The organism is Aeromonas sp. ASNIH5, from assembly GCF_002902865.1.
Lineage (GTDB): Bacteria > Pseudomonadota > Gammaproteobacteria > Enterobacterales > Aeromonadaceae > Aeromonas > Aeromonas caviae.
In genome coordinates this window covers 2,197,501-2,309,014 of sequence record NZ_CP026122.1, presented here as the reverse complement: position 1 = coordinate 2,309,014, position 111,514 = coordinate 2,197,501, and the positions used below count along the sequence as shown (strand labels likewise).

The window sequence follows — 111,514 nt, the reverse complement described above, 5'->3', positions numbered from 1 at the left end:
GCCGAGCACCTGGCGAGCCTGGGTTACCGGCCCGCACTGAAAATGGTGGCACGGGAGGAGATGCACACCGTGGTCGGGTCGGATCGCTATATCGGCGGGATGATCGACATGGGCTCCGGTCACCTGCATCCTCTCAACCTGGCCCTCGGCGAAGCGCGTGCGGCAGCCAGTCTCGGGGTCTCCCTGTTCGAACACTCAAGGGTGACCCACATCGACTACGGCGAGCGGGTCGAGGTGACCACGGCCCACGGCCGGGTCAGCGCGGACTACCTGGTGATCGGCTGCAACGCTTACCTGGGCGACCTCCAGCCCGATCTCGGGGGCAAGGTGCTGCCAGCAGGCTCCTACATTCTCGCCACCCAGGTGCTGGAGAAGCGCCTGCGCCAGCGCTTGCTGCCACAGAACATGGCGGTGTGCGATCAGAATGTGGCGCTCGACTACTATCGGCTGTCGGCGGACGGTCGCCTGCTGTTTGGCGGTGCCTGCAACTACTCGGGCCGTGACCCCCGTGATATCAAGGCCTTCATGCTGCCCAAGCTGCTGCGGGTCTTCCCCGAGCTCGCGGGTACCGCCATCGAGTTCCAGTGGGGGGGCATGATAGGCATAGGCGCCAACCGGCTGCCCCAGATAGGCCGCCTCGAGCAGCATCCCAACGTCTTCTATGCCCAGGCCTATTCGGGCCATGGCCTCAATGCCACCCACATGGCGGGCAAGCTGGTGGCGGAGGCGATCAAGGGGGAGAGCCGGGGCTTCGATCTCTTCAGCCGCGTCCCCCACATGACCTTCCCGGGTGGCCCGGCGCTGCGCTCTCCGCTGCTGGCGCTCGGGATGCTCTGGTATCGGCTGAAGGATCTGCTCTAGGGGGAGGGGGGCTCGGGATTATCCCTGCTGGGTCGCGTCTGGCTCGGCCAGGCGCCAGCCCTGCTCCGTCTTCATCATCCAGACCTGGGTCTCCTGCGCCAGGGCCTGGCCTGCCTCGAAGTCGCCATATTTGCGCTCGAGCTCCATCAGCCCCATCTCCTGCTGGAAGGGGCCGACCCTGTCATAGACGAGATCCTCGTCGTGCAGCACCTGCAACTGATCCAGTCCCTGCTTGAAGTGGAGCTGGTAGCTCACCTTGACCAGATAGACCCCCTCCATCCGCTCCTCCTTGCCGAGCACGGCGAAGTCGCGGATGTCGAACAGGTCAGCATCCGTGCCCGCCTGCAACCTGGCGGTGACCTGGCTCTGGATGGTCTCTTCACCGGGACCTGCGTTGCAGCCATAAAGCCAGAGGGCCAGCAGGGGGATGAACCACTTTTTCATCAAAACTCCGGACGAACGAGACGGGAAAGCGCAAATATTGCCACGGCGTCGGTCATATACAAGGGATTGCCGGAAAAATGGCGGTCAAACCGGGGGCCCACACGGTTGCATGGGCCACCCGGTATCAGCGCAGCTTGTCCAGCTGGCCGAGAAATTCGGCAGGCCCCATGAAGCCGGTCACCCGCTGGCCGTTCACCTCGTTGCCATCGCGATCGAAGAAGATGAGGGTCGGCAATCCCAGCACGTTGAGGCCGTTGAGCAGATCCACGTCGGCGTCGTCGTTGGCGGTGACGTCCGCCTGCAGCAGCACCATCTCGCTGAAGCGCGCCTGCACATCGGGGTCGCTGAAGGTCTTGTGCTCGAACTCCTTGCAGGCCACGCACCAGTCGGCGTAGAGATCCAGCAGCACCGGCTTGCCGCGGGCGGCGGCGAGCTGCACCTTGAGATCGTCCAGGGTCTTGATGCGGATGAATCGGGGGGCCTGGGTCTGGGCGGCGGCATTGGCCCCCTCGGGTGGCAGCAGCAGATCCTTGCCCACCACCACCAGACCCATCATCGCCAGCAGCAGGACGAAGCCGCCGAGGCTCTTGCCCACCGAATGGGCGCGATGCTGGTTGTGGTGATAGAGATAACCGCACAGCACCAGCCCCCAGCCGAGCCAGAGCAGGGTGGCCACCTGATCGCTCAGGAGCCTTGAGAGCAGCAGGATGGGTACCGCCAGCAGCGCAAAACCAAAGAGTTGCTTGATCACATCCATCCAGGCGCCGGCCCTGGGCAGCAGCTTGCCGCCAGAGGTGCCGAGCAAGAGCAGCGGCAGCCCCATGCCCAGGGAGAGGGCATAGAGGGCCGCACCGCCGAGCCAGAGGTCGCCACTCTGGGCCACGTAGATAAGGGCCCCGGAGAGCGGCGCCGTGGTGCAGGGGGAGCAGACCAGTCCCGAGATCATGCCCATGATGGCAACGCCGGCCACGGATCCGCCCTGCTGGCGGTTGGAGAAGCCCGAGAGACGGGTTTGCAGGCTGCTCGGCAGTTGCAGGGTGTAGAGCCCGAACATGGAGAGGGCGAGCAGCACGAACATCACCGAGAGGCCGATGAGCACATAGGGGTGCTGAAGGGCCGCCTGGAATTGCAGGCCCGCCGAGGCGACGACGAGCCCGAGCAGGGTATAGGTGACCGCCATCCCCTGCACATAGACAAAGGAGAGCAGGAAGGCGCGACGGGTGGAGAGGCGATGCCCGGCCCCGGCGATGATCCCGGTCAGGATGGGATACATGGGGAAGACGCAGGGGGTGAAGGCGAGGCCGAGACCCAGGGCGAAGAAGGCGGCGACGCTGATCCAGAACCCCTGGCTGCCGAGGGCGGCCGCCAGCCTGTCCTGCTGGCTGCCCGGCACGTCGGTGCCCTGAAGGCTGGCCGGCGCTTCCGCCCGGGCGGGGGCGGCGAGGGGCTCGACGGCGATCCGCTTGTCGGTCGGTGGGTAGCAGAGTCCCTCGGTACAGCCCTGGTAACTCAGAGTGAGGCTGGCCGCGTCCCCGACCCGGGTCAGTGCCACGGGGATCTGCACCTCCTGGTAATAGACCCGGCTCTTGCCGAAGAAGTCATCCTCGTGCTCGGTGCCGGGGGGCAGGACGGGCTCGTCGAAGGCGAGGTTCTCTCCCTTCACACGGATACTGTGGCGATAGAGGTAGTAGCCGTCGGCGATGCGTATCCGGAGCAGCAGCCGATCACCCTGTTGTTCGCTCTCGAGGGCGAAGGCCTGATCCACCTTGAGGAATCTGGGCTGGGTCTCGATGCCGAGGCTGCCGAGCAGATCCTGGCTGCTGGCCCGGGCGGGGGCCGTCGTCAGGACGCAGAGCAGGCCCAGCAGTATCAGCAGGAAGGAGAGGGGGCGAGAGGCGGTCATGAGGTCTCCTGTGTCAACCAGTCGAGATAGGCAGGGTGGCCCTGGCTTGCCGGGAGCGCCAGGATCTCCGGTACCTCGTAGGGATGGTGGGCGAGAATGCACTGGCGCAGGGGTTCGAACAGCGCGGCCCGACTCTTGATGACGAGCTGGATCTCCCGGGTTCGTTCCGTCTTGCCCTGCCAGCGATAGACGGAGGTGACCCCGGGCAGCTGGTTGATGCAGGCGGCGAGGCGCTGGTCGAGCAGTTGCTCGCAGAGGCGGTCTGCACTGGTCTCGTCGGGGCAGGTGCAGAGCACCAGAATGGCGTCGGTCATAGGGATGGACGGTCTCGGCAACGGGGCGCACGGGCCCCCTGGATCAGCCGTTACTATACCGGGCCGGGGGGCAAATAGCACCCGGCCCCCCGCACCCGGAATAAGTCATGCGCCCGAGATGGACGCTGTGAAAAGGACAGGGCAGAATGAGCGGGCTTGTTCCAATTCTACGTAAGGAAATGTATGACCCAACAGAATGAGCAGCAGAGAAACCGCATGTTGAGCCTGTTGCGTGAAGGGGAGCGCCGCATGCTGGTGCAACTGGCCGGTCTGCTGCGTACCAGTGTCGACGAGATCAATGCGGAGCTGGAAAAAGAGGAGCTGTTGTCGGCGTTGGAGCAACCCATCACGGTGGAGTACCTCAACGGCGTGGTGCAGCATCATCTGTTCGAGCGCCTGCACAAGGGGGACATGGTGGCGGCCCAGCGCATGCTGAACCAGTACCAGAGCGACCTCGAAGCCATGATGCGCCAGGAAACCAGGCAGGACGATACCCCGCCGGAAGAGGTCAAGGCCCAGGCCTGACCCCGCGAGGCCCTCTTCAGCACCATCATGCCATCGCATGATGGTGCCTCGCCCTTACCCCTCGAATCGCTTATCCCAGCGCCTTCTGCACCTGTCCCATGGGAATGGGGAACACCTTGTCGTAACTCCAGTTGTAGACGAAGGCATAGACCAGGTAGAAGAGCACGAAGCCCATATCCAGCACCAGCGCCTCCAGCAGGCCGATGTCGAGCCACCAGGACATCACCGGCAGGGCCACGATCAGCAGGCCCCCCTCGAACCCCAGGGTGTGCAGCACACGCTGCCACAGCGCCTTGTGGGTGTGGCCCTGATAGCGCAGCAGCAGCTTGTCCACCCCGATGTTGTAGACATAGTTCCAGACGGTGGCGACCACCGAGAAGAACAGTAGATTGGCCCCTTGAAGATCCAGACACTTCGCCCCTCTTAATTTAAGAGGTAGTCTTGGAACTATGTTCAGTACTAGTCGCAACGAGAAAATGGTCGAAGTGTTAACAGGGGCTGAGCGCCGTCGACGCCGGACTCCGCAGGAAAAGATCTCCATCGTGCAGCAGACCTTTGAGCCCGGAATGACCGTATCTCATGTCGCTCGCTTGCACGACGTCAACGCCAACCAGCTTTTCAAATGGCGTAAACAATTCCAGGAAGGCTCTCTCACGGCGATCACCGCCGGTGAGGATGTTGTTCCAGCCTCCGAGTTGGCTGCTGCCATCAAGCAGATCCGAGAGCTCCAGCGTCTGCTCGGGAAGAAGACCATGGAGAACGAGATCCTCAAAGAAGCCGTGGAGTATGGTCGAGCAAAAAAATGGATTGCGCATGCGCCCTTGTTGCCGGGGGACGACGATTAAGTGCTGTGAGCCAGGCCCTTAATGTATCGCGTGCGCAGCTATCCGTTCGTGTTCATCGCAAACCAGGTTGGCAAGATGGTCGTCATCATCGCCAGCGTGATGATGCAGCCTTACTTGGCCGTATCATGGAGGCGATGGCAGAACTTCCCTCCTATGGCTATCGCCGGGTCTGGGCGCTGTTACGGCGTCAGTCAGAGGCAACAAGACAGCCTGTAGTAAACGCCAAACGGGTATATCGCGTCATGAGAGAGCATGGCCTGCTGCTGGAAAGAAAACCGGCTGCACCATTGGCCCAGCAGGCACATAAGGGGCGTGTTGCCGTCAAAGATAGCAATCGACGTTGGTGCTCGGATGGCTTCGAGTTTCGCTGCGATAACGGTGAAAAACTACGAGTCACGTTCGCCATGGACTGCTGCGATAGGGAGGCGTTGGACTGGGCTGCCAGCACCGGGGGTTACGACAGTGACACGGTGCAAGATGTCATGCTGAGATCTGTCGAACGACGCTTCGGGGATGCGTTGCCGGCATCACCGGTGGAGTGGCTGACTGATAATGGCTCGGCGTATCGAGCCCATGAGACCCGCGCGTTTGCACGAGAAATCGGGTTGGAGCCCAGAACGACGGCGGTGAGAAGCCCACAGAGCAACGGTATAGCGGAGAGCTTCGTGAAGACGATGAAGCGAGACTATATCGAGATGATGCCGAAACCAGATAGCCGAACAGCGGTAGGCAATTTGGCCATCGCGTTTGAGCATTATAACGAACACCACCCGCACAGCGCCTTGGGATACCGTTCACCTCGGGAATTTCTGCGCAGTCGGGTATCACAACCCTAAGCGGGAAAAAGTGTCTGGATCTATGGGGTCAAATCCAAACAGGGCCAGGGGGCCCATGTGGTTGAGCCCGACGCCGGTCACCCAGCTGGCCAGCGGAGCGGCGATCAGCAGGCCAATCAATTCGAAGCCGATGGCGTGGCGCAGGCGGTCACGGGTCGTACGCATGGTCTGTCTCTCTCTTTGGTCAGGGAATGGCGGCAATGTATCGCCAAAACCGGATAGATTCACGCTGGTATCTATCGCTAAAATAGATAGATGTGACGACACAACTGCACGGCGGAGCAGGCTCATGACCCCTTCACTGGAACACTTCAAGGCATTGCTGACGACGGCCGAGACCGGGTCGTTCTCGGCGGCTGCGCGCAGGCTGGGCAAGGCCCAGTCGGTGGTGAGTGCCGCCATCGCCAACCTGGAGATCGATCTCGGCCTTGCGTTGTTCGATCGCAGCGGCCGCTATCCCGTGCTGACCGAGGCGGGTGCCCGCATCTGTCAGGAGGCAGGGGTGCTGCTGGCCCAGAGCGAGCGACTGCAGGCCATCGCCGGCGAACTGGCCAACGGCGTCGAGTCGCGCCTCACCCTGGCCATCGACGATGACTCCCACCTGCCCTGGCTTGGCTCCCTGCTGGAGGAGTTCGCCAGCCGTTACCCGGCGGTGGAGCTGGAGCTGTTGTTCCCGCTGATGGAGGACGTGACCGAGCTGCTCAAGAGCGGCCGTGCCCAGCTCGGCATCAGCTATCAGAAGGCGCACCCCGAGCGGGAGCTGGTCTCCCGCTCCCTGGGGACGGTCACCATGCCCCTGGTGGTCTCTCCGGATCACCCCCTGGCCCACAAGACGCCGTTGAAGGAGAGCGACCTGCAAGGGGCTCGCCAGTTGATGGTGACCGGACGGCGGGAGGGGACGGAGCGCCATCGCTTCCGTCTCTCGGCGCAAGTATGGTGGGTGGAGGGGGATCTCGGGATCCTGGAGCTGGTGAAACTGGGGCTGGGATGGGCGGCGGTGCCCGAGTTTCTGCTGCACCGGCCCCTGGCGCGGGGGGAGCTGGTGGTGCTCAAGCCGGACTTCATCGCCGAGGCGGAACTGGCGCTGGAGTTGCAGTGGTATCGCGCCCGCCCGCTCGGGCAGGCGGGGCGCTGGTTGCAGGAGGCACTGCTGGCGCGGGTGCCTCGCTAGGGGGGATTCAGTCGATCAACGCGTAGGGCAGGGGTTGCAAACTGAGGCTGGAGCCCTCTTCCAGCTTGAGGCGGAAGCGGGCGTCGGCCTCGGTGTCCTTGGGCAGCACGGCGGTGAGCCACACCTGACCCTGCTGCTGCCAGGCGTTGAGCACCAGACCGCTGCGGCGCCAGTTGTCACCGAGCTGGATCTCCAGGGTGTCACCGCTGGCCACCTGCGTTGCGGCCGTGCCGCTCAGCACGAAGAGGGCGCGGTTGTTGGCGCCGCGATACTTGGCGCGCGCCACCGTCTCCTGCCCCATGTAGCAGCCCTTGTTGAAGCTGATGCCATCAAGGGCTTGCAGGTTCAGCATCTGGGGGATGTATTCCCCCTGATGGACCGCTTCCAGATGGGGGAGACCGGCTTTGATTTCCAGCCCCCACCAGAGTCCTTCGTCGCCCACCGGCAGGTTCAGGGCCAGCGGGGATGTGCTCGCCAGCAGCCAGCGGTCCGCCTCCACCCTGACTGCCATGCCGCCCTCCACCAGACCGGTGCCGGTCAGCGCGAAGTGCTGTGCCATCCAGTCGTCCGTCCCCTGACCGGCCAGTCCGGTCAGGCTGCCCTGAAACTCGCCGATCTCGACCTTGGCAAAGATCGCAAACTTCTTGAGCTCCGGCAGCTGGCGGGCCAGCACCGAGGGCTTGGTCAGCATCAGCAGGCTGTCTTCCAGGCAGAGCAGGCGAAAATCGCTCCACAGCTTGCCCTTGGGATCGCAGTGGCCGCCGAGGGTGCTCTGGCCCGGTTGCAGGGCGTTGACGTCGCAGGTGACCTGACCTTGCAGATACTTGGCGCGATCCGGGCCGCCGAGGCGGGTGATGGCCAGATTGGTCAGGGAAAACAGGGTCGGCTCGGCAGGAAGAAGAGGGGTCGGCAGGCTCACGATGGGATTCCAGAGACAGAAAGTATGTGACCTGCATGGTAAAGACGTAAGGAATGTTTGTCAGCCGGAAAATCCTGCTGCTACCATTCCCCGGTCTTTGTAAGGAGAGTTCCATGTTGAACCCAAGTGAGAAGTCCCGCCTGAAGTGGGCCTGCCGTCGCGGCATGCTCGAGCTGGATGTGATCTTTATGCCCTTCTTTGAGCACGAGTTCGATGGCCTCGGCGAGGCCGAACAGCGCACCTTCATCCGCCTGCTGGAGTGCGAGGATCCCGAGCTGTTCCGCTGGTGCATGGGTCACGGCGTGCCCGAGGATCCCGATTTTGCCGCCATGATCCCCCTGATCCTCGAGCGCAACCAGGCCCGCCACGACAGCCTGCGCTGAGCCCGACTCGCGACCGCCACCCCTCATGGCCAGCCTCGCGTCTCCCCAGCGGGTAGTGATGCCCGTGATCGCCTCCCGCCAGCAGCGTCTGCTGCTGTGCATCCTGTTTCTGTTGCTGCTCTTGCCCGTCGCCAGCCTGATCCAGGGCTGGCAATGGGGGCTGTTCCTCCCTGTCTGGGGGCTGGGCCTGTGGCGCGCGTTGCGCCGCCATCCGGCGGCGAGCGGCGTGCTCGTCTGGGATGGGGAGTGGCTCGAGTGGCAAGGGGCGCGCCATCGGCTGGATCCCCGCAGCCGCATCCTGCCCGGGGTGCTCTGGTTGCGGCTGAAGACGGTGGAGGGCTCCGAGGGGCAGCTCTGGCTCTTCTCCGATGCTCTGGCCCCTGCACACTACCGCACCCTGGCCCGCGCCATCCACCTCGCTGTCCGCTAGGGGCGTCTCTCTCTACCTGCTACATCTGTCGCTCATAGCAGATGACCCCGCCTGGGCGGGGTCATCTGGGGGAGGGCATACGCCCGAATCGAACGCAACGGCCTTATTCCCGATCCGGGGTCAGCACGGTCGGCTTGGAGTCCGGCTGCATGTCCGGATAATCCAGGTTGTAGTGCAGACCGCGAGACTCCTTGCGCTCCAGGGCGCAGTTGACGATGAGCTCGGCCACCTGCAACAGGTTGCGCAGCTCCAGCAGGTTGTTGGAGACCCGGAAGTTGGCGTAGTACTCCTGCACCTCCTGCTTGAGCAGATCGATGCGACGCTTGGCCCGGGCCAGGCGCTTGTTGGTGCGCACTATGCCCACGTAGTCCCACATCATCAGCCGCAGCTCGTGCCAGTTGTGCTGGATCACCACCTGCTCGTCCGAGTCATCCACCTGGCTCTCGTCCCAGGCCGGCAGGCTGGGGGGCGCCACGCTGGTGGGCAGCTTGGCCAGGATGTCGGCTCCCGCCTGGTGGGCATAGACCACGCATTCGAGCAGGGAGTTGGAGGCCATGCGATTGGCGCCGTGCAACCCGGTATAGGTCACCTCGCCGATGGCATAGAGGCCGGGGATGTCGGTCTGGCCGTTGTTGTCGATCATCACGCCGCCACAGGTGTAGTGGGCCGCCGGGACGATGGGCATCGCCTCCTTGGTGATGTCGATACCGACCGCGAGGCAGCGCTCATAAATGGTCGGGAAGTGCTTGATGATGAAATCCGCCGGCTTGTGGCTGATGTCCAGATACATGCAATCCGCCCCGAGGCGCTTCATCTCGTGGTCGATGGCGCGGGCGACGATGTCCCGCGGGGCCAGCTCGGCCCGCTCGTCAAACTCCGGCATGAAGCGGCTGCCGTCGGGACGGCGCAGGTAGGCCCCCTCGCCACGCAGCGCTTCGGTCAGCAGGAAGTTGGGGTCGTCCGGGTGGAACAGGCTGGTGGGGTGGAACTGGTTGAACTCCAGGTTCGCCACCCGGCAGCCGGCGCGCCATGCCATGGCGATGCCGTCGCCAGAGCTCACATCGGGGTTGGAGGTGTACTGGTACACCTTGGAGGCACCGCCGGTGGCCAGTGCCACGAAGCGGGCGCGGATCACCTCGACCTGCTCGGCGTTGCGATTCCAGACATAGGCTCCCAGTACCTTGTTGCCCGGCAGACCCAGCTTGCGGGTGGTGATGAGATCGACCGCGTTGAAGCGCTCCATCAGCTGGATGTTGGGGTGGGCGCGCACCTGGTCGATCAGGGTGAGCTGCACCGCCTTGCCGGTGGCGTCGGCCGCGTGGAAGATGCGGCGATGGCTGTGGCCCCCTTCCCGGGTCAGGTGATAGTGGGATTCCCCCTCGGCATCCTCTTCCTGATCGAAGGGGACCCCTTGCTGAATGAGCCACTGGATGGAGTCGCGGGCGTTGCGGGCGGTGAACTCCACCACCGCCGGGTCGCACAACCCGGCGCCGGCGTTGAGCGTGTCGCTCACGTGGGATTCGATGCTGTCGGTCTCGTCGAACACGGCAGCGATGCCTCCTTGCGCATAGAGAGTGGCCCCCTCACTGATGGGCCCCTTGCTCAGAACCAGGACTTTGGCCTGGTCTGCCAATCGCAACGCGAGGGACAGACCGGCGGCACCGCTGCCAATGATGAGTACGTCGCAAAGGTATTCAACACTTGCTTTCATAAGTATCATTGGCCTGGATTAAGAACTGGCCCCATGGTAGCCCAAGGGGGGTTGTGATGCAGCCCGCATCACATTTTTTTCAATGCAAGCGAACTTTCCCTGATTCCTCCTGTCTGAACTTGTGCGCTTAGAAGGGGCCGGAAAAGAAAAACGATAACCTGATGGGGGTTTTACGGCTCTGATGAGCGACCAGAATCTACTGGACGAACAGCTGGTTGAACGGGTCCAGCGTGGCGATAAAAATGCATTCAACCTGTTGGTACGCAAGTACCAGCACAAGGTGGTCAACCTGGTGGCCAGGTATGTCAACAATCCGGGCGATGTACCGGATGTGGCGCAGGAGGCATTCATCAAGGCCTACCGTGCGTTGCCGACATTCCGTGGCGAGAGCGCGTTTTACACCTGGTTGTACCGGATCGCCGTCAACACGGCCAAAAACTACCTGACGTCACAGGGGCGCAGACCGCCCAGCAGTGATGTCGAAGCGGACGAGGCTGAATATTATGGTGGTGGTGAAGCCCTGCAAGAGGTGGCCACCCCGGAAAACCTGGCGCTGACCGACGAGATCAAGCGCACCGTGTTTACCGCCATAGAAGCCTTGCCAGAAGATTTGAGAACGGCGATCACCCTTCGTGAAATGGAAGGGCTGAGCTACGAGGAGATTGCGGAGATCATGGATTGCCCGGTAGGTACGGTGAGATCCCGCATCTTCCGGGCGAGGGAAGCAATCGATAAAAAGCTGCAACCTCTGATCGAGCATTAACTGGGGAAAGACAGGCAAACTTATGGCAAATAAAGAGCAACTTTCAGCCCTGATGGATGGCGACCTCAGCGAAATCGAGGTACTGAACGAGCTGGGAACGGATCCCGCTCTGCAGGATACCTGGTCGCGTTACCATCTGATCGGTGATGCCATGCGGGGTGACCTGCCGGTCAATCTGCAACTGGATCTCAGCGACAGCATCATGCTGGCGCTGGAGGATGAACCCGCCATACTGGCGCCCAAGCCGGCACAGCCTGCTGCGCCCCAGGTGCAGCCCGCCGGCAAGGTGATCCCTTTCGTTCGCCGCTTTGGCCAGCAAGTGGGGCAGTATGCCATTGCCGCCTCCGTGGCTGCCGCCGTCATCTTCGGCGTGCAGCAGTACCAGGGCAAGGATGGTGTGCCGACCAGCCCGGTGCTCAATACCATACCCGTGGGTGGCAGTGCTGCGCCGGTGAGCGTGCACTATCCCCAGGATGGCAGCCGGACCGGTGTGCGTCAGCAAGGTCTGAGCGAGCAGCAGATGCAGGAGCAGCGCGAGCGCATCAATGCCTTCCTGCGCGACCATCAACTGCAACAGCGTCTGCTGCAAGACAAGCAGATTCAGGAATAACGCATTTTTAGGGATCAGATCGTGCGCCAGTCCAGCCGTATCCTGCTGGCCTCTCTCCTGTTGATTTGTGCCAAGGCCTCGGCCGACGATCTGTCGGCCGAGGCCTTGTTGCAGCAGATGCAGAGTGCCGTTTCGCAACAAAACTTCGAATTGTCCATGGTCAAGGCCCGCCAGGGGCGCCTCGAGCCTATCCGTTTCAGCCACGGGATCATCGATGGCAAGGAGGTGGCTCACTTGAGCTATCTCGACGGCAAGGCCGTGGAGTTCCTGCAACGCCAGAACGAATACACCTTCTTCGAAAACACCCATGAACCCTACACCCTCAAGGGGGCGCGTTTCCCCGGGGTCTGGTCGAGCCTGGTGAGGATGCCGCTGCCCCGGGTGATGGAGAGTTATGACCCCGTGCTGGCGGGCCGCAGCCGGGTGGCCGGCCTGGTGGCACAAGTGGTACGGCTGGTGCCCAAGGAGGCGGACAAGTACGGCTTCGTGCTCTGGATTGACGAACAGAGCCATCTGCTGCTGCGGGTGGACATGGTGGATCGGGAAGGAAATCTGGTGGAGCAGGTGCTGGGGGTGGATCTGGACAGGCAATCTGCGCCGGCCCCCTGGCTGGTCACCCTGGCACGCAGCAAGCTGCCGGATGCGCTGGCGCTGGAAGATGCCTATCCCGCTCCCCAGCAGACCCTCAACTGGCACCTGACCTGGTTGCCCGATGGCTTCAAGGTGCTCTCTCAGGATCGGCATCAGCTGGTCAGCACCAGTCTGCCGGTGGATTACATGATGCTCTCCGACGGGCTGGTGGATCTCTCCGTCTACGTTTCCCGGGTCGATCCCAAGCAGGCGGTGCGCCAGCAGTTGATTCGCCAGGGGGCCACCTCGCTGGTGAGCTTCGTCAACGAGGTCGGGGTAGAGATCACCGTGGTGGGCGAGGTGCCCGCCGAAACCGCCAAGCGCATCGCCGAGGCCGTGCAGCCGCTGGCCCGCAACGAGGCGGTGCAGTGAGTCTTTGCCGTGAGACTTGCCCTGAGGGTGCCGCCGTGCTGAGATCCGGTGCATCCACCGCCCCCTGTGAGGAGTCATCAGGTGAGTAACATGAGTGAAGAGCTGGCCACAGTAGTGGCCATCGACGGCAATCACGCCTGGGTGGAGTGCGAGCGGCGATCCGCCTGCAGCGGTTGCCACCAACAATCCAGCTGCGGGACCGGCACCGTCGCCAAGGCCTTTCCCATGAAGGCGCAGCGGCTGCGGGTCGCCCTCACCGGCGATGTAGCGGTGGGCCAGCAGATCCGCCTGGGCATCCCTCAGGCCAGCATCCTGCGCGGTGCGGCCCTGGTGTACGTGCTGCCGCTCTTCTGTCTGCTGCTGGGCGCCCTGCTCGGCCAGCTCTGGCTGGTGCCGCTCTTGTCGGCGGGAGAGGGGGTGACCATCCTCTGCTGTCTGCTGGGCGGCGCCATCGGATTTTTACTGGTTCGTTACTTTTCTGACCGGCTCGAGCAGGGGGAATACGGTCCCCGCATGCTCGGGGTGGTGCTCAATACCCGTCATCTCTCTTGAGGGGCCTGGTCTGGCGGAGGGCATCCAGGTGCCCAACGCCCGCCAGACAAGGCGCTATTTGTGGGGCCCGCCGACTAAAGATTGGCCGTCGACCGGGTTATCCAGTAAAATCCTGCCCTCATATCCGACCCTAACTTAATTTTGAGTGATTCTTGCTCGATGAAACACATTCGTAACTTTTCGATTATTGCGCACATCGACCACGGTAAGTCGACCCTGTCGGACCGTTTGATCCAGACTTGCGGCGGCCTGTCCGATCGCGAGATGCAGGCCCAGGTGCTGGACTCCATGGATCTGGAGCGCGAGCGCGGCATTACCATCAAGGCACAGAGTGTGACCCTGAACTACCAGGCACAAGACGGTAACACCTATCAGCTGAACTTTATCGACACCCCGGGCCACGTGGATTTCTCCTACGAGGTTTCTCGCTCCCTGGCTGCCTGTGAAGGGGCACTGCTGGTGGTGGATGCCGGTCAGGGGGTTGAGGCACAGACTCTGGCCAACTGCTACACCGCCATGGAAATGGAGCTGGAAGTGGTGCCGGTGCTGAACAAGATTGACCTGCCGGCCGCAGAGCCCGAGCGGGTTGCCGAGGAGATCGAGGACATCGTCGGCATCGATGCGGTGGACGCGGTGCGCTGCTCCGCCAAGACCGGCCTCGGTGTCGATCTGGTGCTGGAAGAGATCGTCGCCAAGATCCCGTCCCCGGAAGGGGATCCGGGGGCGCCGCTGCAGGCGCTGATCATCGACTCCTGGTTCGACTCCTACCTCGGGGTCGTGTCGCTCGTGCGGATCAAGAACGGTTCCCTGAAGAAGAACGACAAGATCAAGGTGATGAGCACCGGTCAGGTATGGGGTGTGGATCGCATCGGTATCTTCACGCCGAAGCAGGTGGACACCGACGGCCTGGGTTGTGGCGAGGTAGGTTGGGTCGTCTGCGGCATCAAAGACATCCACGGTGCGCCGGTGGGGGATACCCTGACCCTGGCCAAGCACGGTGCCGAGAAGGCGCTGGCCGGCTTCAAGAAGGTGAAGCCCCAGGTCTATGCGGGCCTGTTCCCCATCTCCAGTGATGACTACGAGTCCTTCCGCGATGCGCTGGAGAAGCTCTCCCTCAACGATGCCTCCCTGTTCTACGAACCGGAGAGCTCCACGGCGCTGGGCTTCGGCTTCCGCTGCGGCTTCCTCGGGATGCTGCACATGGAGATCATCCAGGAGCGTCTGGAGCGTGAATACGATCTGGATCTCATCACCACCGCGCCGACCGTGGTCTACGAGATCGAGCTGAACGATGGCTCCACCATCCACATCGACAGCCCGGCCCAGATGCCCGCCATCAACAACATCAAGGAGATGCGCGAGCCCATCGCCGAGTGTCACATCCTGCTGCCGCAGGAGTACATGGGCAACGTCATCACCCTCTGCATCGAGAAGCGCGGCGTACAGACCAACATGGTCTACCACGGCAAGCAGGTGGCGCTGACCTACGAGATCCCGATGGCGGAAGTGGTGCTCGACTTCTTCGACCGTCTGAAGTCCACCAGTCGCGGCTACGCCTCCCTGGACTACGGCTTCAAGCGCTTCGAAACCTCCGACATGGTCCGTCTGGACATCATGATCAACGGCGAGCGGGTCGACGCCCTGGCCATCATCACCCACAAGGAGAACGCCCAGTATCGCGGTCGCCAGGTGGTGGAGAAGATGCGCGAGCTGATCCCGCGCCAGATGTTCGACATCGCCATCCAGGCCGCCATCGGCAACCAGATCATCGCCCGCAGCACCGTCAAGGCATTGCGTAAAGACGTCACCGCCAAGTGCTACGGTGGTGACGTGAGCCGGAAGAAGAAGCTGCTGAACAAGCAGAAAGAAGGCAAGAAGCGGATGAAGTCCCTGGGCCGTGTGGACGTGCCGCAAGAGGCCTTCCTCGCCATTCTCCACGTCGGAAAGGATTAATCGATGGCAAGCACCTTTTCCCTGATCCTCGTCGTCGTCACCCTGCTGACCGGCATCATCTGGACGCTCGACAAGCTGGTCTGGGCCAAGCAGCGGGCAGCCAAGATTGCCGCCGCCCGTGCCAATGCCGGTCCGGATGTGGACGAGAAGACACTGGCCAAGGTGGCCCCCATGCCGGTCTGGATCGAACAGACCGGCGGGGTTTTCCCGGTGATCGCGCTGGTGCTGATCCTGCGCTCCTTCATCTTCGAGCCGTTCCAGATCCCGTCCGGCTCCATGATGCCGACCCTGCTGGTGGGCGACTTCATCCTGGTTGAGAAGTTTGCCTACGGCCTCAAGGACCCGGTGACCAACACCAAGTTCCTCGAGACCGGTGAGCCGAAGCGCGGTGATGTGGTGGTCTTCAAGTATCCGCTGGATACCCGGGTGGACTACATCAAGCGGGTGGTCGGCATGCCCGGCGATCGGGTCATCTATCGCAACAAGGAGCTGATGATCCGGCCCAAGTGCGATGAGCAGGAAGGGAAAACGTGCCCCGGCTTCCAGAAGCTGGACGTCAAGTTCGAGCAGCGCGGCGAGTTCAGCCAGATGGGGATCCCGCTGGATCGCTACACCGAACAGCTGGGCGATGTCTCCCACGAGACCTTGCGCAACCCGCTGATGCCGGACCTGGTGGACCGCTACTATCGCCAGCCAGGCACCTACCCCGACGAGTGGGTGGTGCCGGAAGGCCACTATTTCGTGATGGGTGACAACCGCGACAACAGCACCGACAGCCGTTTCTGGGGGTTCGTGCCCGAGCAGAACCTGGTGGGCAAGGCGGTCGCCATCTGGATCAGTTTCGAATTCGAGCGCGAGGAAGGGTCCAGCATGCCGAGCTGGGTGCCGACCGGTGTGCGCTTCAACCGCATTGGCGGAATCAAGTAAATGAATATCAAGATGAACAGACTGCAGTCCCGTCTCGGGCATGTCTTTCAGGATCCTGAGCTGCTGACCCGGGCACTGACCCATCGCAGCGCAGGGTCCCGTCACAACGAGCGCCTGGAATTTCTGGGGGACTCCATCCTGAGTCTGGTGATTGCCGATGACCTCTTCCACCGCTTCCCGCAGGCGGCGGAAGGGGATCTCAGCCGGATGCGCGCCACCCTGGTGCGCGAGAAGACGCTGGCCGAGCTGGGCCGGGAATTCGACCTCGGGGATCACCTGATCCTGGGGCCGGGGGAGCTGAAAAGCGGCGGTTTTCGCCGCGAGTCCATCCTGGCCGACACCGTCGAGGCGGTGATCGGCGCCATCTATCTGGACACGGATCTGGAGCGGGTGCGCAGCCTCCTGCTCGGCTGGTATGCCAGCCGCCTTGGCGAGATCAAGCCCGGGATCGAACAGAAGGATCCCAAGACCCGTCTGCAAGAGATCCTGCAGGGCAGCCGCAAATCCCTGCCGACCTACACGGTGACCAACGTCAAGGGCGAGGCCCACAACCAGGAGTTCACCGTCCAGTGCGAAGTGGATGGGCTGGATGGCCCCCTGGTCGGGATCGGCTCCAGCCGCCGCAAGGCCGAACAGGCCGCGGCGCAGCAAGCACTGGAACGGCTGTCATGAGCACCATGACGGATCCGGCACTGTGCGCTCATTTCACTCCATCAGCATTGGGAACGCGGTCATGACAGATACCACCTATTGCGGCTTTGTCGCCATCGTGGGCCGCCCCAACGTGGGCAAGTCCACCCTGCTCAACAAGTTGCTCGGCCAGAAGGTCAGCATCACCTCGAAGAAGCCCCAGACTACCCGTCACCGGATCCTGGGGATCGACACCGAGGAGAACCATCAGACCATCTATGTGGATACCCCGGGTCTGCACATCGAGGAGAAGCGGGCCATCAACCGCCTGATGAACCGCGCCGCCACCAGTTCCCTGGGGGACGTGGCCATGGTGGTGTTCGTGGTGGACGGCACCCACTGGACCAAGGATGACGAGATGGTGCTGGGCAAGCTGCGCCACCTCAAGTGCCCCGTGGTGCTGGCGGTCAACAAGATCGACAACGTCAAGGAGAAAGAGGATCTGCTGCCGCACCTCGAGTGGCTGGGTCAGCAGATGAACTTTGCCCACATCCTGCCCATCAGCGCCGAGAAGGGCACCAACGTGGAGAAGATCCGCGAGTGGGCCAAGGATCTGCTGCCGGAGAACGTCCACTTCTTCCCGGAAGATTACGTGACCGACCGCTCTTCCCGCTTCATGGCCTCCGAGATCATCCGCGAGAAGCTGATGCGCTTCACCGGCGAGGAGCTGCCCTATTCGGTGACGGTGGAGATCGAGCGCTTCAAGGTGGAGGAGACCGGTCTCTACCACATCCACGGGCTCATCCTGGTGGAGCGCGAAGGCCAGAAAAAGATGGTCATCGGCAACAAGGGCGAGAAGATCAAGACCATCGGCACAGAGGCGCGCATCGACATGGAACGGCTGTTCCAGAACAAGGTGCATCTCGAGCTGTGGGTCAAGGTCAAGTCCGGCTGGGCCGACGACGAGCGGGCCCTGCGCAGCCTCGGGTATGGCGACGACTGATTGCTGACCCCGGCTTTCGTCATCCACAGTCGGCCCTATCGGGAGACCAGCCAGCTGGTCGAGGTCTTCACCCAGGATAGCGGTCGATTCACCCTGGTGGCTCGCGGTTCCCGCGGGCCACGCTCCTCTCTGAAGGGGCTGCTTCAGCCCTTCACCCTGCTCACCATTGCCTGGCGCGGCAAGGGGGATCTCAAGAACCTCACCCAGGTGGAGTGCCCGGATCACTCGTTGCGCCTCGGCGGGGATCGTCTCTTCTACGGCCTCTATCTCAACGAGCTGGTCTACTACCTGCTGGAAGCGCACACCCCCTTCCCCGAGGTGTTCGACGCCTATGCCCGTGCCATCATGGCACTGGCGGACGGAGAGACCCCGGAGCTGCCCCTGCGCCGCTTCGAGTTCCTGCTGCTGCAGGCCCTGGGCTACGCGGTGGACTTCGAATATGCCGCGGACGACGACTCCCCCATCGACCCCACCCTGCTCTACGGCTTCGAGCGGGAGCTCGGCTTTGTCGCTTGCGAGCGGGCGCCGGATCCCCGTACCCTGTTCCTCGGCGCCCACCTGCTGGCCTTCGCCGAGGGGCGTTTCGACACGCCTCCCTTGCTGCAGGCGGCCAAGCGTTTCAGCCGACTGGCGCTGCAGCCCTATCTCGGCAAGCGTCAACTGAAGAGCAGGGAGCTCTTTTTGAAGCGAAAAGGCAGTGTTTCAAGCTGATTTTTATTATCTGGTGATGTTTTGTGTTTATGACATCGCCTTTCATGAACAATAATGCTGTCGCCGCGACCAGAACCGGCCTGCGGCGGCACATGGACAGAGGAGCGGGCTCCACCCGCTCCGGCATTCACAGATGACCTGTATCAAGGAGTAAGCAATGAGCGAGATCTACCTGGGTGTGAACATCGACCATATCGCCACCCTGCGCAACGCCCGCGGCACCCAGTATCCGGATCCGGTACAGGCCGCCTTCGTGGCCGAGCAGGCCGGTGCCGATGGCATCACGGTCCACCTGCGGGAAGATCGCCGCCACATCACCGACCGGGACGTGGAGATCCTGCGCCAGACGATCCAGACCAGGATGAACCTGGAGATGGCGGTGACCGAGGAGATGATCGGCATCGCCTGCCGCATCAAGCCCCACTTCGTCTGCCTGGTGCCGGAGAAGCGCACCGAGGTGACCACCGAGGGTGGTCTGGACGTGGCGGGCCAGCTGGACAAGGTGACCGATGCGGTGACCCGTCTTGCGGCCGTCGGTGCTCAGGTATCCCTCTTCATCGATGCGGATCCGTTGCAGATCGATGCGGCCGCCGCGAGCGGTGCTCCCTTCATCGAGATCCACACCGGCCGCTACGCCGATGCCACCACGGATGCCGAGCGCAACGCCGAGTTCAAGCGCATCGCCGCAGGTGCTTCCTACGCCGCTGGCAAGGGCTTGAAGGTCAATGCGGGCCACGGTCTGCACTACCACAACGTCAAGGCTATCGCCGCCATCCCCGAGCTCTATGAGCTCAACATCGGTCACGCCATCATCGGCCGCGCCGCCTTCGACGGTCTGGCCAAGGCGGTCAGCGACATGCGTGCGCTGATGCAGGAAGCCCGTCAGGGGATCTGATGCCGCTTCGCAGGTATCGCAACCACAAGGGACGCTTCGGCGTCCCTTGTGGTTTTCAGGAATGGAAGGCGGGGTGAACCCCGTGTTCATCTGGCATGGGGCCGGGCATCCGTGTGCAGAGGGCGAAAGGGAAGGGGCGTCTCAGCCTGGCTCCGGGAAGTAGCGCTCCAGCAGGGCGGTGAGGATGGCCTGGCACTCGGCATCCGGCTCGCCGGTGACCAGGGCGGGGCGAAAGTGAAGCTGGAAGGCGCGCAGGACGGCGCGGCTCTGCTCATCCCAGGCGCCGTGCTGGGGGAGGCCGTAGCCGTAACGGGCAAGCTGCTGCTGCCATTGCAGCGCATCCCAGGGGATGAGCTGCGTCTGGCGCAGCTCGGCCACCCGGGCCTCGTCGGGCCAGGCGCCGACACCGTAGCGCAGGGCGAGCTCGCGCCAGGGGAACCGGGGGCCGGGATCCTGCTTGCGCTCGGGGGCGACGTCGCTGTGGGCCAGCACCTGGGTGGGGGGGATCTGGTAGCGTTCGACCAGATCTCGGGCGAGGGCGCCGAGGGCGGCGATCTGGGCAGGGGGATAGGGTTGCCAGTGTCTAAGATGGGCGGGCAGGGCCGCGTCTTTCTCGTCATACCCGAGATTCACTATCTCGATGCCGAGCGAACTGGCGTTGAGCCCGGCGTAGTGATGCCAGCGACTGCGTCCGGCGTGCCAGGCCCGCTGGCTGTCGGGCACCAGCTGGTAGACCGGGAACGGTTGCTCGTCGGTGTCGCGGGGGATCAGGTAGTGGGCGCTCACCTTGTGCTCCGGCTCGGTCAGCAGGCGCAGGGAGCGGGCATCCTCTTCATCCGTGTAGTGCAGGATGAGAAAGGCGATGCGCTCGTTCTGGCTGGCGCTCTGATGCTCCTGATTGAGACGATAGGGCGCAGGCTGGCAGGCGCCGAGCAGCAGGATGAGGGGCAGTGACCAGAACCAGCGCGCCGCGAACCGGCACGCGCCGCCGCTCGCCGACGGGCGTGGAGCCAGCAGGCGGCGCCAGCCCATGGTCTAGCCTCGTACCTGGCCGGAGGCGGTCATCAGGGCCCGGGCCTGTATTTGGCGGTGAGGCCAATCAGGAAGTTGCGCAGGATCTGATCCCCGCAATCCTGATAGTGCTTGTGATCCCTGGCGCGGAACAGGGCGCTCAGCTCGGACTTGGAGAGGTTGAAGTTCGCGAGCTTGAGGGTGCCCAGCATCTCCTCTTCCTTGTAGTTGAGGCCGATGCGCAGCTTGCGCAGGATCAGGTTGTTGTTGATCCGGTTCGGGATCACCTGGGGCGGGGCATCTTCCCGCACACCGCGGCGCAGGGCGATGAAGCCGTCGAGGAACTGGCTCAGTGCCGAGTCCGGGCAGGCGGCGAAGCCCGCTTCCTGTGCCTCGCCCTCTTCGGCCTCTTTCATCAGCCAGCCGTGCAACTGGGCATGGGTGATGGCCAGATTGCCCTTGGCAAAGATCTCGACCATCTGGTCGTTGCTGATGCTGAGGGCATAGCGCAGGCGGCGCAGAATATCGTTGTTGGTCATGTTGACTCCTGTGGAAACGGCGCAGATGTTACCACCTGCCGCCTGTCCAGTCAGAAAAAGCGCCTCAGTCGGTCAGGGCCAGGTAGCGGGGAGCCTCCTGCCTCACCTGCTCCAGGGCATCCTGCAGCTCCAGCAATTCGGGCTCCAGATCGCTCACGGCGACCCCGTCGCGCAGCTGCTGCTCGAGCTGGGAGAGCAGGCGTTGCAGACCCGGCACCCCGGAGTAGGCGCAGCCACCGTTGAGGCGGTGGAGCTGGGCCAGCACGTCTGCATCCTCGGCACTCCCTTCCAACGCCGCCGCCAGGATGGGCTCCACCTCGTCGAAGCTGGCCAGCAGCATGGTCAGCATCTCCCGGGCGAGGGCCGGCTTGCCGGCGGCCTGACGCACGGCGAGGGGCCAGTCTATCTGCTGATCCCCGTGATTCTGGTGCCGCCGGTGGGCGAAGTCGGTGATGAGCTGCGCCAGCATCCCCTCGTCGATGGGTTTGGCCAGGTAGTCGTCCATGCCCTGGCGAATGAGGCGCTCCCGCTCACCGGGAATGGCATGGGCGGTGACCGCGACGATGGGGGTCTCGGTGTTGAGGGAGTGGTGGCGGATCGCCTGGGTGGCGCTGATGCCGTCCATGACGGGCATCTGGATATCCATGAAGATGATGTCGAACGGCTGGCTCTGGGCCAGGTTGACCGCCTCCTTGCCGTTCTTGCACACCACCACCTCGGTCACCATCTCCTTGAGCATGGCGGCGATGAGCTTGAGGTTGGCGGCGTTGTCATCCACCGCCAGCACCTTGACCGCCTGCACGCTGCGCGGCGTCGGCGCGGGCAGGGGGGCACGGCGTACCGCCTCGGGGGAGAGCAGAGCGTGCAGCAACTTGCGATGGTTGATGGGCTTGGAGAGGCAGTGGACGGCGCCGTGGGCCAGCATGGCGTCGTAGAGGGCCGGCTCGTGGCTGCTGAGCAGCACTATGGTGTTCTGCTGGCCGTCCAGTCCGTCGAGACGGGCAATCACCTGCTGCGGGCTGTGCAGGGTGCTGCTGCCGATGAGCACCATGTCCTGGCTGCTCATCGGGGGCCACTCCTCGTCCACCGTCAGGGAGTGCACATCCAGGTGCCACTCTCCCAGCAGGGCGAGCAGGGAGGCGTGAGTAAAGGGATCCGGCTCCAGCAGCCAGACCCGCTTGCCCTGGATGCGATCCAGCGGAAGCCGCTCGCTCTGGGGCAGGGGCGAGACATCCAGATCCAGGTGGAACGAGAAGACCGACCCCTTGCCGAGTTCGGATTCGAAGCGGATCTGGCCCCCCATCTGCTGCACCAGCTTCTGGGTGATGACGAGCCCGAGCCCGGTGCCCCCATAGCGGCGGGAGATGGAGGAGTCTGCCTGGTTGAAGGCCTGGAACAACTGGCGCTGCTGCTCTTCCGAGATGCCGATGCCGGTATCGCGAATCAGTACCCGCAGGCGCACCTTGTTGCCGCTGGATTCCCCGGTCTGCTCGACACGCACGTCCACGTTGCCGCGCTCGGTGAACTTGATGGCGTTGCCGGTGAGGTTGGTGAGCACCTGCTGCAGGCGCATGGGGTCGCCGGTGAGGTAGTCCGGCACGGCGGCATCCACCTGGAGGGAGAGTTCGAGCTGCTTGTCGTGGGCGCTCGGCCCCAGCAGGTGCATGGTCTCGTTGAGGGTGTCCCGCAGGCTGAAGGGGATGTGCTCGAGCTGTAGCTTGCCCGCCTCCAGCTTGGAGAAGTCGAGGATGTCGTTGATGATCCCAAGGAGGTTGCGCGCCGACTTCTCGATGGTCTGCATGTAGTCGGTCTGGCTCGGGGTCAGACTGGTCTTGAGCAGTTGGCGGGTGAAGCCGATGACCCCGTTGAGCGGGGTGCGCAGCTCGTGGGACATGTTGGCGAGGAACTCGGACTTGACCCTGGCCGCCTCCTGGGCGCGCTTCTTCGCCATGTCGAGCTCGACGTTCTGGATTTCGATCTGCTCGAGGGTCTCCCGCAGATCCGATGTCGCCTGATCGATGTTCTGCTGCATCTCCTCGTGATATTCGGAGAGCGCCTTGGCCATGGCGTTGATGCCGTTCTTGAGCATGTCCAGCTCGCCGGTGAGCTGACCGCTGACCCGGGTATCGAGTCGCCCCTCCCTGATCCGGTGCACCGCCTGCACCATGTCGGTGATGGGCTGGGTCACGCTCTTGACCAGACGGAAGCCGAACAGGGCGCTGATGGCCAGCCCGATGAGCACGATGATGACCGCGAAGAAGGCGTCGCGGTACTGCAGGACGATGGCCCTGTCCGTGGCGAGCTGCATGGAGATGTAGCCGATGACCGGCGGCTCCAGATCGCTTGGCAGCGGGAAGCCGTCCAGGCTGGTCTCTGCCTGGATGGGGGTGCGCAGTATGATGTCATCGCCGTTGACGGAGACGCTGGTCAGGGCCGGGATGACGCTGCCGTCCGGCAGACGAAGCTGGCTGAAGTCCCTGTGGTAGTTGGACGTCACGAACAGCTGGTTTTCCTGGGTGAAGACGGCGATGGACTTGATGAAGGGCGAGTTCTTGCGATGGGTGAGCCCGATCAGCCGCTTGAGGGATTCGCGGCTGTGCTGTGTCATGCCGTATTCGCTGGCGATGGCCAGGGGCTCGATGATGTTGATGCCCTGATCGATGAGGTTGTTTTCCAGCTGCTGATAGCGGTGGAAGGTGAAATAGCCGGCGATGAGGCCGCCAATGATGAGGGTCGGCAAGATGGTGAAGGCCAGCACCCGGGCCCTGAGACCGTACTTGGTCATGCCGCCGCCCCGCCTTTCGCAAGAGAAGCCATGACTCGGGGCGCATGCAGGCACCGGGGTCGGGCAGGCAATACAGTCATTGTCGCTGTACGGGGTCTCAGGCCGTATCCGGTCATATCAATGGGCCACTTTTGGTCAGAATGGACGATGGGGCGGATGCCGCGGCTGGGGCCCTCAGGCCGTATTTGGTCATACGATTATTCTTGTGGGACAATGGTCTGCCGCAGATTCCACAATCATGACATAGCCACCTATAGGCACCAAGTTTTATGGCCCAGTTTTTCAAGCCTCAAAAGAAATCCACCCAGCCCCAACGTATTGAATTTACGGTAGACAGTCTGGATCACCACTGTGTCGGCGTCGGCCGTCATCAGGGCAAGGCCATCTTCGTCGAAGGGGCGCTGCCCGGCGAGGCCATCAAGGCCCGCATCATCGACGACAAGAAGCACTATGCCCACGCCGCCCTGCAACAGGTGGTGACCCCGGCGGCCAACCGGGTCGCCCCCTTCTGCGACCACTATCGCGAGTGTGGCGGTTGCAGTGCCCAGCACCTGGGAGAGGGAGATCAGCTGGCGGCCAAGGAGGCGGGACTGGTCAGCCTGTTCGAGCGCCTTGGCAACATCCAGACGCCGGCGCTGGCACCTGCGCTGACGGGGGAGTCTCGCGCCTACCGCCGGGTCTGCCGTCTGGCCATCAAGTTTGACAAGAACGGTCGCTGCACCCGAGTTGGCTTTCGTCGTCGCCAGTCGAACGATCTGGTAGAGATTGCCGGCTGCCCTGTGCTGGCCGGGCCCCTCTCCGCCCTTATCGCCCCTCTGCGCGAATGCCTCAATCGGCTGAAGAGCCAGCGCGAACTGGGCCATGCGGAACTCATTCAGGGGGAGCAGGGCATTCTGATGCTGCTGCGCCACACCGGTCGCCCCACCGAGGCGGACCGGGCGCACTTGACTGAGTTTGCCACCGCCCAGGGGATAGACCTCTATCTGCAGGCGGCGGACGAGCAGATCGAACCTCTGCGTCAACAGTCTCAGCCAAGTTACACGCTGGATGGCCTGTCTCTTGCATTCGCTCCCGGCGACTTCATCCAGGTCAACGGGCCCGTCAACCAGCGCATGGTGGAGCAGGCATTGAGCTGGCTCGACGCAGGCAAGGATGACAAGGTGCTGGACCTCTTCTGCGGCATCGGCAACTTCACCCTGCCGCTGGCCCGTCAGGCCCGCGAAGTGGTGGGGGTGGAAGGGGAGCTCGCCATGGTGACGCGTGCACAGGAGAATGCCCGCCGCAACGGCATCGACAACGCCCGCTTCTACAAGGCGGACTTGAGCGGTGACATCGTGGGCATGTCCTGGGCCCGGGAAGGGTTCGATCTGGTACTGCTGGATCCGGCCAGACCCGGAGCGCTGGAGGTGATGAGCCACGTGGTGGCACTTTCCCCCAAACGGGTGGTCTATGTTTCCTGTAACCCGGTCACCCTGGCCCGTGACAGTCAGGTGCTGGTGCAGGGGGGCTACAAGCTGACCCGTCTGGGGATGCTGGACATGTTCCCCCACACCGGTCATCTGGAGTCCATGGCGCTGTTCGAACGGGGCTGAGTCGAGGCGACCGCATTATTCTGGGTGAATCAAGATGCGGTCGTGATGATTTTTCGACGTGCATGATGCTGCCAGAGTGAGGTAAAACAGGTGTTTTTCGCTGCCTTCAACGGGCAGGGCAGAATGCGGTTATCTTGGTTTTCCAGCGGCGGCAGCGCTGTTTGAGCGGGAGTGATTAGGGTAATCTAGGTCGTCGATAGTGGATCGGATGCGGGGAAGAGCCCTGTCACCTTGCGCGGTGACATGCCTTGAAAACTCTTTCATGCATCCCCATTTGAGGCAGTCATCAGTTGATGAGGGGATGAGGAGAGCATCGGCTTTCGACCCCACACTTTTAAGGATTGATACCATGGTTGCGGTGCGCGATATTCATTTGAAAGACAATTTCACTCTGGATGAGTGGGTCAGTTCCCTTACCCTGAGTGAAAGTGACAAGAATCAGCTGCGAACCGTCTACCAGTATTGCCTGACCCTGGGTGACGAAGCGCTCACCAACCGCCTGCTGGTGCGCGGGGTCGAGATGGTGGGCATCCTGCTGATGCTCAGCATGGATCTCGCCACCCTCAAGGCCGCCATTCTCTATCCCTTCGTCGAAGCCGGTCTCATCAGCCAGGAAAAGGTGAACGAGGACTTCGGCCCCAAGATCGCCAAGCTGGTGGAAGGGGTGCTGGAGATGGAGGCCATCCGCTCCCTGCAAACCCTTCACCGCAGCGAAACCTCGCCGGAGCAGGTGGACAACGTGCGCCGCATGCTGCTCGCCATGGTCGAGGACGTGCGCGCCGTGGTCATCAAGCTGGCGGAGCGCATCGCCTGCCTGCGTGAGGCGAAGAAGGCGGATGAGGAGACCCGGGTACTGATGGCCCAGGAGATCACCAACATCTATGCCCCCCTTGCGAACCGCCTCGGTATCGGTCAGCTCAAGTGGGAGCTCGAGGATCTCGCCTTCCGCTACCTGCACCCGGACACCTACAAGCAGATCGCCAAGCAGCTGGACGAGAAACGGCTCGACCGCGAGCGCTACATCCGTGAATTCGTGCAGTCTCTGCGCGATGCCCTGGCCGAGGCCGGCGTCGAGGCCGAGGTCTATGGCCGACCGAAACACATCTACAGCATCTGGCGCAAGATGCAGAAGAAGCACCTCGAATTCAACGAGCTGTTCGATGTGCGCGCGGTGCGGGTGATCACCAAGCGGCTGCAGGATTGCTACGCGGCGCTCGGTATCGTTCACACCCACTTCCACCATATTCCCCGCGAATTTGACGACTATGTCGCCAACCCCAAGCCCAATGGCTACCAGTCCATCCACACCGTGGTGGTGGGGGAGGAGGGCAAGACGGTGGAGATCCAGATCCGTACCGAGCAGATGCATCAGGATGCGGAGCTCGGTGTGGCCGCGCACTGGCGCTACAAGGAAGGGGCACAGGCCGCTGCCAAGACCAGCACCTTCGAAGACAAGATCGAATGGCTGCGCAAACTCCTCGCCTGGCAGGAGGATCTCTCGGAGAGCGGCTCCTTGCTGGACGATCTGCGCAGTCAGGTGTTCGAGGACAGGGTTTATGTCTTCACTCCCAAGGGCGATGTCATCGACCTGCCGGCAGGGGCGACGCCGCTCGACTTCGCCTATCACGTGCACAGCATGATCGGTCACCGCTGCATCGGCACCAAGATCGACGGTCGCATCGTGCCCTTCACCTATACGCTGCAAACCGGCGACCAGGTGGAGGTGATCACCCAGAAGGAGCCGAACCCGAGCCGCGACTGGATGAACCCGAACGCCGGCTTCCTGCGCTCCAGCCGGGCGCGGGCCAAAGTGGCCACCTGGTTCAGAAAGCTGGACCGGGACAAGAACATCGCCGCCGGCAAGGAGCTGCTGGAGAAAGAGCTGGACAGACACAACCTCACCCTCTCCAAGGTGGACAAGGTGGTGCTGGAGCGTTTCCATGCGGAGGAGCTGGAAGATTTGCTGGCCGGTATCGGCAGCGGCGACATCCGCATCAACCAGCTGCTCAATTATCTGGACACCCGCTACAACAAGCCGACGGCGGAAGAAGAAGATCGCCGTCTGCTGGAGAAGCTGGAGCAGAAGGCCAATGTGCCCTTCCGCCCCAAACCCAAGGATCACATAGTAGTGGAAGGGGTGGGCAACCTGATGACTCACATCGCCCGCTGCTGCCAGCCCATCCCGGGGGACGCCATCCAGGGCTTCATCACCATGGGACGGGGGGTTTCCATCCACCGGGAGGATTGCGAGCAGCTCAAGGAGCTGTCGCGTCGCAACCCGGAGCGCTTGATCGATGCGGTCTGGGGGGAGAACTACTCCGGCGGTTACGGTCTCACCATCCGCATTCTCTCCAACGACAGGTCCGGCCTGCTGCGCGACATCACCACCGTGCTCGCCAACGAGAAGATCAACGTGATGGGAGTGCGTTCGCGCTCCAACGTGCGCGAGCAGACCGCCGAAATAGACATGGAGCTGGAGATTTACAACATCAACGCCTTCAACCGGGCGTTGGCCAAGCTCAGTCAGCTCAACGACGTGATCAGCGCCAAGCGGCTGTAATGCTCAACCGACCGGCCCCAGTGGCCGGTCTGCATTTTCTCCCTCCTTGTAGAGCATTGAAGACGGATATCATGCGCCCCATCTCCGTCCGCCATGGCTCCATATCATCTGGAACAGTGGCGTGAGCGGATATTCATGAACCCCATTTACCGAATCGAAAGTGAGTTGCCCATGTCCCAACGCTACGACCTTCCCCAACTGCTCGACATCATGGCCAGATTGCGTGACCCGAACGGGGGCTGCCCCTGGGATCTCAAGCAGAGCTTCCAGACCATAGTGCCGCACACCCTGGAGGAGGCCTACGAGGTGGCGGATGCCATCGAGAGCGAAGATTGGCAAGGGCTGAAGGGGGAACTCGGTGATCTGCTGTTCCAGGTCGTGTTCTATGCCCAGCTCGGCAAGGAGCAGGGGTTGTTCGACTTTGCCGACATCGTCGATACCGTGAGCGAGAAGCTCATTCGCCGCCACCCCCATGTTTTCTCCGATGCCGATCTCGGTGACGAGAAGGCGATCAAAGCGAACTGGGAGGCGGAAAAGGCGAAAGAGCGTGCGGCGCTCGACAAGGAGAGCGTGCTGGACGATATCCCCCTCTCCCTGCCTGCCCTGACCCGGGCAGCCAAGATCCAGAAGCGCTGCGCCACCGTCGGTTTTGACTGGAAGACGCTGGGGCCCGTGGTGGACAAGATCCACGAGGAGATCGAGGAGGTGATGGAAGAGGCGCTGATGGTCGACGTGGACGAGACTCGGGTGAGCGACGAGCTCGGCGATCTGTTGTTTGCCACTGTCAACCTGGTGCGTCATCTGGGCAAGGATCCCGAGCAGGTGCTGCGGGCTGCCAACACCAAGTTTGAGCGTCGTTTTCGTCAGGTTGAACACTTTATTGCCGCAGAAGGTCTGAAAATGACGGATTGCTCCCTGGAGAAGCTGGACGAGGCCTGGAACAAGGCCAAGGAAACCGAGCAAAGTTGATTTGGCGCAAGACGGGGCGGCGGGGAGCCTGATAGATTTTTGTTCATTGTTTGGGAGTGGGGGTTTTGGTATACTGTTTCCCCGTCCTGCTTCATCCCCGAAGCACCCCTTAAAATTCCCTAAACTTCTTTCAGGTTCAGCATGACGACCAAATATATTTTTGTGACTGGTGGCGTTGTTTCATCCCTCGGCAAAGGCATTGCCGCAGCTTCTCTGGCAGCCATTCTGGAAGCCCGTGGTCTGGATGTGACCATCATGAAACTGGACCCGTACATCAACGTGGATCCGGGCACCATGAGCCCGACCCAGCATGGTGAAGTGTTCGTAACCGAGGACGGGGCCGAAACCGATCTGGATTTGGGCCACTACGAGCGTTTCATCCGCACCAAGATGACCCGCCGCAACAACTTCACCACCGGCCGCATCTATGCAGACGTGCTGCGCAAGGAGCGTCGTGGTGACTATCTGGGCGCCACCATCCAGGTGATCCCGCACATCACCAACGCCATCAAGGAGCGGGTGATTGCCGGTGCCGAAGGCCATCAGGTTGCCATCGTCGAAGTGGGCGGTACCGTGGGCGACATCGAGTCCCTTCCGTTCCTTGAAGCCATTCGTCAGCTGGCGGCCATTGTGGGTCGCAACAATGCCATGTTCATGCACCTGACCCTGGTTCCTTACCTGGCCGCCGCCGGCGAGGTGAAGACCAAGCCGACCCAGCACTCCGTGAAGGAGCTGCTCTCCATCGGTATCCAGCCGGATGTGCTGATCTGCCGCTCCGACCGCGCCATTCCGGCCAACGAGCGTGCCAAGATCGCCCTGTTCTGCAATGTGCCCGAGCGCGCCGTCATCTCTATGAAGGATGTCGACTCCATCTACAAGATCCCGGCGCTGCTGAAATCCCAGGGTCTGGACGGCTACATCACCGAGCGCTTCGGCATCGAGTGCAAAGAAGCCGACTTGGCCGAGTGGGAACAGGTCATCTATGAAGAGGCCAACCCGACTGCCGAAGTCACCATCGGCATGGTGGGCAAGTATGTCTCCCTGCCGGACGCCTACAAGTCCGTCAACGAAGCGCTCAAGCACGGTGGCCTGAAGACCCGTCTCTCCGTCAACATCAAGTACATCGACTCCCAGGACATCGAGACCCGTGGCGCCGAGCTGCTGGAAGGTCTGGATGCGATCCTGGTGCCGGGTGGCTTCGGCGAGCGCGGTGTGGAAGGCAAAATCCTGGCCGCCAAATATGCCCGCGAGAACAAGATCCCGTACCTCGGTATCTGCCTGGGCATGCAGGTTGCCTTGATCGAATACGCCCGCAACGTGGCGGGCATGGAAGGGGCTCACTCCTCCGAGTTCAAGAAAGACAGCCCGTACCCCGTGGTCGGTCTCATCACCGAGTGGGTGGATGACGAAGGCAACGTCGAGACCCGGACCGAGAAGTCCGATCTGGGCGGTACCATGCGTCTGGGCTCCCAGCTCTGCCACCTGGTGGAAGACTCCAAGGTGCGTCAGATGTACGGCAGCCCGACCATTTACGAGCGCCACCGTCACCGTTATGAAGTGAACAACAAGCTGCTGCCGCAGATTGAAGCGGCAGGTCTGAAGGTGACCGGTCTCTCCGCCGACAAGAAGCTGGTGGAAATCATCGAGATCCCGGATCACCCCTGGTTCGTGGCCGCGCAGTTCCACCCGGAGTTCACCTCGACTCCCCGTGATGGCCACGCCCTGTTCGCCGGTTTTGTGAAGGCGGCGGGCGAGTATCAGAAGCGTAATTTGAAGTAATTGAAAATAAATGCGGTTGGGGCTCTGTGCCACAGCCGCTTTTTTTGGCATATTTTTGTTGTTTTTTTACGAAACCTGAGGAAATACACATGTCCAAGATCGTTAAAGTGATCGGTCGTGAAATCATCGACTCCCGTGGTAACCCGACCGTTGAGGCCGAAGTTCACCTGGAAGGTGGTTTTGTTGGTATGGCAGCCGCTCCGTCTGGCGCGTCCACCGGTTCCCGCGAAGCGCTGGAACTGCGTGACGGCGACAAGAGCCGTTTCCTGGGTAAAGGCGTGCTGAAAGCCATCGAAGCCGTCAACGGCCCGATCGCTCAGGCTCTGCTGGGTAAAGATGCCAAGGACCAGGCCACTGTCGACCAGATCATGATCGACCTCGACGGTACCGAGAACAAATCCAAGTTCGGCGCCAACGCCATCCTGGCTGTTTCCCTGGCCAACGCCAAAGCTGCCGCTGCTGCCAAAGGCATGCCGCTGTACGCCCACATCGCCGAGCTGAATGGCACCCCGGGTGTCTACTCCATGCCGCTGCCCATGATGAACATCATCAACGGTGGTGAGCACGCCGACAACAACGTCGACATCCAGGAGTTCATGATCCAGCCGGTTGGCGCCAAGACCCTGAAAGAAGCCGTTCGCATGGGCGCAGAAGTGTTCCACAACCTGGCCAAAGTGCTGAAGTCCAAGGGCTACAACACTGCCGTCGGTGACGAAGGTGGTTTCGCTCCGAACCTGAAATCCAACGCCGAAGCGCTGGAAGTGATCGCTGAAGCCGTTGCCGCTGCCGGTTACAAACTGGGCACCGACATCACCCTGGCCATGGACTGTGCTGCGTCCGAGTTCTACGACGCAGAGAAGAAAGAGTACAACCTGAAGGGCGAAGGTCGTATCTTCACCTCCAACGGTTTCTCCGACTTCCTGGCTGACCTGACCACCAAGTTCCCGATCGTCTCCATCGAAGATGGCCTGGACGAATCCGACTGGGAAGGCTTCGCCTACCAGACCGCCGAACTGGGCAAGAAAATCCAGATCGTGGGTGACGACCTGTTCGTAACCAACACCAAGATCCTGAAGCGCGGTATCGACAACGGCATCGCCAACTCCATCCTGATCAAGTTCAACCAGATCGGTTCCCTGACCGAAACTCTGGCTGCCATCAAGATGGCCAAAGACGCTGGCTACACTGCCGTCATCTCCCACCGCTCCGGTGAGACCGAAGACGCGACCATCGCCGACCTGGCTGTGGGTACCGCTGCTGGCCAGATCAAGACCGGTTCCATGAGCCGTTCTGACCGTGTTGCCAAGTACAACCAGCTGATCCGTATCGAAGAAGCCCTGGGTGCCAAGGCTCCGTTCCGTGGTCTGAAAGAAGTGAAGAACCAGGCTTAATTTTCGCCTGCGTTCATGCTTCACAAAGCCCCGCCATCTGGCGGGGCTTTTTCGTTCTGCGCTTATGGGCGTGTGCGACCTGCATTTTTTATTCCGACCAACCCATCCGGCACACAGGCTTTCTTTTGTCTTGCCTGCGAATATGGGAAACTAGGCCGCTTGAAGGAGACTCAGTGCATGCGGCTACTCACTCTTATCCTGCTCCTCCTGTTGGGAGGGCTGCAATATGACCTCTGGCTGGGGAAAAACGGCCTCTCCGACTATCGGGAACTCTCCACCGCCATCGAGCGGCAGCAACAGGACAACCTGGTACTCAAGGATCGCAACAGTCTGATTTACCGGGAAATCGACGATCTTACCTCTGGCCTTGAGGCCATCGAGGAGTTGTCGCGCAACGATCTTGGCTATATCAAGCAGGGCGAGACCTTCTACCGAATCATTCCCAAAGAAAAGGATCAGGTGACGGAGCCTGATGGTGCCCCCTACGATGACTGATAGCCTGAGCGGCCTGACCGCCATCGTCCCGGCTGCCGGTATTGGCAGTCGCATGGGGGCCAGTTGCCCCAAGCAGTACCTGTCCCTGGCAGGGAAATGCATTCTGGAGCACACCCTGGAGCGTCTGCTCTCCCATCCCGCCATCGCCCGTGTGATCGTGGCGCTGGCGCCCCACGACCGCTGGTTTGAGACCTTGACCGTGGCCACCGATCCGCGGGTGCTGCGAGTGGAAGGGGGAAGCGAGCGCGCCTTCTCCGTGCTCAATGCGTTGCACGTGGCAGAAGGGGAGTGGGCACTGGTGCATGACGCCGCCCGGCCCTGTCTGACCCACGAGGATCTCGATGCGCTCATTGCTGCGGCCATGGCCTCTGGCGGTGCCATCCTCGGCAGCCGGGTGCGCGATACCATGAAGCGCACCGATGCGGCCGGCAATATCCTCGCCACCGTGGATCGCGAGCAGCTCTGGCATGCCCTGACGCCCCAGATGTTTTTGGTCCGCCCCCTCAAGCGGGCGCTGGAGGAGGGGCTGGCGCTCGGCGCTGCCATCACCGATGAAGCCTCCGCCATGGAACGCGCCGGTTTCCCCGTGCGCATGGTGGAAGGGCGGGCCGATAACATCAAGGTGACCCGGCCGGAAGATCTCTCCCTGGCCGGGCTCTATTTACAGCAACAACGTGCGTGCCGGTCGGCACGACCCGATTCATCCCCAGAGGAGCAGGCATGATCCGCACCGGACATGGTTTTGATGAGACAGATTTCCGTGTATTGAGGAGGGCGCAGGCATGATGCGGATCGGACATGGTTTTGATGTTCACAAGTTTGGCGGGGTCGGTCCCTGCATGCTGGGCGGGGTGGCAGTGCCCTATGAACAGGGCCTGCTGGCCCACTCCGATGGTGACGTGGTGCTGCATGCGGTGAGCGATGCCCTGCTGGGGGCCATCGGCGCTGGCGACATCGGCCGCCACTTCCCCGATACCGCCGCCGAATTCAAGGGCATCGACAGCCGCATCCTGCTGCGGGATGTCTTTGCCCGCGTGCAGCTCGCAGGTTATGCCATCGGCAACCTGGATGTGACCATCATCGCCCAGGCCCCCAAGATGGCCCCCCATATCGACGCCATGTGCGCCGTGCTGGCCGCGGATCTGCAATGTGATTTGAACCGGGTGAACGTCAAGGCGACCACCACCGAACAACTCGGATTCACGGGGCGCAAGGAAGGGATCGCCACCGAAGCCGTCGTCTTGCTGGTGAAACAATGATGCTTGAACAACTTGCCTATCTGCACGGGACGCCCACTGCTCGCGGCATCCTCAAGGCCGAGGCCGCCGACTTCGTGGTCAATGAAGATCTCGGGTTCGAACCTTGCGGCGAGGGTGAACACATCTTCGTCCGGGTACGCAAAACCGGCGAGAATACTGCCTGGGTGGCTGGCCTGCTGGCCGATGCGGCCGGGGTTGCCCGCAATGCAGTGACCTGGGCTGGGCTGAAAGATCGCCATGCGGTGACCGAACAGTGGTTCGGCATCCATCTGCCGGGCAAGGGCGAGCCGGATCTCTCGGTCATCGAGAACGACAACATCCGGATCCTTGAGGTGAAGCGCCACAACAAGAAGCTGCGGGTCGGCTATCTCAAGGGCAACCACTTCACCCTGCGTCTCACCGGGCTGGAGCAGGCCGACGGGCTGGAATCCCGTTTGCAGGCGATAGCAACCCAGGGGGTGCCCAACTACTACGGCGAGCAGCGTTTCGGCCGAGGTGGCAACAACCTGGAGGCCGCCAAGGCGATGTTCGCCGGCAAACGGATCAAGGATCGCAACAAGCGCTCCCTCTATCTGTCCGCCGCCCGCAGCATGCTGTTCAATGCCATCGTCAGCGCCCGCATCGAGCAGGGACTGGCCCATCAGCTGCTGGCAGGCGACTGCGTGATGCTCAAGGGCAGCCACTCCATCTTCAGCGAAGAAAGCGTGACCCCCGAGCTGGAGGCTCGCCTTGCCTCCGGAGACGTGCAGCTGACCGCTCCCCAGTGGGGCCGTGGCCGTCTGGCGAGCCAGGGCGCTGCTGCCGAGTTCGAGCAAGAAGTGCTGGCTCCTTATGGTGACTGGTGCGAAGGACTGGAGAAAGCCGGGCTGGATCAGGACAGGCGCCCGCTGCTGCTCAAGCCGGAGCAGATGAGCTGGCAACGGGAGGACGAGGTGCTGACCCTGTCGTTCTTCCTGCCTGCCGGCGCCTTTGCCACCAGCGTGGTACGAGAGTTAATGCAGGCCGAAGAGGCCGATCACGGTTTCAGGAACTCAACCGATGCGAATTCTGGTCAGTAATGACGATGGGGTGCACGCCGAGGGCATTCGCGCCCTCAGCGAGGCGTTGCGTGCCTGTGGCGAGGTCGTGGTGGTGGCACCGGATCGCAACCGCAGCGGTGCCAGCCACTCCCTGACGCTGGAAGTACCGCTGCGGGTCACCCGCCTCGATGCGTCCAGTTTTCACGGCATCAAGAGTTATGCGGTCAAGGGGACGCCGACCGACTGCGTTCATCTGGCGGTCAACGAACTGCTGCGCCCTGAGCCCGACATGGTGGTGGCCGGTATCAATCACGGGGCCAACCTGGGGGATGACGTCATCTACTCGGGGACGGTGGCGGCCGCGACGGAAGGGCGTCATCTGGGTTTCCCCTCCATCGCCGTATCGCTGGTGGGCAAGACTCATTTCGCCAGTGCGGCCCACTACGCCGCCCAGCTGGTGCGGGGGCTGATGGTGCATCCGTTGCCTGCGGATCAGATCCTCAACGTGAATGTGCCTGACCTGCCGCTCGAGCAGATCAAGGGGATCAGGGTGACGCGTCTTGGCAATCGCCACCGGGCGGAGTCGGTGATCCGCACCGAGGATCCCCGTGGTCAGCCCGTCTACTGGATTGGCCCCCCCGGCAACCAGCAGGATGCGGGAGAGGGAACGGACTTTGCCGCCATCGAGCAGGGTTATGTCTCCATCACTCCCCTGACCATCGACATGACGGCCTACGGCAGTCTGTCGACCCTGGGCGCGTGGCTGGATCTGCAGGGATGACGTTGTGATAGTACAGCGCCTGTTGAATCAACTGATTGCCCAGGATGTCCGCGATTTCCGCGTATTGGCGGCGATTGCGAAGGTGCCGCGCCAGCTGTTCGTGGATGAGGCCATGGCCCACAAGGCCTGGGACAATACTGCCCTGCCCATCGGCCATGGGCAGACCATCTCCCAGCCTTACATCGTTGCGCGCATGACCGAGCTGCTGATCCAGAACGATCCGGCCCATGTGCTGGAGATCGGGACGGGATCGGGCTACCAGACGGCGGTACTGGCCCACCTGGTGGAGCATGTCTACACCATGGAGCGGATCAAGTCGCTGCAGTTTCAGGCCCGGCGCAGATTGCGCCAGCTCGATCTGCACAATGTGTCGGCCAAGCACGGCAATGGGTGGCTAGGTTGGCCCAACAAGGGCCCTTTCGACGCCATTCTGGTGACGGCGGCGGCCAGTGAGGTCCCCAAGGCCCTGACCGATCAGCTGGCTGACGGTGGTCGTCTGGTGTTGCCGGTGGGTGATGGCCAGCAGACCCTGCAGCTCATCGAGCGATCGGGCTCCCAGCTCACCAGCCGGATCCTGGAGCCGGTACGTTTCGTTCCCCTGATTGACGGAGATGTCGAGTGAAGTTGTTTTCCCGCCTTTATGTTCTGGTGATGCAGTGGGCACGCCACAAGTATGCCCCCTGGTATCTGGCCATCACCGCCTTTATTGAATCCATCTTCTGGCCCATCCCGGTGGATGTGATGCTGGCGCCCATGGCGCTCGGCAAACCTCATCGCGCCTGGCACTATGCCGCGCTGGCCACTCTCTTTTCGGTGCTGGGCGCGCTGTTTGGTTATCTGCTCGGCTATGCCCTGTGGGAGCCAGTGGTGCAGCCGCTGGTGACCTCGGTTGGCTATGAGGACAAGATTGCCCTGGCCGAGCAGTGGTTCGCGCAGTGGGGCATCTGGGTTATTTTTATTGCCAGCTTCACGCCGATCCCCTACAAGGTGTTTACCGTCACGGCTGGCTTGCTCCACATGGCACTGTTGCCTTTCATCCAGACCTCTCTGATCGGTCGTGGCATGCGCTTCTTCCTGGTTGCAGGTCTGATGCGCTGGGGCGGCGAGAAGATGGAGCGCAAGCTGATGCACTATGTGGATGTGCTGGGCTGGCTCTGTATTGGTTTGGCCGTTGCGGCCTATTTCTGGTTTAGTCGTTAAGGATCCACTATGTGTTCGCGTGTTTGGCAAGGTAGCGGTGTCGTCGTGTTGTCATGGCTGCTGCTTGCCTGTTCCTCCAGCAAGACTGCGGCTCCGGTGCACAGCCTGGGCAATGATCAGGTCGCTTCGACCATCCCCGTGCGTCAAGGTATGACCAAGCCCGGCATTGCAGGCAACGGGTACACCGTGGTCAAAGGAGACACTCTCTACTCCATTGCATTTCGTTCTGGCATGGATGTGGCTTCGCTTATCAGCATCAATGGCATCACTCCCCCCTATAACATTTATCCCGGCCAGCAGCTCAGGCTCGATGGCGCTTCCGCCCCCATGGCGGTGGCAACCGTCGGCAGCCCTGTCAGTCGTGGCAGCGTGACGGGGTCTGGCAGTTACGAAGTGCGCCGTGGCGATACATTGAGCAGCATCGGTCGCCAGTTCGGTCTTTCCAACCAGGCCTTGGCCCAGCGCAACAACCTCCAGGCTCCTTATGCATTGCACGTGGGTCAGGTGCTCAATGTGGGGGGCGCGGGTTCCTCGGGTGGTCAGATGGTGGCAGCAACCACACCGGTTGTGACCAGCACGGGGCCCAAACCCCTGGCCACGGCTCCGGCAGGTACGACCACACCATTTATTGCTCAGAAAACGATTGCTCCTGCCTCGTCAACAGCATACGCTCAGGCGAAAGAACAAAAAACCGTCAGTTCCTCGTCAACACTCTCCTGGCATTGGCCGACCAAAGGGCGGATCGTTGAAGGCTTCTCCGTTGCGGAACAAGGCAACAAGGGCATCGACATTTCCGGCCAGAAGGGCCAACCCATTTACGCTGCGAGCAGCGGCAAAGTGGTCTATGCGGGCAGTGCACTGCGAGGTTATGGCAAGCTGATAATTCTCAAGCACAACGATGACTACCTCTCCGCCTACGCTCACAACGATGAGTTGAGGGTCAAGGAGGGAGACACCGTGAAGGGCGGAGCGGTTATCGCCAATATGGGTAGCACGGATGCGCCGGATGTGCGCTTGCACTTTGAAATCCGGTACAAAGGCAAGTCGATCAACCCGATGGGCTATTTGCCAAAGCGTTAACTCAGAGAGCTGAGTCTTACTCTGGTGTAGGTCAGGGAGAGATATCATGAGCCAAGAACAACTGGTAATGCAGGATGCAGAGTTAGAGTTCGACGAGGAGCTGGAGGTTCAGGAGGAAGAAGAGGTTCAGGAAGTGGCGGCCGAAGCCGAAGAAACCATTTCCGATGAACTGATGGCGCCCGAGCTGAACAAGGTAATGGACGCCACCCAGCTCTATCTGGGGGAGATAGGCTTCTCCCCCTTGCTCACGGCTGAAGAGGAAGTCTATTACGCCCGCCGTGCCCTGCGTGGCGACAAAGCGGCGCGCAAGCGCATGATCGAATCCAACCTGCGCCTGGTGGTCAAGATTGCCCGGCGCTACAACAACCGCGGCCTGGTGCTGCTGGATCTCATCGAAGAGGGCAACCTCGGCCTTATCCGCGCCGTCGAGAAGTTCGACCCCGAGCGAGGCTTCCGTTTCTCTACCTATGCCACCTGGTGGATCCGCCAGACCATAGAGCGGGCCATCATGAACCAGACCCGCACCATTCGTCTGCCCATCCATGTGGTCAAGGAGCTGAACGTCTATCTGCGCACTGCGCGCGAGCTTTCTCATCGTCTCGACCATGAGCCGACCGCCGAGGATATCGCCTCTGCACTGGATCGCTCTGTGGACGATGTGAATCGCATGCTCAAGCTCAACGAGAAGATCACCTCGGTGGATACTCCCATTGGTGGCGATCGCGACAAGGCGCTGCTGGATGTACTTTCCGACGAGCGCGGCATGGGGCCCGAGCTGGAATCCCAGGAAGATGACATGCGCAGCAGCATAGTGCATTGGCTGGAGGAGCTGAATCCCAAGCAGCGCGAAGTGCTGGCCCGCCGTTTCGGTCTGCTCGGCTATGAACCGGCCACCCTGGAAGACGTGGGCGCCGAGATTGGTTTGACCCGCGAGCGGGTGCGCCAGATCCAGGTGGAAGGGTTGCGCCGTCTGCGGGAAATCCTGCTGGGGCAGGGGCTCTCCATTGAGGCGCTGTTCCGCACCAATTAAACGGGTATGAATACCGTCATCAAGATGAAAAAGGGGCCGAAGGCCCCTTTCTTTTTGTCGTGGATCTTCCGGATCACACCGGATCCAGAGTGTCCAGCGGCCAGCGCGGCACGGCCTTGACGACGAGGGGTTCGAAGACTCCCGCCTTCAGGCGTTGCATGCCGGCATAGGCGATCATGGCGCCGTTGTCGGTGCAGTATTCGGTGCGCGGGTAGAAGACTTCACCTTTGAGGCTCTCCATCAGCTCGGCCAGCTGGGCGCGCAGATGACGGTTGGCGCTGACGCCGCCTGCCACGACCAGACGATTGAGACCGGTCTCTTTCAGGGCGCGACGGCACTTGATGGCCAGGGTGTCGACCACCGCATCCTCAAACGCCCGGGCGATGTCGGCACGGGTCTGCTCATCATCGCCGTTGGCGGTGATGGTGTTGGCGGCGAAGGTCTTGAGACCGGAGAAGCTCATGTCGAGCCCGGGACGGTCGGTCATGGGACGCGGGAAGGTAAAGCGTCCAGTGGTGCCCTTTTCTGCCAGCCGGGAGAGCAGCGGACCACCGGGGTAGTCCAGACCCATCAGCTTGGCGGTCTTGTCGAACGCCTCACCGGCGGCATCGTCGATCGATTCGCCCAGCAACTGGTAGCTGCCGATGCCATCGACCCGAACCAGCATGGAGTGCCCGCCGGAAACCAAGAGCGCCACGAAGGGGAACTCGGGGGCCTTCTCTTCCAGCATGGGGGCCAGCAGGTGACCTTCCATGTGGTGTACGGCGATGGCCGGCTTGTCCCAGGCCATGGCCAGCGAGCGGCCTATGGTCGCCCCGACCAGGATGGCGCCAACCAGACCTGGCCCCGCGGTATAGGCGATGCCATCGATGTCATCCTTGCCAAGTCCGGCCTCTTTCAAGGCGGCCTGGATCAAGGGGATCGTCTTGCGTACATGGTCCCGGCTGGCGAGCTCGGGAACGACGCCGCCGTAGTCCGCATGCAGCTTGACCTGGCTGTACAACTGGTGGGAAAGGATCCCTTTTTGATCATCGAAGATCGCGATCCCGGTTTCGTCACAGGATGTCTCTATGCCCAATACACGCATTGCTAAAAAATTTCACTGCTAAAATGAGACGGCTATGGTAACCTTCGCGGGTTTTTTAAACCAGAGCGATCTCTGCGGGTTTACTTTCATTCCCTGTCCAGAGTATAATTTCGCACCATTTTAAGACATGCTGATCGATTGAAGGTCAGCTAACAATTTATCACTGAGGTGAAAGGCACATGCCAGTAATCAAAGTCCGTGAAAATGAGCCGTTTGACGTTGCTCTGCGTCGCTTCAAGCGTTCTTGCGAAAAGGCCGGTATCCTGTCCGAAGTTCGTAGCCGTGAGTTCTACGAGAAGCCGACTACCATTCGCAAGCGCGCCAAAGCGTCCGCTGTCAAGCGTCACGCCAAGAAGCTGTCCCGCGAAAACGCACGTCGTATCCGCCTGTACTAATCAAGGGATCATGCCGTGTCTCTGAAGGATCAACTCAAGGATCAGCAAAAGCTCGCGATGCTTGCCAAAGACAAGCCTCGGTTGGGTGCTATCCGCTTGTTGATGGCAGAAATCAAGCAGCGTGAAGTCGATACCCGTGTCGAGCTCAACGATGAAGAGATCCTCGCTGTCGTGACCAAAATGGTCAAACAGCGTCGCGATTCCATCAGCCAGTTTGAAGCTGCCGGTCGCCAGGATCTCGCCGACAAAGAGTCCGCCGAGATCGTTGTGCTGCAGGAGTTCCTGCCACAACAGCTGACCGCAGACGAAATTGCCGCACTGATCGAGCAAGCCATCACTGAAAGTGGTGCTGCCGTCATGGCTGACATGGGTAAAGTCATGGCTGTCTTGAAGCCAAAAATTCAGGGGCGTGCCGATGTCGGCGCCGTCAGTGCTCAGGTGAAAACCCGCTTGGCGTAACAGGCAACTCTCTTGTTTGGTCGAAGAAGCCGTGCTTCCCATTGGAATGCGCGGCTTTTTTATTTCCTATGCAATGAAACAGGACGGTTATGGCTGGCAGGATCCCGCAATCCTTTATCGATGATCTGCTCGTACGCACGGACATAGTCGAGTTGATCGACTCCCGTGTGCGGTTGAAGAAAGCCGGTAAGAACTACCAGGCTTGCTGCCCTTTTCATAACGAAAAAAGCCCCTCCTTTACCGTCAGCCAGGAGAAGCAGTTCTATCACTGTTTCGGTTGTGGTGCCCACGGCAATGCCATCGGCTTTGTCATGGAGTACGACGGCCTGGAATTCCCCGATGCCATCGAAGAGCTGGCAAGCCTGCACGGCATGCAGGTCCCCCGTGAGCAAACGGCGGGTGGATCAAGCCATAGCCAACCAGCCGTCAGCAAGGATCTGTTCGAGCTGATGAACCAGATTGCGCGCTTCTACGAGAGCAATCTCAAGAACGCGCCTCAGGCGGTGGAGTATCTGAAAGGCCGGGGCCTGACTGGCGAGGTGGTCAAGCGCTTCAACATCGGTTATGCCCCTGGGGACTGGGATCAGGTGCGTCGCCGCTTTGGCGCCAGTAGGGATCACGAACAACTGCTGATTTCGGGCGGTATGCTGATCCCCCGTGACAGCGGCCCGGGCAGCTACGATCGTTTCCGCGATCGCATCATGTTTCCGATCCGGGACAAACGCGGTCGGGTCATCGGCTTCGGTGGCCGAGTGCTGGGGGATGGCACGCCCAAGTACCTGAACTCCCCCGAAACCCCCATCTTCCACAAGGGGCGAGAGCTGTTCGGCCTTTATGAGGTCAAGCAGGCACACAAGGATCCGCGCCGGATCCTTGTGGTGGAAGGCTACATGGATGTGGTGGCGCTCGGCCAGTACGACATCGACTATGCGGTGGCGGCACTGGGGACTGCGACCACCAGCGATCACATCCACACCCTGTTCCGTACCACGGCAGAGGTGGTCTGTTGCTACGACGGCGACAACGCCGGTCGGGAAGCGGCCTGGCGGGCGCTGGATAACGCGCTCTCCCACCTGCAGGACGGCCGTGAACTCAAGTTCGTCTTTTTGCCGGATGGCGAGGATCCCGACTCGCTGGTACGCCAGATCGGCAAGGAGGGGTTCGAAGCGCTGCTCGACAAGGCCCAGTCGTTTGCGGATTTCATGTTCGAACGCCTCGGGCGCGATGCGGCTCTTTCCGGTGAGGCAGGCAAGTTTGAAGTGGCCAACAAGGCCGCCGAGCTGATTCGTCGGGTACCGGAAGGTTTCACTCGCGAGGGGTTGATTACCCGACTTTCCAGCATGATGCGCTGGGGAGAAAACAAGCAGCGGATTGCCGAGCTGTTTGCCCGCAACAGCCAGCCCAAGGCGGAAGTTAACAAACCCAAGGCGACCAAACTGACGCCGATCCGCAGGGCTCTGGCCCTGATGGTGCAGTATCCGGCGATCACCGCCGAGCTGCCGGCCATGCCCGAGTTGGCCGGGCTGCGCCTGCAGGGGATCCCTTTCCTGCTGCAACTGCACCAGCAGATCCTGATCCAGCCGGGAGTGACAACGGGTATCCTGCTGGAGCATTGGCGCGGCACAAAAGAGGGAGAAATACTTGCCCAGCTGGCGATGCATGACCTGTTTGAAGAGGTAAAGCTCGACCAGGAGCCCGATATTCTGGGAGAATTGCAGGATACCTTTGTCGGTTTCATCAACCTTTTCCTGAAGCAACGGATCGAAGAATTGCAGGCCAAGGTGGCGCAGGAAGGGCTAAGCTCTGAGGAAACTCAGGAGCTGATGATGCTGATCAGAGAGGTGCAGATTGAGAAAAGAAATGAGAGTGGGACTTGATATTTGAGTGAGCAGTCCCAATATGAATAGCGTTGCCCGAATAGACGGGATTGAAAGCAAACACTTTATAACCACCTGGCCCCGACAACACTGCGGGCAGGGGTTTCTCATGACCGACGCCGCAACCAGACATAGCATGTCTGGCGGTTTTCTATTAGAATTGGCTATTTGCGCAGCAGCGCACTGTACGCGCAACCTAGCAACACCAACCGGATGAGTTCTATGGAGCAAACCCCGCAGTCTCAGCTTAAACTCCTCGTTGCCAAAGGTAAAGAACAGGGCTACCTGACCTATGCCGAGGTGAACGATCACCTCCCGCAAGACATTGTCGATTCAGACCAGATCGAAGACATCATCCAGATGATCAACGATATGGGCATTCAAGTGGTTGAAAACGCTCCGGATGCCGATGACCTTATCATGGCTGAAGGTGGTACCGCCGATGAGGACGCTGCCGAAGCAGCGGCCCAGGCTCTGGCATCTGTTGAATCTGAGATTGGTCGCACGACCGATCCCGTCCGCATGTACATGCGGGAAATGGGTACCGTCGAACTGCTGACCCGCGAAGGCGAGATCGACATCGCCAAGCGGATCGAAGACGGTATCAACCAGGTACAAAGCTCCGTCGCCGAGTACCCTGAAGCCATCACCTATCTGCTCGAACAGTACGACAAGTACGAAGCCGAGCAGCTTCGCCTGTCCGACATCATCTCCGGCTTCATCGATCCGAACGAAGTGGATGACGTGGCGCCGACCGCCACTCATATCGGCTCCGAGCTCAGCGAGGACGACCTCGCCGACGAAGACGAAGACGAAGATGAGGACGAAGACGAAGACGGTGACAACTCCGACGATGATGGCGACGGTGGCCCGGATCCGGAAGTCGCTCGCGAGAAATTCGGCGAACTGCGTGCCCAGTACGAGGTGACTCGTCTCTCCATTCAGCAGAATGGCCGCGCCCACGACGACACCCAGAATGCCATCGCCCAGCTGGCCGATGTCTTCCGTCAATTCCGCCTGATGCCCAAGCAGTTCGATCGCCTGGTCAACAACATGCGGGAGATGATGGAGCGTGTCCGCGTGCAGGAACGCATCATCATGAAGCTCTGCGTTGAGCAGGCCAAGATGCCGAAGAAGACCTTCGTCGCGGCCTTCACCAACAACGAGTGCGAAACTGCCTGGTTCGAATACCAGAAGCAGGCCGACAAGGCGTGGTCTCCCCGTCTGCTCGAGATGGACGAAGAAGTACTGCGTTCCATCGGCAAGCTGCAGCAGATCGAAGAAGAGACCGGTCTGTCCATCGCCCAGATCAAGGACATCAACCGCCGCATGAGCATTGGTGAGGCCAAAGCCCGCCGTGCGAAGAAAGAGATGGTCGAGGCCAACTTGCGTCTGGTTATCTCCATCGCCAAGAAGTACACCAACCGCGGTCTGCAGTTCCTGGATCTGATCCAGGAGGGCAACATCGGTCTGATGAAGGCGGTCGACAAGTTCGAATATCGTCGCGGCTACAAGTTCTCGACCTATGCCACCTGGTGGATCCGTCAGGCCATTACCCGCTCCATCGCGGATCAGGCCCGTACCATCCGTATCCCGGTGCACATGATCGAGACCATCAACAAGCTCAACCGTATCTCCCGCCAGATGCTGCAGGAGATGGGTCGTGAACCGAACCCGGAAGAGCTGGCCATGCGCATGGGCATGCCGGAAGACAAGATCCGCAAGGTACTGAAAATCGCCAAGGAGCCCATCTCCATGGAGACGCCCATCGGTGATGATGAAGACTCCCACTTGGGTGACTTCATCGAAGATACCACCCTGGCTCTGCCAGCGGATGCGGCCACCAGCGAGAGCCTGCGCAACGCGACCCGCGAAGTGCTGGCCGGGCTGACCGCACGGGAAGCCAAGGTACTGCGCATGCGCTTCGGTATCGACATGAACACCGACCACACCCTCGAGGAAGTGGGCAAGCAGTTCGACGTCACCCGTGAGCGTATCCGTCAGATCGAAGCCAAGGCCCTGCGCAAACTGCGCCATCCGAGCCGCTCGGAAGTGCTGCGCAGCTTCCTGGACGAATAGTCCCGGGTTCTGTCAGCCTGACATTGCAACAAAAAGCCCCGCCGTGCGGGGCTTTGTTTTATCCGTGCTGGCATGGGCGTGAAGAGGGGTCATGGAACCGCTTGAATATGGATGAAATCTCGCCAAGTGGTTGATCTGACTATGGACGGGGTATCCGCCATCCCCTATAATCCACGCCGCTAACCAGCATCAATGGCCCCTTAGCTCAGTTGGTCAGAGCAGTCGACTCATAATCGATTGGTCGTGGGTTCAAGTCCCCCAGGGGCCACCATTTTCAGAAAAAGCCGCTCTTTTGAGCGGCTTTGTCGTTTCTGGCGCTCACCAGTGCCTGTCCAGATCCTCGGCATAGAGTGCCATGGCGCGCCGGTAGGGAAGCAGGGCGGGATCCGTGGTGGTGGTCGCGATGATCCCCAGCAGCGTCTCCATCCCCTCCTTGCTGCGCCCCAGGTTGTAGCAGGTCATGGCACGAAACACCTTGAACTCCACGGCATCGGGGAAGCGGGACAGGGCCTCGTCAAAGGTGGCCAGCGCCTCGGCATGACGGCCCGTGGTGCGATAGGAGCTGCCAAGTCCAAGCAGGGCCCCGCGCAGCGACGACTCGCCAAGCCCCAGCGACACGGCCTTCTGATAGAGCGGAATGGCCTGGGCCTCTCGCCCCAGCATGTCGTGCAGTCCGGCCACTTCGTAATGCAGCTCGGCGTGGGTTGGGTGCTCGATGAGTTGCAGCAGACCGTGCTGACGGGCTTCCTCGATCCGTCCCTCGGCCTTGAGGGTGTTCAACTGTTTCATATGCGCTCCTGCATGGGGATGAAGGATCAGTATGCCTGCCGACAGGCTGGCGGGGAACGGGTCATGGGGCCATGAAAAAGGCCTCCCGCCGATGGCGGGAGGCCTGGTTCGGCGCCGGGGCGCAATGGCCCTGGCGTGTGTCCAGCCTTACTGGGCGCTCAGGCTGTAGGCCAGGGTCTGGTCGTTGAAGCGCACCACATAGGCACCGACCACTGCCGTGGTGATGTCTGCCCCGGCCAGCTCGGCCACGCCATCCTTGTTGGTGTCGCCGTAGTTCTGGGTCCAGTCCCCCTTGACGTCGAACTTGAAGCGCTGGCCACCGTTGCCATCACCGCTGCCGGTGAAGGTGACGCTGGCCTGCCAGAGGTGATCCCCGACCAGGGACATGGGGGTGGTGCCCCAGTTGTTGGTGGTGCCGCGAATGTTGAGGCTGGCGACATTCTTGGCATAGGTGACGCTCACCGGAGTCAGGCTGTATTGCAGGGTCTGATCGTTGAAACGTACCCGGTACTGGCCGATGACCGGGGTGAGGATGTCACTGCCGTTCAGTTCGGCCACGCCGTCCTTGTTGGTGTCACCATAGTTCTTGCTCCAGTCCCCCTTGACGTCGAACTTGAAGCGCTGGTTTGCCTGACCATCGAAGGTGACGAGAGCCTCCCACTGGTTGTCGGCGACCAGCGTCATGGCAAGGGATCCCCAGGCATTGGGAGTGCCGCGGAAGTTCAGGGTGGGTAATACGCTGGCGTAGGTGCCGTTGTCGTCGGTGACGGTCACGGTGGCGCTGGCACTGGCGGTCAACCCTTCCGCATCGGTCACGGTGACCGTCACGGTATGGGTACCCGGGGTATCGAACCGGACTGTCTCCGTGGCGGCGGTGCCCCCGCTGGACCAGCTGTAGCTCACCACGCCGCCGTCATCGCTGGAAGCGGAGGCGTCGAACACCACGCTCTCCCCCGCCTTGACGCTGAGGGTCTTGGGGGAGAGGGTAGCGACCGGTGCCTGGTTGCTGGTGAGGGGGGTGACCGTGTAGCGCAGATCGCTCTCGCTCAGGGTGATGCGGTAGGTGCCCGCCCCGCTGACCAGGATATCCTTGCTGCTGCCCTTGTCGGCGATGCCATCCCCTTCGTTGTCGCCGTAGTTCTCGGCCCAGTTGCCGAAGACGTCGAACTTGAAGCGCTGGGCACCGGTGGCGTCACCATTGCCGGTCAGGGTGAGGGTGGCGGACCAGACACGGTTGGCATCGACGGTCATGGGGGTGTTGCCCCAGGCGTTGTGGGTGCCGCGCAGGTTCATGCTGCTGAACTTGTTGCCCGGCAGGACGGAACCGCCGCAGGGGCTGGCCTTGGTGCAACCGGCGATGATGGCGGCCGCCTTCATGCCGGGGACGTTCAGGCTGGCCTTGCCGCTGCCATCGACGGTGACATAACCGCCGCTGCAGTAGTCATTGCCCCCCAGGAGGTTGCAGTACTCGCCGGCCGGCAGGCCGGTCTGCACCGAAGCCACCAGGCTGCCGCTCTCGTTGTTGATGGCGACGAAGCCCTTGTCACCGCGGCTGAAGGCTATCTGGTTGTTGCCGTTGTCCCACCAGTTGCTGACGGGCTGGCCTTCGGTCCGGTTGTGGAACAGGGCCATGTTCATGATGGTCGGTCGGCGCTGTTCGCAGTTCCACTGGCTGTCCGTGCAGGGCGTGCTGCCCGGCGCCCCCTTGTCGGTTTCATAGGTGCCCATGTTTTCAAAGCGATAGCCCGACATCACCTGCTTCCAGCCATAGGGCCAGGCCATCATGAAGGTGTTGGCCAGATCGTAGCGGGCACCGCTCATGAAGGTGAGCATGCCGCCACCGCCGTGGCCGCGTTCGCGGTCGTGGTTGACCACGAAGACGAAGGCTTTGTTGGAGGGGAGCAGGCCCCAGCTCTCGCCCAGGGTCTTGAGGTTCTTGATCTGGCCATTGAAGTTGGCGGCAAGATCGGTGCCGTATTTGAAGTCGGTGACGGTGTCGATATAGGTGTAGCGGCCCGGCTGAATGTCGGGGGACTCCCCGCCAGCGCCGATCACCTCCAGGTAGGCCCTGGGGCTGCCTGCCTTGTCGAGGATGGCCTTCACATCGGCCGGCGCCATGTGCTTGGCCGCATCGATGCGAAAGCCCGCCACGCCCCAGCCGAGCAGAGTCTTCATGTAGGTGGCGATCTGATCCTGGACGTAGGATGAGCCGGTATTGAGGTCCGGCATGCCGTAGAGGGCGCCGTTCCAGACGTTGTTGCTGTCACCGTAGTTGGTGATGTCGCCGCTGTGGTGGAAGTCGTTGTAGCCGAACTGGGGATATTGGAACTGCCCCGAGTTGTAGCTGCCGCCGCCGGTGGCGGTGCCCGAACCCGATGCCAGCTGGTTGAAGACGGCGTCGGCATAGACCTTGACCCCGGCCGCGTTGCAGCGGGCGATCATGCTCCTGAGCTCTGCCTCGCTACCGCCGAAGCTGTTGAAATTCTTGAAGCTGACCGGTTGATAGACGGTCCACCAGACCTGGCTGCCCTGCTTGTGCTCGGCCGGTGGGGTGATCTGGACGCCACCGAACCCCTTGGGCCCGAGCACGGTCTCGCACTCGTTGGCGATGTCGTTGAACTTCCATTGGAACAGGTGAACCATGACTCCTTCGGCGCTGGCAGTGTGGCTGAAAGAGCCGAGTGCCGTCGCCAGCAGGGCGGTTCGAAACAGTGTGTTGTGCATGACGATTTTCCCTTCGATCTTGTTATTGACGTATCACTGTCGTGTAGTCGAACGGACAACAAACAACCTCGTTCAGCTCCGTAGCATTCATGAAATCGATGTGGTTGAAAATCGAACAAGCTGAATTAATTAAGAAATGTGAATGAAAATGCTTTCATGCCATTCGGTGGCAGCAGGAGGATGCAGAGGGGAGCAGATCGGTGCGAGATCCCGTCAAGCGGGTAGCGAAGGGGATGAACAGGGGCCCCGCAGGGCCCCGTGAACGTTCAGACGTTGGGTTCCTGCTGCCCGGCACTGGCCCGGGCACGACGCCCTGGCAGCATGCGGGTGACCAGGTTGCTGCGCTGGCGCCAGGAGGTGTAGGCGATGGCGCACAGGTGCAGGGCGATCATGCCCTGGAGTGCCCAGGTGCACCACTCGTGCCAGTCGTCCGCCCCCAGATCGAAGCCGGTCTCGGTGTTCTGGAACCAGCCGGTCCCTGCGGTGGCGAGTACCAGCAGCCAGAGTGCCCAGACCGCCAGCTTGCCGCTGCCGTGATGGCCAGGGGTGGGCGGGGTCCGTTCGCGCAGGGCGTCGGCCTGATGGCGAAAATCCTCCCGGCTCGGGATGAGGGCGCGCAGGCGGGCGTGGCCGCGAGCGAAGGTGAGCCCCCATAGCAGGCGTATGCCGATGAGCACCATGACGGCGTATCCCATCCGCTCGTGCCACTCCTCGCCCGCCTCGTTGAGCCAGAGGTTGCCGATACAGATGGCCGCCACACCCCAGTGGGTGAGGCGCACCAGAGCATCCCAGTGGAAGGGATCAGCCTTTCTGCTTGGCATAGTTGTGGTACTCCTTCTTCAGGTCGTTGACCTTGGCCAGATGCTCGCGCGCCTTGGCCTCGTCACCGGCCTTGAGGGCTGCCAGGCTGGCATCCAGCTCGGTCTGCACTTCGGTCATGCCTTCCAGGAACTTCTCCTTCTTGGCGGCGGGCATGTTCTTGCCCTTGGCGACGTCCAGCTGGGCCTTCATCTCCTTGATGTATTTCTCCATGGTGGCCGCGTCGTCGGCCTTGACGGCCTGCTTGTAGTTGAAGCCGATCTTCTTCATCGGCTGCTCCAGATCGCCGGCCATGGCAGGCAGGGCCATCAGGCCGAACATCAGGGGCAGCAGCAGGGGGCGCACAGTTTTCAGCATGGGATTTCCTTATGAGACGACGAGATTGCAGGTTGTTATAGCACTCATTTGAGTGCGGTTTCACGCATCATGATGCCATGAAAGGGCGATCATTGTATGAAGAAAGTGCGACCAATTGTGACGAATTGTGCAGGGGATTGCTGTGGGAATGTAGCCGAAAGAGAACGGCCACCGGATCTCGCCTCCGGCAGGGATACAAGGGCGCGCATCTGGTCCGGGAAGGGGCTCGCAGGCAGTGAATCATGCTGCCATTATTTATCACACATCGGTTTTTTAAAGTCAGGTGAGTTTTTCAGGTGTTTTTGTTTTTGAAAGTCATCATCCATGGACGATTTCACTGCCCGTACAGACGCTGTGCAACAAAAAAAGGGCCCGCAGGCCCTTTGAGTGATCGGGATCCGGCCCTTATTCGGCCTGCTCGCGCTCGATGGCACGCCAGCCGATGTCCTTGCGATAGAAGATGCCGTCCCACTGGATGCGGCCAGCCAGGGCATAGGCCCGCTGCTGGGCTTCCTGCACCGTGTGGCCGAGGGCGGTGGCGCACAGCACGCGGCCACCCTGGGTCAGGCTGGTGTGTCCTTCCAGGCGGGTGCCTGCATGGAACACCTTCTCCCCTGCCACTTCGTCCACCGGCAGACCGCTGATGGGGTGGTTGCTGGTGTAGTCGCCGGGATAGCCACCCGCCGCCAGCACCACGCCGATGGCGGCACGGGGGTCATAGACGGCTTCCTTCTGATCCAGCTGGCCGGCGCAGGCGGCGAGGCAGAGATCCACCAGATCGGACTGCATCCGCAGCATGATGGGCTGGGTTTCGGGGTCGCCGAAGCGGCAGTTGAACTCGATCACCTTGGGGTTGCCCTCGGCATCGATCATCAGGCCGGCGTAGAGGAAGCCGGTGTAGACGTTGCCCTCGGCCGCCATGCCGCGCACGGTCGGCATGATCACCCGCTCCATCACGCGCTGGTGCACTTCGTCGGTCACCACGGGGGCCGGGGAGTAAGCCCCCATGCCGCCGGTGTTGGGGCCGGTGTCGCCGTCGAAGGCGCGCTTGTGATCCTGGCTGGTGGCCATGGGCAGCACGTGCTCGCCGTCCACCATGACGATGAAGCTCGCCTCTTCCCCGTCCAGGAACTCCTCGATCACCACCCGGGCGCCGGCATCGCCGAAGGCATTGCCGGAGAGCATGTCACGCACCGCCGCTTCCGCCTCGTCGAGGGTCATGGCGACGATCACCCCTTTGCCGGCGGCCAGACCGTCGGCCTTGATGACGATGGGGGCGCCCTTCTCGCGCAGATAGGCCAGCGCTGGCTCCACCTCGGTGAAGTTCTGGTAATCGGCGGTGGGAATGGCGTGGCGGGCCAGGAAGTCCTTGGTGAAGGCCTTGGAGCCTTCCAGCTGGGCAGCGGCGGCGGTCGGGCCGAAGATGGTCTGATCGGCGGCGCGGAAGGCATCGACCACCCCTTTCACCAGGGGGGCTTCCGGTCCGACGATGGTGAGGCCGATCTGGTTCGCCTTGGCGAAGGCCAGCAGGCCCTCGATGTCGGTGGCCTGGATGGCGACGTTCTCGATGCCCGGCTCAAGCTGGGTGCCCGCATTGCCCGGTGCCACGAAGACCTGGGTCACCAGGGGGGAGTGTTTGGCCTTCCAGGCCAGGGCGTGTTCACGGCCGCCGTTGCCAATGATCAGTACTTTCATCGTCTCGCTCGCTTCTGTCTGAGTTCACTGGCGCTGCGGTGGCAACCTGCCAGTGGAAAGGATCCGGTGCTAAAGAGGCAGGGCCGCCATCGGCGGCCCTGGGCTGTCAGTGACGGAAATGACGCATGTTGGTGAACACCATGCACATGCCGTGTTCGTTGGCGGCGTCGATCACCTCCTGGTCGCGCATCGAGCCACCTGGCTGGATGACGCAGGAGATGCCCGCGGCAGCGGCGGCATCGATGCCGTCGCGGAACGGGAAGAAGGCGTCGGAGGCCATGACGGAGCCCGCCACGGTCAGCCCTTCATCCTCGGCCTTGATGCCGGCGATCTTGGCAGAGTAGACGCGGCTCATCTGGCCGGCGCCGACGCCGATGGTCTGGCCGTTCTTGGCGTAGACGATGGCGTTGGATTTGACGAACTTGGCGACCTTCCAGCAGAACAGCAGATCCTGCAGCTCGGCCTCGGTGGGCTGACGCTGGCTGACCACCTTCAAATCCCCGAGCGTCACCATGCCCAGATCGCGCTCCTGCACCAGCAGGCCGCCGTTGACGCGCTTGAAGTCAAAGCCTTGCGCCGGGGCAGTCCACTGGCCGCACTCCAGCAGGCGCACGTTCTGCTTGGCGGCGACCGCCTCGCGGGCTGCCTGGCTGATGCTGGGGGCGATGATCACTTCCACGAACTGGCGGGCGACGATGGCCGCGGCGGTCTCGCCGTCCAGTTCGCGGTTGAAGGCGATGATGCCGCCAAAGGCCGAGGTGGGGTCGGTCTGGTAGGCGCGATCGTAGGCTGCCAGCAGGTCGTCACCGATGGCGACGCCGCAGGGGTTGGCATGCTTGACGATGACGCAGGCCGGTTCGCTGAACTCCTTCACGCACTCCAGCGCCGCGTCGGTGTCGGCGATGTTGTTGTAGGAGAGGGCCTTGCCCTGCAGCTGGATGGCGCTTGCCACCGAGCCCGGCGCGGCCTGCTCTTCGGCGTAGAAGGCGGCAGCCTGGTGGCTGTTCTCGCCGTAGCGCATGTCCTGCTTCTTGATGAACTGGTTGTTGAAGGTGCGGGGGAAGCGGGACTCTTCGTCGCCTTCCTTGTTTTCGCCGTAGGAGGGCACCAGGGTGCCGAAGTAGTTGGCGATCATGCCGTCGTAGGCGGCGGTGTGCTCGAAGGCGGCGATGGCCAGATCGAAGCGGGTGGAGAGGGTCAGGCTGTTGCCGTTGCCATCCATCTCGGCGATGACGCGGTCATAGTCGGAGGCCTTGACGACGATGGTGACGTCCTTGTGGTTCTTGGCAGCGGAGCGGACCATGGTCGGGCCGCCGATGTCGATGTTCTCGACGGCGTCTTCCAGGGTGCAACCGGCTTTGGCCACGGTGGCGGCGAAGGGATAGAGGTTGACGACGACCATGTCGATGGGGGAGATAGCGTGCTCGGCCATGATGGCGTCATCCCGGTCGCGACGGCCGAGAATGCCGCCGTGTACCTTGGGATGCAGGGTCTTGACCCGGCCGTCCATCATCTCGGGGAATCCGGTGTAGTCGGACACCTCGGTCACCGGCAGGCCCGCATCGGCCAGCAGCTTGGCGGTACCACCGGTGGAGAGCAGGGCCACACCACGCGCGTCGAGTGCCTTGGCAAATTCCAGGATGCCAGTCTTGTCAGACACACTCAGCAGTGCACGGCGAATGGGTCGAGCTTGTTCCATCACACTATCGTCCTCAGCATAACGGGGACCGTTCCATGGGAGGCGAGGCTCAACACACAGAGAGTCCCCAAATAAATGGAAGTGGGGGATTTCGCAAACCACTCTCGCCCGGGGCGGCCGTTGGCAAAAGCGTTTTAGGAAATGCCCGCTTGACGCGACGCTCTCTTGTGGGCGCGTATTCTACACAAAAAATGTGACCTGTGGTGGATTTTTTAAAGAGGAAAACCCTTGTGGGATGCGGCGTTAAACGTTTTCTGGTGAATTTTTGTGAAACGTTTGTCTTTTCAGTGTTTTGGGGATAAATGGCCGGCAAGTGAGGGGTTAGCTGCTGCTTTCCTGCCTTTGACTGGCAATCGCCGGGCAAAGAGGTGATAGTGGAGGCCGGTTTATATTGAGTACCATGTCGGGAATGTCATGCGGGGGGAGAGGACCATGTATCGGATCGGTGAACTGGCCAAGGCGTGCGGGGTGAAGGCCGACACCCTGCGCTTTTACGAGAAGAACGGCCTCATCTCGCCGGGCATTCGCAACGAATCCGGCTATCGCCTCTACGGGGAGCAGGACAGGCGGCGGCTGGAGTTCATCATCCGCGCCAAGTCGGTGGGCTTCTCCCTCGCGGACATCGGCGAGCTGCTCGCCCTGGACACCAACAAGGCCAAGGTCACCTGCCAGGAGGTGAAGGCGGTGGCCGACACCAAGCTCGAACAGGTGGAGCAGAAGCTCCTGGAGCTGACCCGTTTTCGCGAGAACCTGAAGGCCCTCTCCGACATCTGCTGCGGCGGCCCGCGCTCGGCGGAGCATTGCGCCATCCTCGAGACCCTGGAGTCCGGCGCCCCTTCCCGCCACGAGCACCACGACCATGAGCACTGAGCTGCGCCGGCCCCAGGTCTCCGCCTTTCTCGCCCTCTCCCTCGACGGTTTCATCGCCGGGGAGGGGGGCGATCTGGCATGGCTGGCCCCCTATGGTGGCGACGGGCCGGAGGAGACCGGCTACAGCGCCCTGATGGCGAGCGCGGACACCCTGCTGATGGGGCGCAACACCTACGATATCGTGAGCGCCTTTCCCGAGTGGCCCTACGGGGACAAGCCGCTGGTGGTACTGACCCACAGGCCCGCCGACCCCCGTCCTCGAGTCGCGTTCAGGCAGGGGGCGCTGGCGCAGGTGCTGGACGAGTTGTGGCAGGGGGGAAGCCGTCACCTCTATCTGGATGGCGGGGAGCTGGTGAGGCTGGGTCTGCAGGGTGCCCTGGTGGACGAGCTGACCCTGTTCTGGGTACCGGTCACCCTGGGGGGCGGGATCCCGCTCTTTACCGGGCCTCTCCCCGCAGGGTTGAGACCGGTGTCGAGCGCAGTGCTGCCAAGCGGCCTGGTGCGGGTTATCTATCACCCCGCCTGACAGCTTGCACGGGGGAGGCAAGAGGCGCACAATCGGCGCGTTTTTCGCCATCTGCCCTTCCAGGCAGGGACGATAGGCAAACACGACAACCCCATCAAGGAGCCCATATGGCCAAGAAGAAGGTGACCTGTGTCACCGCCGAACCCGCCTGCGAACATCAGCGCGGCATCATTCAGGACAACCACCTCAAGGCACTGGTGACCTCCCCCCTGTTCCAGGCCCGGGTCGAACCGAGCAAGAAAGGCAAGGGCAGCTATCAGCGCAAGGCCAAACACGGCAAGCGGTGGGAGCCCGGCCAACAGCAGATGGTAAGCATCTGCTGCTGAGCGGGTTCCTGTTTTGGAACCAGTCCACGATCTTGCTGCGAGGCCGTGATCAAGGCTCATGTGCTGCTCGCAATCCTCATGTGTACTTACACACTCCGGTTCCTGCGCTGCTCTTCACCTTGCTGACAGCCTCTCGCGACAGACCGTGAACAGGTTCTTGGAACCAAAACAAGCGGGGCGCTCATGGCGCCCCGCTTGTTTTCCATCTGGTTAAAGGCGGTAACCTCACTCGTCCATAAAGAGTTCGAGCAGCACGTTGAGGTAGCGATGCCCCAGGGACGTGAGTTGCCAGCTGTCGCCAAGATCCTCGATAAGCTCCTTGGTCCGGGCGATGGCGAGCATGGTCTCTACCCGCTCCAGCGGTAGCCCCGTGAAGGCCTCGAACTCCGCCTTGGGGGCGGGTTCAAACAATCTGAACCGGTTCATGAAGTACTCGAGCGGCAGATCGTCCGCGCTCACCTGCCATTGGCTGTCCAGATAGGGGCGGCTCGGATCCAGATAACCTTTCGGATGCTTCACCTTGGCGGTGCGCAGGATCTGTTGGCTCGCGAGATCCGTCACCTTGCCGTGGGCGCCGCAGCCGATCCCCAGATAGTCGCCAAAGCGCCAGTAGTTGAGGTTGTGGCGGCACTGATACCCCTCTTTGGCATAGGCCGAGATCTCGTACTGCTGATAGCCCTGGGCGGTCAGCATGGCGTGGCCCTGCTCGTAGATGTCCCACAGGGTGTCATCTTCCGGCAACGTGGGGGGCTTGGAGGCGAATGCCGTGTTCGGCTCTATGGTGAGCTGATACCAGGAGAGGTGCGGCGGCGCGCAGTCGATGGCCTGCTGCAGGTCGTAGAGCGCATCGTCCAGGCTCTGATCCGGCAGGCCGTGCATCAGATCCAGGTTGAAGGTGGGAAGCGCGATGGCGTGGGCCAGTTCGGCGGCCTTGCGCGCCTCCTCGGGGCCGTGGATGCGGCCGAGCCGGGTCAATTTCTCCTGCTGGAAGCTCTGTACCCCGATGGAGATGCGGTTGATGCCGGCCCGCTGGAAGCCGGCGAACTTGTCCGCCTCCACCGTGCCCGGGTTGGCCTCCATGGTGATCTCGCAGTCCGGGGTCAGTGCGATGCGTGCGCGCACCCCGTCCAGCAGCGCCTGCATGGCGTCGACGGAGAGCAGGCTCGGCGTGCCGCCACCGATAAAGATGGAGGAGAGGGGGCGCCCCTGGGCCCAGTGCAGATCCTGCTCCATATCCTCCAGCAGGGCCGCCACGTACTCGAGGTGGGGCAGCTCCCCCTTCTGGGCGTGGGAGTTGAAGTCGCAGTAGGGGCACTTCTGGACGCACCAGGGCACGTGGATATAGAGGGAGAGGGGCGGCAGTTGCAGCATGGGATTTCCAGTATTCAACAATCAAAAGGGGTCGGGTGGCCCTGGTTGCCGGTGACAACGGGCGGGGCGCCGCGAACGAAACGGGGGCCGACGGCCCCCATTGTAGATGACAACGCGGCGGGAGACAGCGCTTTAGTTGACCGCCGCCAGGGCCGCTTTGAGCTTGGCCAGGGCCTGGCCACGGTGGCTGAGCTGGTTCTTGAGCTCCGCCGGCATCTGGGCCGAGGTGCAGTCGTGGTCGGGCACGAAGAACACGGGGTCGTAGCCGAAGCCGTGCTGGCCGCGGGGTTCGTCGATGATCATCCCCTCCCAGCTGGCCTGGCAGATAATGGGGGTGGGATCGTCGGCGTGGCGCATGTAGACCAGCACGCACCAGAAACGGGCGCTTTTCAGGTAATCCGGCGCGCCCTTGAGCTCGGCCAGCAGCTTGTCGATGTTCTCCTTGTCGCTGGCACCGGCACCGGCAAAACGGGCGGAGTAGACGCCGGGGCGGCCGTGCAGCAGATCCACTTCCAGGCCGGAGTCGTCGGCCACGGCGGGCAGGCCGGTGACGCGGGCGGCGTGGCGGGCCTTGATGATGGCATTCTCGACGAAGGTGGTGCCGGTCTCGTCGGCATCGGAGACTGCAAACTCGCTCTGCGGGATCACCTGGATCTTCATATCGGCCAGCATGGCGGCCAATTCTTTCACCTTTTTCTGGTTCCCTGTTGCCAGGACAAGCTTGTTCATCACACACCTCCGCAAAAATAATCTGCGCATTCTATGCGGGGGAGGGGTTTAGTAAAAGCGCCAATTGCCCGGGATCCGGTGCCAACGGGGGATCCTGGTTCCACCCCCTGAGAGGTAGAAGAGATACATGTTTCCAGCAGGGAATAACCGAAGTGATTAAATACCATTTCAATTCATTACTCTGAGTCAGTAGACTCGCGGCCCAATCGATATTCCTAGGGCTTGAGGTGACTGATGCCATTGATTCTTTTGCTTGTACTCCTGGTGTTGTTCAGCCCGCTGGCCATCGACATCTATCTGCCTGCCATCCCCCAGATGGCCGAGCAGCTGGGGGCCGAAGTGACCCTGATGCAGGGCACCATTACCTGGTTCCTGTTCAGCATGGGGCTGGGGCAACTGCTGGTGGGGCCGCTCGCCGATCGCTACGGGCGCAAACCCATCGCCCTGGGGGGCGTGCTGCTCTACGGCCTGAGCGCCCTGGCAGCCGGCTTTGCTGCCAGCCTGGGCGAGCTGATGCTGGCGCGGGTGCTGCAAGGCTTCGGGGCCTGCGCCACCTCGGTGGCCGCCTTCTCGGTGGTCCGTGACAGCTATGGCCCCAAGAAGAGCGGTCAGATGATCTCCTATCTGAACGGTGCCATCTGCTTTATCCCCGCACTGGCGCCCCTGCTGGGTGGCTGGCTCACCGCCAAGGCGGGCTGGTCGGCGAACTTCTGGTTCATGGCGGGTTACGCCGTCGTGGTCGGCAGCTGGCTGCTGTGGCGGATGCCGGAAACCCGCCCTGAGGAGACCAGCAGTGCTGGCCCGCTCATCAGCTGGTCCCGCTACAGCCCGGTACTGCGCTCCCCGAGCTTCCTGTTCAACGCGGCGCTGTGCATGCTGGCGATGGCGGTGATCCTCGCCTACGTGACGGCGGCACCGGTACAACTGATGGTGACCCTGGGGCTGGACATGAGTGGCTTCAGCCACTGGTTCACCGCAAATGCGGCCCTCAACATCCTGGCCTGCTTCCTGGCCCCGCGCTTCATCGCCCGGGTAGGGCCAAGACGGACCCTGCGCATCGGCCTGCTGGTGCTGCTGCTCTCCGCCATCACCCTGACCCTGGCCATGCACATCCCGCACCCGCTGGCCATGATGGGCCCGGTGTTCCTCTCCAGCATCGGCTTTGCGATGATCCTGGGCGCCGCCGCCGGTATGGCGCTGGCCCCCTTCGGCCACTGCGCCGGGACTGCGGCCGCCCTGCTCGGCCTGTTCCAGATGAGCGGCTCCGGCGCCCTGGTGGGGATCACCGGTTGGCTGATGCCGGATCCCCTGAGCCAGCTGGCCCTGCACATGTGGCTGCTGCTGCCCCCGCTGGTGATGCTGATGACCCGCCAGGGTCGCCGCTTGTGTTTGCAATAAATCCTGTGCTCTGATGAGCACACTCGGGGGGCCTTGAGCCCCCTTCTCTTTTTCAGGTGACCCGCCTGCCTCGCATGATCACAGACCCGTGGAGAAAACCGGATGAGCCACACAATCAACGCCGCCCTGGTGGGATACGGCTTCGCAGGACAGACCTTTCACGCCCCCTTCCTGGCCACGACCCCGGGCCTGACCCTGCGCTGGGTGGTGAGCCGGGATGCCGCCAAGGTACAGGCCGCGTTGCCCGGCACCCGGGTCGGCACCCTGGAGCAGGTGCTGGCCGATGACAGCCTCGATCTGGTGGTGATCGCCACCCCCAACGACACCCACGCCCCCATCGCTCGCGAGGCCCTGCTGGCGGGCAAGCACGTGGTGATCGACAAGCCGTTCGCCCTGGATCTGGCCGAAGCGAAGGCGCTGGTCGAGTTGGCGGAGAAGCAGCAACGGCTGCTCAGCATCTTCCACAACCGGCGCTGGGACGGGGACTTCCTCACGGTGCGCCGTCTGCTGGCGGAGGGGGCGCTGGGGCAAGTCGCCCAGTTCGAATCCCACTTCGACCGTTATCGCCCCGAGGTGCGCCAGCGCTGGCGCGAGGCGGGCGGCCCGGGCTCCGGTCTCTGGTTCGATCTCGGCCCCCATATCCTGGATCAGTCGCTCCAGCTGTTCGGCCAGCCGGACTGGTTGCAGGCAGATCTGGGCAAGCAGCGCCCCGGGGCCCTGGCGGACGACTACTTCCATGTGGTGCTGGGTTATGGCGAGATGCGGGTCATTCTGCACGGCAGTTGTCTGGTGTCGGCCGTGATGCCCCGCTTCGTGGTGCACGGCAGTCAGGGCTCCTTCATCAAGTTCGGCATGGACGTGCAGGAGGAGCAGCTCAAGGAGGGCAAGCGGCCTCCGGCGGCGGACTGGGGCGTGGATCCCGCCCCCGGCCAGCTCAGCCAGATCCGGGACGGTCAGCTCCTGCAGCAGACCGTGGCCGGCGAGGCGGGGGACTACGGCGCCTACTATCGCGGTGTCTGCGCCGCCATCCGGGGAGAGGGGGAGAACCCGGTGCCGGCCGACGAGGCCCTGGCGGTGATGGCCTTGCTGGACCTGGCCCGGGAGAGCGACCAGCAGGGGCGGCGCCTGCCTTGTCAGAAGCTGTCTGACTGACGGCGTAATCCGGCAGCGCCGAGAGCCTGACAGAAAGGCAATGGCTGACTGGCAATCGTCAGGTAATTGGCGATTTGTTGTGCGAATTTGGTGGTGAATGGGTGTTTTATATTAATATTTGTCGTTGCAGCAGTGTTTCTTATCATGCCAACGAGAAAATATCATTGTGATACGCGTTTTCATCGGCCGCATATGGGGATATATTTCGCGCGCCTTCGGGCTCCAGCGGCCGGTGTGCCGACAGGAGCCGGGGCGTACAGTGATGGTCCCTGCACCATCTCTCCATCTTTTTTTGAGGGTATGCACATGAACAAAGTACTGGTAGCCGGTATCCTGGGTCTGATGTTGACCGCCTGTGGTCAGAAAGAAGAAGCTGCCGCTCCGGCTGCGACCCCGGCCGCAGACGTTGCTGCCACTGTCGAGAAAGCCGCTAGCGAAGCGTCTGCTACCGTCGAGAAGGCTGCTTCCGTAGCTTCCGCTACTGTCGAGAAGGCTGCCGCTGACGTGGCCACCAAGGCTGAAGCTGCCGTGAGCGATGCCAAGGCCAACTAAGCCAGCAACTCATTGAAAAACGGGCCCGGCGCACTCGCGCCGGGCCCGTTTTTTTATGGCCATGGAAGGGCGCTGCCCGGTCAGCCGAGGGGTTCCACCAGCAGGATGTGGGAGTCGGCCCCCACCACCTTGACCCGGCTGCCGGCCGGCAGCGGCGCGTTGCAGCGCACCGTCCAGACGGTGTCGTCCAGATGCACCCGGCTCATCCCCTGGCTGACCTCGTCCAGCAGGGTCAGCTCGCGGCCTATGTAGCTTTGCATCCGCTCGTTGATGGGAGCGGCGGCATCCAGCCCGGAGCGATCCCGGCGATGCTGCCAGCGCCACCAGGCCCAGGTGGTGAGCAGGGATTGCAGGGCGAAGAGCAGCAACTGCGCCTGCCAGCCGAAGGGCCAGACCAGCAGCAAGAGTCCCACCTCCAGGGCGGCGATGCCGGTCCAGAGCAGAAAGCCCACCGACCCCATCACCTCGATGGCCAGCAGCACGAAGCCGAGTCCCAGCCAGTGCCAGTGGGTCAGCCCCTCGAACAGGGCTGTCATGATTTGGCCGCCTTGCCGTCTTTGTTGAACAGCTCGGCCATGCCCGCCACCGAGCCTATCAGGCTGCCCGCTTCCAGGGGCATCATGATGATCTTGCTGTTGGGGCCTTCACCGATGCGGGCCAGGGCCTCTGTGTATTTCTGGGCCACGAAGTAGTTGATGGCCTGCATATCCCCTTCCGCTATAGCTTTCGAGACCATATGGGTCGCCTTGGCTTCCGCCTCGGCGGCCCGCTCCCGCGCTTCGGCGGCGAGGAAGGCGGCCTGACGCTCACCCTCGGCTTTCAGGATCTGGGACTGCTTCTCCCCCTCGGCCTTCAAGATCTTGGACTGGCGCACCCCCTCGGCCTCCAGCACCTCGGCCCGCTTCTGGCGCTCGGCCTTCATCTGGGCGTTCATGGCTTCCACCAGGGCGAGGGGCGGGCGCACATCCTTGATCTCGATCCGGGTCACCTTGATGCCCCAGGGAGCGGTGGCCGCATCCATGGTGCGCAGCAGCTTCTCGTTGATGGTGTCGCGCTGGGAGAGCATTTCGTCCAGCTCCATGGCGCCGAGCACGGTCCGCATGTTGGTCATGGTGAGATTGCGGATGGCGCTGGTGAGATCGTTGACCTCGTAGCCCGCCTTGCGGGCATCCACCACCTGCACGAAGCTGATGGCGTCGATGGTGACGTTGGCGTTGTCCCGGGAGATCACCTCCTGGGCCGGGATGTCCAGCACCTGCTCCATCATGATGATCTTGTGGCCGATGCGGTCGATGTAGGGGATCAGCAGGTTGAGGCCCGGGGAGAGGGTGCGGGTGTAGCGGCCGAAGCGCTCCACGGTCCAGTTGTAACCCTGGGGCACTATCTTGATGCCGGCACTCAGGGTGGCGAGTACCAGGAATATGAAGATCCCCAATACAATCAATGACTCATTCATGATTAAGCTCCTTATGAAACACTTTCACTAGCCTAGGGTCTGGTGCCATCCACCACAAGCAGATTCGCTTCTCTATTGCCGCCACACGGCTTTACTAATTACCAAAACGCATTAAAGAGCATTTTTTATTATTTTGAGGGATAAGCGCTCCTGCCTATAGTCGCCCCAGATGTCGCGATGCCGAGGAGCGGGCCCTGATGGATTATTTACCTATGTTTGCCAGGTTGGAAGGCCGCCCGGTACTGCTGGTGGGCGGGGGCGAGATTGCCCTGCGCAAGGCGCGCCTGCTGCTGGCGGCAGGTGCCCGGATCACCCTGGTCTCTCCCGCGCTCGAGCCCGAGTTCCATGAATTTGCCGGTCGCTTCACCCATGTGGTGGCGCGTTTCGACCCGGCCCACCTGGCAGGGCAGATCCTGGTGGTGGCCGCGACCGACGATCTCGAGGTCAACGCCCTGGTCTACCAGAGCGCCACCGAGCGCGGTCTGTTAGTCAACCTGGTGGATGACCCCGAGCGCTCCAGCTTTATCTTCCCCTCCATCATCGATCGCAGCCCCATCGTGGTGGCCGTCTCCAGCGGCGGCAAGGCCCCCGTGCTGGTGCGTCTGTTGCGCGAGCGGCTCGAGAGCCTGCTGCCCCGCCATCTTGGTGGTCTGGCGGAGCTCTCCGGCCGGGTGCGCCGCCGTGCCAAGCAGGTGCTGGCCTCCCTCTCCGATCGCCGCCGCTTCTGGGAGCGCGCCTTTGCCTCCAACACCCTGGCCGGTCTGATTGAGAAAGCCGATTGGCAAGGGGCCGAGCAGTGGCTGAACGAGGGACTGGACAAAGCCCGTACCGAAGTGGGCGAAGTGGTGCTGGTGGGGGCGGGCCCGGGAGATCCTGGCCTCTTGACCCTCAAGGCGCTGCAACAGATCCAGCAGGCCGAAGTGGTGCTCTATGACCAGCTGGTCTCCCCCGAGATCCTGGACCTGGTGCGCCGCGACGCCACCCTGGTGTCGGTCGGCAAGAAGGCGGGTGCTCACAGCGTGCCCCAGGAAGAGACCAATCGCCTCTTGGTGGAATACGCCAAAGCGGGTAACCGGGTGGTGCGCCTCAAAGGGGGCGATCCCTTCATGTTCGGTCGTGGTGGCGAGGAGCTGGAAGTGCTGGCCGAGGAGGGTATTCCCTTCTCCGTGGTGCCCGGCATCACCGCCGCCGCCGGTGCCACCGCCTATGCGGGCATTCCGCTCACCCACCGCGACCATGCCCAGAGCGCCGTCTTCATCACCGGTCACTGCCAGAAGGAGGGCAAGGAGCCCGACTGGCAGCAGCTTGCGGCCACCAACCAGACCCTGGTCATCTACATGGGGCTGATGCGCTCCGAGCATATCCAGCAGCAACTGGTAAGCCATGGCCGACGCGCCGCCACCCCCATCGCCATCATCGAGCGGGGCACCACCGCCCGCCAGCGGGTGCTGACCGGCACCTTGGCGGATCTGGCCGAACTGGCCCAGCAGGCGGTGAGCCCCTCCCTTATCGTCATCGGTGAAGTGGTGGCCCTGCGCCAGCAACTCGCCTGGTTTGGCGAACAGGGGCAGGAGGCAGAAAGCGGCCACGAGCTCAAGCTGGTGAGCCTGGCCTGAAGGGCGAGACCCGAATCGATTTGACGGTGCGGCCAAGGCGGCACCGAACTGAACCAACACCGCGCCCCGAGCAGGTGCGATAGCAATGAACCGAGGACCCAGACATGGACCGTGAAAGACTTACCCACTTGCAACAGCTGGAAGCCGAGAGCATCCATATCATCCGCGAGGTGGCCGCCGAATTTGAAAACCCGGTGATGATGTACTCCATCGGCAAGGACTCCTCCGTCATGCTGCACCTGGCCCGCAAGGCCTTCTACCCGGGCAAGATCCCCTTTCCCATGCTCCACGTGGACACCAACTGGAAGTTCAAGGAGATGATCAAGTTCCGGGACGAGACCGCCAAAAAGTTCGGGCTGGATCTCATCGTCCACAAGAACCCGGACGGTCTGGCCATGGACATCAACCCCTTCGTGCACGGCAGCAGCAAGCACACCGACATCATGAAGACCGAGGGGCTCAAGCAGGCGCTCAACAAATACGGCTTCGACGCCGCCTTCGGTGGTGCCCGTCGCGACGAGGAGAAATCCCGCGCCAAGGAGCGCGTCTACTCCTTCCGTGACAAGTCCCACCGCTGGGATCCGAAGAACCAGCGCCCGGAGCTGTGGCGCGTCTACAACAGCCAGGTCAACAAGGGGGAGAGCATCCGTGTCTTCCCGCTCTCCAACTGGACCGAGCTGGACATCTGGCAATACATCTATCTCGAGAACATCGACATAGTCCCGCTCTACTTCGCGGCCATGCGCCCCGTGGTGGATCGCGGCGGCATCAAGATCATGGTGGATGACGATCGCATGCCCATCGGCCCGGAAGACGAAGTGAAGCAGGAGCTGGTGCGCTTCCGTACCCTCGGCTGCTACCCGCTGACCGGGGCCATCGAATCCAATGCCACCACCCTGCCGGAGATCATCGAAGAGATGCTGATCACCACCTCGAGCGAGCGGCAAGGGCGGCTCATCGACCACGATCAGGCCGGCTCCATGGAGCAGAAGAAGCGTCAGGGCTATTTCTAAAAAATGTTCTAAGGAATCGCAACATGAACAACCACATTCAGACCGCCATCAGCGAACAGGGCATTGAAGCCTACCTGCACGCCCAGCAGCACAAGAGCCTGCTGCGTTTTCTCACCTGCGGCAGCGTGGACGACGGCAAGAGCACCCTCATCGGCCGCCTGCTGCACGACTCCCAGCAGATCTATGAAGATCAGCTCAAAGCGCTGGAGTCCGACAGCCAGAAGCTCGGCACCACCGGCGAGAAGCTGGACCTGGCCCTGCTGGTGGACGGCCTGCAGGCGGAGCGCGAGCAGGGCATCACCATCGACGTGGCCTACCGCTATTTCTCCACCGCCAAGCGCAAATTCATCATCTCGGACACCCCGGGCCATGAGCAGTACACCCGCAACATGGCCACCGGCGCCTCCACCTGCGATCTGGCCATCATCCTGATCGACGCCCGTAAGGGGGTGCTGGATCAGACCCGCCGCCACAGCTTTATTGCGAGCCTGCTCGGCATCAAGCAGTTCGTGGTGGCAGTGAACAAGATGGACCTGGTGGAGTTCAGCCAGGAGGTGTTCGAGCGCATCAGCTTGGAGTACCGCGAATTCGCCAAGAAGCTCAGCGTCGACACCATCCACATCGTGCCGGTCTCGGCCCTGGACGGTGACAACGTGGTGAACCCGAGCGACAAGCTGGCCTGGTATCAGGGCGAGACCCTGCTCTCCTTGCTGGAGTCCGCCGAAGTGGAGCGCGAGCTGGAGCGTCACCCGGTGCGCCTGCCAGTGCAGTACGTGAACCGCCCCAACCTCGATTTTCGCGGCTTCGCGGGCACGCTCGCCTCCGGCATCCTGCGGGTGGGCGACAAGCTTGCCGTGCTGCCGTCCGGCAAAGAGAGCACGGTGACCCGCATCGTCACCTTCGACGGGGATCTGGAGTACGCCCTGCCGGGTCAGGCCATCACGGTCACCTTTGCGGACGAAATCGACATCAGCCGGGGCGACCTGCTGGTGGACGCGGCGAAAAAGCCCCAGGTGACCCAGAGCGTGCTGGCTCACATCGTCTGGATGGGGGAAGAGTCCCTGCAACCGGGCCGGGTCTATGACGTCAAGCTGGCCACCAAGAAGAGCCGTGGCCAGGTGGAGGCCATCCGCCACCGTATCGAGATCAACAAGCTCGACGAGCTGCCCGCCTCCGAGCTCAAGCTCAACGAGATCGGCCTGTGCGAATTCAGCCTCACCGACCCGGTGGCGTTCGACCCCTACAAGGAGATCCGCGACACCGGCAGCTTCATCCTCATCGACCGGCTGACCAACGTCACCGTGGGGGCCGGCATGATAGTGGAAGGGCTGGCGGCCAAGGTGATGGCAGGGCAATACAGCGAGTTCGAGATCGAGCTCAACGCCCTGGTGCGCAAGCACTTCCCCCACTGGCAGGCGCTGACCATCAGCAACGATTCCGGCAAGGAGTAAGCCCATGACCTGGCAACAATCCCTGGTGCTGGGTCTGCTGGCTGCCCTCGTCGCCCTGCTGATCCAGGGCAAACTCCGGCCGGCGCTGCTCTTCTCGGGCGCCGTGCTCATCACCTACCTGAGCGGCCTGGCGGACATCAACGCCGTGGTGGCGGGCTACACCAACAGTGCCCTGCTGACCCTGGTGTTGCTGCTGCTGGTGTCGCTCGCGGTGGAGAAGACCCGGGTCATGAGCTGGTTTGCCAACCTGGTGGGCACCGGCTCCTTCAACAAGGTGCTGGTGAAGGTGTGGTTTTCCACCGCCTTCCTGTCGGCGTTCGTCAACAACACCGCCGTGGTGGCGTCCATGCTGGGGGCGGTCAAGCGCAACCCCAACCATGCGCCCTCCCGGCTGCTGTTGCCCATGTGCTTCGCGGCGACCTTTGGCGGTGTGCTGACCCTGATCGGCACCTCCACCAACCTTATCGTCAACAGCTTCCTCATCAAGATGGGGGCCAAGCCGCTCGGCATGTTCGACTTCTTCATGGTGGGGGCGGGGACCCTGCTGACCGGCCTCATCGCCGTGCTGCTGTTTGCCCGCCACCTGCCGGAGCAGGACACCGAGATGAGCCGGGAATCCGGCTATTTTCTCGAGGCCAAGGTGGGCCCCGGCTCGCCCATGGCCGGGCGCAGCGTCAAGGAGAACGGCCTGCGCAGCCTGAAAAGCCTCTATCTTGCCGAGATCATCCGGGGCAACCAGGTGATCTGCCCGGTGCAGCCGGAACACGAGCTGCACGAGGGAGACATGCTGCTGTTTTGCGGTGACGTGGAGAGCGTCGGCGTGCTGCAGGAGCTCAAGGGGCTGGATCTCTACGGCCAGCATCGCCTCAACGGCCAGCACCTGGTGGAGGTGATCGTCAGCCACAGCTCGCGGCTGGTGGGGCAGACCATCAAGGATGCGGAGTTTCGCACCCATTTCGATGCGGTGGTGCTGGCGGTGCGCCGGGGCGAGACCCAGCTCACCGGCGGCCTGGGTCAGATTGAACTGCACGCAGGGGATACCCTGCTGCTGGCCCCCGGCCCCAAGTTTGCTGGCAACAAGTCCCTCTCCCGGGAGTTCGTGGTGGTGAGCGGGCTGGAGGCCTCCACCCGGCTCGATGCCACACGCAGCGCCGCCGTGGTGGCGGGGTTCCTCGGGGTGCTGACCCTGTCGGTGCTCGATCTGGTGCCGCTCTTCAAGGGGCTGCTGGTGATGCTGGTGGTACTGCTGTTTTCACGCATCCTGACCCTGGACGAGATCCGCCGCCGCTTTCCCCTGGATATCTGGCTGGTGGTAGGCGGGGCGCTCGCCATCGCCGATCAGCTGGAGAAGAGCGGCCTGGCCAAGCTCATCGCCGACTGGCTGATGGGGGAGTTCAACGGGGCCAGTCCCTTTATCGCCTTCGTGGGGATCTATCTGTTTACCCTGGTGTTGACGGAGCTGATGAGCAACAACGCGGCGGCGGCCCTGGCCTTTCCCATGGGATTCCAGCTGGCGCTCAGCATGGACGTCTCCACCATGCCGTTCATTCTGGCGGTGCTGTTCGGGGCGAGCTCCAGCTTTATCCTGCCCTACGGCTATCAGACCAACCTGATGGTCTATGCGGCGGGCAACTACAAGATGCCGGATTATCTCAAGCTGGCCCTGCCGGTCTCCCTGGCCTACAGCATCGGGGTGATCGTCATGGTGCCCCTGCTGTTTCCGTTTTAAGGTCTGATACCGAGGGATGTGTTAAGGGCTGCTTATGTTAACGCGGCTTTTATCAAGGCTGCTTATGATACAGGGGAGTGCCAGGGCACTGGTATCCAGGCGTGAGCGCCAATCAGGGGGGGTTGCATGCGCAATATCAGGGCATCAGCACCTTGCCGCCTCATGGTGCGAGGCGGCTCCCCACGGTAGCGGACAGTTTTCAGTATTGAGGCGTGAGCGCCGATCAAGGAGTGTTGGATGAGCAATGCCATGGCATCAGCACGTTGTCGACTGATAGTCCGAGGCGGCTCCCTGTGGTGCCGGACAGTTTTAGTTTTGAGGCGTGAGCGCCAATCAAGGAGTGTTGGATGAGCAATATCGTGTGGCATGCCCATGCCGTCGACAAACAGAGCCGGGCCGAGCAGAAGGGGCAAAAGCCCCTGGTGATCTGGTTCACCGGGCTCTCCGGGGCGGGCAAGTCCACCCTGGCGGGGGCGCTGGAGCAGGCGCTGGCCGCCTCGGGCAAGCACACCTATCTGCTGGATGGGGACAATGTGCGCCACGGCCTGTGCGGCGATCTCGGCTTCGATGACGCCGCCCGCCAGGAGAATATCCGCCGGGTCGGCGAAGTGGCAAAACTGATGGTGGATGCGGGCCTGATCGTCCTCACCGCCTTTATCTCGCCGTTCCGTGCCGAGCGGGATCTGGTGCGCAATCTCGTGGGTGAAGGGGAGTTTGTCGAGGTATTTGTGGATGCGCCCCTCGCCGTTTGTGAAGAGCGTGACCCCAAGGGGCTCTACAAGAAGGCGAGGGCCGGGGAAATTCGCAACTTTACCGGCATCGACTCCGCCTATGAGGCCCCGGAAAACCCGGAAATACACCTGCTGAACGCCGGCAAGCCGGTGGAAGCGCTGGTGGATGAGTTGCTGACTGCACTGCGGCAGCGGGGGTTAATCGATTGATGCCCATTTTATCCGCCGATCATTCATAGCAGAGGGGGCCTTGGCCCCCTTGTTTATTGCTTGCCGGCTATTTCCCTTGTCGTCAGCGGTTCTTTGCTTAAGCACATAAAAAGGTGGGTGTCATACTATCCAGTCACGCTCGCTTTACTTGTTATGTCTTTTTTCATTGCGAAACTCTTCCATTGGTCGTTTTCCACTAAGCTTGACTTATAAATTTTTAATGATTTGCAGCCAGGCATTGATTTTAGTGTTGCTTTAACATGTTCTACGACTTCAATCGGAAGCCAAGGACTCAAAATTATTCTGTTTATTGCAATCAACGGAACATTTAGTCTATATGTTTTTGCTGATGTTTTTTTAGAGCCCCAAAATATCCTGAATTCCTTTTCATCTTGAAAAGCGTAGCGTTTGATAAAGGGAAGTTCATCCTCGTCTAATGGATCATCTCGCAATTGCTGAATAGTACAATACTCTACTGATTCAGCTCTTAGCTGTTTACATTTAGATACATACCCCTCCAATTTCTCTTTTGAAAATTCAATGCACACACCACTTGACCCAGAAGAAAATACTTTCCAGTGGTGGTATGTTTCGGGTGCTTCAGTTAGACATAATGCAGCGAACCCTTGCAATAACTTTCTTGTGGCATACTGCTCAATATAATATGAGTCATTTCTGTCATCCCATAATTTTGGATTCAGTAATACCAGCTCCTTAGTCATTAAATAGTCAATGAGAAATGGAAGTTCCGTATATCTTCTAACGTATTTTTTTAATCTCATACTATTCCTTTATCATGGAGGGTAAATCTGGGACATCCATTCTTGGGACTGTAGCGTGGTGTGTTGTTTTGCTTGATGGGCTGCTGGTCGAGGAGTCTGCCATGACTATTGATCGTTCACTCAAGTCGGCAATCTTCATTCGGAGTTCTTTGTTCTTTTTAGACCACCTTGATATTCCTCAATATCGACTTTGATGCCAAGGATGAAGTTGGTTGAAAAAATACATTTCAAGCCAAAGTCACGAGATTTTCTCATCCCCGCCCCAAAGCCCTCAGTGCGGTTTTGATCACGGCAGCCACAGCCAGTCATACCAAGGCTCACTCAAATTTGTGGGTGTCACAAGAGTTCCTCATGCTCTGGGCAGCACTGCGGTCTTACAGCAATATTTTTTTAGATCGTGATAGTTAGAATATTTCTCGTATATCAAACAATCTATTTTTCCCCGATTCATAAATTAAATATTCAAAGCTCTTCTGGGTTTCAGTGAAATTTAATAGTGGCATTGTTTCTTGGTTGCAACGCTCAAGTTCGCACCAATAGGATGTTTTTGTTAACACAACATGCCTTCTACAAACAAATGGTCGAACATTGTATATGCTGCAACCGTTGTCCTTTAGGAAGGGGCAAGGTTTATTTTGTGTTATGTCATATGCAGAGAATGCTTTTCTCTTGATCTTTAAGGTTTTCTCAATGTACTCCACTTCTAGCTCTGAAACTGACACTGGAATATTGCAGCAATGAGAGCAACCTTTTTTGCAAGGTGTGAATTTATCTACATAAGCATAAATCTCATTCATTTCTGAGAACAAGGAAGATAACTTGTTTAAAAAATTCGCTTTACTTTTTGAGATTCTAACATATAAGCCTTCTTCTTTTTTAGACAGAGAAGAAGGAAACAGCCTAATCATTTTTTCACGATTCGAATTCGAGAATTCAACGGCCATTTTGGGATTCTTTTCATCGAGTTCGCGATCCATAAAAGGTCCTACGTTGCTAAAACTCTAGCTTTTACTTGTGGGGTTGTGAAACAACCCCACACCAATTTTTGGTTATAGTTTTACTATATTTAATGCGTATTCAGTTTCGGATTCTTTGCATTTCATTATTTTCACGTGTGAAAATTTCGCATCAGACTTAACTATTTTTAGTAGTTCATCTGTAAAGCATTGTGTTGCATTAGCACCGATTAATATTTCCATGACCGATTCTTGTGGATATTTAAAAAGATGAACTTTTGGGGGGTGACCATCCAGAACTTGGTCTGCATCTTTAAGTACAGAACATATCCTCCATTCTTGCTCATACTCCCAAACATCAGACTTCAAAAGAAAAAGATCTGTGCTATTTGTTTGTCTTAAAGCCTTGGATGGACGTTTTTTAATATAATCAACCTTTCTCAAATGATAAAACTCATCTTTTTCAGAGCGTTTCCTGTTAAAAAAATGATGTGAGGAATCAAAACCAATGCAGAAGCCCTTGTGTGAATCAGCATAATGAGACCACATCAAAAGATTTTCCCTTTTTTCGGTTAAGCTCAAAACACCAACAAGCTGATTGGAAAAGTTAGTTAGTGTGCTTGATACATTTTTCGCTGCTACACTTGATTGCGATTTTATCCAACCTTGGTTGTTATTAATCTGATCGCGAACCCATTTTTTTAAATCATGCCCAATTAGCATGGTTCTCAACTCAAGCGGAAGCTCATCGATTTTTGATTGAATCAGTTTATCAAAGTTTTTATCTATCTCATCTTGAACCTCATCAATAGACAATGTTGATTCTATTACCGGCTTAAACTCGAAAGGATCATTAAAAGCTATAGGTTGAGAGAATCTAATACTTCTATTTTTTAAGACATCAATTCTTTCAGGTGGCAGATATTTATATAGGAGCATAATTGTCTCAAAAGTTAAAAAACTTTGTATGTTTGGGCTAAAAATCGTAGGTGGGTGCTGAACGAAGTGAAACCCAACGTTTACTGCGAAACGTATCTGCAAATTTGTTTTACCGATCTACCCAATCCACGTTTATCCCGATCTGGTTGACGTGATAATGCTCGTCTGTTGGGTTTAGCTACGCGCTGCGCCAGCCTGCAAAGCCCCTGAATTTCAGTCTTCAGCCTGCTCAGCCCCGCTTCAATCAGTTGCCGCTGGATTTATTGGCTGGATTGCTTAGCTTCGACCTTAACCACATATTTATATCGCTGATGACCTCTTTGCGCTGGCTTTTCCCGTCGCTGTCTTTCAATCCATGATCCAGTGCTTCGTAACGCCGATATTCGATATTGCTTTTCCCAAGTTCTTCAAGGCGCTGCATCATTTCATCTGTTTTTTGCGGTGATACCGAAGTGTCTCTCCCTCCCTGAATGATCAGTAAAGGAGACTTTACTTTTTTAAGGGTATCAAGCTGATCGATGGAGAGCATCTGCTGCCACCAATGATAGCCATGTCCGCTCACATCAAGCTCGAAGGGTTTGCTGTGAAGAACATGCTCGGTAAACCCTTTAAAGTCATCGACCTCTTTTCTCGCCGCTGCGGGGTTTTTATGCTGTACCTCGATGCTGTGTGAGACGTCATCGATAAACCAGCGGCCACCGCCATTAAAGGCGATGGTGGCATCGATAGAGTCAATATCTGCGCTCGCCAGGTTGGCGATAACGGCACCTTCACTGCCGCCCAATAGGATGAGCTTTTTGTATTGCCCGTCTTTTCGAACGATATCGAGCACAGTGTTGATATCCGCGACCCGCTGCGCAGGATTGTCCTTTTCAAGGTACTGAGCAGGGCAATCCTTGCGTTCGGCATCTTTACTGTATTTTAATTTGCGATTGATGCCGTACTTTTCGATTAGCAACACATCAGCTTCTGGCCAGACATTTTTATACTCGGTGAGTATGGACTCTATTTTCAACACACTATTGCAATCAGAGCCTTGCAGGATCAACAGCAGTGTATCTGTGTCATGGGCATGTTGGACAAGATAATAGGATATAGGCGAACCATCATCCCTGCTCGCTGTGCGAGTCATGATCTCTGTTGCGCTTATCGAGCAGGTCAACATGAGCAAGAGTAAAAATATTGTGCGGACTTGCATCTTGTTTCCTGATAGTCATGATAGAGGCAGTACGTTAATCAGTGTTGAAACCTTCATTCCTCTTGAATGGAAAAAAAGGGCTGAGGAAGCGTAGTGAAAATCGCCCCAGCCCGGCTTTTATTGGTACTCGCGCCTTGTTATCAGCAATTAACCACCAAATTCACGGCTAATAATTTGTGTGGGGACAACATTCTCTGGCAAGTCACTCGACATTTTTTGAGCAAGTTCACCAGCCAAACCAAACGCGTTGTCAATGGGGTCGACCTTTATTCCGCTTTCGACAGCCAACTCCAAAAACTTCTTGCCAATCTGATTGCACGTATCAACCCAGTTTTTGGGCAGCTCCCCCATGGTGAGCTTGGGTTGACAGACCAGTTGAAATGTATTTTTTCCTTCTTGTATTTGAAATGCCACATCAACAAATTCACTTTTATATGGGTTGGCTAGCGCACTTGAACTAAGTAAAAGCACAGTACCAATAGAGGATTTTTTCATGACACATCCTTGTGAATAGTAATGCCCACCAAGGGGCTGATAACATATAACCGCTAAACTCTGCGGCAACAAAAATAACCAATTCGGTCAATGGGACAGGAAACACAGAGCGATGACAATTTCTTTTTACGCATCGATTGTGTATCCGTTTCGTGACCAGGTTCCCTCTGGCTTTTGACCTCATTGCCAATCAATATACTCTTGAGGTGGTCGTTCAATATCGATCATGTGTGCAGCAGAAAATAGAATTTCAACGCCAAAACCGAGAGGGACATCAACCTCACCATGAGCAATACAACGTGGCTGGAAGTCCAGTCTGACTTTGGTTGCATCACCTATTTTTAGTTACCGTTTGACCCCATCCATCTTTATCCCACTCTGGTTCATGTGACCATGCTCGTCTGTTGGGCGCCGCTGCGCTCTGCACCAACCGGCAAAAAACACGCTACCGCCCCTGAATTTCAGCCTCCAGCCTGCTGCGCTTTTCCTGTGGCTCCGGTCTGGTTCATGGCTGACTCCGACAAGAGGTGATCCCGATTGCCATGTTACCGAACGGAGCTGGTTAGGGAAGGGGGAGCGGGCGATTTCTCGGGCAAGATCAATAAATTGGGGGGGGGGGCTGCTGGGGCCTGCGGCAGGTTGGATAAGAGGGATCTCAAGGCCGACGCTTTCCCGCTTCCCGCTTCCCGCTTCCCGCTTCCCGCTTCCCGCTCAACGCTCAACGCCCAACATTCACGGTGTATGAATGGGGGAGTGAGCAAGGCCATTGCCCTGCCGAGGGCCATGCGGTGCAGCCGAGAGGGGTGGCCTGGCAAGGGCGAGCAGGTGGTTGGGAGGGGGCGAAAGACCCGCGGGTTCAGTCGAGGACTCGAATTTGAAACCCGCTCAGACGCCCATGCACCACCCAAAAGAGGGGCCCGCTGCCGGTGACGGCAGGGGCCCGTTTTTATTGTTAGCGCACGGTCTTTGGGTCTGGTTTGCTCCGTGAAGGCTTAGCGGGCCAGCAGAGGTTGGCCGCTGGTCAGGGCGGTGCTGGTTGGCCGGGTGGCGGGATGCTGCTGGAACTGGCGTACCAGCCGCTCCAGATCCCCGAGCTGCTTCACGAGGGCAATGATGCCCTGCACGGCGTGGCGGCTGCCCTGGCTGGAGTCGTCGGCCAGACGCTTGATGTCCAGTACGCTGTGGTGGATGTCCTGGGTGACCAGGGACTGCTCCTGCACCGCCTGGGCTATCTGGTTGCTGCCTGCGGTCACCTGCAACAGGCGTTCGCTTATCTGTTGCAGGATATCGCCAGTGGCGGCGGCCTTGAGGCGGCAACTGGCGGAGAGCTGTTCCCCTTGCGCCATGGCCTGCTGGGCATCGTCGGCGCTGGCCTGCAAGAGGCTTATCATCTGCTGGATCTCGCCGGTGGAGGATTGGGTCTTGATGGCCAGGGTGCGGATTTCGTCCGCCACCACCGAGAAGCCGCGACCGGACTCGCCCGCCCGGGCCGCCTCGATGGCCGCATTGAGGGCCAGCAGGTTGGTCTGGTTGGCGATGTTGTTGATGACGTCCAGGATGCCGTCGATGGCGCGGCACTGGCTGGCCAGCGCCTCTATCACGGCGCGGGAGGTGAGCAGCTCGCCGTGAACCCCTTCCACCGCCGCCACGGTATCGAGCACGCTGCGATTGCCCTCCCGAAACAGCACGGCGGTGTTGTCCAGACTGTCCGAGGAGGCGCTCGAGCTGTGGGAGACTTCGCGAATGGACGCCGTCATCTCGGTGATGGCGGTCGCGACCTGGTTGGTCTGGGCCTGCTGTTGCTGCAGGTTGCCGGTGATGGACTCGGCATTGTTCAGATCCGTCTGCGCCGCCTGCACGATCTGCTGGCAGGTCTGCTGGGTGCGGGCCAGCACCGCATTGAACTCGGCCTGGTTCATCTTCATGGCGAGCTCGACGGCAGCCAGACGATCGACCCGGCCGGTATACAGCAGTTGCATCAAGGGGTTGTCGAAACGGTGGAGGGCCAGGGTCTCCAGCCGGGCGAGGCGCCGGGAGAGGGTCTGGCAGATGATGAGCGCAACCACCAGGGGCAGGGCGCCGATGAGCAGAGGCCAGCCCGGGCCGTGCTGATAGCCGAGGGTGACCAGACTGGCCAGCAACGCCATCAGGCAGAGGTGGATCCCCAGGGTGTGGCAGCAGGGGGGCAGGCGCAGGGCCCGGGGGGTCTTGCCGCGGCGCATCTCGTCATAGACCCGCTCCGCACTCTGCTTGATCGCGTCGTCCGGCGCCGTGCGCACCGACTGGTACTCCACCACCTTGCCGCTTGCGTCCTGAATGGGGGTGACGAAGGCGTTGACCCAGTAGTGATCCCCGTTCTTGCAGCGATTCTTGACCGGGCCCATCCAGCTTTTGCCTTCCCGCAGATGGCGCCACATGTCGGCAAACGCCTGGGGCGGCATGTCGGGGTGGCGGACCAGGTTGTGGGGTGCCCCTTGCAGCTCCTCCAGGGTGAAGCCGGCTATCTGGCAGAACTCGTCGTTGGCATAGGTGATGCGGCTCTCCAGGTCCGTGGTGGAAATCAGGTTCTGGTGCGACGGGTAGAGGCGCTCACGCTGGGTAACGGGTTGATTGACTCTCATGGTACTTCCTGCCTGACAGGGGAAAGAGAGTCTGGTTGCAATTCGTACACCAGAGTGCCCAAAAACGCTTAAATTGCGTTCTATATGTCTCTTTTGTGCTCAAAGCCCGTAGATGGGGGAACATGGCCCGGGCTCGCGTCCGCCCCTGCCGTCAGGATTCGCTTTTTGGGAGCCGTTTTGGCAATGGCGGGGCGGGTTTCGCAATTTGGCAAGGCGGGGCCGGGGCCTCCGCCAGCCTCAGGCGGGCAGATCCGGCTCGCTGACCGGGGCCGGTATCTGGGTCTCTATCTGCAGATGGGTGGAGAGCAGGGTCTTCAGATCCTGCAGGTACTCCTCCAGGGGGGGCTCGTCCAGCAGCAGGGCAAGCTCGTTGCCGATGGGGGTGAGCCGGTAATAGAGCAGGGTGAGGTTGCTCTGGCGTTGGCGCAGACGCCAGCGCTGGTTGCCAAAGGCCAGCTCGACCCCGTCGGCGGGCAGGGGACCGGATTCGAGCTCGCCACGGTGCAGCAGCCCGAGATCGCACAGCAGCAGCAGGGCGCTGTAGGGCACCCGGTATTTGCCGAGCCCCATCCGGGTGACCTTGGCGCGACTGAGCAGGCTGGCCCCCTTGTGCATGCCCAGCAGCAGACGCTGCTCGTCGCTGCCCTCGTAGTGGCAGGAGAGGGCGCAGATGCGCTGGAACAGCTGGGCTTCGCGCTGGGTCATCTCCTTGAGGGTGTTGAGGGCACGGATGGAGAAGCGGCCCGGGGTGGCGACTTCCAGGGCGAAGATGCGGCCCCACAACTGCTGCATGGGGGTCATGCTGATGTCTTCGGCCAGTTGCAGGAAGCGGGTGAGCCAGTCGCTGTCTATCTCGCCGCCGGCGGCAGTCTCTTCGCAGTGGCGCGCGGCCATCACCATGATGGATTCCAGATTGCGCTGGCGGGTGGCCTGCTCCGCCAGCTGGCGAAAGGTGGCGCGCTGCTCGAAGGTGCTGTCGCTGTTGCGGGTGAGCATGCCATCGATGCCGCGGCTGCGGGCCAGGCGCAGGGTCTGCTCCTGGCTGCTCAGGATGGAACTCTCTTTCTTGGGGGGCAGGTCAGCCATGCTGGCTCCGTGATGGCAAGGTCTGGTAGTGAATGTTACTCCAACCAGATCCATGAACAATCCCTTTGCCGGGGTTGTCACGGGATAAAAAAATGGTTCATCGCGGCTTTCCGGGGAAGGCCGCCTTGATTTTCAGAAAAAAGTATTCTGAGTCCCTAAATCCATATGCCATACGCTTTATCACTTTGATCTTGTTGTTCACCCCTTCCAGCACACTCGTGTGCATCGGGTAGTTTGCACTCGCCAGGATCCCCCGCATATATTTCGATAAATTTCGACCAAATCGTTGCAGCGGCGCTAGCCCGCTTTCCTTCACCTGCCGCATCCAGCTCCGCCATCGTCGCCATCCTTCCCACACGCTCGGCGCATACCAGATGCCCTTCAACCCCTCTTTCAGCACGTACACCATCGCCAGCGGTTGATTCGCCGCCAACAGCTCCTGCAACTTCACATCCTGTTTTTCACTCAACTTCGCCCGATTACGTAGCAGCAACCAACGCGCACTTTTGACCACTTTTCGCGCCGGTTTATCGCTTTTCAGTGCATTCGCCTGCTCCACTCGCACCCGGTCCACCACCTCTCGGCCATAGCGAGCCACCACGTGGAACAGGTCGTAGACCACCTCCGCCTGCGGGCAGTGTTGCTTCACCTCCAGGTCGAACGCCGTGTTCATGTCCATCGCCACCGCTTCAATCTGCTGGCATCGCTCGCCGAGCTGCTCGAAGAAGGGACGGATAGCGGCCCGGCTGTTGCCGTGCCCCACCCACAGGACGCGGGTTCGCTCGGCATCCATGATCACGGTGGCATAGCGGTGTCCCTTGTGCAGGGCAAACTCATCCATCACCAGCCGCCGCACCTCCCCAAGTTCGATGGTGCCCACACTGGTCTGCAAACGGCGCTTGTCGATCTCCTTGATGGTGTGCCAACCGACCCCGGTGAGCTGGCTGACATGGCGGATGGGGAGGTACTGAACGAGCGCTTCAATCCAGCACTGCATGCGCCGGGTGAGGCGGGAGCCAGAGGGGAGCCAGTCGATATGTTCACTGACGCGACCACAGCGCAGACAGTCGACGCGGCGAACAGGCAGTTGTAACCAGACTTGTCGGTCAAATAGGTCTCGCTCACGCACCCGGCGGATACGTTGGTCGTGGATCAATGGCGTGGGTTGCAGGCATCGGCGACAACGGGGCAACAGGTCGGCGCGAGGCTCAAGGGTAAACAGGGTGTGATGGTTGGCAGAAAGCGCTTGGGCGATGACGGTATAACCTGGCCAGAAGGAGGCAATATCAATATGATGCACGGCGACAGCAGGGTGATGGTGGTGGTGTGTTTGGAGACAGCCAGTTTACCAGCACCCTGTCTGTCAACTTCCACTTCCCCAAGATCCCGCGAAGAACCAAAAAAATGGCCTCCCGGGGGAGGCCATCAGGGGCTCACTCTTCGTAGACGCTGACCTCGACCGCGTCCATGGAGTAGGAGGCGGTGGCCATCTCGTGGCTGGAGCTGACGGTGTGCATCTTGCCCTTGACCCAGATGGCGTCCCAGAGGTCATCCACCGGCGCCCCCTTGGGGTAGCTCACGTAGATCACCTGGTTGGTGGGCGGGGGCGGCACGTGAATGCAGGCGCCGAAGTAGGGGACCAGCAGGAAGGCGGTGATGGTCTTGGCATCCCCTTCCAGGGGCACCACGAACCCGGGGATCCGCACCTCCTGATTGTCCAGCTTCTTGTTGACGCCCCCCACCGGCTGCGGCACCGAGGAGAAGTCGCCATCATGGCTGACCTGGGGCGGTGGCAGCAGTTTTTCCCCCTCCGGGATGAGGATATCCCAGTCGATGGTCTTGTAATCTGCAGCCATGGCAGGCAGCACCAGCAGGCTGGCCAGCAGCGCCACTATTTTCCACTTCATCATCTGTTCTTCTCTCTTGGTCGGATGCGTCGGGTCAGACGCGAATGCTCATGCCGTCGCTCAGGCTGTAGCGGTAAGCGCGGGCGGCAGGCAGCAGCCCGATCACCATGCCCGCCAGCCAGACCAGGCCCAGCAGTTGCCACTCATAGGCGCTCGGCAGACCCAGGCTCATTTGCAGGCCATAGTGGCTGAGCAGCCAGGGGCTAGCAAGCCCCTGACCGAGATAGAGCGCGGCCACCCCGAGGGCGATGCCCGCCGTGGTGAGCGCCATCGCCTCCAGCGCCAGCAGCAGGAAGAGGTGGGCAGGGCCCGCCCCCAGGGAGCGCAGAATGGCGAGCTCGCGGCGCCGTTCGTTGAGGCCGGCGAGCAGGGTGGTCAGCATGCCGATGAGGCCCGCCACCACCACGAAGCCCGCGATCACCGACAGGGCGGTCTCCGCCACGCTCATCAGCCCCCAGAGCTCCTGCAGAGCGGCTCCCGGCAGGATGGCCATCAGGGGCTCTCTGGGATAGGTGTTGACGCTGCGCTGCAACTGGAACGCCAGGATCCGGTTGCTCAGCCCCACCATGAAGGCGGTGATGGTCTTGGGGGTGAGATCCAGCGCCATCGCCTGTTCCGGGGTCACGTTCTTGCTGTGACGACCGGTGTCCCAGCCCAGGTGGATCGCCTCTATGCCCGCCAGCGGCACATGAATGGTGCGATCGATGGGGGTGCCGGTGGGGGCCAGGATCCCCACCACCTTGAACGGCATGTTGTCGTGCTGGCTGAACGAGGTGTTGCCGGCGCCATGGGCGATGACGATGGATTGATCCAGGTGATAGCCGAGCTTTTCGGCCACCTGGGCACCCAGCACCGCTTCAAACGGTGTTTCGAAGGGGCGACCTTCGCGCAGGACGAGCGCCTGCTGCTGGCCGTACTTCAGGTGGGTGAAGTAGTCCCCATTGGTGCCGAGCACGCGAAACCCCTTGTGGGAGTCGCCAAGGGAGAGGGGGATGGTCCAGGCGATACCGGGCCTGGCCTTGATGGCCTGGTAGGAGTCCCAGCCCACGTTGTTGGTGGGGTTGCCGATGCGAAACACCGAATAGAGCAGCAGGTTCACCTGGCCGGAGCGGGCGCCGACGATGAGATCGGTACCCGAGACGGTGTTGGCGAAGCTGTCCCGTGCCTGACTGCGCACCCGCTCCACCCCGAGCAGCAGGGTGACGCTGATGGCGACGGCCAGCAGGGTGAGCCCGGCGGTGAGGCGACGGGCCCAGAGACTTTGCAGGGCGAGTTTCAGCATGAAAGCCTCCGCAGTGAAGGGGAGATGGCCGGACGGGCTGCGAGATGATGGCGTGTGGTCATGCCGCCTTCCGGTTGAGCTGTTGCAGGTTCTCCACCCGGGGGAAGAGGGGCTCCAGATAGGGATCGTGACTGACGAAGACCAGGGTAGATCCCTGCTTGTCACACTCCTCGAACAGCAGCCGGATGAAGGCGGCCCGGTTGTCGGTGTCCAGGGCCGAGGTGGGCTCGTCGGCTATCACCAGAGGAGGGGAGCCTATCAGGGCGCGGGCGGCGGCAACCCGCTGCTGCTGGCCGATGCTGAGGGCGTGGACGGGGCGATGGAGCGCTTCATCCGGCAGTTGCAGTTCTGCCAGCAGGCGGCGCGCCTCCTGCTCGGGGCTCCCTGTCAGGCGGGCCCGCTTGGCGGGTGAAAAGGTGAGGGCAGCGGTGACGTTGTCCTGCACCGAGAGAAACGGCAGCAGATTGAACTGCTGGAAGATGTACCCCAGATTGGCCGCCCGGAACTGGTCACGGGCGCGGCCGGAAAGCCGGGCCAGGGGCTGGCCCAGCACCTCCAGGGTGCCGTGGTTGGCGGTCTGGATACCGGCCAGCAACCCGAGCAGGGTGGACTTGCCACAACCCGATGGGCCCTTGATGAAGACGCGCTCACCCTCGTGGATGCGAAGGGCGGGCAGATCGAGGACGGCTTCGTGACCCGGCCAGGCAAAGGCCAGATCACGGATCTCAACCACGGCATGTTTCATGGTGTTACCAGCCCAGTTTGTTGGCGGACGGAGTCAGTTCGGCGGCAGTCTGGCCGGTGGGCAGTATGCCCTGCACGCTCAGCTTCTCCAGGCTCGGGTAGAGGCTGAACAGGGTGGCCTCGAGACCGGTGAGCTTGGCCGGGGTAGCGCAGGTGTAGGTGTACATGGCTCCCATGTCCGCATGGCCCGCGTCGTCGTGATGGTGTTCATCGTGAGCGCCATCAGCCTTGTCGTGCTCGTGCTCGTGCTTGTGCTCATGGTCATGATCTTCCTTGGCGGCCTGCAGCTCCTGCTGGGTCAGCTTGCAGCCGGCGGCAGTGTCGAAACGGAAGAGGGCGTCGGGCTGCTGGAGGCGGGCCACCGCCTTGGCATACTGCGCTTTCTCCTCATCGGTGTTGGCGGCATGCTCGAAGCCCACCAGATCGGCGGCAGGGGCCTGCAACTCGATCATCAGCTGGTTGCCGTCGAGTACCAGGTTGAGGTGACCGTGACCGTGCTCATGGGCACCGTGGCTGTGACTTTCGTGTTCGTCGTGATTGGCCTGGGCGCCGAAGGCGGCAGCGGCCAGCAACAGGGTGACTGCTTTCATCGTTAATCCTTTTGAATAAATAGAGAAAAGATTGGTTCAAAAAAAGAAACAATGAAGGGGCGGTGGGGCGCGGATACGGCGATGTCCCGTGGTGCCGGTGGCCGCCCTCGGTTGGGGAGTGCCGATATACCGGTCGATGCCAAAGGAGAAGGGAGGGAGTACGGGGGTCGGCGTCAGTGCCAGCTTGCCATCCAGATGCAGGACGCAGAGGGTGCAGGCATGACCGTGATCGGGCAGGGCTGCTTCAAGAGGGTGCTGTGCCAGCGCCGGTTGCATCCACAACCAGCCCAGCAGCAACACCCAGATTGTCAGTGTGGAACGACCCATAGACCCTTGTGGAAAGGGCGCCATCAGCGCCCTTCTCTCTGATTCAGAGATGGGACTGGATGAGCCCCATCACCTTGGTTATCTCGGCGGCATCGAGCTGGCCATCTTTGGCAAACAGCACCTTGCCCTCTTTATCCAGCAGTATGATGGCCGAACTTTTCGGCGTGAGCGCCCAGGCGTTGCGGGCCATCCCCTTGGCATCCAGCACCATGGCGGACCAGGGGAACTCTTTCTTGCTGTCCTCGGCACTGCTCTTCACGAAACCGGATGTGCCCCAGATGGCGTCATTGCTGTTGATGATGGTGACGGTCTGGTACTTGTCGTGGGGCAGCTTGGCCGTCTTGATCGCCTCGATCATGGGGGCATTGAGCTCCTTGGCGCTGGAGCGACCCGCGATGTGCTGGATCAGGAAGACCTTGCCGGTCAGGACCTTGCTCTGCCAGGGCTGATAGCTGATCTCCTTCTCCTTGAGCACCAGCTCCCCCTTGTCGCTGATGTTGACCAGCGGCACCTGGGTTGATTCCTTGATGTTGTGGGCCATGACCAGGGTTGGCAGCAGCGCCAGAGTAAGCACGAGATGTTTCATCCGGATGACACTCCTTTGTGATGTTATAACGATTTTTGGGTCGAGGGAATGGGACCCTGAACATCCTAAACTGATCGGATCTGTTTAAAAAGTGTTAAATAATGCAGGGTGCGACGGTGATCTTGTCAACATGGGCGCCATCCCCCAATGACGGCGGCAAGGATGGCATGTCATCCATCAAAAGCAAGTGATGGTCAGAAGAGGCTAGTAGAGCGGTTCGCTGATCAAGGGAATCTGGGCCATGGTCATCTGCTGGGCCAGCAGGGGAGAACCGGTGAGCAGCACGTGGCGCTGATTGCCGATCACCAGGGTGTCCCCCTCAAGGCCGCTGTCGGCCGTGATGGCGAGCCAGGCCGGCGAGACGCTGCCGATGCTGATGTTCGGATAGATGATGCTGAGGCTGTACTGGGGCGCCAGCTCCGCCAGCAAACTGGCCATGAGCAGCGCCTTCTCGTCGCTGTCGGCCTTGTTGTCCTGCAGGGCCTGCAAGGGCGGAGCGAAGTGGTCCATCTGCTCGGGCGGGGTGGGGATGCCGCTCAGCCACTCCTGCAGCAGGGTGACGCTGGTGGCGAGATCCTTGGCCGAAAACTGCTGTGCCAGGGGTTTGAGGTCTCCCTTGAACTGATAGAACAGCTGGGAGTAGTTGGGGCGCACGCAGGGCAGCTTCTGATTGGCCGGGTGCACGCAGGGCTGGACCCGCATCTCGTAGAAGGCGTCCTCCTGATATTGCCGGTAGGCCTGCCAGAACTGGGCGGATTCGAGGCTGCTGTTGTGCAGGGTAAAGGCCTGTTCCAGGTTGCGGAACTTGGTGGCCGTCTCCGGGCTGTGCTGGTTGATCTGGTTGATGCTGTTGTAGAGGCGCGGACTGATGTAGGAGTAGAGTGTTTCCAGCGGGAAGTTGAGGGCGGTGTCGAGCTGTGTCATCTCGTGACGGCTGGCTGAAAAGGTGCGCTCATCCGCCGTCAATTGCAGGTGCTTTTGCTGACCATCTGCAGATTGCCACTGCCAGCTCAGGTTGATCTCGTTGGCCTGCGCCATGGTGCCGAAGAGCAGACTGCACAGAAAGCCTTGTGCCAGTTTCATGGTGCGCCTCCGCCTGGGTTGATAATAAACAACTAGGTGAGTGACCGGCATTTGGATTGGTCTGGTGACAGATATATTGGTAATTATCTGATCTGACTTTAAATTTAATTCAGGAAATAAGTCATGGGGGAAATCATCATGAAGCTTGTTTCACGGTTTCTGCTGATATTGGTGGCCACGCCGGCGCTGGCGGGGCAGGTCATCGTCAATCAGGGATTGTCCAGCGCGGATACCTTCGCCCTGCGGGATCAGCTGGCCCGGGAGCATGAATGGCAGGAGTGGCTGCGCTTCCAGCAGGCCATCAAGTGGCTGGAGGTGCTGCCGGTCAACTGCGATCTGGTGGGAGGTGCCGGTCAGGAATATCGCTGCGGTGATGACTATTACCGCCCCTATCGGCAAAACGGGCGCGACCTCTATATCCAGGGGGATCCCCCCGGAGCGTCCCCGCAACGACCAATAAAAAAGGCGCCATAAGGCGCCTTTTTTGCGAGGAATACGCTTATTTTGCAGCGTAACGCTCGGCAGAGGTCTTGATTTCGGCTTCGGCAGCGGCCTTGTCGCCCCAACCTTCCACCTTGACCCACTTGCCCGCTTCCAGCTCTTTGTAGCGCTCGAAGAAGTGCTGGATCTGGGCTTTCAGCAGCTCGGGCAGATCGTTCACATCCTGGATGTGATCGTACTGCTTGGTCAGCTTGGAGTGGGGAACGGCCACGATCTTGGCGTCTTCGCCAGATTCGTCGGTCATCTTCAGCACGCCGACCGGGCGGCAGCGGATGACGGAGCCGGCCAGCAGCGGGTAGGGAGTCGGAACCAGCACGTCGACCGGATCCCCGTCCAGGGACAGGGTGGCGTTCACGTAACCGTAGTTGCACGGGTAGAACATCGGGGTGGACATGAAACGGTCAACGAAGATGGCGCCGCTGTCCTTGTCGACTTCGTATTTGATCGGGTCGGCGTTCTGCGGGATTTCGATGATGACGTAGATGTCGTCAGGCAGGCTCTTGCCGGCCGGTACCAGGTTCAGGCTCATGACGTTTCCTTTGAGTGTTGGAGTCAAGTTTGCAGGCCGACATTATAGCGATGTCCCGTCAAATGACCATATTTCAAGGGCCGGGTGGCGTGCTGGAGGGTGGCTTTTACCTGCGCTTGCCCGATTTCTGTCGTCTGCGGGCGCGGATGCCTTCGCTCCCCATGGGCGCGGCTTGTGCCACCGGGTCAACAGACCCTAGAATGCGCACTCCCTTTACTGGAAAAGGCAGCGGTATGCACATTCACATTCTCGGGATCTGCGGCACCTTCATGGGTGGTCTGGCGGTGTTGGCAAAACAGCTTGGCTATCGGGTGACCGGCTCCGACGCCAACGTCTATCCCCCCATGAGCACCCAGCTCGAGCAACAGGGCATCGAACTGACCGAAGGCTACGACCCCTCCCAGCTCGATCCGGCGCCGGATCTGGTGGTGATCGGCAATGCCATGAGCCGTGGCAACCCCTGTGTGGAATATGTGCTGGACCGCAATCTGCCCTATATCTCCGGCCCCCAGTGGCTGCTGGAGCACGTGCTGAAAGATCGCTGGGTGCTGGCCGTCGCGGGCACCCATGGCAAGACCACCACCGCCAGCATGCTGGCCTGGGTGCTGGAGTATGCCAAGCTGGAACCCGGTTTCCTCATCGGCGGCGTGCCGGGCAACTTCCCGGTTTCCGCCCGTCTCGGCTCGGCTCCCTTCTTTGTGATTGAAGCGGACGAATATGACTGCGCCTTCTTCGACAAGCGATCCAAGTTTGTCCACTATCACCCGCGCACCCTGGTGATGAACAACCTGGAGTTCGACCACGCGGACATCTTCCCGGATCTCGCCGCCATCCAGCGCCAGTTCCACCACCTGATGCGCACCGTGCCGAGCAACGGCCGGGTGCTCTTCCCCAAAGGCGATGACAACCTTACCGCCGTGCGCGAGATGGGCTGCTGGAGCGAGGTGGAGCTGGTGGGTCAGGACGACGCCAAGTGGAAGGCGGTCAAGCTGGCGGACGACGGCTCCGCCTTCGAGGTGTGGCTGGATGGGGTCAAGCAGGGGGAGGTGCACTGGGAGTGCATCGGAGAGCACAACGTCAACAACGGTCTGATGGCCATCGCCGCCGCCCGTCATGCCGGTGTCATGGTGGAGCACGGGATCAACGCCCTCTGCCAGTTCAAGTCCCCCAAGCGGCGCATGGAGCTGAAAGGGGAAGTGGCCGGCATCAGCGTCTACGATGACTTCGCCCACCACCCCACCGCCATCGAGACCACCCTGGGCGGACTGCGCGCCAAGGTGGGCAAGGCCCGCATCCTGGCAGTGCTGGAGCCCCGCTCCAACACCATGAAGCTCGGGGTTCACAAGGAGGAGCTGGCCGGTTGCTTCGACGGTGCCGACGAGGTGTTCTTCTTCCAGCCCCCCAACATCGGCTGGGATCTGGGGGAGGTGACGGCCCACATGACCCGGCCTGCCCGGGTATTCGAGGCCCTTGATGCCCTGATTGGCGCCCTGGTGGCCGAGAGCCGCCCAGGGGATCATATTCTGATCATGAGCAACGGCGGGTTCGGCGGCATTCACGACAAGCTGATCGCCCGCCTCAAGGAGCTGCAGAGCGCATCATGAACAAGGCCATCACCCTGGCGCTGACCGGCGCCTCCGGCGCTCCCTATGCCCTGCGCCTGCTGGAATGCCTGGTGCAGGCGGACTATCGGGTCTTCCTGCTTGCCTCCTCGGCGGCCAGGGTTGTGCTCAAGACCGAGCAGCAGCAGGATTGGCCGGGCTCCCCCAGGGAGCTGTCGGCGTACCTCTGTCGCCAATATGGTGCCAAAGAGGGTCAGATCGTCGCCTGCGGCAAGGAGGAGTGGTTCTCGCCGGTGGCTTCCGGCTCGGCGGCCCCCAAACAGATGGTGGTCTGCCCCTGCTCCATGGGCACCGTCTCGGCCGTTGCCAACGGCACCTCGGACAACCTGCTGGAGCGCGCGGCGGACGTGGTGATCAAGGAGCGGGGCCAGCTGATTCTGGTGCCCCGGGAGAGCCCCTTCTCGGCGATCCATCTGGAGAACATGCTCAAGCTTGCCCGTCTTGGCGTGACCATCATGCCGGCGGCGCCAGGGTTCTACCATGAACCCAAAAGCATCGAGGATCTGGTGGACTTCATGGTCGCCCGCATCCTCGACCACCTGGGTGTCGAGCATGAGTTGACCAGTCGCTGGGGTTATGCAAACCACTGATACGGCGGGGAGCGGACAAAAAAGCGGCGCCGGGCTGTAAAGCCCGGCGCCGCTTTGTCAACATCTGCACGAGTCAGCTGGCCTGGATGGGGGCCGTCACGTACTTGAACAGGAAATCAGTCACCTCTTCCCGGCTCGGACGCTGCGGCTGATTGATCATCTGCATCATCACATAGCCAAAACCGGTCAGGGAGCGAGCCAGATCCTGCGCCGACAGCACGCTCTGAATCTCGCCGTTGTCGATGGCCCGTTGCAGGTGGGGGGCAATGCGCTCCAGCGCCTTGTCCAGCAGCCGGGTGTAGCGAGGCCACACTTCTTCCCGCACCGAGGAGCTCCACTCCAGCCAGATGCTGGCGTGATCGGGCTTGTCATAGGCGGCGTCAACGAACAGCTTCACGTGGCGGTGAATGCTCTCCCTGGCGGAGCCCTGACCGTTGTAGGCCTGTTCGAGGATCTGCTGTACGAAGGCTTCGATTTCTGTCAGCACTTCGTCGACCAGATCTTCACGAGTATTGAAATAGTTAAAAACGGTCGCAACCGAGACCTTTGCCTGTTCGGCTATTTCGGCATGCCCCGCACGGCCGATGCCGCGACGGGAAAATACCTCGACGGCACACTCCATCAATTGATCACGGCGAGCCTCCGGCGAAAGCCGGGTTCGACGTCTTATTTCTGCGCGTGGTTCCATAGTTTTTTCATCTAATAGTTATTGATTATGGTGTTTATAGTATTGTCACCGATAATGCCCGAAGGCTTGCTAACTCTATCAATTAAAATAAGCCGATAAAAGCATCACGTATGCCTGACGCCCACTGGTTGGAGTGGTAGAATCCTCGGTTTTGACGTTAATGAACGGCCAATAACCCTTTGGTCATTATTGGAGTATGTGATGAAACACATTGTCGAGGTGATGATCCCCGAGGCCGAGGTTGCAGCCCGGATCGCCACGCTGGGTGAAGAGATTACCGCCCGTTACCAGGGCTCCGAGGAAGTGGTCATGATAGGCCTGCTGCGCGGCTCCTGCGTCTTCCTGGCGGATCTCTGCCGTCAGTGCCAGTTGCCCATCACCCTGGACTTTATGACTGCCTCCAGCTATGGCTCCGGTATGCACAGCACCCGTGACGTGCGCATCCTCAAGGATCTGGATGACGACATCAAAGGCAAGGACGTGGTGATCGTGGAGGACATCATCGACACCGGTTACACCCTCAACAAGGTGCGCGAGATCCTCTCCCTGCGCGAGCCGAAATCCCTGGCCATCTGCACCCTGCTGGACAAACCGTCCCGCCGCGAGGTTCAGGTGCCGGTGGACTGGCTTGGCTTCTCCATCCCGGACGAGTTCGTGGTGGGCTGTGGCATTGACTACGCCCAGAAGTACCGTAACCTGCCTTTCATCGGCAAGGTGGTACCGCAAGAGTAAGCCGGGTCCGAAGTAGCAAGGCAGGCTGGCCGGCCCGCCATCGACTGTCTTCAGGCGGCGTCACAGCCGCCTTTTCTGTCTCGAGATGGGCTCATCCATCACAGGGGTTGCAATGAACGCATTGGAAATCAGCGGTCTGAAGAAGACCTATCAGGGGGGCGTCGAAGCCCTCAAGGGCATCGATCTCACCGTCAAACAGGGGGATTTCTTCGCCCTGCTCGGTCCCAACGGGGCGGGCAAATCCACCACCATCGGCGTGATCAGCTCACTGGTCAACAAGAGTGCCGGCAAGGTGAAGGTATTCGGTCATGACATCGATACCGATCTGGAGCTGGCCAAGTCCCAGCTCGGCCTGGTGCCCCAGGAGTTCAACTTCAGCCAGTTCGAGAAGGTGAGCCAGATAGTGACTCATCAGGCCGGTTTCTATGGAGTGCCGCGGGCCGAGGCCAAGGTGCGCGCCGAGAAGTACCTGCGCCAGCTCGATCTGTGGGACAAGCGCGACATGGCCGCCCGCACTCTCTCCGGTGGCATGAAGCGCCGGTTGATGATTGCCCGCGCCCTGATGCATGAGCCCAAGCTGCTGATCCTGGATGAGCCGACCGCCGGGGTGGACATCGAGATCCGCCGCTCCATGTGGAGTTTCCTCAAGGATCTCAACGAGCAGGGGGTGACCATCATCCTGACCACCCACTACCTGGAAGAGGCCGAGATGCTGTGCCGCAACATCGGCATCATCGACAAGGGCCGTCTCATCGAGAACACCAGCATGAAGAGCCTGCTCGGCAAGCTGGGTCGCGAGACCTTCCTGCTGGATCTGGTGCCGGGTTCCACCGTACCGGCCCTGCCCGAGTTCAACGGCCGGATGCAGGATGAGAACACCCTGGAAGTGGAGCTGGAGAAGAGCCAGTCCCTCAACAGCCTGTTCGAGCAGCTCTCCGCCCAGGGGGTGAAGGTGCTCAGCATGCGCAACAAGGCGAACCGGCTGGAAGAGCTGTTCGTCAATCTGGTAGAGGAGGGTCGCAAAGCATGAACCCCATGACCTATTACATCGCCTTCAAGAGCATTCTGGCCAAGGAAGTGAGCCGCTTCACCCGGATCTGGATCCAGACCCTGGTGCCGCCCGCCATCACCATGAGCCTTTACTTCGTCATCTTCGGCAACCTCATAGGCTCGCGCATCGGTGACATGGGGGGCTTCAGCTACATGGAGTTCATCGTGCCCGGCCTCATCATGATGTCGGTCATCACCAACTCCTACTCCAACGTCGCCTCCTCCTTCTACAGCGCCAAGTTCCAGCGCAACGTGGAGGAGCTGCTGGTGGCGCCGGTGCCCAACTACATCATCATCGCGGGGTATGTGGGCGGTGGCGTGGCGCGCGGCCTCTGTGTCGGCCTCATCGTCACCCTGGTGTCGCTGTTCTTCGTGCCGCTGCAGATCCATCACCTGTTCAGCGTCTGCGTGACCGTGCTGCTCACCTCCATCCTCTTCTCCCTGGGGGGGCTCATCAACGCGGTGTTCGCGAAGTCGTTCGATGACATCAGCATCATCCCGACCTTCATCCTGACTCCCCTGACCTATCTGGGGGGCGTCTTCTACTCCATCACCCTGCTGCCGCCGTTCTGGCAGGGGGTTTCCCAGGTGAACCCCATCATCTACATGGTGAACGCGTTCCGCTACGGCTTCCTCGGGATCTCCGACGTGCCCCTCGGCACCGCCTATCTCATCATCATCGGCTTCATCCTGGTGCTCTACGGGATGGCCTGGTGGCTCATCTCCCGCGGCACCGGTCTGCGCCACTGAGGCGCACACCTGCCAGCAAGAAAGGCGCCCTCGGGCGCCTTTTTATTTGCACATGTCGGTCTCAGAGGGCCGGGGCGTCGTAGTCCGCGGGCTCGTCGCTGTAGACGCAGACGTTCCACTTGGCCGCGAGGCCATCATCTGCGAGGCAGTAGCGCTCGAAGAAGGCCTTGATACCGGCGCGCTGGCAGTGGGCCTCGAAGCTCGCCATGTCGCGCCAGATCTCGTTGAAGACGATGGGGAAGCTCTCCCCCTCGGCAAAGGGGCTCTGGATATGGCGGGTGACGATGTACTGCAGGCAGCCATCTTCACGCAGGGTGTCGGGTTCGAGCCCTTGCAGGACGCGGAACAGGGCCTGCTCCTGGCCCGGCTTGGGCTGGAACTGGGCGATGCAGTAAACCTTCTTGGACATCGTGGTCTCCTTGCCGTGTCTCAGCCCCGCAGGGCGACGACCCGGTTGTCGATGAGGCGGGCCTTGCCCAGATAGGCGGCCATCAGGATCACCAGGCGCTGGCTCTCGGCGCTGGCGGATTCCAGGGTGTCGGCATCGACGATGTCGATGGCATCCGTCCTGAATCCCGCGTTGTCGAGGCGTTGGCTGGCCTGGGCAACCAGGGAGGGGAGGTGACTGTTCCCCGTTTCAATCTGCTCGGCAATCCAGTTCATGGTGCGCGCGAGCTCGGGGGCGATGGCCCGTTCGGCAGCGGTCAGATAGCCGTTGCGCGAAGAGAGGGCAAGCCCGTCTTCGGCCCGCACGGTCGGCACGCCCACGATCTCGATGGGCATGGCCATGTCGGCCACCATCTTGCGAATGAGCGCGAGCTGCTGGTAATCCTTCTCGCCAAAGCAGGCCACGTTCGGCTGTACCAGATTGAACAGCTTGGTGACCACGGTGCTGACCCCGCGAAAATGCCCCGGACGCAGCGCCCCTTCCAGCAGGCTGGAGATGCCGGGCACCTCGACGAAGGTCTGGCTGGCGAGCCCCTGGGGATACATGATCTCCGGCGTCGGGGTGAAGACCAGGTCGACACCGGCGGCCTCCAGGGCGGCGCAATCCTGCTCCAGGGTGCGGGGGTAGTTGGCGAGATCCTCGGCCTTGTCGAACTGCAAGGGGTTCACAAAGATGCTGACCACCACCTTGTCGCCATGGCGGCGGGCCTCCTCGACCAGGGTGAGATGACCCTGATGCAGATTGCCCATGGTGGGCACGAATGCGATGGCGCGGCCTTCGCGATGCCATTGACCGATCTGCTCGCGCAGCGCGGCGGGATTGTTCACAACCAACATCGTCAGTTCACCTTCAGATGAATCAATAAAAGAGGGGGCCGTCAGGGGGGAGGGCGAGACGGGGGCACAGGCCCCCGCGCTCATGACGACAGAAAGTCAGTTGAAGCAGTGCTCGGGGCCGGGGAAGGTCCCCTCGCTCACCTGCTGCACGTAGAGACGAATGGCGGCACGCATGTCACCGGTCTCGGCCAGGAAGTTCTTGGTGAACTTGGGCACATAACCCGAGGTGATGCCGAAGGCATCGTGCATCACCAGGATCTGGCCGTCGGTGGCAGGGCCGGCACCGATGCCGATCACCGGAATGCGCAGCGCCTTGGTGATGCGCTCTGCCAGAGAGACGGGCACGCACTCGAGCACCAGCAACTGGATGCCGGCCGCCTGCAGCTCCAGCGCCTGGCGGTAGATCTCCTGGGCGTGGAATTCGTCGCGCCCCTGCACCTTGAAGCCGCCAAACACGTGGACGGATTGCGGGGTCAGGCCGAGATGGCCGCACACCGGCACCCCGTTGCGGGTCAGGTGGCGGATGGAGTCGCACAGCCAGTCCCCCCCTTCCATCTTCACCATGCGGGCACCGGCCGCCATCAGGCGCGCCGCGTTCTGGTAGGTCTGCTCCGGGGTGGCGTAGCTCATGAACGGCATGTCGGTCACCACCAGGGCATTGGTGGTGCCGCGCACCACGCAGCGGGTGTGATAGACCATCTCGTCCATGCTGACCGCCAGGGTGTCGTCTCCGCCCTGCAATACCATGCCGAGGGAGTCGCCGATGAGCAGCACCTGGGCGCCCTCGTCGTCGAACAGCTTGGCGAAGGTGGCGTCATAGGCGGTGATGGCGGTGATTTTCTGTCCGTCCTGCTTCATCTTCTGCAGGTGGGTAATGGTGATCTTGCTCATTACGTTGTTCCTACTCTTCTCTACTCGCCTGCTGCATCGGCCAGGATCGCGAGTCCATTGCGCGGGCAGCGGGCAACCAGTTCGGTGAGCGGGGTGCCGCAGGGCAGCACCAGGGAGGGGGCTATCTCGGCAAGGGGCAGCAGGACGAACTCCCGCTCCTTCATGCCATAGTGAGGCACCGTCAGGCGCTCATGTCGGATGACCTCGTCGCCGTACAGCAGCAGATCGAGATCCAGGGTCCGGGGGCCCCAGCGCTCATCTTTGCGCACTCGTCCCTGTGCCTGCTCGATGCGCTGCAGCTCGTCCAGTAGCGCCAGAGGGCTGAGGCGGGTAGCAAGGCGCGCCACGGCATTGATGTAGTCCGGCTGATCCGCAGGGCCCATGGGGCGGCTGCCGTAAAGGTGGGAGGTCTGCAGCAGCTCTGACTCGGGCAGGGTCGCCAGCGCGGCGATGGCGCGACGAGCCTGGCCGAGGGGGTCGGCCAGGTTGGAGCCGATGGCGACGAAGACCTCGATCATCGGCGGATCCTTACTCTGCCGACTTCGGCTTGCGGCGACGGGGGCGACGGCGGTTGCGGCCATTGCCGCTGCGCTTCTCGCCATCGTTGCTGCGGGCCTCACCGGCCTGACCGCGCTCACCGCTTGCCGGGCGGCGGGTCGCCTCCCGTTGCAGTTGCGGGCGCACATCCGGGTTGGAGGCCACATAGCGCTCCCACCAGCTCGCCAGCTCGCCGAGGCCGCGCTCGACCCGGTTGCGCAGCAACAGGAAGTCGAAGGCCGCACGGAATTTCGGGTGCTCCATGGCGCGCTCGGGGTGCTTGCCCTGGCGGCGGGTCAGGCGCTGTTGCAGGGCCCAGATGTCGCGCACGTCCGTGGTGAAGCGGCGCGGCACGGCGATGATCCGCACCTGGTTGTCCAGCACCTCGTTGATGGCCAGCATGAAGGCATCGTACCAGGGCAGACCGCTCTCGTTTTCCAGCACCCGGCCGCGGGCCTCGACGGCGCCCCACAGCAGGGTGGCGTAGAGGAAGGCGGGAGTGACGCGCTTCTCTTCACGGACCCGGGTATCGGTGTCCATCAGCGCCTGCTCGATGAACTGCTCGTAGGGCGAGTTGCCGTGGGGCGTGAACAGGGCGGCTACCTGGGGGAACAGCGGCTGGAACAGCCCGTATTCCCGCAGCAGCTTGTAGGTGGCCAGACCGTCCCCCGCCAGGAACAGCTTGAGGGTCTCCTCGAACAGGCGGGCGGCCGGAATATCCTGCAGCAGCGGCGCCAGCTCCTTGATGGGGGCGGCGGTACGCGGGCTGATGGTCATGTCCAGCTTGGCGGCGAAGCGTACGGCGCGCAGCATGCGCACCGGATCTTCCCGGTAGCGGGTCTCGGGGTCACCGATGAGCTCCAGCCTGCGCGCGGCCAGATCTTCCAGCCCGCCCTCGAAATCGTGCAGGGTGAAATCCTTGGCGCTGTAGTAGAGGGCGTTGACGGTAAAGTCGCGACGCTCGGCATCCTCTTCGATGGTGCCGTAGACGTTGTCGCGCAGCAGCATGCCTTCATCGGACTGGGCCGACACATGCTTGCTGGTATTGACCTGATGGTGGTGACCCCGGAAGGTGGCCACTTCGATCACGTCACGACCAAAGACGATGTGGGCCAGGCGGAAACGGCGGCCGATGAGGCGGCAGTTGCTGAACAGCGCCTTGATCTGCTCCGGCGTCGCGTCGGTGGCGATGTCGAAATCCTTGGGGGTCTTCCCGAGCAGCAGGTCACGGACGCCGCCGCCGACCAGGTAGGCCTCATAGCCCCCCTTGTTCAGGCGATAGAGCACCTTGAGGGCATTCTCGCTGATCTCTTTGCGCGAAATCGGGTGCTGGTCACGGCTCAAGGTACGGCGCTGTCCGGCGACACGGGCCGGAATGGGGGACTCCACCGACTGCTCGCCGTCTTCCTTGCCGAGCACTTTGCGGCAAAAGTTTGCGATCTGGGAAAAAATGGTACACCTCGTTATGACTTCAAATTGACGGGAGGCCAAAAAAATAGCGGCCTATCATAGCTCAGCCCCAACCAAATGAGAAACGGTGTGGCCTGCTTCCCCTTGATTGGTCCTTTTGGGGCAAGAAATGCAGCCAGGGCTAGCTTTGCCCTTGCGGGATCTTCTGCTGGCGGGGTACCCGGGCCAGCTGCCAGTGGGCGATGCCCCAGCCGATGATCTCGTCGATCCGGCTCGCCATCAGCTCGGGCGGCGGGCACTGACCGAGAAAGTGCAGCGCCTGCCACAGGGCCGGTCGTACCTCGTCCTGCGACAGCGCCGGCGCATGGTTCTGCTTGGAGAGCTTGTTGCCATCCGCTTGCACCGCCAGCGGCAAGTGCACCCAGGCGGGCACCTCTGCCCCCAGGGTCTGGTTGAGGGCAATCTGGCGCACAGTGGGCTCCAGCAGATCGGCGCCGCGGACGATCTCGGTGATGCCGCTGTCCATGTCATCCACCACCACCGCCAGGTTGTAGGCGTAGAGCCCGTCCCGGCGGCGCACGATGAAGTCCTCCTCCGCCAGCGCCGCGGGGACGGTGATCTCTCCCTGAAGCGCATCCTCGAACCGATAGACCGGGTGGTGCTGGCGCAAACGGGCGGCACACCCCTCGGCGGTCAGCCCCAGGGTGCGGCAATGACCGTTGTAGAACCCCCCTGCGGCCATGATTTCGCGTCGGGTACAGCGGCACCAGTAGAGATCCCCGGCCCGATAGAGCTGATCGATGATCTCGTCATAGCGGCCATGGCGCGCGCTCTGGAACATCACCTCCCCATCCCAGCCAAGACCGTGTGCCTCCAGGGTGGTGAGGATAAGGTCAGCCGCTCCCGGCATCTCCCGCGGGGGGTCGATGTCTTCGATGCGCACCAGCCAGCGTCCCTGCTGCGCCCTGGCCTGCAAGAAGCTGCCAAGGGCGGCGACCAGGGAGCCGAAGTGGAGCGGACCGGACGGTGAGGGGGCGAAGCGGCCCACATAGGGGCGTCTGGAGGAGGGGGATGTCATGACCATGGCAATTGGGGTAGGCGTTGCATTGAGGCTGCATTCTGGGACGGCCCGACCAAAAGCTCAATAAAAAAGGGAGCCTGGGCTCCCTTTTCGTTTCTGTGGATGGGCGGCATCAGCCAGCCATCTGTTTTTCCTTGATCTCGGCCAGCGTCTTGCAGTCCACGCAGAGGTCTGCGGTCGGACGGGCTTCCAGACGGCGGATGCCGATCTCGATGCCGCAATGCTCGCAGTAACCGAAGTCATCTTCTTCGAGCAGCAGCAAGGTTTTCTCGATCTTCTTGATCAGCTTGCGTTCACGGTCGCGGGTGCGCAGTTCGAGAGCAAACTCTTCTTCTTGCGCGGCGCGATCCACGGGATCCGGGAAGTTGGCAGCCTCATCCTTCATGTGGTCGACGGTGCGGTCAACTTCCTGCATCAGTTGGTTGCGCCAGGCTCCCAGGATCTTGCGAAAATGTACCTTCTGTTGGTCATTCATGTACTCCTCACCGGCTTTCATCTGGTAAGGCTCTACACCCGCAATGGCCAGGGGGCCCAGAGATTTCCTGTTTTCGCCTGTTGGCATGCCCTGTCTCCTAATTCAGCACGCTACCCGTGCCATCCATAAATTGAGGGCGACATCTATAGCAGAAGGGTCAACGGGAGGCAAACAAGCCTTATCAATAATGTTACCCACTTCTGCATTTATTCTCTGCCCTCGGGTAGCATATGGTCAGATTCAAATGGGATAAAATCCTGAGCCACCATGCCCTGCACCCCAACATGGGGGCGATAGCATAAAATTTCAACCCCTGCCGCCATCGCCTGTTCAACAAGCTGACTATAGTGCGGATCGATATGGGCTGCAGGGCGCATTCTCGCGATGCCGGAGTGCAATACCATGAACAGCAGCACGGCCCGGTGCCCTGCCGCCTTCATGGCCATCAATTCACGCAAGTGCTTGGCGCCGCGGGTGGTGACCGCATCGGGGAAGTACCCCATGCCGGGTTGCTCCCGCTCGTCGAGCAGGGTGACGGATTTCACCTCGATGTAACAATCCGGCCTGTGGTCATCTTCCAGCAGCAGGTCGATGCGGCTGTTCTCTTCCCCGTATTTCACTTCGGTGCGCAGCCTGGCATAGCCTGCCAGGGGGGCGAGAGCGCCCTGTTCGATGAGCTCCCGGGCGATCTGGTTGGCACGGGCCGTGTTGACGCAGATGAAGTGACCCGCCGGGCTCTCGGCGATTTCCCAACTGTTTGGCAGCTTGCGCTTGGGGTTGTCGGATGTGGAGTACCAGACCCGGGTTCCCGGCAGGGCGCAGCCGGTCATGGCACCGGTATTGGCGCAGTGGATGGTGATCACCTCGCCGTTGTCGAGCGCGACATCCGTCAGAAAGCGCTTGTAGCGGGAGATCAGCTGCCCGGACTGCAGGGGGGGATCGAAGATCATGGGGTGAGCTCCTCGCGGTGCGGTTTTTTGACGCGGGCCCGCAGGGGCCAGCAGGCGAGCGGTTCGTAGTGAACGCCGTCCGGCGTGCTGACGGATTGATAGAGGCAGAAGCGATCGGCCCTGAGCAGAAAATCCGGCGCAGGCAGCTCGCCGGGGGCCTCGCCCGCCTTGCGCGACAGGGTGACGTGGGGGCGATAGCCCTGCTCGCCGTTGCCCAGCCCGAGCTTTTCACCGTGGCGGCGCAGCGCCCTCGCGAGCACGGTCAGCTCGTTCGGCCACTCACCGGGCCCCACCCAGGCGGCTTTGGCGCGGGCAAACCAGCCGGTCTGATCCAGATGGACGCTGAAAGGGGGGCAGTGCTGTCGCTCGGCGGCCGCGATCAGGCGAGCCTGAGTCGTTTCGTCGGCCTCCCCGAGAAAGGCCAGGGTCAGGTGCAGGTTGCTCTCGGGCACCGGCTGGCCGGGCCAGGGGCGCTGGTCTCGCCAGGTCGCAAGCTCGGGGGCAAGCTCTGGCAGGGGCAGGGCAAAGAAGAGTTTGGGCATGCGGCGTGTTGGTCCTCGTGATGGGCATCGGATAAGGGCCATTCTATGGCAGCCGCTCCCGGGATGTCTTGCCGTGTTGCTCCTGACGCTTCCTGCCCCTGCCCGGCAGGGGCGCTTACGATGGCCGGGAGGCTGTGGCAGAATGGACCCCTTTTCAGGAGTGTCACAGAAGGTGCCCATCGCTTTGTCTTCCCTCCCCATCGTCCCGGTGTTGCCCGAACTCTTTGCAGCCCTCGACAACCATACCAGCGTGATCCTGCAGGCGCCCCCCGGTGCGGGCAAATCGACCCTGCTGCCCCTGGAGCTGGTGCGCCAGCACCGGCTGCCCGGGCGCATCATCATGCTGGAGCCCAGGCGCCTCGCGGCGCGCAACATCGCGAGCTTCCTCGCGCGTCAGCTGGGGGAGAAGGTGGGCGAGCGCATCGGCCTGCGAGTGCGCGGGGAGAGCCGCACCAGCAGCCAGACCCGGCTCGAGATCGTGACCGAGGGGGTGCTGACCCGGATGCTGCAGCAGGATCCCGAGCTCACCGGCGTCTCCTTGGTCATCTTCGATGAGTTCCACGAGCGCAGCCTGCACGCCGATACCGCCCTGGCCTTCGCCATCGAGAGTCAGCAAGGATTGCGCGATGACCTCAAGCTCTTGGTGATGTCCGCCACCCTGGATGGCATGGCGCTGGAGCGGCTTTTGCCGGAGGCCCCTGTGGTGCGCTCCGAGGGGCGCGGTTTTCCCATCGAGTACCACTATCGCCCCGCCAATCGCCAGCAGTGGCTGGAACCCCAGGTCGGCGCCGTGGTGCTGGAGGCGCTGGCCGCCCACGCCGGCAGCCTGTTGGTGTTCCTGCCGGGCCAGGGGGAGATCGAGCGGCTGGCACAGTGGCTGGAAGGGCGGCTGCCGGACGAAGTGACCCTCGCCCCCCTCTACGGCCGCCTCGACATGGCGGCCCAGCAGGCGGCCATCGAGCCGGCACCTGCGGGGCGCCGTAAGCTGGTGCTCACCACCAATGTGGCGGAGACCTCGCTCACCATCGAGGGGATCTCCGTGGTCATCGACAGCGGGCTGGAGCGGCGCGCCTCCTTCGATATCAAGAGCGGCGTCACCCGGCTGGAGACCCGGCCCATCGCCAAAGCCTCCGCCACCCAGCGGGCGGGGCGGGCAGGGCGGCTTGGCCCCGGCGTCTGCTACCGGCTCTGGAGCAGCGAGGTGCAGGAGCGCCTCGCCGAGCAGAGTCCCCCCGACATCCTGACGCAAGAGCTCACCGGCCTGCTGATGGACGCCGCCCAGTGGGGGGCCCGGGTGGAGGTGCTGCCCCTGCTGGACATGCCGCCCCCTGCCGCCGTGGCCAGCGGCCGGCGGTTGCTGGTGGCCCTGGGCGCCATGGCCCCGGAAGGTGAGCAACAACTTACCCCGGCAGGCCGTGCCATGGCGGTCTTCGGCACCCATCCCCGCCTCGCCCGCATGTTGCTGCGGGCCCGGGAGCTGGAATCCGAGGGTCTGACAGGGATTGTCGCCGATGCGGCTTTCCTGGTGGCGCTGCTGGAAGAAGATCTGCGAGGATCGGAGCGCCTGTCCGTGCTGTTCCACCGCCGTCAGGGCGCCCTGCGCCAGGGGGCGGCCCGCTGGTTCGAGCGGCTCGGCGTGCGGGCAAGCAGCCCGCAGGGTCAATGGCTGGGGTTGCTGTGCGCCCTCGCCTGGCCCGATCGCATCGGCAAGCTGCGCAGTGGCAGCCGCTATCAGCTCAGTGGCGGGGTGAGCTGCGATCTGGTAGAAGGGCATCCCTGCCAGGGGCAGGGGGCCATCGTGGCCGTCGAAATGGGTCAGAACGAGCGCGGCAGCCGCATCTTTATCGCCGAGCCGGTGGCGCTGGATGAGTTGGTGCGCCAGCTGCCCGAGCTGGTCGGCGAGCGCCAGTGGTTCGACTGGGACGATCGGGAGGAACGGGTGCGTGCGGAGCGCCAGCAGGTGCTCGGCGAGCTGGTGCTCGGCCAGCGGCCGCTGACGGATCTCTCCGATGAACAGAAGGGGCGCTGCCTGCTGCAGGGCATTCGGCGCAAGGGGCTGCACGTGCTGCCCTGGGACGAGAGCAGCGAGGGGCTGCTGGCCCGCTTGCGCTGCGCCCGCGACTGGCTGCCCGACGAAGCCTGGCCCGCCATGGATGAGGAGAGCCTGCTGGCCGACCTCGAGCAGTGGCTGCTGCCAGCGGTGAGCGGCATGACCCGGCTGGAGCAGTTGAAGCGGCTCGACATGAGCGACATCCTGCGCCAGTCTCTGCCCTGGCCCCTGCCAAGGCGGCTGGACGAGGCGCTGCCGAGCCACTTCACCGCACCGACCGGCAGCCGGGTACGGATCCGCTACCAGCCGGGTCAGGCGCCGGCGATCCCGGTGCGCATCCAGGAGATGTTCGGGCTGGGCGCGACCCCATGCGTGGCCGATGGCCGGGTCCCCCTGGTGGTGGAGCTGCTCTCCCCGGCCCAGCGCCCCTTGCAGATCACCGCGGATCTCGCCGCCTTCTGGGCGGGATCCTATGAGCAGGTGAAAAAAGAGATGAAGGGGCGCTACCCCCGTCACTACTGGCCGGACAACCCGCTGGAGGCGATGCCGACCCGGGTGACCAAGAAGAAGATGGGATTGCAGGAGTAGCCGACGGGGCAGTGAGCGGTCGGTACGATCAGAACAAGATGGCGGTGGTACAGTCCCCCTCCACAACAGGCATCGCAGGCCGCTCGCATCAGCGGGATGGCGAGGAGAACGACAAGAGGATTTATGGCAACCCAACGACGCAAGCGCACGCCCAAGAAGGCGGCGCCCAAACGCACCATCTGGCGCACCCTGTTCTGGCTGGGCTTCAAGCTCTCTCTGGTGGTGGCGGCCTTCATGGTGGTGTTTGGCATCTATCTCGACACCAAGGTGCGCGAGCGCTTCGACGGCGAGAAGTGGCAGTTGCCGGTGATGGTCTACAGCCGCCCGCTGGAGCTCTATCCCAGCCAGCGGCTCTCCCAGACCCAGATGCTGCGCGAGCTCAACATGCTGAGCTACAAGCAGGTGCGTCAGCCCCATACCCCGGGTGAGTACGCGGTGAGCGGCAATCGCATCGAGCTGGTGCGCCGGCCGTTCGAGTTCCACGACGGTGCCGACGGTGCCCGTGGCCTGCGCCTCACCTTCAACGGGGCGCGCCTCGAGGGGATCCAGTCCCTGGAGAACCAGCGCCAGCTCGGCTATGCCCAGATGGACCCGGTGCTGCTCGATCGCCTCAACACCGAGGATCGGGAAGACCGCCTGCTGGTGCGCCTTTCCGAGGTGCCGGACAGCCTGCTGGTGACGCTGCTCACCACGGAAGACAGGGACTTCTACCAGCACGGCGGCGTTTCGCCGGTGGCCATCATGCGCGCCATGGCAGCCAACCTGCTGGCGGGGCGCACCGTGCAGGGGGGCAGTACGCTCACCCAGCAGCTCGCCAAGAACTTCTTCCTGACCCGTGAGCGCAGCCTGTGGCGCAAACTGCAGGAAGCCTACATGGCGGTGCTCATCGACTACCGCTACAGCAAGGACGAGATCCTGGAGGCCTACCTCAACGAGGTCTATCTGGGGCAGAACTTCTCCCAGGGAGTCTACGGCTTCGGGCTCGCCTCCTACTTCTACTTCGGTATTCCGGTCAACGAGCTGGACATCGATCAGGTGGCCCTGCTGGTGGGCATGGTGAAGGGCCCCTCCTATTACGATCCCTGGCGCTTCCCGGATCGGGCCAAGGCGCGCCGGGATCTGGTGCTGAAACTGCTGGCGGATCACGGCAGCCTGACCCAGGCCGAGTATGACCTGGCCAGCAAGCAGCCCCTTGGCATCATCGCCCGCGGCCAGATGAGCTATGGCCGTACCCCGGCCTTCATGGGGCTGCTCAAGCGGGAGATCCAGAACCGCTTCGGCCCGGATCTGCTCAAGCAGTCCGGCCTCAAGATCTTCACCAGTCTGGATCCCATCGCCCAGCACGCCGCCGAGCAGGCGGTGGAGTCGGGTCTGGCCACCATCGAGAAGCAGCGTGGCAAGAAGAAGCTGGAGGCGGCCATGGTGGTCTCCGACTGGCACAAGGGCGAGGTGGTCGCCATGGTGGGGGGACGGGATCCCCGCTACGCCGGCTTCAACCGGGCGCTGGATGCCCGCCGTCAGATTGGCTCCCTGGTCAAACCGGCGGTCTACCTGACCGGCCTCTCCAACGGCCTGACCCTTGGCACGCCGCTTAAAGATCAACCGATCCGGATTCGCGGCCAGGATGGTCAGATCTGGACGCCGCAGAACTACGACCGCAAGTTCCGCCAGAGCGTGCCCCTGATGGAGGCGCTCGCCAGCTCCCTCAACGTGCCGACCGTCAACCTCGGGATGCAGATAGGCCTGGACAAGGTGGTGGACACCCTGCACAAGCTGGGGGTGCAGCAGGAGATCCAGCCCTATCCGTCCCTGGTGCTGGGGGCGGTGGCGCTCTCGCCCATGGAGGTGAACCAGATGTACCTGCCCATTGCCAACCAGGGGCTGACCCAGCCCCTGTCGGCCATCCGGGCCGTGGTGAATGGCGAGGGGCGCCAGCTCTACCAGCATGACGAAGCGGCCAAGCGGGTGACGGATCCCCAGGCAAGCTGGCTGACCCTGTTCGCCATGACCAAGACGGTGAGCCAGGGGACGGCCCGGGCGCTCGGTGCCAAGTTCCCCGGGGCCACCATGGCCGCCAAGACCGGTACCACCAACGAGCTGCGTGACTCCTGGTTTGCCGGGATGGACAACAACGAGCTGGTGAGCGTCTGGGTCGGCCGTGACGACAACACCCCGGCCGGGTTGACCGGTGCCAGTGGCGCCTTGCAGCTGTTCAGCGGCTACATGAGCCAGCGAGGGGTCAACAGCCTGGGGCTGAAGATGCCCGAAGGGGTGAGCTGGGCCAACTTCTCCCGCTCGAGCGGTGCCCGGGTGGCCAGTGATTGTCCCGGCAGTCTCCAGGTGCCGGCCAAGCTGGCCGGTCTGGCCGAGCCCATGAGCTGTGCCAGCCCGGTCTCGGACCCGGCGAATGCCCTGGACAACTGGTTCAACGGTTTCTTCAACTGACGAAGACGGGCAGCGCAGGCTGCCCGTTTTGCAAGGATTGCCATGACCCATCCCCTGTTTGAGGCCATCCATCACGTGGCCATCATCGCCAGCGACTATCCGCGCTCGCGCCACTTCTATCACCAGGTGCTGGGGTTGCCCATCATTGCCGAGACCCTGCGGGCCGAGCGTCAGTCGTGGAAGCTGGATCTGGCGCTGCCGGACGGCAGCCAGCTGGAGCTGTTCAGCTTCCCGGCGCCGCCACCGCGCCCCTCCCGGCCGGAGGCGTGCGGGTTGCGCCACCTGGCGTTTCGGGTGGCGGATCTCGACCGGGTCATCACCCACCTGGAGCAGCACGGGGTGGAAGTGGAGCCGGTGCGGGTGGACGAGCTGACCGGCAAGCGCTTTACCTTCTTCGCCGACCCCGACGGCCTGCCGCTGGAGCTGTACGAGGTAGCGCGTTAGGCTGCCTGCTGCAATCTGGGTGATCGGTTTGACCATGAAAAGGCCGCCCTGGGAACAGGGCGGCTTTTTTCATGGGGTTGGAGAGGGGATCATGCTGTGGTCAGTAGGGCGACCGCCACCGCCATCACCACCATGCCGAGCCAGCCGACGGGTCTGAGGCGTTCGCCGAACAGCAGCAGGCCCCCGAGGGCGGTGCCCAGGATGCCGATGGCGCCCCAGGTGGCATAGGCCACGGCCAGATCGATCTTGCCGGTACTGACCGCCTCGCTGAGCAGAGTGAAGGCACAGAGCACCAGCAGAATGCCGAGGACGCCCCACCCCTTGTCACGAAAACCGATGGAGCGGTTGATTGCCATGTTGGCGCCGATATCCAGCAGGGCGGCGCCCAGTACGATGATCAACGGGTGCATGGGGCTTCCCTCCTCTGGCGGGTGGGGGCTGGTGCATCATGGGTCTCGCCCAGGGTCACCATGACAATCCCCACTATGGCCAGCGCCAGTCCGATCCACTCCTGGATGCTCAGCTCGTAGCCGAGGAACAGGGCGGAGACGGCGGTGATGAGGGCGATCCCCAGCCCTTCCCACAGCGCAAACGCGATACCAATGGAGATTGTCCTGGCGGCCTTGGCGAGCAGCAGGTAGGAGAGGGTGATGAGGATCCACATCGGCAGATAGGGGATCCAGCCGCTCTCGCTCTTTGGGATCAGGGCCATGGAGGAGGTGCCGGCGACCTCGGTCAGGATGGCCCCCGTCAGAAAGAGGCGGGCCAAAAGCAGGGGACGGGATGACATGCAGTTTCCTTCTGTTGCTGCGACGAAGAGAGGATAACGGCACCCGAAACGGGCAAGGTTATCGCTGAGCGTCGAGAAAGATGTCGCTGCCTGTTTGCCTTGGGGGCGGGCCAGGGGATAAGGTGGTGATGGAATAATCTGCCGCCAGTTTGAAGCCATGAAGCTAAATCAGATACAACTCTTTGTAGAAACAGCAGACAGTGGTTCGATAGCCAATGCCGCCAGACGACTTGGCAAGAGTCGCAGCGCCGTGAGCTCGGCGATAGCAACCCTGGAGGTGGAGCTTGGCGTCGAACTTTTCGAACGAGGGGCGAACCAGAGCCGGCTGACCGAAATCGGCGAGCAAGTGCTGGACGACTGTCGGCGGCTGTTGCAGGCCGCCAACAGCCTGAAGCTCAAGTGCGAGCACCATGCCTCCGGTGCCGAGGTGGCGCTGCGGGTAGCCCGGGACGACGCCATTCCCGAGGTGGTATGGCGCGAGATGCTGGGGGCGCTGCGTCGCCAGTTTCCGGGCACCAGCATCTCCCTGGTGCTGGCCTCACCGCCGGAGCTGCCGGCCCTGGTGGAAGAGGGGTTCGTGGATGCCGCCTTCGGCCTCATCACCGAGGAACAGGAGCGCAGCGGTCTTTGCATCGACGTGCTCAACCCGATCCGCACCCTGATGGTGGTCGCGCCAAGCCACCCGCTGGCTGGGCTGAAGCGGGTGTTGCAGCAGGATCTGACCGATCACACCCAGGTCACTCTCTCCTATGTGGACGCGTTTTCGGTCAAGAGCCTGCTGCCCATCGGAGGGCAGCATATCGGGTTGTCGAGTTTCGAACTGATGCGTGATGCGGTGCTGGATGGTCTGGGCTGGGCGGTGCTGCCTTCACCCCTTATCCAGAGCCAGCTTCGCCAGGGGGAGCTGCTGACCCTGAAGCACAAGTTCAGTCTGCAGTGGCGCGATTACGGAGTCTATCTGTCGGAGAACGCCCATCACGGCAAGGTGCTGGCCTGGCTGAAGAAGGCCATAGAAGCCTATCTCGAACCCTTCGAGTAGCCGCCAACCGGGGCGGGCACCCCGGTTGGCAGTGAGAGGGGATCAGCGCAGGCCGTGACGGGGGACGCGCTGGCGGGAGCGAAATGGCAGCAGCAGGAGGCCGAGCAGCAGATCCCCCGCCAGGGAGGCCAGCAGACCCGCCGCCACGCCGCAGAAAATGGCGGCCTGTTTGAGGGGGACCACATAGCCGTAGTTGTGCAGGGTATCCTGCCAGAGGGCGGGATCGGCGCGCAGCAACAGGTGGCAGAGCTGCTGGTACCAGGGGCTCTCCCGCACGGCGATCTCCCCCTGAAGGTGCTGCTGCTGGTTCACCAGTTGCTGGAGGCTGGTGGCATCCTGGGTGAAGACGGGATCCTGGCTGGCACCGTAATGGGCGACCAGCGCCTGCAGATCGCCATTGAAGTGCTGGTCCGCCGTGCGCTGGAAGGGGGCCAGCGCCAGACCTGCCTGCTGCAGCCGGGCATCCAGCCGCTGGAAGTAGAGATCGACCAGCCCGGGGATCTGTACACCTGCCAGCAAACCGAGGGCAAACAACATCATGCGAAGGTAGCTGCGCATCATCATCATCCTGAACGAAGGGAGCGCCCATACTAGCCGCAACCGGTGGGAGAGCCAAGGAGGGGGCGCGCTTGCCCACCTGGTCGGCGGCGCCAAAAGAAGAGCCGATGGAATACCTTTGTTACACGAATTCTTACACTTTTGTGATGCAAGTCATCTTGCGGCTGGCCTAGAATGAGCGTTTTTCGAAGGACACGTCGGCATGAGCAAGTTCATTCCTTTCTATCTGGCCGGGGGCCTCATCGCCTTCAGTTGGGGCGCCCTGCCTGAGCACGGCCCCTGGGATGGGTGGGATCTCGCCCTCTTCCAGCTGGTCAATGGCTGGATTGGCCACTCCCCCCGTTGGGCCGATCTGGTGGCCATCACCAACAACCGTCTGTTCGATCTGGCCGCGCTGGCCTGCATGGGCGGGATCCTTGCCGGTTGCTTCTTCCGTGCCGACGGGCAGGAGCGCCGTCGTCTGGTGGCCATGGGGGTCGTGATGCTGCTGGGGGCCCTGGTGATCAATCAGCTCGGGCATCTGTTGCCGGTCAGCCGTCCCAGCCCCACCTTGATGGTGGACGGAGCACTGCGCCTGACCGAGATCAGTGCGATTCCCACCAAGGACTCCGCCGGTGACAGCTTCCCCGGTGATCACGCCCTCTTCCTGATGATCTTCGCCGGTTTTGCCCTGCGCTATCTGCCGCGCTGGGCCGGGGTGGTTGCGGTGGTGATGGTGCCCCTGTTTTCGGCGCCCCGCATCCTGGCGGGTGCGCACTGGATGACGGACGTCTATGTTGGCGCTCTTTGCCTCTCCCTGATCTGCCTGCCGCTGCTGTTGCTCACTCCCGTGTCGGATCGCCTGATCGACCGCCTGGCTCCCCGGCTGCCACGCTGGATTGCCTGACGGAGAATGAAAAAAGAAGGCGGGTCACCCCGCCTTCTTTCGTTTACGCCTCACCGGTGCTGTGGTCGTCGCGAAATGACCAGGACTACGCCCGATGAGCCCGGGCTGTCGCCCTCCCAACCAGTATGGATAGCCCCATTCGGGTTCTGCCAGCCAAAATAGTCGCGGCCAAACGTTTGCACCCGTCGTCTCATGATCCTGGCCAGGATTTTTTCCCTCCGCTGCCTTAGAATCGCCGCCCGTTGTTGGAGGTCTCCCCATGCTTGTCACTTTTCTGCGTCTCTTGTTTATCGGTTGTGCCCTGGTCTTTCTCTTTATGCTGGTCCGTGCCTGGTGGCACAAACGGCGTCATGGCCAGCTCGAAGCCACCCCTTTCTGGCCGGTGGCGGCCATCGGTTTTGTGGCCAATTTTCTCGATACCCTGGGGGTGGGGAGCTTTGCGGTGAAGACCGCCTGCTACAAGCAGTTCAGGCTGATCGATGATCGGGTGCTGCCCGGTACCCTCAACGGCCAGTGCGTGCTGCCGACCGTGACCCAGGCTCTCATCTTCATCGGCGTGGTCAACGTGGATCCCGTCACCCTCATCAGCATGATGGCGGCGGCGGCGGCCGGTGCGGCCTGGGGCGCCCGTTACGTGGCTTCCTTTGATCGCCAGACCATCCGGCTGGTCATGGCGGTCTCCCTGCTGGTGGTCGCCGGTCTCATCTTTGCCGGTCTGCTCGGGCTCTTCCCCCTCGGTGGCGAGGCCATGGGGCTGAGCGGTTACAAGCTGGGGATCGCCCTTGCCGGCAACTTCCTGTTCGGAGCTCTGATGAACGTCGGTATCGGCCTGTTCGCCCCCTGCATGACCCTGGTCTATCTGCTCGGCATGAACCCGCTGGTGGCCTTCCCCATCATGATGGGATCCACCGCCGTTCTCAGCGTCTTCTCGGCGGGGACCTTCATTCGCAAGGGGGCTTTCGATGCGCGGGCCGTGCTGGCGGTGGCCATCTTCGGCCCCATCGGCGTGGTGCTGGCGGCCATGCTGGTCAAATCCATGGAGATGGAGATGCTCAAATGGCTGGTGGCCTTCATCGTCATCTATACCTCCTGGACCATGTACGCCTCCTGGCGTGCGGCGCGGCGACAGCCAGCGCCCGCGCTGGCAGAGGCGACGAGCTAGCTGGCGTCGGCGAGGCCCGCCTGCACGGGCACCCCGCGTTGGTATGTCATCCCGCTCGCCCGGTCCTGGCGCGTCTTCTGATGCCTCTGGCAGCCCCCTCCGGGTGGGCAGTCTGCTGGCTGGAGGCGACCAGTGCTGCTTCCGCCCTGGCACCGAGAAACACATAGAGCCCCAGCGCCAGCAGCAACCCCACGGCGCACCCCATCACCCCCACCGCAGGCCAGAGCAGTTCGCTCTGGCCGAGGGATCCCTTGAACAGCAGCAGCAACCCCTCGATGGAGACCGCGATCAGGATGGCGGCGATAAAGCGGGTAATGGTGCGCCGGATGGCGCTGTGGCGGAAGATATCCTTATGCAGCAGCACCTCCTCTTCGAGGATGGTCTTGCCGAGATCGAACACCGCCAGGGCGAGCGTGAGGAAGATGATGGCGCTGAAGGCGCCGAGCCGGTTCTGCTGGGTGCCGCACAGGAGCAGATAGAGCTGTTCCAGCCCGTGCCAGATGAGGGTGCCGACGATGAGAAACAGGGCCAGACTCAAGACGACGTAGACGGCCCTGAACCAGGGAATGGCGCGCCGCCGCTCCCTGTCCCCCATCAGCCAGGCGATCAGCTGGTGCAGGTTGATCTCCAGCTCCCGGCCATGGCCCTGCACCAGCAGGCGCAGCTGCCCCTGGGCCGCCGGAACGGGCGCCAGTATGGCTGGCCTGAGCTGGGGGGGCAGGCTCTTCACCTCCTCGACGAAGGCATAGGTCTTGAGAGACGCCTCGGGGAGGGTGAGCAGCCCCAGCAGCAGGGGGGCCAGCTCGGTTTCGTACTCCTGATAGCGCCGCAGCACATCGATGGGGCTCATCTCTGCCATATACACCTCGGTCCAATGGGCTCCTGAGCAGGGGCCTGCAAATTGTGGGCCCGATTTATGACAGCCCGTGTACGGCGCGGCGCACCAGCAGGTGGCAAGGCTCCGGTGAGGGACTTAAGGATGCACCACTATGGTGCCTTGTCGGGACGAGCAAACAAAAAAGGGCCCCATCGGGGCCCTCTGCACATCTTGCTGCTTGTCAGCCAGCCAGCTTGGCGAAGCTGCGCTCGGCGGCCGCCAGGGTGTGTTCAATCTCCTTGTCCCCGTGGGCAAGCGACAGGAAGCCCGCCTCGTAGGCGCTCGGTGCCAGATAGACACCCTCTTCCAGCATCAGATGGTAGAAGCGCTTGAAGCGTTCCATGTCGCAGCGAGTCACCTGCTCGTAGCGGGTGATCTCGGGCTCGTCGGTGAAGAAGAAGCCGAACATGCCGCCCACGTAGTTGATGGCAAGCGGGATGCCGTGCCTGGCGGCGGCCGTTTTCAGCCCTTCGGCGACACGGGCGGTCTTGGCGCTCAGCTGCTCATAGAGGCCCGGCTCCAGCAGCAGGTCCAGCATGGTGAGGCCGGCGGCCATGGCCACCGGGTTGCCGGAGAGGGTACCAGCCTGATAGACGGGGCCGGTCGGGGCGATGTGCTGCATCACCTTCTTCTTGCCGCCGAAGGCGCCCACCGGCATGCCGGCACCGATGATCTTGCCGAGGGTGGTGAGATCCGGGTCGATGTTGTAGTGGCCCTGGGCACCACGCAGGGAGACGCGAAAGCCGGTCATCACTTCGTCCAGGATCAGCAGGGCGCCGAACTCGTCACAAATGGCGCGCAGCCCTTCCAGGAAGCCGGGCACCGGCGGGATGCAGTTCATGTTGCCGGCTACCGGCTCGACGATGATACAGGCGATCTCGCTGCCGTACTGGGTGAAGGCTTCGCGCACCGAGTCCAGATCGTTAAAGACACAGGTGAGCGTGTGTTTGGCGAAATCGGCGGGTACGCCCGGGCTGTTGGGCTGACCCAGGGTGAGGGCGCCGGAACCGGCCTTGACCAGCAGGGAGTCGGCGTGGCCGTGGTAGCAGCCTTCAAACTTGACGATCTTGTCGCGGCCGGTATAGCCGCGGGCCAGCCGGATGGCGCTCATGGTCGCCTCGGTGCCGGAGTTGACCATCCGCACCTGCTCCATGGAGGGGACGATCTGGCGCACCTTCTCGGCCATCAGCACTTCGATCTCGGTCGGGGCACCGTAGCTCAGTCCCTTCTCCACCGCCTTGATGACCGCGGCCTTGATGGCCGGGTGGTTGTGACCGAGCAGCATGGGGCCCCAGGAACCGATGTAATCCACATAGGCCTGGCCGTCCACGTCATAGAGGTAGGCGCCATCGGCGTGATCGATGAAGCGGGGTGTACCGCCGACCCCGTTGAAGGCGCGGACCGGTGAGTTGACGCCACCGGGAATGGTCTGGCGGGCCTGTTCAAACAGCTGATCTGATTTTGACATGGATCATCCTTAATGGGATTTTGGTCGTTACCCGGGCACAGGCTGCCGATTGCGGCTCGGCAGGGGATGGCGGGAGGAGTATGCTTTGCGCTCTCGCCCCGGACTCTCGCCCGTGAAACATGAAACGGGCCGACTATAGCAGAAAGGCCCAGAGCTGGGCAGCCGAGGCCGAGGTGTGTCTGGTCCTCGTTAGATGAGCGTGATTATCCATGGAGCAACAAGCCATTCCTTCCGCCGACGCGGCCTCGCTGCGTCGTCCTCCAGTCTTGCAGCGCCTGATATGGCGGGACAAGATGCCGCTGCTGGTGCTCCTGCTGGCGGCCCTGGTCGGCCTGCTGGCAGGCCTAGTGTGCGGACTGTTCGAGTCTTGCGTTCACTGGCTGGCCCAGCAGCGTGTCGACTTGCTGGCCGATCGCCCCTGGTGGCAGCTCGGCCTGCTCGGCTTTGGTTTCAGCGCCCTGCTGGGGTTGGTCGGCTATTTCCTCACTCATGCCTTTGCCCCCGAGGCAGGGGGGTCCGGTATCCCGGAAATTGAAGGGGCCATGGACGACCTGCGCCCGGTACGCTGGTGGCGGGTGTTGCCGGTGAAGTTTTTTGGCGGGGTTTGTACCCTGAGTTCCGGCATGGTGCTGGGGCGGGAGGGGCCCTCGGTGCAGATAGGGGGCAACCTCGGCAAGATGGTGGCGGATATCTTCCGGTTGCCCAAGGAGCATGGCCACGCCCTGCTGGCTGCCGGTGCGGCGGGTGGTCTCGCTGCGGCCTTCAATGCCCCGCTGGCAGGGATACTGTTTGTCATGGAAGAGATGCGACCGCAATTTCGCTACTCCTTCCTCGCCATCAAGGCGGTCGGGATTTCGGCCGTCATGGCGACCCTGATGCTGCAGAACATGAAAGGGCAATCCCCCGTCATCATGCTGCCCCACTACGACGCTCCGGCCTTGAAGGCGCTCTGGCTGTTTCTCTTCATGGGGGGCTGCTTTGGTGTGCTGGGGTTCGTCTTCAACAAGCTGGTGCTCGCCTGTCAGGATGGTTACCTGGCATTGCATCAGAACAAGCGCCACCGCTTCGTCATCATCGGCATGGGGGTGGCTGGAACCTTTGGCATGCTGTCGCTGTTCGCCCCTTCGGTCACTGGAGGGGGAATCGAGCTCATCCCGCATCTGACGGGGGGAGACTATGCGATGGCGACGCTCTTCATCATCTTCTCGGTGCGACTGGTGGGTACCCTCATCTGCTTTTGCTCGGGGGCCCCTGGTGGTGTCTTTGCGCCGACCCTGGCGCTGGGCACCCTGTTCGGGGTGATCTTTGGTCACCTGTTCCACTCTGCATTTCCCGATCTCGGCATCGAACCAGGCGCCTTTGCCATCGCCGGCATGGGGGCGCTCTTCGCCGCCACCGTGCGTGCCCCCATTACCGGCATCGTGCTGGTGACCGAGATGACCGACAACTATCAGCTGATCCTGCCCATGATGATCACCACCATAGAGGCAACCCTGGTGGCGCAATGGTTGGGGGGGCGCCCTATCTATTCCCAGATCCTGGAGCGAACTTTACGGCTTGCTGCGCGTCAAAACCGGGGTGAAAGCAGCATCGCGACCGGTTAACTCTTTGTTTATCCGTATCAATCCGGCATGGTCGCGGATAGTGAAAAGAAACCGGCCGTGTTGATGTCGGCATATAGAAGAGGCCTTATGTCCCAAATCGTGAAGTTATTGGTGGTGCTGGCCGTGGGGGCATGTATCGGTTATGTCGTCGGGAACAGACAGGAGCTGGCTCAGAGCAGCCTGATGACGGTGCAGCAAGAGACGTTGGAGCGTCAGAGCAAGGCCATTGCACAACTGAAGACGGATCTCGGCGTCAGGGAGACCCTGCTGGCGACCCAGAAGGCCGCCTTCGAGCAACTTCAGCAGACGCTCAAGGATCAGGAAGCCCAGGTACAGGAGCAGAAGCGTCAGCTCGCCTTCTTCGAACGCATCATGCGTCCCACCGGCGAACAGGTGGGGGTATCCATCGACAATCTAACATTGCAGGAGACGAGTGTGCCGGGTCGCTACCACTATCGTCTGGCGCTCACACAACCCGCCAAGAAGCGGGAGCTGTTTCGGGGGCAGGTGCAGATCCGGCTCGAAGGCAGTCTGGCTGACAAGCCCAGGATCCTCAGTGGCCGGGATCTTGGCATGAAGGTGGGGGAGGGACGCTACGCGTTGCGATATTTCCAGCTCTTGGAGGGCAATTGGCAGCTTCCCTCAGGCTTCATCCCGGACAGGGTGAGAATCCTCATCCCGAAGGAGGGTCGGCAACCGGCCCAGGAGCTGGTTGCTGAGTGGAACGAGGTGCTCAAGCCTCTGGTCGCTCAACCAACCCCCTTGCCGGCAGCACAGTAAGAGAGTGGTGAATACTTGAACTAAATGGTCGGGTATTGGATAATTTCGCGGTTTCCATGTTTGTGGATGTAACGGTTGTGAGGTCAGCAATGAGTGCAGTAGCAGAAGCTCCCTTGCCCATCCAGATGACGGATGCGGCAGCCAACAAGGTAAAGACCTTGATCACCGAAGAAGAGAATCCCGAACTCAAGTTGCGGGTCTACATCACTGGGGGGGGCTGCTCCGGTTTCCAGTACGGTTTCACGTTTGACGAGAAAATCAATGATGGCGATACCGTGGTCGAGAAGAGCGGCGTCACCATGGTGATCGATCCCATGAGCCTGCAATACCTGGTCGGCGGCAGCGTGGATTACACCGAAGGCTTGGAAGGTTCCCGTTTCACCGTGACCAACCCCAACGCCACGACGACCTGCGGTTGCGGTTCCAGTTTCTCCATCTGATCTACAAGCAGCGTGATATGAAGGGCCCCGAGGGGCCCTTTTCATTTTTGTATGCCTGGCGTGGCTGGCATGTAGATCTTGATGTGGCGAAAACGGGTACCGATTGGTAGTGATAGAGAAGGTGTGCGGGCTCATTTAGATGAATCGTTGACGGCTTTTTAGTCTGA

111 protein-coding genes, 1 tRNA gene and 1 pseudogene (1 of these 113 cut by a window edge) are annotated in these 111,514 nt (G+C 61.6%); 61 read left to right on the top strand and 52 right to left on the bottom strand.

Annotation, left to right across the window (positions count from 1 at the left end; genetic code table 11):
• Positions 1-861 carry the 3' portion of an NAD(P)/FAD-dependent oxidoreductase gene (locus C2U30_RS10645; protein WP_043154827.1) on the top strand. 441 nt of this gene lie to the left of the window's left edge, so 861 of the gene's 1,302 nt are visible here — the last part of the coding sequence; the start codon falls outside the window, past its left edge; the stop codon is at positions 859-861.
• A gap of 18 nt (positions 862-879) precedes the next feature.
• Here the strand turns inward: C2U30_RS10645 and C2U30_RS10640 are convergent, their stop codons facing one another.
• The 3 genes from C2U30_RS10640 to cutA all read right to left on the bottom strand — a co-directional run bounded on the left by C2U30_RS10640 (position 880) and on the right by cutA (position 3,522).
• On the bottom strand, positions 880-1,305 hold the full coding sequence (locus tag C2U30_RS10640; protein ID WP_039040544.1) for a hypothetical protein: 426 nt from the start codon (positions 1,303-1,305) through the stop codon (positions 880-882).
• A 124-nt stretch (positions 1,306-1,429) separates the two neighbouring features.
• On the bottom strand, positions 1,430-3,208 hold the full coding sequence (locus tag C2U30_RS10635; RefSeq protein ID WP_103243717.1) for a protein-disulfide reductase DsbD: 1,779 nt from the start codon (positions 3,206-3,208) through the stop codon (positions 1,430-1,432).
• Positions 3,205-3,522 (bottom strand): divalent-cation tolerance protein CutA, encoded by a 318-nt coding sequence (gene cutA, locus C2U30_RS10630; RefSeq protein WP_010675653.1) that lies wholly within the window; start codon positions 3,520-3,522, stop codon positions 3,205-3,207. Before cutA ends, C2U30_RS10635 begins: the two co-directional genes overlap by 4 nt.
• Positions 3,523-3,705: 183 nt before the next feature.
• Between cutA and C2U30_RS10625 the strand changes: the two genes are divergently transcribed.
• Entirely contained in the window at positions 3,706-4,047 is a 342-nt protein-coding gene (locus tag C2U30_RS10625; protein ID WP_010675652.1) for a hypothetical protein, read from the top strand.
• Between the two features lie 70 nt (positions 4,048-4,117).
• On the opposite strand, the gene C2U30_RS10620 is transcribed toward C2U30_RS10625, so the two are convergent.
• Entirely contained in the window at positions 4,118-4,498 is a 381-nt protein-coding gene (locus C2U30_RS10620; protein ID WP_442752131.1) for a PACE efflux transporter, read from the bottom strand.
• Between the two features lie 25 nt (positions 4,499-4,523).
• On the opposite strand from C2U30_RS10620, the gene C2U30_RS10615 reads away from it, so the two are divergent.
• A protein-coding gene (locus C2U30_RS10615; RefSeq protein ID WP_103243716.1) for an IS3 family transposase occupies positions 4,524-5,728 on the top strand; the annotation gives its coding sequence in 2 pieces (ribosomal slippage) (positions 4,524-4,842 and positions 4,842-5,728; 1,206 coding nt in all).
• A 39-nt stretch (positions 5,729-5,767) separates the two neighbouring features.
• On the opposite strand, the pseudogene C2U30_RS10610 reads toward C2U30_RS10615, so the two are convergent.
• Positions 5,768-5,893, bottom strand: a pseudogene (locus C2U30_RS10610) (chlorhexidine efflux transporter); the annotation flags it as partial.
• Positions 5,894-6,017: 124 nt separating this feature from the next.
• Here C2U30_RS10610 and C2U30_RS10605 point away from each other — a divergent pair.
• Positions 6,018-6,899, top strand: a complete 882-nt coding sequence (locus C2U30_RS10605) for a LysR family transcriptional regulator (RefSeq protein ID WP_103243715.1) — start codon at positions 6,018-6,020, stop codon at positions 6,897-6,899.
• Positions 6,900-6,906: 7 nt separating this feature from the next.
• On the opposite strand, the gene ygfZ is transcribed toward C2U30_RS10605, so the two are convergent.
• Positions 6,907-7,818, bottom strand: a complete 912-nt coding sequence (ygfZ, locus tag C2U30_RS10600) for a tRNA-modifying protein YgfZ (RefSeq protein ID WP_182951366.1) — start codon at positions 7,816-7,818, stop codon at positions 6,907-6,909.
• A 113-nt stretch (positions 7,819-7,931) separates the two neighbouring features.
• Here ygfZ and C2U30_RS10595 point away from each other — a divergent pair, with 113 nt between their 5' ends.
• Together C2U30_RS10595 and C2U30_RS10590 are read left to right on the top strand one after the other, a co-directional pair.
• On the top strand, positions 7,932-8,201 hold the full coding sequence (locus tag C2U30_RS10595; protein ID WP_041213909.1) for an FAD assembly factor SdhE: 270 nt from the start codon (positions 7,932-7,934) through the stop codon (positions 8,199-8,201).
• 58 nt (positions 8,202-8,259) lie between these two features.
• Positions 8,260-8,631 carry a protein YgfX gene (locus C2U30_RS10590; protein ID WP_103243714.1) on the top strand — a complete coding sequence of 124 codons (372 nt, stop codon included), beginning with the start codon at positions 8,260-8,262 and terminating at the stop codon, positions 8,629-8,631.
• 103 nt (positions 8,632-8,734) lie between these two features.
• On the opposite strand, the gene nadB is transcribed toward C2U30_RS10590, so the two are convergent.
• Entirely contained in the window at positions 8,735-10,342 is a 1,608-nt protein-coding gene (gene nadB, locus C2U30_RS10585) for an L-aspartate oxidase (RefSeq protein ID WP_048208412.1), read from the bottom strand.
• A gap of 181 nt (positions 10,343-10,523) precedes the next feature.
• Here nadB and rpoE point away from each other — a divergent pair, with 181 nt between their 5' ends.
• The 10 genes from rpoE to pdxJ all read left to right on the top strand — a co-directional run bounded on the left by rpoE (position 10,524) and on the right by pdxJ (position 19,388).
• A complete protein-coding gene (gene rpoE, locus C2U30_RS10580) occupies positions 10,524-11,105 on the top strand; it encodes an RNA polymerase sigma factor RpoE (RefSeq protein ID WP_010675645.1) in 582 nt (193 codons plus the stop codon).
• Between the two features lie 22 nt (positions 11,106-11,127).
• A complete protein-coding gene (locus tag C2U30_RS10575) occupies positions 11,128-11,715 on the top strand; it encodes a sigma-E factor negative regulatory protein (protein WP_041211670.1) in 588 nt (195 codons plus the stop codon).
• Positions 11,716-11,736: 21 nt separating this feature from the next.
• The gene (locus tag C2U30_RS10570) at positions 11,737-12,717 is read left to right on the top strand and encodes a MucB/RseB C-terminal domain-containing protein (protein ID WP_010675643.1); all 981 of its coding nucleotides are present in this window, start codon (positions 11,737-11,739) and stop codon (positions 12,715-12,717) included.
• 90 nt (positions 12,718-12,807) lie between these two features.
• Complete coding sequence (locus C2U30_RS10565) at positions 12,808-13,269, top strand: SoxR reducing system RseC family protein (protein WP_039040538.1); 462 nt, start codon at positions 12,808-12,810, stop codon at positions 13,267-13,269.
• A 159-nt stretch (positions 13,270-13,428) separates the two neighbouring features.
• Positions 13,429-15,222, top strand: a complete 1,794-nt coding sequence (lepA, locus tag C2U30_RS10560; protein WP_103243713.1) for a translation elongation factor 4 — start codon at positions 13,429-13,431, stop codon at positions 15,220-15,222.
• 3 nt (positions 15,223-15,225) lie between these two features.
• A complete protein-coding gene (gene lepB / locus C2U30_RS10555; protein WP_103243712.1) occupies positions 15,226-16,149 on the top strand; it encodes a signal peptidase I in 924 nt (307 codons plus the stop codon).
• Positions 16,150-16,821: a ribonuclease III gene (gene rnc, locus C2U30_RS10550; RefSeq protein WP_010675639.1), complete on the top strand. Its 672-nt coding sequence runs from the start codon at positions 16,150-16,152 to the stop codon at positions 16,819-16,821. It abuts the gene before it with no gap.
• Between the two features lie 61 nt (positions 16,822-16,882).
• Positions 16,883-17,782 (top strand): GTPase Era, encoded by a 900-nt coding sequence (era, locus tag C2U30_RS10545; protein ID WP_041211854.1) that lies wholly within the window; start codon positions 16,883-16,885, stop codon positions 17,780-17,782.
• Positions 17,783-18,493: a DNA repair protein RecO gene (recO, locus tag C2U30_RS10540; RefSeq protein WP_039040537.1), complete on the top strand. Its 711-nt coding sequence runs from the start codon at positions 17,783-17,785 to the stop codon at positions 18,491-18,493. It begins immediately after the preceding gene.
• Positions 18,494-18,650: 157 nt separating this feature from the next.
• On the top strand, positions 18,651-19,388 hold the full coding sequence (pdxJ, locus tag C2U30_RS10535; protein WP_010675636.1) for a pyridoxine 5'-phosphate synthase: 738 nt from the start codon (positions 18,651-18,653) through the stop codon (positions 19,386-19,388).
• A 141-nt stretch (positions 19,389-19,529) separates the two neighbouring features.
• Here the strand turns inward: pdxJ and C2U30_RS10530 are convergent, their stop codons facing one another.
• The 3 genes from C2U30_RS10530 to barA form a co-directional block, all read right to left on the bottom strand.
• Positions 19,530-20,420 carry an N-acetylmuramoyl-L-alanine amidase gene (locus C2U30_RS10530; RefSeq protein ID WP_103243711.1) on the bottom strand — a complete coding sequence of 297 codons (891 nt, stop codon included), beginning with the start codon at positions 20,418-20,420 and terminating at the stop codon, positions 19,530-19,532.
• A 32-nt stretch (positions 20,421-20,452) separates the two neighbouring features.
• Entirely contained in the window at positions 20,453-20,938 is a 486-nt protein-coding gene (locus tag C2U30_RS10525; protein ID WP_010675634.1) for a DUF1456 family protein, read from the bottom strand.
• A gap of 64 nt (positions 20,939-21,002) precedes the next feature.
• Positions 21,003-23,723 carry a two-component sensor histidine kinase BarA gene (gene barA / locus C2U30_RS10520; protein WP_041211665.1) on the bottom strand — a complete coding sequence of 907 codons (2,721 nt, stop codon included), beginning with the start codon at positions 23,721-23,723 and terminating at the stop codon, positions 21,003-21,005.
• Between the two features lie 269 nt (positions 23,724-23,992).
• On the opposite strand from barA, the gene rlmD reads away from it, so the two are divergent.
• From rlmD to rpoS, 14 genes are all read left to right on the top strand, one after another.
• Positions 23,993-25,315: a 23S rRNA (uracil(1939)-C(5))-methyltransferase RlmD gene (gene rlmD, locus C2U30_RS10515; RefSeq protein ID WP_103243710.1), complete on the top strand. Its 1,323-nt coding sequence runs from the start codon at positions 23,993-23,995 to the stop codon at positions 25,313-25,315.
• 349 nt (positions 25,316-25,664) lie between these two features.
• The gene (relA, locus tag C2U30_RS10510; protein WP_010675631.1) at positions 25,665-27,875 is read left to right on the top strand and encodes a GTP diphosphokinase; all 2,211 of its coding nucleotides are present in this window, start codon (positions 25,665-25,667) and stop codon (positions 27,873-27,875) included.
• A 171-nt stretch (positions 27,876-28,046) separates the two neighbouring features.
• Positions 28,047-28,844, top strand: coding sequence for a nucleoside triphosphate pyrophosphohydrolase (mazG, locus tag C2U30_RS10505; protein ID WP_103243709.1), 798 nt, complete (start codon positions 28,047-28,049; stop codon positions 28,842-28,844).
• 141 nt (positions 28,845-28,985) lie between these two features.
• Entirely contained in the window at positions 28,986-30,623 is a 1,638-nt protein-coding gene (pyrG, locus tag C2U30_RS10500; RefSeq protein ID WP_039041042.1) for a glutamine hydrolyzing CTP synthase, read from the top strand.
• An 89-nt stretch (positions 30,624-30,712) separates the two neighbouring features.
• Entirely contained in the window at positions 30,713-32,014 is a 1,302-nt protein-coding gene (gene eno / locus C2U30_RS10495) for a phosphopyruvate hydratase (protein WP_043154803.1), read from the top strand.
• 177 nt (positions 32,015-32,191) lie between these two features.
• Positions 32,192-32,509, top strand: coding sequence for a cell division protein FtsB (gene ftsB / locus C2U30_RS10490; protein ID WP_010675628.1), 318 nt, complete (start codon positions 32,192-32,194; stop codon positions 32,507-32,509).
• Positions 32,502-33,233 carry a 2-C-methyl-D-erythritol 4-phosphate cytidylyltransferase gene (ispD, locus tag C2U30_RS10485; protein ID WP_048208397.1) on the top strand — a complete coding sequence of 244 codons (732 nt, stop codon included), beginning with the start codon at positions 32,502-32,504 and terminating at the stop codon, positions 33,231-33,233. The genes ftsB and ispD overlap by 8 nt, the downstream gene beginning before the upstream one ends.
• Positions 33,234-33,291: 58 nt before the next feature.
• On the top strand, positions 33,292-33,768 hold the full coding sequence (gene ispF, locus C2U30_RS10480) for a 2-C-methyl-D-erythritol 2,4-cyclodiphosphate synthase (RefSeq protein WP_010675626.1): 477 nt from the start codon (positions 33,292-33,294) through the stop codon (positions 33,766-33,768).
• Positions 33,768-34,826: a tRNA pseudouridine(13) synthase TruD gene (gene truD / locus C2U30_RS10475; RefSeq protein ID WP_103244682.1), complete on the top strand. Its 1,059-nt coding sequence runs from the start codon at positions 33,768-33,770 to the stop codon at positions 34,824-34,826. Before ispF ends, truD begins: the two co-directional genes overlap by 1 nt.
• Positions 34,807-35,568, top strand: coding sequence for a 5'/3'-nucleotidase SurE (surE, locus tag C2U30_RS10470; RefSeq protein WP_041211067.1), 762 nt, complete (start codon positions 34,807-34,809; stop codon positions 35,566-35,568). The genes truD and surE overlap by 20 nt, the downstream gene beginning before the upstream one ends.
• Before the next feature lie 4 nt (positions 35,569-35,572).
• A complete protein-coding gene (locus C2U30_RS10465; protein ID WP_010675623.1) occupies positions 35,573-36,190 on the top strand; it encodes a protein-L-isoaspartate(D-aspartate) O-methyltransferase in 618 nt (205 codons plus the stop codon).
• Positions 36,187-36,768 (top strand): YqaA family protein, encoded by a 582-nt coding sequence (locus C2U30_RS10460; protein WP_199767362.1) that lies wholly within the window; start codon positions 36,187-36,189, stop codon positions 36,766-36,768. Before C2U30_RS10465 ends, C2U30_RS10460 begins: the two co-directional genes overlap by 4 nt.
• Positions 36,769-36,777: 9 nt before the next feature.
• Positions 36,778-37,848, top strand: a complete 1,071-nt coding sequence (locus tag C2U30_RS10455) for a LysM peptidoglycan-binding domain-containing protein (RefSeq protein ID WP_010675621.1) — start codon at positions 36,778-36,780, stop codon at positions 37,846-37,848.
• Between the two features lie 46 nt (positions 37,849-37,894).
• A complete protein-coding gene (rpoS, locus tag C2U30_RS10450; protein WP_010675620.1) occupies positions 37,895-38,878 on the top strand; it encodes an RNA polymerase sigma factor RpoS in 984 nt (327 codons plus the stop codon).
• Between the two features lie 73 nt (positions 38,879-38,951).
• On the opposite strand, the gene tsaD is transcribed toward rpoS, so the two are convergent.
• Positions 38,952-39,965 (bottom strand): tRNA (adenosine(37)-N6)-threonylcarbamoyltransferase complex transferase subunit TsaD, encoded by a 1,014-nt coding sequence (tsaD, locus tag C2U30_RS10445; protein ID WP_103243708.1) that lies wholly within the window; start codon positions 39,963-39,965, stop codon positions 38,952-38,954.
• A gap of 179 nt (positions 39,966-40,144) precedes the next feature.
• Between tsaD and rpsU the strand changes: the two genes are divergently transcribed.
• The 5 genes from rpsU to C2U30_RS10420 all read left to right on the top strand — a co-directional run bounded on the left by rpsU (position 40,145) and on the right by C2U30_RS10420 (position 45,046).
• Positions 40,145-40,360, top strand: a complete 216-nt coding sequence (gene rpsU, locus C2U30_RS10440) for a 30S ribosomal protein S21 (protein ID WP_005309452.1) — start codon at positions 40,145-40,147, stop codon at positions 40,358-40,360.
• A 15-nt stretch (positions 40,361-40,375) separates the two neighbouring features.
• Positions 40,376-40,819: a GatB/YqeY domain-containing protein gene (locus C2U30_RS10435; RefSeq protein WP_010675618.1), complete on the top strand. Its 444-nt coding sequence runs from the start codon at positions 40,376-40,378 to the stop codon at positions 40,817-40,819.
• A gap of 89 nt (positions 40,820-40,908) precedes the next feature.
• Positions 40,909-42,696, top strand: a complete 1,788-nt coding sequence (gene dnaG / locus C2U30_RS10430) for a DNA primase (RefSeq protein ID WP_103243707.1) — start codon at positions 40,909-40,911, stop codon at positions 42,694-42,696.
• A gap of 222 nt (positions 42,697-42,918) precedes the next feature.
• On the top strand, positions 42,919-44,775 hold the full coding sequence (rpoD, locus tag C2U30_RS10425) for an RNA polymerase sigma factor RpoD (RefSeq protein WP_233721101.1): 1,857 nt from the start codon (positions 42,919-42,921) through the stop codon (positions 44,773-44,775).
• Positions 44,776-44,969: 194 nt separating this feature from the next.
• Positions 44,970-45,046 (top strand) — tRNA-Ile (locus C2U30_RS10420).
• Between the two features lie 47 nt (positions 45,047-45,093).
• On the opposite strand, the gene C2U30_RS10415 is transcribed toward C2U30_RS10420, so the two are convergent.
• The 6 genes from C2U30_RS10415 to purH all read right to left on the bottom strand — a co-directional run bounded on the left by C2U30_RS10415 (position 45,094) and on the right by purH (position 52,858).
• Positions 45,094-45,564 carry a tetratricopeptide repeat protein gene (locus C2U30_RS10415; protein ID WP_103243705.1) on the bottom strand — a complete coding sequence of 157 codons (471 nt, stop codon included), beginning with the start codon at positions 45,562-45,564 and terminating at the stop codon, positions 45,094-45,096.
• Between the two features lie 147 nt (positions 45,565-45,711).
• Positions 45,712-48,288, bottom strand: a complete 2,577-nt coding sequence (locus tag C2U30_RS10410; RefSeq protein ID WP_103243704.1) for an alpha amylase C-terminal domain-containing protein — start codon at positions 48,286-48,288, stop codon at positions 45,712-45,714.
• Positions 48,289-48,554: 266 nt separating this feature from the next.
• Complete coding sequence (locus C2U30_RS10405) at positions 48,555-49,109, bottom strand: cytochrome b/b6 domain-containing protein (RefSeq protein WP_103243703.1); 555 nt, start codon at positions 49,107-49,109, stop codon at positions 48,555-48,557.
• A complete protein-coding gene (locus C2U30_RS10400; protein ID WP_045521970.1) occupies positions 49,090-49,464 on the bottom strand; it encodes a cytochrome b562 in 375 nt (124 codons plus the stop codon). The genes C2U30_RS10405 and C2U30_RS10400 overlap by 20 nt, the downstream gene beginning before the upstream one ends.
• Before the next feature lie 405 nt (positions 49,465-49,869).
• Positions 49,870-51,159 (bottom strand): phosphoribosylamine--glycine ligase, encoded by a 1,290-nt coding sequence (purD, locus tag C2U30_RS10395; RefSeq protein WP_041211074.1) that lies wholly within the window; start codon positions 51,157-51,159, stop codon positions 49,870-49,872.
• Positions 51,160-51,265: 106 nt separating this feature from the next.
• Entirely contained in the window at positions 51,266-52,858 is a 1,593-nt protein-coding gene (gene purH, locus C2U30_RS10390; RefSeq protein ID WP_103243702.1) for a bifunctional phosphoribosylaminoimidazolecarboxamide formyltransferase/IMP cyclohydrolase, read from the bottom strand.
• A 432-nt stretch (positions 52,859-53,290) separates the two neighbouring features.
• Here purH and zntR point away from each other — a divergent pair, with 432 nt between their 5' ends.
• The 3 genes from zntR to C2U30_RS10375 all read left to right on the top strand — a co-directional run bounded on the left by zntR (position 53,291) and on the right by C2U30_RS10375 (position 54,580).
• The gene (zntR, locus tag C2U30_RS10385; RefSeq protein WP_041211075.1) at positions 53,291-53,728 is read left to right on the top strand and encodes a Zn(2+)-responsive transcriptional regulator; all 438 of its coding nucleotides are present in this window, start codon (positions 53,291-53,293) and stop codon (positions 53,726-53,728) included.
• Positions 53,718-54,254 (top strand): dihydrofolate reductase family protein, encoded by a 537-nt coding sequence (locus C2U30_RS10380; RefSeq protein WP_103243701.1) that lies wholly within the window; start codon positions 53,718-53,720, stop codon positions 54,252-54,254. Before zntR ends, C2U30_RS10380 begins: the two co-directional genes overlap by 11 nt.
• Before the next feature lie 107 nt (positions 54,255-54,361).
• On the top strand, positions 54,362-54,580 hold the full coding sequence (locus C2U30_RS10375) for an alternative ribosome-rescue factor A (protein WP_103243700.1): 219 nt from the start codon (positions 54,362-54,364) through the stop codon (positions 54,578-54,580).
• A gap of 225 nt (positions 54,581-54,805) precedes the next feature.
• Here C2U30_RS10375 and hemW read toward each other — a convergent pair whose 3' ends face one another.
• Together hemW and rdgB are read right to left on the bottom strand one after the other, a co-directional pair.
• Positions 54,806-55,951 (bottom strand): radical SAM family heme chaperone HemW, encoded by a 1,146-nt coding sequence (gene hemW / locus C2U30_RS10370; RefSeq protein ID WP_103243699.1) that lies wholly within the window; start codon positions 55,949-55,951, stop codon positions 54,806-54,808.
• 132 nt (positions 55,952-56,083) lie between these two features.
• Positions 56,084-56,680: an RdgB/HAM1 family non-canonical purine NTP pyrophosphatase gene (rdgB, locus tag C2U30_RS10365; RefSeq protein WP_010675605.1), complete on the bottom strand. Its 597-nt coding sequence runs from the start codon at positions 56,678-56,680 to the stop codon at positions 56,084-56,086.
• Between the two features lie 234 nt (positions 56,681-56,914).
• Here rdgB and C2U30_RS10360 point away from each other — a divergent pair, with 234 nt between their 5' ends.
• From C2U30_RS10360 to C2U30_RS10350, 3 genes are all read left to right on the top strand, one after another.
• Positions 56,915-58,078 carry a multidrug effflux MFS transporter gene (locus tag C2U30_RS10360; protein ID WP_039040832.1) on the top strand — a complete coding sequence of 388 codons (1,164 nt, stop codon included), beginning with the start codon at positions 56,915-56,917 and terminating at the stop codon, positions 58,076-58,078.
• 102 nt (positions 58,079-58,180) lie between these two features.
• Positions 58,181-59,230 (top strand): oxidoreductase, encoded by a 1,050-nt coding sequence (locus C2U30_RS10355; protein ID WP_010675603.1) that lies wholly within the window; start codon positions 58,181-58,183, stop codon positions 59,228-59,230.
• A 306-nt stretch (positions 59,231-59,536) separates the two neighbouring features.
• Positions 59,537-59,782 (top strand): hypothetical protein, encoded by a 246-nt coding sequence (locus tag C2U30_RS10350; protein ID WP_103244680.1) that lies wholly within the window; start codon positions 59,537-59,539, stop codon positions 59,780-59,782.
• 80 nt (positions 59,783-59,862) lie between these two features.
• Here C2U30_RS10350 and C2U30_RS10345 read toward each other — a convergent pair whose 3' ends face one another.
• Positions 59,863-60,318, bottom strand: a complete 456-nt coding sequence (locus tag C2U30_RS10345; protein ID WP_103243698.1) for an NfeD family protein — start codon at positions 60,316-60,318, stop codon at positions 59,863-59,865.
• Positions 60,315-61,238 carry an SPFH domain-containing protein gene (locus C2U30_RS10340; RefSeq protein WP_103243697.1) on the bottom strand — a complete coding sequence of 308 codons (924 nt, stop codon included), beginning with the start codon at positions 61,236-61,238 and terminating at the stop codon, positions 60,315-60,317. Before C2U30_RS10340 ends, C2U30_RS10345 begins: the two co-directional genes overlap by 4 nt.
• Before the next feature lie 197 nt (positions 61,239-61,435).
• On the opposite strand from C2U30_RS10340, the gene cysG reads away from it, so the two are divergent.
• The 5 genes from cysG to cysC all read left to right on the top strand — a co-directional run bounded on the left by cysG (position 61,436) and on the right by cysC (position 67,988).
• A complete protein-coding gene (gene cysG, locus C2U30_RS10335; RefSeq protein WP_103243696.1) occupies positions 61,436-62,854 on the top strand; it encodes a siroheme synthase CysG in 1,419 nt (472 codons plus the stop codon).
• Positions 62,855-62,958: 104 nt separating this feature from the next.
• The gene (gene cysD / locus C2U30_RS10330; protein ID WP_045521955.1) at positions 62,959-63,867 is read left to right on the top strand and encodes a sulfate adenylyltransferase subunit CysD; all 909 of its coding nucleotides are present in this window, start codon (positions 62,959-62,961) and stop codon (positions 63,865-63,867) included.
• Positions 63,868-63,890: 23 nt separating this feature from the next.
• Positions 63,891-65,318: a sulfate adenylyltransferase subunit CysN gene (gene cysN / locus C2U30_RS10325; protein WP_103243695.1), complete on the top strand. Its 1,428-nt coding sequence runs from the start codon at positions 63,891-63,893 to the stop codon at positions 65,316-65,318.
• Positions 65,319-65,322: 4 nt separating this feature from the next.
• On the top strand, positions 65,323-67,047 hold the full coding sequence (locus tag C2U30_RS10320) for an SLC13 family permease (protein WP_042007068.1): 1,725 nt from the start codon (positions 65,323-65,325) through the stop codon (positions 67,045-67,047).
• A 347-nt stretch (positions 67,048-67,394) separates the two neighbouring features.
• Complete coding sequence (gene cysC / locus C2U30_RS10315) at positions 67,395-67,988, top strand: adenylyl-sulfate kinase (protein WP_103243694.1); 594 nt, start codon at positions 67,395-67,397, stop codon at positions 67,986-67,988.
• A 125-nt stretch (positions 67,989-68,113) separates the two neighbouring features.
• Here cysC and C2U30_RS10310 read toward each other — a convergent pair whose 3' ends face one another.
• The 15 genes from C2U30_RS10310 to C2U30_RS10240 all read right to left on the bottom strand — a co-directional run bounded on the left by C2U30_RS10310 (position 68,114) and on the right by C2U30_RS10240 (position 82,584).
• Positions 68,114-68,710 carry a DUF2971 domain-containing protein gene (locus C2U30_RS10310; RefSeq protein WP_199767361.1) on the bottom strand — a complete coding sequence of 199 codons (597 nt, stop codon included), beginning with the start codon at positions 68,708-68,710 and terminating at the stop codon, positions 68,114-68,116.
• A 464-nt stretch (positions 68,711-69,174) separates the two neighbouring features.
• Positions 69,175-69,747: a YkgJ family cysteine cluster protein gene (locus tag C2U30_RS10305; protein WP_103243693.1), complete on the bottom strand. Its 573-nt coding sequence runs from the start codon at positions 69,745-69,747 to the stop codon at positions 69,175-69,177.
• Positions 69,748-69,819: 72 nt separating this feature from the next.
• Positions 69,820-70,665, bottom strand: coding sequence for a DUF2971 domain-containing protein (locus C2U30_RS10300; RefSeq protein ID WP_199767360.1), 846 nt, complete (start codon positions 70,663-70,665; stop codon positions 69,820-69,822).
• A gap of 244 nt (positions 70,666-70,909) precedes the next feature.
• Positions 70,910-71,863 carry an alpha/beta hydrolase family protein gene (locus C2U30_RS10295; protein ID WP_199767359.1) on the bottom strand — a complete coding sequence of 318 codons (954 nt, stop codon included), beginning with the start codon at positions 71,861-71,863 and terminating at the stop codon, positions 70,910-70,912.
• A 147-nt stretch (positions 71,864-72,010) separates the two neighbouring features.
• Positions 72,011-72,358 carry a hypothetical protein gene (locus tag C2U30_RS10290; RefSeq protein ID WP_103243692.1) on the bottom strand — a complete coding sequence of 116 codons (348 nt, stop codon included), beginning with the start codon at positions 72,356-72,358 and terminating at the stop codon, positions 72,011-72,013.
• Positions 72,359-73,350: 992 nt separating this feature from the next.
• A complete protein-coding gene (locus C2U30_RS10285) occupies positions 73,351-74,979 on the bottom strand; it encodes a methyl-accepting chemotaxis protein (RefSeq protein ID WP_103243691.1) in 1,629 nt (542 codons plus the stop codon).
• Between the two features lie 237 nt (positions 74,980-75,216).
• Positions 75,217-76,065, bottom strand: coding sequence for a TIGR03899 family protein (locus C2U30_RS10280; protein WP_041213881.1), 849 nt, complete (start codon positions 76,063-76,065; stop codon positions 75,217-75,219).
• Positions 76,066-76,162: 97 nt separating this feature from the next.
• The gene (locus C2U30_RS10275) at positions 76,163-77,365 is read right to left on the bottom strand and encodes an ISL3-like element ISAeme19 family transposase (protein ID WP_076611394.1); all 1,203 of its coding nucleotides are present in this window, start codon (positions 77,363-77,365) and stop codon (positions 76,163-76,165) included.
• Positions 77,366-77,498: 133 nt separating this feature from the next.
• Positions 77,499-77,975, bottom strand: a complete 477-nt coding sequence (locus C2U30_RS10270) for a DUF3299 domain-containing protein (RefSeq protein ID WP_010675589.1) — start codon at positions 77,973-77,975, stop codon at positions 77,499-77,501.
• Positions 77,976-78,006: 31 nt separating this feature from the next.
• Positions 78,007-79,254, bottom strand: a complete 1,248-nt coding sequence (locus tag C2U30_RS10265; RefSeq protein ID WP_039040840.1) for an ABC transporter permease — start codon at positions 79,252-79,254, stop codon at positions 78,007-78,009.
• A gap of 58 nt (positions 79,255-79,312) precedes the next feature.
• Positions 79,313-79,999 (bottom strand): ABC transporter ATP-binding protein, encoded by a 687-nt coding sequence (locus tag C2U30_RS10260; protein WP_103243690.1) that lies wholly within the window; start codon positions 79,997-79,999, stop codon positions 79,313-79,315.
• Positions 80,000-80,003: 4 nt separating this feature from the next.
• Positions 80,004-80,588, bottom strand: coding sequence for a DUF2796 domain-containing protein (locus tag C2U30_RS10255; protein ID WP_103243689.1), 585 nt, complete (start codon positions 80,586-80,588; stop codon positions 80,004-80,006).
• 36 nt (positions 80,589-80,624) lie between these two features.
• Entirely contained in the window at positions 80,625-80,915 is a 291-nt protein-coding gene (locus C2U30_RS10250) for a hypothetical protein (RefSeq protein WP_103243688.1), read from the bottom strand.
• Positions 80,916-80,958: 43 nt separating this feature from the next.
• Positions 80,959-81,501 (bottom strand): YtfJ family protein, encoded by a 543-nt coding sequence (locus tag C2U30_RS10245; RefSeq protein WP_103243687.1) that lies wholly within the window; start codon positions 81,499-81,501, stop codon positions 80,959-80,961.
• Between the two features lie 204 nt (positions 81,502-81,705).
• Positions 81,706-82,584 carry a hypothetical protein gene (locus C2U30_RS10240; protein WP_103243686.1) on the bottom strand — a complete coding sequence of 293 codons (879 nt, stop codon included), beginning with the start codon at positions 82,582-82,584 and terminating at the stop codon, positions 81,706-81,708.
• A 123-nt stretch (positions 82,585-82,707) separates the two neighbouring features.
• Between C2U30_RS10240 and C2U30_RS10235 the strand changes: the two genes are divergently transcribed.
• The gene (locus C2U30_RS10235) at positions 82,708-83,058 is read left to right on the top strand and encodes a hypothetical protein (RefSeq protein WP_010675583.1); all 351 of its coding nucleotides are present in this window, start codon (positions 82,708-82,710) and stop codon (positions 83,056-83,058) included.
• Between the two features lie 25 nt (positions 83,059-83,083).
• Here C2U30_RS10235 and ppa read toward each other — a convergent pair whose 3' ends face one another.
• Positions 83,084-83,614, bottom strand: coding sequence for an inorganic diphosphatase (gene ppa / locus C2U30_RS10230; RefSeq protein WP_005335667.1), 531 nt, complete (start codon positions 83,612-83,614; stop codon positions 83,084-83,086).
• A gap of 233 nt (positions 83,615-83,847) precedes the next feature.
• Here ppa and mpl point away from each other — a divergent pair, with 233 nt between their 5' ends.
• Both mpl and C2U30_RS10220 read left to right on the top strand, forming a co-directional pair.
• Positions 83,848-85,218, top strand: a complete 1,371-nt coding sequence (mpl, locus tag C2U30_RS10225) for a UDP-N-acetylmuramate:L-alanyl-gamma-D-glutamyl-meso-diaminopimelate ligase (RefSeq protein WP_039040843.1) — start codon at positions 83,848-83,850, stop codon at positions 85,216-85,218.
• Positions 85,215-85,826, top strand: coding sequence for a flavin prenyltransferase UbiX (locus tag C2U30_RS10220; RefSeq protein ID WP_103243685.1), 612 nt, complete (start codon positions 85,215-85,217; stop codon positions 85,824-85,826). Before mpl ends, C2U30_RS10220 begins: the two co-directional genes overlap by 4 nt.
• 73 nt (positions 85,827-85,899) lie before the next feature.
• Here C2U30_RS10220 and C2U30_RS10215 read toward each other — a convergent pair whose 3' ends face one another.
• Positions 85,900-86,514, bottom strand: coding sequence for a TetR/AcrR family transcriptional regulator (locus C2U30_RS10215; protein WP_029314803.1), 615 nt, complete (start codon positions 86,512-86,514; stop codon positions 85,900-85,902).
• Between the two features lie 201 nt (positions 86,515-86,715).
• Here C2U30_RS10215 and hpt point away from each other — a divergent pair, with 201 nt between their 5' ends.
• The 3 genes from hpt (at position 86,716) to C2U30_RS10200 (ending at position 89,046) form a co-directional block, all read left to right on the top strand.
• A complete protein-coding gene (gene hpt / locus C2U30_RS10210) occupies positions 86,716-87,246 on the top strand; it encodes a hypoxanthine phosphoribosyltransferase (RefSeq protein WP_010675579.1) in 531 nt (176 codons plus the stop codon).
• 112 nt (positions 87,247-87,358) lie between these two features.
• Complete coding sequence (locus C2U30_RS10205) at positions 87,359-88,276, top strand: ABC transporter ATP-binding protein (RefSeq protein ID WP_039040845.1); 918 nt, start codon at positions 87,359-87,361, stop codon at positions 88,274-88,276.
• Positions 88,273-89,046 carry an ABC transporter permease gene (locus C2U30_RS10200; protein ID WP_010675577.1) on the top strand — a complete coding sequence of 258 codons (774 nt, stop codon included), beginning with the start codon at positions 88,273-88,275 and terminating at the stop codon, positions 89,044-89,046. The genes C2U30_RS10205 and C2U30_RS10200 overlap by 4 nt, the downstream gene beginning before the upstream one ends.
• Positions 89,047-89,107: 61 nt before the next feature.
• Here C2U30_RS10200 and C2U30_RS10195 read toward each other — a convergent pair whose 3' ends face one another.
• The 9 genes from C2U30_RS10195 to thpR all read right to left on the bottom strand — a co-directional run bounded on the left by C2U30_RS10195 (position 89,108) and on the right by thpR (position 96,216).
• Entirely contained in the window at positions 89,108-89,455 is a 348-nt protein-coding gene (locus C2U30_RS10195) for a putative quinol monooxygenase (protein WP_010675576.1), read from the bottom strand.
• Between the two features lie 20 nt (positions 89,456-89,475).
• Complete coding sequence (gene panC / locus C2U30_RS10190; RefSeq protein ID WP_049635993.1) at positions 89,476-90,330, bottom strand: pantoate--beta-alanine ligase; 855 nt, start codon at positions 90,328-90,330, stop codon at positions 89,476-89,478.
• Between the two features lie 96 nt (positions 90,331-90,426).
• Complete coding sequence (gene panB / locus C2U30_RS10185) at positions 90,427-91,221, bottom strand: 3-methyl-2-oxobutanoate hydroxymethyltransferase (protein ID WP_042864977.1); 795 nt, start codon at positions 91,219-91,221, stop codon at positions 90,427-90,429.
• 20 nt (positions 91,222-91,241) lie between these two features.
• Positions 91,242-91,739, bottom strand: coding sequence for a 2-amino-4-hydroxy-6-hydroxymethyldihydropteridine diphosphokinase (folK, locus tag C2U30_RS10180; RefSeq protein ID WP_103243684.1), 498 nt, complete (start codon positions 91,737-91,739; stop codon positions 91,242-91,244).
• A 10-nt stretch (positions 91,740-91,749) separates the two neighbouring features.
• Positions 91,750-93,249, bottom strand: a complete 1,500-nt coding sequence (pcnB, locus tag C2U30_RS10175; RefSeq protein ID WP_103243683.1) for a polynucleotide adenylyltransferase PcnB — start codon at positions 93,247-93,249, stop codon at positions 91,750-91,752.
• Between the two features lie 100 nt (positions 93,250-93,349).
• Positions 93,350-94,252 carry a tRNA glutamyl-Q(34) synthetase GluQRS gene (gene gluQRS / locus C2U30_RS10170; protein WP_103243682.1) on the bottom strand — a complete coding sequence of 301 codons (903 nt, stop codon included), beginning with the start codon at positions 94,250-94,252 and terminating at the stop codon, positions 93,350-93,352.
• A gap of 109 nt (positions 94,253-94,361) precedes the next feature.
• Entirely contained in the window at positions 94,362-94,811 is a 450-nt protein-coding gene (gene dksA / locus C2U30_RS10165; protein WP_029314801.1) for an RNA polymerase-binding protein DksA, read from the bottom strand.
• Between the two features lie 119 nt (positions 94,812-94,930).
• Entirely contained in the window at positions 94,931-95,674 is a 744-nt protein-coding gene (gene sfsA, locus C2U30_RS10160) for a DNA/RNA nuclease SfsA (protein WP_010675569.1), read from the bottom strand.
• Complete coding sequence (gene thpR, locus C2U30_RS10155) at positions 95,671-96,216, bottom strand: RNA 2',3'-cyclic phosphodiesterase (protein WP_103243681.1); 546 nt, start codon at positions 96,214-96,216, stop codon at positions 95,671-95,673. Before thpR ends, sfsA begins: the two co-directional genes overlap by 4 nt.
• A 184-nt stretch (positions 96,217-96,400) precedes the next feature.
• Here thpR and hrpB point away from each other — a divergent pair, with 184 nt between their 5' ends.
• The 3 genes from hrpB to gloA2 all read left to right on the top strand — a co-directional run bounded on the left by hrpB (position 96,401) and on the right by gloA2 (position 101,743).
• Entirely contained in the window at positions 96,401-98,854 is a 2,454-nt protein-coding gene (gene hrpB / locus C2U30_RS10150; RefSeq protein WP_103243680.1) for an ATP-dependent helicase HrpB, read from the top strand.
• 123 nt (positions 98,855-98,977) lie between these two features.
• Complete coding sequence (gene mrcB / locus C2U30_RS10145; protein WP_010675566.1) at positions 98,978-101,299, top strand: penicillin-binding protein 1B; 2,322 nt, start codon at positions 98,978-98,980, stop codon at positions 101,297-101,299.
• A gap of 42 nt (positions 101,300-101,341) precedes the next feature.
• Positions 101,342-101,743 carry an SMU1112c/YaeR family gloxylase I-like metalloprotein gene (gene gloA2 / locus C2U30_RS10140; protein ID WP_103243679.1) on the top strand — a complete coding sequence of 134 codons (402 nt, stop codon included), beginning with the start codon at positions 101,342-101,344 and terminating at the stop codon, positions 101,741-101,743.
• An 89-nt stretch (positions 101,744-101,832) separates the two neighbouring features.
• Here gloA2 and C2U30_RS10135 read toward each other — a convergent pair whose 3' ends face one another.
• Together C2U30_RS10135 and C2U30_RS10130 are read right to left on the bottom strand one after the other, a co-directional pair.
• Entirely contained in the window at positions 101,833-102,153 is a 321-nt protein-coding gene (locus tag C2U30_RS10135; RefSeq protein ID WP_052815233.1) for an SMR family transporter, read from the bottom strand.
• Positions 102,141-102,533, bottom strand: a complete 393-nt coding sequence (locus tag C2U30_RS10130) for a DMT family transporter (RefSeq protein ID WP_103243678.1) — start codon at positions 102,531-102,533, stop codon at positions 102,141-102,143. Before C2U30_RS10130 ends, C2U30_RS10135 begins: the two co-directional genes overlap by 13 nt.
• A 157-nt stretch (positions 102,534-102,690) precedes the next feature.
• Between C2U30_RS10130 and C2U30_RS10125 the strand changes: the two genes are divergently transcribed.
• Positions 102,691-103,572 carry a LysR family transcriptional regulator gene (locus C2U30_RS10125; RefSeq protein ID WP_039040858.1) on the top strand — a complete coding sequence of 294 codons (882 nt, stop codon included), beginning with the start codon at positions 102,691-102,693 and terminating at the stop codon, positions 103,570-103,572.
• Positions 103,573-103,614: 42 nt separating this feature from the next.
• Here C2U30_RS10125 and C2U30_RS10120 read toward each other — a convergent pair whose 3' ends face one another.
• On the bottom strand, positions 103,615-104,130 hold the full coding sequence (locus C2U30_RS10120) for a DUF2937 family protein (protein ID WP_103244677.1): 516 nt from the start codon (positions 104,128-104,130) through the stop codon (positions 103,615-103,617).
• Between the two features lie 202 nt (positions 104,131-104,332).
• Between C2U30_RS10120 and C2U30_RS10115 the strand changes: the two genes are divergently transcribed.
• A complete protein-coding gene (locus C2U30_RS10115; protein WP_069784197.1) occupies positions 104,333-105,016 on the top strand; it encodes a phosphatase PAP2 family protein in 684 nt (227 codons plus the stop codon).
• 259 nt (positions 105,017-105,275) lie between these two features.
• Positions 105,276-106,178 carry a sulfite exporter TauE/SafE family protein gene (locus tag C2U30_RS10110; protein ID WP_042878447.1) on the top strand — a complete coding sequence of 301 codons (903 nt, stop codon included), beginning with the start codon at positions 105,276-105,278 and terminating at the stop codon, positions 106,176-106,178.
• Between the two features lie 46 nt (positions 106,179-106,224).
• Here the strand turns inward: C2U30_RS10110 and C2U30_RS10105 are convergent, their stop codons facing one another.
• Together C2U30_RS10105 and hemL are read right to left on the bottom strand one after the other, a co-directional pair.
• Positions 106,225-107,037, bottom strand: a complete 813-nt coding sequence (locus C2U30_RS10105; protein WP_103243677.1) for a hypothetical protein — start codon at positions 107,035-107,037, stop codon at positions 106,225-106,227.
• Positions 107,038-107,236: 199 nt separating this feature from the next.
• A complete protein-coding gene (gene hemL / locus C2U30_RS10100) occupies positions 107,237-108,523 on the bottom strand; it encodes a glutamate-1-semialdehyde 2,1-aminomutase (RefSeq protein WP_103243676.1) in 1,287 nt (428 codons plus the stop codon).
• 209 nt (positions 108,524-108,732) lie between these two features.
• Here hemL and clcA point away from each other — a divergent pair, with 209 nt between their 5' ends.
• The 3 genes from clcA to erpA all read left to right on the top strand — a co-directional run bounded on the left by clcA (position 108,733) and on the right by erpA (position 111,347).
• The gene (gene clcA, locus C2U30_RS10095) at positions 108,733-110,127 is read left to right on the top strand and encodes a H(+)/Cl(-) exchange transporter ClcA (RefSeq protein WP_103243675.1); all 1,395 of its coding nucleotides are present in this window, start codon (positions 108,733-108,735) and stop codon (positions 110,125-110,127) included.
• A gap of 87 nt (positions 110,128-110,214) precedes the next feature.
• Positions 110,215-110,907 carry a DUF6776 family protein gene (locus C2U30_RS10090; RefSeq protein WP_043155743.1) on the top strand — a complete coding sequence of 231 codons (693 nt, stop codon included), beginning with the start codon at positions 110,215-110,217 and terminating at the stop codon, positions 110,905-110,907.
• Between the two features lie 89 nt (positions 110,908-110,996).
• Positions 110,997-111,347, top strand: coding sequence for an iron-sulfur cluster insertion protein ErpA (gene erpA, locus C2U30_RS10085; protein ID WP_010675554.1), 351 nt, complete (start codon positions 110,997-110,999; stop codon positions 111,345-111,347).
• The last annotated feature ends 167 nt before the right edge of the window (positions 111,348-111,514 follow it).

Excerpts from the sequence above, each read along its gene's own strand:
- C2U30_RS10640 (WP_039040544.1), bottom strand. The coding sequence starts at position 1,305 with ATGAAAAAGTGGTTCATCCCCCTGCTGGCCCTCTGGCTTTATGGCTGC.
- C2U30_RS10635 (WP_103243717.1), bottom strand. The coding sequence starts at position 3,208 with ATGACCGCCTCTCGCCCCCTCTCCTTCCTGCTGATACTGCTGGGCCTG.
- cutA (WP_010675653.1), bottom strand. The coding sequence starts at position 3,522 with ATGACCGACGCCATTCTGGTGCTCTGCACCTGCCCCGACGAGACCAGT.
- C2U30_RS10625 (WP_010675652.1), top strand. The coding sequence starts at position 3,706 with ATGACCCAACAGAATGAGCAGCAGAGAAACCGCATGTTGAGCCTGTTG.
- C2U30_RS10605 (WP_103243715.1), top strand. The coding sequence starts at position 6,018 with ATGACCCCTTCACTGGAACACTTCAAGGCATTGCTGACGACGGCCGAG.
- C2U30_RS10595 (WP_041213909.1), top strand. The coding sequence starts at position 7,932 with ATGTTGAACCCAAGTGAGAAGTCCCGCCTGAAGTGGGCCTGCCGTCGC.
- C2U30_RS10590 (WP_103243714.1), top strand. The coding sequence starts at position 8,260 with ATGCCCGTGATCGCCTCCCGCCAGCAGCGTCTGCTGCTGTGCATCCTG.
- nadB (WP_048208412.1), bottom strand. The coding sequence starts at position 10,342 with ATGAAAGCAAGTGTTGAATACCTTTGCGACGTACTCATCATTGGCAGC.
- rpoE (WP_010675645.1), top strand. The coding sequence starts at position 10,524 with ATGAGCGACCAGAATCTACTGGACGAACAGCTGGTTGAACGGGTCCAG.
- C2U30_RS10575 (WP_041211670.1), top strand. The coding sequence starts at position 11,128 with ATGGCAAATAAAGAGCAACTTTCAGCCCTGATGGATGGCGACCTCAGC.
- C2U30_RS10565 (WP_039040538.1), top strand. The coding sequence starts at position 12,808 with ATGAGTGAAGAGCTGGCCACAGTAGTGGCCATCGACGGCAATCACGCC.
- lepA (WP_103243713.1), top strand. The coding sequence starts at position 13,429 with ATGAAACACATTCGTAACTTTTCGATTATTGCGCACATCGACCACGGT.
- lepB (WP_103243712.1), top strand. The coding sequence starts at position 15,226 with ATGGCAAGCACCTTTTCCCTGATCCTCGTCGTCGTCACCCTGCTGACC.
- rnc (WP_010675639.1), top strand. The coding sequence starts at position 16,150 with ATGAATATCAAGATGAACAGACTGCAGTCCCGTCTCGGGCATGTCTTT.
- era (WP_041211854.1), top strand. The coding sequence starts at position 16,883 with ATGACAGATACCACCTATTGCGGCTTTGTCGCCATCGTGGGCCGCCCC.
- pdxJ (WP_010675636.1), top strand. The coding sequence starts at position 18,651 with ATGAGCGAGATCTACCTGGGTGTGAACATCGACCATATCGCCACCCTG.
- C2U30_RS10530 (WP_103243711.1), bottom strand. The coding sequence starts at position 20,420 with ATGGGCTGGCGCCGCCTGCTGGCTCCACGCCCGTCGGCGAGCGGCGGC.
- C2U30_RS10525 (WP_010675634.1), bottom strand. The coding sequence starts at position 20,938 with ATGACCAACAACGATATTCTGCGCCGCCTGCGCTATGCCCTCAGCATC.
- barA (WP_041211665.1), bottom strand. The coding sequence starts at position 23,723 with ATGACCAAGTACGGTCTCAGGGCCCGGGTGCTGGCCTTCACCATCTTG.
- rlmD (WP_103243710.1), top strand. The coding sequence starts at position 23,993 with ATGGCCCAGTTTTTCAAGCCTCAAAAGAAATCCACCCAGCCCCAACGT.
- relA (WP_010675631.1), top strand. The coding sequence starts at position 25,665 with ATGGTTGCGGTGCGCGATATTCATTTGAAAGACAATTTCACTCTGGAT.
- mazG (WP_103243709.1), top strand. The coding sequence starts at position 28,047 with ATGTCCCAACGCTACGACCTTCCCCAACTGCTCGACATCATGGCCAGA.
- pyrG (WP_039041042.1), top strand. The coding sequence starts at position 28,986 with ATGACGACCAAATATATTTTTGTGACTGGTGGCGTTGTTTCATCCCTC.
- eno (WP_043154803.1), top strand. The coding sequence starts at position 30,713 with ATGTCCAAGATCGTTAAAGTGATCGGTCGTGAAATCATCGACTCCCGT.
- ftsB (WP_010675628.1), top strand. The coding sequence starts at position 32,192 with ATGCGGCTACTCACTCTTATCCTGCTCCTCCTGTTGGGAGGGCTGCAA.
- ispD (WP_048208397.1), top strand. The coding sequence starts at position 32,502 with ATGACTGATAGCCTGAGCGGCCTGACCGCCATCGTCCCGGCTGCCGGT.
- ispF (WP_010675626.1), top strand. The coding sequence starts at position 33,292 with ATGATGCGGATCGGACATGGTTTTGATGTTCACAAGTTTGGCGGGGTC.
- truD (WP_103244682.1), top strand. The coding sequence starts at position 33,768 with ATGCTTGAACAACTTGCCTATCTGCACGGGACGCCCACTGCTCGCGGC.
- surE (WP_041211067.1), top strand. The coding sequence starts at position 34,807 with ATGCGAATTCTGGTCAGTAATGACGATGGGGTGCACGCCGAGGGCATT.
- C2U30_RS10455 (WP_010675621.1), top strand. The coding sequence starts at position 36,778 with ATGTGTTCGCGTGTTTGGCAAGGTAGCGGTGTCGTCGTGTTGTCATGG.
- rpoS (WP_010675620.1), top strand. The coding sequence starts at position 37,895 with ATGAGCCAAGAACAACTGGTAATGCAGGATGCAGAGTTAGAGTTCGAC.
- tsaD (WP_103243708.1), bottom strand. The coding sequence starts at position 39,965 with ATGCGTGTATTGGGCATAGAGACATCCTGTGACGAAACCGGGATCGCG.
- rpsU (WP_005309452.1), top strand. The coding sequence starts at position 40,145 with ATGCCAGTAATCAAAGTCCGTGAAAATGAGCCGTTTGACGTTGCTCTG.
- dnaG (WP_103243707.1), top strand. The coding sequence starts at position 40,909 with ATGGCTGGCAGGATCCCGCAATCCTTTATCGATGATCTGCTCGTACGC.
- rpoD (WP_233721101.1), top strand. The coding sequence starts at position 42,919 with ATGGAGCAAACCCCGCAGTCTCAGCTTAAACTCCTCGTTGCCAAAGGT.
- C2U30_RS10415 (WP_103243705.1), bottom strand. The coding sequence starts at position 45,564 with ATGAAACAGTTGAACACCCTCAAGGCCGAGGGACGGATCGAGGAAGCC.
- C2U30_RS10410 (WP_103243704.1), bottom strand. The coding sequence starts at position 48,288 with ATGCACAACACACTGTTTCGAACCGCCCTGCTGGCGACGGCACTCGGC.
- C2U30_RS10405 (WP_103243703.1), bottom strand. The coding sequence starts at position 49,109 with ATGCCAAGCAGAAAGGCTGATCCCTTCCACTGGGATGCTCTGGTGCGC.
- C2U30_RS10400 (WP_045521970.1), bottom strand. The coding sequence starts at position 49,464 with ATGCTGAAAACTGTGCGCCCCCTGCTGCTGCCCCTGATGTTCGGCCTG.
- purD (WP_041211074.1), bottom strand. The coding sequence starts at position 51,159 with ATGAAAGTACTGATCATTGGCAACGGCGGCCGTGAACACGCCCTGGCC.
- purH (WP_103243702.1), bottom strand. The coding sequence starts at position 52,858 with ATGGAACAAGCTCGACCCATTCGCCGTGCACTGCTGAGTGTGTCTGAC.
- zntR (WP_041211075.1), top strand. The coding sequence starts at position 53,291 with ATGTATCGGATCGGTGAACTGGCCAAGGCGTGCGGGGTGAAGGCCGAC.
- C2U30_RS10380 (WP_103243701.1), top strand. The coding sequence starts at position 53,718 with ATGAGCACTGAGCTGCGCCGGCCCCAGGTCTCCGCCTTTCTCGCCCTC.
- C2U30_RS10375 (WP_103243700.1), top strand. The coding sequence starts at position 54,362 with ATGGCCAAGAAGAAGGTGACCTGTGTCACCGCCGAACCCGCCTGCGAA.
- hemW (WP_103243699.1), bottom strand. The coding sequence starts at position 55,951 with ATGCTGCAACTGCCGCCCCTCTCCCTCTATATCCACGTGCCCTGGTGC.
- rdgB (WP_010675605.1), bottom strand. The coding sequence starts at position 56,680 with ATGAACAAGCTTGTCCTGGCAACAGGGAACCAGAAAAAGGTGAAAGAA.
- C2U30_RS10360 (WP_039040832.1), top strand. The coding sequence starts at position 56,915 with ATGCCATTGATTCTTTTGCTTGTACTCCTGGTGTTGTTCAGCCCGCTG.
- C2U30_RS10355 (WP_010675603.1), top strand. The coding sequence starts at position 58,181 with ATGAGCCACACAATCAACGCCGCCCTGGTGGGATACGGCTTCGCAGGA.
- C2U30_RS10350 (WP_103244680.1), top strand. The coding sequence starts at position 59,537 with ATGAACAAAGTACTGGTAGCCGGTATCCTGGGTCTGATGTTGACCGCC.
- C2U30_RS10345 (WP_103243698.1), bottom strand. The coding sequence starts at position 60,318 with ATGACAGCCCTGTTCGAGGGGCTGACCCACTGGCACTGGCTGGGACTC.
- C2U30_RS10340 (WP_103243697.1), bottom strand. The coding sequence starts at position 61,238 with ATGAATGAGTCATTGATTGTATTGGGGATCTTCATATTCCTGGTACTC.
- cysG (WP_103243696.1), top strand. The coding sequence starts at position 61,436 with ATGGATTATTTACCTATGTTTGCCAGGTTGGAAGGCCGCCCGGTACTG.
- cysD (WP_045521955.1), top strand. The coding sequence starts at position 62,959 with ATGGACCGTGAAAGACTTACCCACTTGCAACAGCTGGAAGCCGAGAGC.
- cysN (WP_103243695.1), top strand. The coding sequence starts at position 63,891 with ATGAACAACCACATTCAGACCGCCATCAGCGAACAGGGCATTGAAGCC.
- C2U30_RS10320 (WP_042007068.1), top strand. The coding sequence starts at position 65,323 with ATGACCTGGCAACAATCCCTGGTGCTGGGTCTGCTGGCTGCCCTCGTC.
- cysC (WP_103243694.1), top strand. The coding sequence starts at position 67,395 with ATGAGCAATATCGTGTGGCATGCCCATGCCGTCGACAAACAGAGCCGG.
- C2U30_RS10310 (WP_199767361.1), bottom strand. The coding sequence starts at position 68,710 with ATGACTAAGGAGCTGGTATTACTGAATCCAAAATTATGGGATGACAGA.
- C2U30_RS10305 (WP_103243693.1), bottom strand. The coding sequence starts at position 69,747 with ATGGATCGCGAACTCGATGAAAAGAATCCCAAAATGGCCGTTGAATTC.
- C2U30_RS10300 (WP_199767360.1), bottom strand. The coding sequence starts at position 70,665 with ATGCTCCTATATAAATATCTGCCACCTGAAAGAATTGATGTCTTAAAA.
- C2U30_RS10295 (WP_199767359.1), bottom strand. The coding sequence starts at position 71,863 with ATGCAAGTCCGCACAATATTTTTACTCTTGCTCATGTTGACCTGCTCG.
- C2U30_RS10290 (WP_103243692.1), bottom strand. The coding sequence starts at position 72,358 with ATGAAAAAATCCTCTATTGGTACTGTGCTTTTACTTAGTTCAAGTGCG.
- C2U30_RS10285 (WP_103243691.1), bottom strand. The coding sequence starts at position 74,979 with ATGAGAGTCAATCAACCCGTTACCCAGCGTGAGCGCCTCTACCCGTCG.
- C2U30_RS10280 (WP_041213881.1), bottom strand. The coding sequence starts at position 76,065 with ATGGCTGACCTGCCCCCCAAGAAAGAGAGTTCCATCCTGAGCAGCCAG.
- C2U30_RS10270 (WP_010675589.1), bottom strand. The coding sequence starts at position 77,975 with ATGATGAAGTGGAAAATAGTGGCGCTGCTGGCCAGCCTGCTGGTGCTG.
- C2U30_RS10265 (WP_039040840.1), bottom strand. The coding sequence starts at position 79,254 with ATGCTGAAACTCGCCCTGCAAAGTCTCTGGGCCCGTCGCCTCACCGCC.
- C2U30_RS10260 (WP_103243690.1), bottom strand. The coding sequence starts at position 79,999 with ATGAAACATGCCGTGGTTGAGATCCGTGATCTGGCCTTTGCCTGGCCG.
- C2U30_RS10255 (WP_103243689.1), bottom strand. The coding sequence starts at position 80,588 with ATGAAAGCAGTCACCCTGTTGCTGGCCGCTGCCGCCTTCGGCGCCCAG.
- C2U30_RS10250 (WP_103243688.1), bottom strand. The coding sequence starts at position 80,915 with ATGGGTCGTTCCACACTGACAATCTGGGTGTTGCTGCTGGGCTGGTTG.
- C2U30_RS10245 (WP_103243687.1), bottom strand. The coding sequence starts at position 81,501 with ATGAAACATCTCGTGCTTACTCTGGCGCTGCTGCCAACCCTGGTCATG.
- C2U30_RS10240 (WP_103243686.1), bottom strand. The coding sequence starts at position 82,584 with ATGAAACTGGCACAAGGCTTTCTGTGCAGTCTGCTCTTCGGCACCATG.
- C2U30_RS10235 (WP_010675583.1), top strand. The coding sequence starts at position 82,708 with ATGGGGGAAATCATCATGAAGCTTGTTTCACGGTTTCTGCTGATATTG.
- ppa (WP_005335667.1), bottom strand. The coding sequence starts at position 83,614 with ATGAGCCTGAACCTGGTACCGGCCGGCAAGAGCCTGCCTGACGACATC.
- mpl (WP_039040843.1), top strand. The coding sequence starts at position 83,848 with ATGCACATTCACATTCTCGGGATCTGCGGCACCTTCATGGGTGGTCTG.
- C2U30_RS10220 (WP_103243685.1), top strand. The coding sequence starts at position 85,215 with ATGAACAAGGCCATCACCCTGGCGCTGACCGGCGCCTCCGGCGCTCCC.
- C2U30_RS10215 (WP_029314803.1), bottom strand. The coding sequence starts at position 86,514 with ATGGAACCACGCGCAGAAATAAGACGTCGAACCCGGCTTTCGCCGGAG.
- hpt (WP_010675579.1), top strand. The coding sequence starts at position 86,716 with ATGAAACACATTGTCGAGGTGATGATCCCCGAGGCCGAGGTTGCAGCC.
- C2U30_RS10205 (WP_039040845.1), top strand. The coding sequence starts at position 87,359 with ATGAACGCATTGGAAATCAGCGGTCTGAAGAAGACCTATCAGGGGGGC.
- C2U30_RS10200 (WP_010675577.1), top strand. The coding sequence starts at position 88,273 with ATGAACCCCATGACCTATTACATCGCCTTCAAGAGCATTCTGGCCAAG.
- C2U30_RS10195 (WP_010675576.1), bottom strand. The coding sequence starts at position 89,455 with ATGTCCAAGAAGGTTTACTGCATCGCCCAGTTCCAGCCCAAGCCGGGC.
- panC (WP_049635993.1), bottom strand. The coding sequence starts at position 90,330 with ATGTTGGTTGTGAACAATCCCGCCGCGCTGCGCGAGCAGATCGGTCAA.
- panB (WP_042864977.1), bottom strand. The coding sequence starts at position 91,221 with ATGAGCAAGATCACCATTACCCACCTGCAGAAGATGAAGCAGGACGGA.
- folK (WP_103243684.1), bottom strand. The coding sequence starts at position 91,739 with ATGATCGAGGTCTTCGTCGCCATCGGCTCCAACCTGGCCGACCCCCTC.
- gluQRS (WP_103243682.1), bottom strand. The coding sequence starts at position 94,252 with ATGGTCATGACATCCCCCTCCTCCAGACGCCCCTATGTGGGCCGCTTC.
- dksA (WP_029314801.1), bottom strand. The coding sequence starts at position 94,811 with ATGCCAACAGGCGAAAACAGGAAATCTCTGGGCCCCCTGGCCATTGCG.
- sfsA (WP_010675569.1), bottom strand. The coding sequence starts at position 95,674 with ATGATCTTCGATCCCCCCCTGCAGTCCGGGCAGCTGATCTCCCGCTAC.
- thpR (WP_103243681.1), bottom strand. The coding sequence starts at position 96,216 with ATGCCCAAACTCTTCTTTGCCCTGCCCCTGCCAGAGCTTGCCCCCGAG.
- mrcB (WP_010675566.1), top strand. The coding sequence starts at position 98,978 with ATGGCAACCCAACGACGCAAGCGCACGCCCAAGAAGGCGGCGCCCAAA.
- gloA2 (WP_103243679.1), top strand. The coding sequence starts at position 101,342 with ATGACCCATCCCCTGTTTGAGGCCATCCATCACGTGGCCATCATCGCC.
- C2U30_RS10135 (WP_052815233.1), bottom strand. The coding sequence starts at position 102,153 with ATGCACCCGTTGATCATCGTACTGGGCGCCGCCCTGCTGGATATCGGC.
- C2U30_RS10130 (WP_103243678.1), bottom strand. The coding sequence starts at position 102,533 with ATGTCATCCCGTCCCCTGCTTTTGGCCCGCCTCTTTCTGACGGGGGCC.
- C2U30_RS10125 (WP_039040858.1), top strand. The coding sequence starts at position 102,691 with ATGAAGCTAAATCAGATACAACTCTTTGTAGAAACAGCAGACAGTGGT.
- C2U30_RS10120 (WP_103244677.1), bottom strand. The coding sequence starts at position 104,130 with ATGCGCAGCTACCTTCGCATGATGTTGTTTGCCCTCGGTTTGCTGGCA.
- C2U30_RS10115 (WP_069784197.1), top strand. The coding sequence starts at position 104,333 with ATGAGCAAGTTCATTCCTTTCTATCTGGCCGGGGGCCTCATCGCCTTC.
- C2U30_RS10110 (WP_042878447.1), top strand. The coding sequence starts at position 105,276 with ATGCTTGTCACTTTTCTGCGTCTCTTGTTTATCGGTTGTGCCCTGGTC.
- C2U30_RS10105 (WP_103243677.1), bottom strand. The coding sequence starts at position 107,037 with ATGGCAGAGATGAGCCCCATCGATGTGCTGCGGCGCTATCAGGAGTAC.
- hemL (WP_103243676.1), bottom strand. The coding sequence starts at position 108,523 with ATGTCAAAATCAGATCAGCTGTTTGAACAGGCCCGCCAGACCATTCCC.
- clcA (WP_103243675.1), top strand. The coding sequence starts at position 108,733 with ATGGAGCAACAAGCCATTCCTTCCGCCGACGCGGCCTCGCTGCGTCGT.
- C2U30_RS10090 (WP_043155743.1), top strand. The coding sequence starts at position 110,215 with ATGTCCCAAATCGTGAAGTTATTGGTGGTGCTGGCCGTGGGGGCATGT.
- erpA (WP_010675554.1), top strand. The coding sequence starts at position 110,997 with ATGAGTGCAGTAGCAGAAGCTCCCTTGCCCATCCAGATGACGGATGCG.